The organism is Rhizobium acaciae (genome assembly GCF_025941625.1).
Taxonomy (GTDB): domain Bacteria; phylum Pseudomonadota; class Alphaproteobacteria; order Rhizobiales; family Rhizobiaceae; genus Rhizobium; species Rhizobium acaciae.
In genome coordinates this window covers 1-115,343 of sequence record NZ_JAPCZO010000004.1, presented here as the reverse complement: position 1 = coordinate 115,343, position 115,343 = coordinate 1, and the positions used below count along the sequence as shown (strand labels likewise).

Below are 115,343 nucleotides of genomic sequence, written 5' to 3'. Positions count from 1 at the left end.
CGCCGTCGTCCACGATCGGCTGCCAGTCTCTTCCTTCTTCCGCTCGCTGCATCAGGAAGGCGCGTTCGAGACGGTACTGCTGATAGATCGAAACGGATATGAGGAAGATGACATTCGTGTTGGCGGCATATTGAGCATTGCGCGACACGGGGTCTGCGACTACCGCCTTGCCGGCGAAGGCAGGATCGAGAGCGCCGTCTTCGAGCGGATTGTGTGCGAAGCAAACGGAGCTGTCGGCATGCCGACGGCGGCTGATGTTGTTTTGGCAGTGGGATGCCACCGCGGAATCGGAGCCGAATGCGCTTTCGCGCTAGCCTCCAACCGCGCCAGGTTAGTCTTCGTTGGGCGCAGCGATCCGGCGCAGCCTGCCGTGGTCGAGACATTGAAGCTTGCCCGCTCAAGGGGAATCGAGTCGCGTTACGAGCCATGCGACGTTACCGATCCATCGTCCGTCGCGATGCTTGCGCGGAAACTCCGTGATGCCGGTCTTTCACCGACCGTCTTGCTGTTCGCGCCAGGGGTAAACCAGCCGATGCGCCTCGGCTCACTGACTCCGAAGATCATGAAGGAGACGCTTGCGCCGAAGACAGAGGGCCTTGCAGCCGTTCTCGATCGTTTCGGCATGGGCCTACGCCAACTCATCGCCTTCGGTTCGATTATCGGTCGCATTGGTCTTGAAGGCGAATGCCATTATGCACTCGCGAATGCCCTACAAAGTAGAATAGTGGAAGACTTTGCCTGCCAGCGTCCATCTTGCCGTTGCCTTTCGCTAGAGTGGACCGTCTGGAGCGGTGCCGGGATGGGCGAGCGACTGGGGACGATCGAGAGGTTGGCGTCAAAGGGCGTCGATGCATTGCCATTCGATGAGGCTTTGGCTGCCTTCGGAGAGCACTTGTCCGGCGGCTCGTCGGGCACAGTAGCGATAACAGGTCGCTTCGGGCCGCCGACAGGACTCGACATCGGTTCGTCGGAACAACGGCCGCTCCGTTTCATTGATCGCATCCTCATCAACTTTCCTGGAACCGAACTGATCGTAGAGACGGAACTTAACTACGGTCGTGACCCATATCTCAGTGATCACCGCCTGGAAGGGCGCGCGTTGCTGCCGGGCGTCCTCGGCATCGAAGCCATGGCGCAGGCGGTCGCCGTGCTCGTAGGCGAGGAATTCTGCCGGCGGGTGAGCGATGTCACCTTTCATCATGCCGCTTTCGTCGAGCGCTGCGGATTGCGGATTCGCGTCGCTGCCCTTCGCGTCGACGAGACGAAAGTTGATGCCGCCGTCTTCACAGAGGCTGACGACTTTCGGTCGCCTTGTTTCAGCGCTCGCTTCCAGTCCATGACTCCTTCCATCGGATATGCCGAACTGGCGGCTTCCAGAGGTCCAGGTTCCGAAGTGGGAACCGCGAATTCGCTGTATGGCCCGCTATTCTTCCATGGGCGGCGTTTCCGCAAATTGGACAGCATTCATTGTCTGACATCCTGCAGAGTCGAGGCGACGCTTGGCAACCGCTCTGCTCCAGACTGGTTCGGCGCCTTCGAGCCGCCCGACCTTGTTTTTACCGACCCAGGTATTGCCGACGCCGCACTCCATGTTTTGCAGGCCGCAATTCCCCATCGGCGCGTGCTGCCCGTTTCCATCGATGAGTTGGCCTTAATAGGACAGACTGCGGATGCAACGCGTATCGTCGGCGTTGAAAATTGGACCCGAGGCTTCGTCTACAGCTTTGATATAGTGGCCTACGATGGGAACGATGACCTGGTTGCATTCTGGAAGGGCGTGCAGTTTAAGGCGATTGGCGAAATCGCCATCGAACCGTCCCTGAAGGCCTTACCGGCGCTCTGTCAGTCCTATCTCGAAAGGGTGGCGCGCGAGGAACTGGGCGACGAAACACTCCGCCTAAGTCTGGTGCGAAACGCCGCAAAGGGCAAATCGCAGCGCCGAAAGCAGGCGCTTGACGAATTGGGGCTGGGTGGACAAGCCGTCCGGCGCGCCGACGGGCGACCGATGCTTGCACCCGGCAGGGGTTTCCTTGGCTTGAGTCACGCGGCGGCGGCGAGCCTTGCGGTTCACGGCGCATTTCCGGTCGCCTGCGATATCGCCGAACTCGATGCATCCTACCCTAGTCAAGCGGGCCACAGGCTCACGGCGGAGGATTGGGCCGCCGCGGAGGTATTGCGAAAGCTCGGTCAACCGTCGCCGTTCTCCGCAGGATCAGTACTGGGTGCCCTCTCGCCCGGCCCTATTGTCTTTACCCAGACGTTACCGGTACTCGGACTGGCCGTCTCCGTTGGAGCACTTCGCGGGGCTGATACAATCAGCACCAGCAAGCAATCACTAACGTTTATCGAGGTGGCGAAATGACAGTACTGGAAAGTACGCAGCTTGCTGCTGCGCCGCTCGATGCAGCGGAGAGCCAATCCGGAACCGACAAGCCCGCCTTTCTCTATCGCCACGTCGTTTGCTTTGAGGAAACGAACGTCGTCGGCAATGTCTATTTTGCCCGGCACGTTTCCTGGCAGGGCCGCTGTAGGGAAACGTTCCTGAGGTCCCATGCGCCGAGCATCCTCGATGAGATCATGGAAGATCTGAGGCTCGTGACGCTTAAAGTCTCCTGCGAGTATTTCTCCGAACTGCAGGCCTTCGATGAGATCGAGATACGCATGCGGCTCGCCTTCCTGCGCCAGCATCGCATCGGGCTCGACTTCGATTATTTCGTCCTAAAGGGACCGTCCGAGCGACTTGCCGCGCGCGGCTTCCAAGAGATCGGCTGCATGCGCGCCGCATGTCAGAAGATGATCGCGGTTGCCCCACCTGCCGATCTGCTCGAGGCCCTACGACCATATGGTTGAATGACCATGGTAACCTCTGCTTCCCGTCCGCCGAAATCGTCTGGCAATGATAACGTCGTCCGCGCGCAGGCGGTTGCCAAGGTGGTAGGCGAGATGAAAAAGCTGACAAATAGTTGCGTCTTGTTGGACGAATGGGCGGAGTTCGTGTCGCTCAACAAATACGAACTGATTGCGGCTTTCAAGAGGCTCACCGGCATACCGCCGATCGCGTTCCACAATGCCGAGAAACTGGAGATCGCCAAACGGCTATTAGTATTTGAGCAAATTTCGGTAACTGAAGTTTGCTTCGAGCTCGGATTCCAGAGTGTCGGCTCGTTCGTGAGCAAGTTTACGAACTGTGTTGGCGTTTCTCCCGGCGGGTACGCGCGCGTGATGGGCTCGACGGGGTTCGCGAGCATCCTTGTCGGCGCACTGCAGAAAAGCAATAGAGCTAGGAATTCGGGATCGGGCATCCGGATACGATTCGAGTTACCAGTCAGCCAGCGTGCCTTGAGCCTGATTGCGGCTGTGTTCCCCCGGCCCTTCCCATCGGGATATCCAGCCGAATGGCGCTTCGTTCCGCCTTTCTGCCGTGTCACCACGATCGGCGATGGCCTCACTGGCTATTGCCTGGCGGCTTCTTTTCCCGTCTTGCCGCGGCTTGCAGAACTGGTCAACTTCCGGCCGGCGTTGATCGGCCGACAAGCGCTCGATATAACGGATATCGACATAAGGATCGAACTTCGCACGCCGACGATCTTTGATCCGCCGATTACGCTGGCGGTACCAGCATTGTTCAGCCGCTACGCTAGTCATCAATAAAGCGCTTTGTTGCGTGGAGCGAATGGCCCGGCTCTCGCAATTTTCGAGAAGCGTCCCTTCGAAAATCAAAATACTCTTCTGTGCTTAAAGGGCGTCAGGTTTCCGTTGCGCCAAGCTACTCGCAGGCGCCTGGCAGAGTTAACCTAATGTCCGCCGAGATCAAATAGCCATTAATGTGGAGGCGGAAATGACTAGACCAATAATTCAAGGCCCCTACCGCACTTTCCGTCGTTTAAACGCGGGTGAGAGCTATCTGGAGTTTGAAGGCTCCACAATAACCATCCCTATGAAGGCCCGACAATCTCCTCGCGCGGCGTGGATGGAGGAAGAAATAAAACTGAACGCATTCATGAGACTGGAAGTGTTCCCAACATATTTGAACAACCTTCTGACTCGGGAGTTTCAATTCATTATAAGAGATTGGTATTTATACGGAAAGAGCGTAATGCTGAATCGCCTGTTTTTTAACGACCCCAGGGGGTTTTGGAGCGCAAAATATAATGATTATGTGCCGGCGACTGTAACATTTAGAGTTTCAAATAACTATGATGTATCGATTTTCGGCGATGTAGGATTGACAACGTCGGAGTTGTTTGCATCGCCTAGAGAGATTGAGCTTCGTAACCTCACAAGTCATCACCTTCGCACTTGGGTCGAGTTTCCTGAGTTGGATGAGGATCGAACGTATACATTCCCGCGAAGCAGTATCAATTGGCAGATATTGTTGTCGGACGTCCTGAAAAGCAGCGGCTTGGAAGACTCCGAGGAATTCAAAAACGCTAAAGCGCTGATAGTTTTTCATAAAAAACCAGTCAGCCTAGGCGACGATGGGAGTGCAAGTGACGACTTCGATATTAATGATGCCCGTGCTCGAGCCGACTACCTCTTGGGTGTTGGGGCCATCATCCCGGACCGACGGCGTAGAGGCGGGATAGAAATTCGCGCAGTGCCGCTGACGAGATACGGATTGAATGCGATGCGCGTCCAATTGGGCGGAAATACGGTACTGTCCCCCCTATATCGGCCGCGAGATCCCCTTGATATCCGATGGGGGCTCGCTTCCAGTCTGGACTTTGGGAAGTTGCTAAAGACTGTTGGGGGACAGAAATCCAAAACAATCTCGGGCGTCATCCGGATCGTGAGCCCCTCGAGAAGTCTCGGGACGGCCGACCAAAGGCCGGAACCAGGCGATCCGGCGGACTGTGCCGACTTCCCGGCACGGATAACCTACGCTATCAATTACGATATCACAGTCAACAAGGTGGCCTTCGTGGAAGACCAAGCAGGTATTGCGATTGCAGTCGGCGCGCAAGAAATACCACCAAGGGACGTGACTGTTGCTTTCGATAAGCCGCATCTAGGATATGTTCTGCAGCAATTTCTCGAATTTGGTCCCGGTCATTGCACCGGGATGCACGATATTACGGCTGAACAGTTCAAAGAGGGCGCAAATTTCTCAAGATATTGGAGTACGGTTCCACTTGATCCCACAGATCCGGACTGGGCCGGCTTCGAGGATTACGATCCGAGTAAGGAGTATTGAGGAGCCGAGATCGTGATCGCGAGGTGGGTACGCTTCGGCACAATATGTATGCTTTTCGGGTGTAAGAGCCTCCTCAAGTTGGGACTGATCGGCTTGATCGCCAAACGAGAGCGACTGCAATTTCATGCCGGTGCCGAAATGGCGCGCCTTGCGGAGAGATTGGGGCCCGCAGCAATCAAGTTGGCGCAGGCCGTTAGCGCCCGCCGTGACCTCCTGCCGGCAACTTTTTTGGAACCTCTGGGCAGGTTGCAGGACAACGTTCGTCCAATCACACGCAAGCAGGCTCGGTGTATTCTGGAGGCTGCTTATGGTCAGTCGATTTCCCGCATTTTTCGGAATCTCGGGGACTCTCCTATTGCGTCGGGGAGTGTCGCAGTTGTATTTCGAGGCACAACGGCAGAAGGTGATGACGTCGCGATCAAGGTGGTGAGGCCGGGCGTCGAAGCATCACTCCGCGCAGATTTGAGATGTGTACGGCTTGTAGCCAATGTTCTTGCGCGCCGGCGAAGCTTCTCAAGTATTCCGATCGTCGCTATTGTTGACGAATTGGCAGAATGCGTTCTGCGGCAATGCAATATGGAACTTGAGGCCAGTGCAGCAATCGAAATCGGGCAAGGATCGGCCGCGGGTGTAATAATACCCAAGCCGAGGAGAGAGCTGTCGAGTCGGCACGTGTTGGTGATGGATTTTGTTGAATCGGAAGCAAAATTCTCCGATAGAAGCGTCGAAATTCGTACCTTCGAGACGTGCTGCATCGAGCTTCTTCGCGCCGTATACAGGATGATATTTGTATTAGGGGTTGTGCATTGTGATCTTCATCCTGGAAACGTCGGCATAAGAAGTAATGGTGATATAGTACTATATGATTTCGGACTTGTTGCTATAGTCTCTGAGGGCGAAAGAAGACTATTTCGTGAGCTTTTCATTGCAGTCGCGCGTCGTGATGTGGCGGGGGTGGCGAAATGCATTATCGTTAGTTCAGTGGGTCGCCCGCCGCTTTTCGATGAGGCAGGCTTCAACCAGGAAATAGGGGCGATCGTCCAACAACGCGGTGGGCAACGTGCGGGCGAATTCTCGGTTGTTAACTTTGTCCGCGAGCTTTTTGAGATCCAGCGCCGCTATAAACTTGTAGGTACGCCCGGATTCGCCGGCGCGATTTGGGCTCTCTTGATGTTTGAGGGGTTGGTCAGAGAGCGCTTTCCCACCCTAGACTTTCAGGCAGAGGCCCTACCATTTGCCATTAGCGGGTTTCTTCAAGACCACCGCCGGCTCATATAGCCTGTTCCGATCGAGTCGTTTCTGACGGTCGAACGCGCGCGGCCGGCGGCCACCTGTCTTTTGCGCATCGGACGATTGACCCTCTTTCCTCTATGGACTGAAGACATCTGACTATCGGGGAACTGGGCATGTCTCCGTGAGTGTATCGTGATCCGCGAAAGACCAGCCATATTTATTCTCTTTGTGCTTTCGATACCGGGCGCCGGCGTGAGCGATGGATCTGTCGTTGGGAGATGATTACTATGCCGCTGACTCGGAAGACGATTTTTCTTGCGGGCTACCTCTACTTAGTTTTTGGGGCGGTTTGCTATTCTCAGGATTTGTTTGCGCCATTTTCTTCGCCGTTAGCTAAAGATGGCGGACAGATATTCGGACAAGCAGTCGGTGTGACGTCTATAGTGTTTGGTCCCGAGCCAAAGGGGCAGCCTGAGGTCATCCTATTCTCCGGACTTTTGGAGATACGGAAATCTCCTGTCTTGAGCTTGAATTCGAGTCAAAGGCAGATTGCAATTCAGTTCGATTCCCGCTCGCCGTCAGGTGTGGTGCTCGCACGTAGCGCCGCTACTACGTTGGGTTTTGTAAAAGTCGCTGTCGATCCGACGAAAGAATTCAGATCGGTCGGAATCCTAACTGAAGTTCCATCATCTGCTCATCATGGTCACGAGGCCGCTAATGGGACTGCAAAGCTATACTTAGTGTTTGAGCCAGGATTGGACTTTCATGGTCCGGCGTTCGGCCAGCTCCGAAATGCTGAAGCTGTAGAACTAAGCGGGCACATTCATCAGATTCCACCCATTACGAAGCCCCTAAAGCTTTCAAGGAATATGACACCCGATGAACTTATCAAAATGATGGACGACCTCGGAGACGCCGACAAGTGGACAGGTGCAAATGATCATCCGATTGCCCTGATAGATGAGAAGGGTCAAACTCAAGCTTGGTTTACACCTTATGTCCACGTCACCACCTTAACGGGTTTCTGCGGCGATGGCGTGGATAATGACGTAGATCAAAAGATTGACGAAGAGAACGGCGACAATGGCGATGACGATCACGATGGGTTCGTGGACGAAGATTCAACGTGTCCCAAGTGATTTGTCTCCCGCAATATTGCCCTGGCTCCAAGTATTATCAGTTTCAAAAGTTTGAGTTCTATGTCAGCCAACCGAGTGCTGTAAGTGATAGTTGTAATCGCTGCGCCAACCAGATGGCGCATAGCTGCATTCTCTGGTCAATGGGCAAGAGCTATCGATAATCCTATAACGCGTCGCCACAGGATGTGTCGACGCGGTGCCTGAGCTTACGCGCTCCCAGAGACAATCTGTCGCCGAACCTTGTGCCACATCGGTTGCCACCTGGCCCGGTGGTGGCCTAAAGCGAGAACCGCAACTGCGGCGTCACTTCAGACCTTCGCCGGTCCAGTGAAGACAGCGAGACGCCAAGCAGGCGTATGCCTTTGCGTGGCGGGAAGATAGGCGCGAGAAGCAGAGCGACTATCTCCTCGAGATCGCCGACACCTTGCAGAGGTGTCAGCACCGTCTTGCTGCGGGTGATCTGGCTGAAGTCGGCATACTTCACTTTGAGCGTCACTGTCTTCGCGCCGATTTCATTGGCCTCGCAGTAGCCCCAGACCTTCTCAATCAGCGGCTGAAGCCCTTCGCGCGCGGGCTCAAAGGAATGGATGTCCTGCGAAAAGGTGTCTTCCGCACCGACTGATTTCCGCACGCGGTCCGGTTTGACCAGACGATTGTCGATCCCGCGGGCGATCCCATAAAAATACGGTCCTGACTTCCCGAAATGTTCGACGAGAAAGTCTAGCGTTCTCTCCTTCAGGTCAGCTCCCGTCTCGATCCCGAGCCGATGCATCTTCTCGGCAGTCGCCGGCCCGACGCCGTGAAACTTCTTGACGGGCAGGCGCTCGACGAAGGCCGGACCGTTCTTCGGCGTAATGACAAACTGGCCGTCCGGCTTGTTCTGGTCGGATGCCATCTTTGCCAGGAACTTGTTGTAGGAAATGCCGGCGGATGCCGTGAGCCCGGTGGTCGTCTTGATCCGGGCGCGAATCTCCTCGGCGATCTCGGTGGCGATCTCCATGCCTTTGAGATTTTCGGTGACGTCGAGATAGGCTTCGTCGAGCGACAATGGCTCGATCATCGGCGTGTACTCGGCAAAGATCGTCCTTATCTGCAGCGAGACGGCCTTGTAGACATCGAAGCGCGGCCTGACGAAGACAAGCTCCGGGCATTTCCGCTGTGCAGTCACCGACGGCATGGCGGAATGAACGCCGAATTTTCGTGCCTCGTAGCTGGCGGCCGCCACGACACCGCGGGCAGCAGGACTGCCGACGGCAACCGGTACGCCTCGCAGCTCCGGATTGTCGCGCTGCTCGACCGATGCGTAGAAGGCGTCCATGTCGACATGCACGATCTTGCGCGGCCGCCCGTGGCTTTCTTCGCCTGTCATTATCTAGCTTCCATCAGCGAGACCATTACTCAAACATGGGAAGTGTGCCCCACACTTGTCACCCTTGGGCGTCTGCATCCGCTCGCAGCCCATGGCCATGCGTCGGCGGATCTCCGCGAAGCTGACACTTGCGCCAAACGCTTTCACCAAAAGTTTGCGCTCATGCGCGCAATGGCGGTCGCAGATACGGCAGATGAGTTCGACCACCGGCACCTTGTGATCTTTCAGTGTAGGGATCGCATCGTCCACAGGCCGCGTTCGGCGCATCCGAAAATATTCCTTCCTCGCCATCCGATTGAATCCGCTGGCGATTTTTCTGCTTTGCACTCGTGCTCAACTTCAGCGGGTTACATGCGCATTGAATCATTTATTCTATAAGAACAAATACAGAACATATTGCTGTTTCTCAAGCTGAAAACGGGTTGCCGTTGAAGGAGATCATGAAACCAGCCATCGCCCCAAACGCCGTCCTCGACGGCCTGCGAGAGCAGATCGCGCACCTGGAAAGCGCCAGTCGGCGCAACCGAGGCGTTTTGCCTTTCGGCGTGGCGCAGATCGACGAGCGGCTTCCGGGCGGTGGATTGGCCTATGGGGCGCTGCACGAGTGCGCCGGCGGCGGGGCGGGCACCGTCGATGGGGCCGCCGCCGCCCTGTTCGTGGCCGGGATAGCCGCTCGCACTCGTGGCAAGGTCGTCTGGTGCCTGACACGTCCCGACCTGTTCTTCCCGGCCCTGGCGCAGGCGGGTCTGCATCCGAACCGGGTCGTCTTCGTCGAGTCGGACAAGGAGGAGGACGTCCTTGCGAACATGGAGGAGGGCCTTTCATACGGCGGCCTCGGGGCGGTGATCGGCGAGATCGTCCGCCTGCCGATGGCCGCGTCCCGGCGGCTGCAACTCGCAGCCGAGAAGACCGGCACGATGGCGCTCGCAGTGCGGCGGTGGCGACGGCAGACCGAGGCCAGCGACTTCGGCCAGCCGACGGCGTCGACCACGCGCTGGAGGGTGAGCGTCATCCCGAGCGTGGAACTGCCGGTTCCGGCGTCGGGCGGGCGAGATGGCTTCTGGAACTGATGAGGGTGAAAGCGGGTGAGTGCGCCGAGTTCGAAGTAGGAGCCTGCGATGCCGAGGGTCGTATCGATATTTTTTCCCGATCTGCCGACGGACAGGATCAGGCGGGCCGATCCCGCCATTCCCGTTGAGGAGGCGATCGCCGTCATTTCGAAGAGCGGCTCCAAGCCCTGGGTGTCGGCCGCCGATCCCGCGGCCAGAAAGGCTGGCGTTCATGTGGGCATGCCGGCCGCCAGGGCGCAGGCGCTCTCCCAGGGTCTCCGGATGATCGACGCCGATGCCGCCGCCGATGCAGCGGCGCTCGACCGCATCACCATGTGGGCGCTCAGCCAGTATTCGCCGATCGTCGCCATCGACCCGCCGGACGGCATCGTCATGGATACGGAGGGCGCTGACCACCTGCAGGGCGGCGAGGAGCGTATGTTGACGAGCATCGCCAACCGCTTCCGTGCCAAGGGCCTGGCAGCACGGGTCGCCATAGCGGACACGTGGGGTGCCGCCCACGCATGCGCCCGTGCCATCAACCGGGAAACCGTCGTCGTCCCGAGTGGGGAGGCTATCCGGGCTGTCGAGCGTCTTCCGATCTCGCTGCTGCGGCTGCCCGAGAAGATCGTCAGCGATTTGCGCACGCTAGGCTTTCGCACGATTGGGGAGCTTTCGGCAACGCCGCGCGCTCCCTTGACGCTTCGCTTCGGACCGGAAGTGGTTCGCCGTCTCGAGCCCGGCTCTTCGCCTCCTTCGGGACTGACGAACAGTCGAGCCGAGTATCATAGAGGCTGCTCGCCTTATCTGAAATCGGCAGCCTCATCGGAACTGTCCGAGGCCTTTAGGGATTACCTCGTCCGTTGCCTGCCAGCACAGGAGGCACCGGCGCGAGCTATGAGGATGACATGACAGGAAGCGACGCACTCCGCGAGGAGATTTATCGGCTTGCCGCGGCGGCCGAGGCCGATCCGGAAACAACGTCGAATTTGAAGTCGCTGGCTGTCCAGCTCTGGGCAAACTTCGACGAGTTCACGGTCGAGGACTTGGAGGACATCTTGCGGGACGAATGGAGGACTCGCGGTCTGCCGTTCAACGATAACGTGGAAATATAGTGATTGCGTGAGATCGTCTTTCGCAAGCGGGCGAGGTGAATGGGCCTGAGCCTCGCCGTCTTCGAGAATCGGCGAGTTCCTTGGTCCCGATACCGCTTTGGAAGTGGATGACCTCGTGGAGTCAGATCGAGATCTCCCGGTCGGGACGTCCCTCATTGTGCACGCTCGAAACCACCGATGAACTGCTCCGCAACCCGAAAAGCGGCTCCAGTATAGCCGCCGGTTTGGAATTTCCATGATTGCAGAAGGGAGTTCTTGGTCGACCGGCCGCCCGCGAACCATCGGTACCAAGGTTTAATGCGGGACTGCCTAAAGCGGGTTTGAAAAGGGTGCTCCGGATCAGGGGCAGACACCCTTTTCGTGCTGAGTTTTAAGGCTCCAGCGGAATGGAAATTAGCAGAGAGAGTGCTGTCTACCATCGGACCGAAGTCCGAGCCACTCGCAATAATTCGTCGAATTCAGTGCGCTAGCGGGTGAGATCAAGCCGGGTACCAATTCGACTCCCTGGATCCGCAGTGATGTCGTCGGTCGACGGCGCCAACGGAGGCGGGTCGATCTCCCGGCGATGACGCAGATTTAGTATCGCGTCCCAGTCGAACTCCATCCCCTGCAAGGCCGAGTACATCGCCAATCCGACCGCTTGCGCCACGACCGGTGCGACTGCGTTCCCGATCTGATCGGCTACGCTCGGAATGCCACCGACGAATTGCCAGTCGTCCGGGAAGCCCTGCAGACGGGCGCGCATCCGGTTGGTAAGGCGGGGGACAAATCCTTCCGTCCGGGCGTCCTCGTCGGTGGGGGCGGTCTTCGCGATCGGGGCATAGGCGACTCCATTGCGGAGCCACCGAGCCTTCTCGCCTTTATGGCCGCTGCCCTTGTAGCCGCGGATCGTATCCGCAAGAATTCCAGTTCGGATCAGATTTCCGGCATTGTCGATGACGGCCATCTCGCGCATACGACTGACCCAGTCGCCGGCGCCACTCCAGCCGTTTGCACCCATTAGATCGGCGACGGCGTCGCCCATGTTATTTGCCATCTTCGGAAACTTCGGAGGCATCCGGAAGGAGCCTGACAAGTCCTTGCGAAGCCCCACGAGAAGGACGCGCGACCGATTCTGCGCGACGCCGTAGTCACGTGTGTTAATGCGCTCAATGACGGTCTCGTAGCCGGCCTTCGAAAACTGTCGGAGCGCCGCTGCTACATGGTCCGCATGGTTGGCATGAAGGAGCCCGTCGACATTTTCGAGGATGAACGCCTTCGGGCGTACTTCCCTGACTGCTCGGACCGCCTCCGGAAGGAGATCGTTTTCGTCCGACTTTCCCTTGCGTTCACCGATCGTTGAGTAGGGCGTGCACGGAACGCCGCCCGCCAGCAGGTCGACCTTGCCCTTATACGGGGTGAAATCCACCTTCCGAACGTCGGCCTCGACCACGGGCCAATTCGGCCGGTTCCTCCGGAGCGTCGCCGCGGCTTGCCTATCGATTTCGATCAGAGCCACCGGCTGGAACCCCGCTCGCTCGAGACCGAGGGCCATGCCGCCGCCTCCGGCACACAATTCCAGAACTCTCAGGTGATATCTCTTCGGCGGCAACTCGGTCAGACCCTTGGGGAGGTGGGCGAGTGCGAAAACCTTCCTGGGTCGGCCGGTCATGACCTGCAGGGCGTCGACTGCCGTTGGGCCTATGTCGGATGCCTTCAGGCCGAATCCGAATTTGTTGTCGAAGCTATCGTCTCGGAAGCGCTTCAGCGCGTGATGCGCGCGGCCCACCCGATATGCCGGAGTGTTTTCCTTCAAATCAGGAAGGGGAGGGTGCCCGGCGCCGAACAAGGTTTCGAACTCGCCCAGCAGGACTCCCGCGCGTTCACGAATGTCGGGGGGAACCGAGTTGTTCTCCGTCCGCCGCTTCCGGACATCGTCGACGAACGCAGACATCTTCGCTTCGAAGGCGGCGACGGTCGTCTTCGTCTGCTTTCGGGCAGCCGCCGCCACGAGCTTGCGGTTCCTCGCGGCCAAGGACTCGGCGACCGTCAGCTTCGCTTCCGAGAGCCTTCGCCGAATGACGGCGACGTCCTTCGAGTCGATCTGGGCGCCGATCTGCATCCGCTCGAGGACCTCCTGCCGGGCTTCGACATCGGCCGCGACGAGTGCCTTGATGACAGGAAAGGAAGCGCGTGCCTTTCGAAGGATGTCCTGAGAACCCTTCAGCGCCCTCGCAAATCCCACGTATGTCGACAGCTCGACGGCCGGAAGATTGCATCTTGCCTTCAGGAAGGCCTTCGCCTCCGCGGAGGGGACGATCTCCGTCAGCTTTTCGACCTCGGCTGCCATCTGCAGGACGCGGTCGGTCATCTGCTCCTGAAGTTTCAGGATGCGTGCTCGAGCGTCGGAAAGCGCCTGCGCCTTTGGGTCGATGTCGGGCATGAAGAAAGTGTCCCCTTTCGGGACGTCCATACGACATCGGATCTTTCAGGGCCGGTAAGCTGATCGGTAAAATGCAAGCAATCTCAATGATTCGGGTCGTCCGCCGACACTAACTTAATCGATACCGGAACCGCGGGATCTGACTCGCACAATAGGAGCGATGCCAGATGAAGCAGTCGTGGCCTAGCCTCAATAGAGCTGGGGCTCTCTACATGTTCGACTCCTGACTAAAGGCGGTTTCCGTCAGCGGAGGATAGCGAAGCGTTTGTCGATTGGGCCGCGCGTTCGCCAGCCAGAACTTGAGCATCCGGTCCAGAAAATGGTTCGATCGGTCCAGAAAATGGATCCCCCTGATTAACCCCCGGCGCCGGCCTTCGACCGACCGGAACCTGCCAGCAGGCCCTGCGTTTTTCAGGCGGCGAGGAGTAATGTCAATGTCAGTTCCATTCGAACCAATCGTCCCGCCGCCAGAGCCCCCCGCTCGATAAACCGCCACCTGAGCCCGAGCCCATACTACCCGGCGTCCGGACTGACTCCGTTTTCCCAGAGACGAGGACGGGCGGCTTGTTAGCTTGCATGGCATGGCCATACTCCTCGGCCTCTGGATATGGTCATCGACGTCCAATCACTCCGGTAATCCCGTTCCCAACAGGCCCTGTCTGAACTTCTCAGTCTGTTCGGCAGTTTCGACCACGATCCCTCGCGCCAAAAACTCCCCGATCGTCAGATCTGGATGATTTCCGCGAACGCTTTTGGCAAGTGCAGCAGCTTCCTGGGAGCGGCCCGCCATCGACAAGCAGGCGATCATTCGGGTGCTGGTATATTTTCCGGGGTTTGGTAGCTGCTTTAGCGCCGCTAGGGCCTGCTCGTAGTCGCCCTTAAAATAGAGAAGATTACCCAAAACTGCGTGATACCAATGAGGCGGGTAGGGGTTGAGCCGCATCCCTTCTTCGACCAAGGGAAGCGCTTCGTCTATACGGTTTCGCCTTGCCAGAAGTCCGCCGAGCTGGACCAATGCATGGGCGTCACTGGAATTGAGCTTATATGCCAGGCGGAATTCTCTTTCGGAGTTGTCAAAATCCTTCAAGTAAAGGTGAGCGAGCCCGAGTACACGATGGGCGCCAGCCTCTCCCTCGTCTAACTTTACGGCATGACGAGCAAGGGCGATCCCGTCGCGAAGTACAGCCTCCGGCGCGTTGGCATAGCCGGCGACCGCTATCCTCGCCAACGCAAGATGAGCGTGTGCCAGTGCAAAGCCTCCGTCGCCGGCAACCGCTGCTTCGAACATCTCCACTGCCTTGACGTTGTCATCCGGCTCGTAGCCTCTGAGATGCACGAGCCCTCGCAGATAATACTCGTAAGCAGCGAGGCTGGCCGGCCGCCGCCGGAGGGACTCTCGATAATCACAGCTTTCGATTTGGCCCACGAGATTTGCGACAATCATTTTCACGATCTCGTCCTGGATGCCGAAAATATCTGCCGCTTGCCGCTGATATTTCTCAGACCAGACCAACCGCTCCGTGTCGGCTTGGATCATCCGCACAGTGATCCGAACCTCGTCTCCCGACCGACGCATGTTGCCTGTCACGAGATAGTTGGCAGCGAGCTTGCGCCCAACTTCCTTTAAACCCTCCGAGCGATCCCGGAACGCAAACGCTGAGGACACCGCAATCACCGACAGGCTCCTGAATCTTGCAAGACCGGATATGATGTCCTCAGTAAAGCCGTCGACGAGGAACTCGTTCGCTGCTTCATCTGCGCTTTGAAAGGGAAGGACGGCGACGACAGTTCGAATTGACTGCTCTATTGTGGGAGTGCGAGGCCAATGCCATGCACGCACCGGCCTGGAAATATTCTTCAGATGTAGCAGTCCTCCATCTACAAACAGCCGCTGCAATTCCTCTGGGAGGATGTCGTGCGTTGCCTCTGAGATGCAGATGCCATCCGGTAATGCATGTTGTTCGAGGCGCGCCGCAACATTCACGCCGTCGCCGAATACATCGTCCTCGGTGATCATGACTTCGGCGTAGTTTATGCCAACCCGAATTCGAAGGGTGTCGGTGCCGCTGGCAGCTACAGCCTCGCTTGCCAACAGATGCTGTACCTGTAACGCCGTCGAGATGGCTACGGCCGGACTTTCGAATATCGAAAGTAGGCCGTCACCCATAACTTTGATTGTCCGACCGCCACCCTTGAGGATTCGAGGCTTGAGGATCTGTTCTTGCAAACGACTAACGCTTGCCAGTGTTCCTTCTTCGTCGGCTTCCATCATGCGCGAATAACCGACAACGTCCGTCGTCAGGATGGCCATCAGTCGTCGGGTGGTGGGCGAAGAGGACATCTGTGACAAATCCCGACTAAACGGCAAGTGCTTCGAATGGAATGTACAGTCTTACGGCACTGATGTCATTCACACGGAGAGATAACGCTCCGCAACCCTCCGTTGACAGAGCGCCGAGACCCGTGCCTGGATCCACCTCCGGGCTGCCTTGCAACGACATGATTCAGAGGCGCCTGCGTGAAAACCCATATGGGAGAGAGCATGCGGAAGTGTTTAGGCCTGCTAACGGCAGGAGTCTTTCTTAGCGCATGTGTTGCACTAACTACACAACTATCCGAAAACGAGCAGGAATCGAGCCGAAGCGAAAACTACCTGTCGATGTATCGCGCCAAGATCTGCTATGAAGCCAGCGAGCCTATGATTGGGCTCGCTCTCCGAGCCTTTTTCATGACATCGATAATTTGCCGGTGCGCGACAAGCACAGGCCAAATCAATTGAAGCGACATGGCTTTCCACCTAATTGAAACCTTTCCATTTTCCATGAGACGTTTTTTGAAAAGCGGCACGAAACGGGGCGGTCGAACTGCCGCCGCCGTTCTGATGATTGTTGCTTGTGCCAATCCGTCTTTTTCGCAATCTCCTGTCCCGGCCGATAAAGCGCCGGAACAGGCGCAGGCGTCAGCTCAACCGGCGCCGGCCATAACATCTCAAAAGTTCGACGACTGGTATTATCGCTGCACCGGCGCTGCGGCATGCGAAGTCGCGCAGGTTGCACAAGTCGCCAAGGACGGCAAGAACGTCAATGTGCTTACGCTGGCGATATCAACTGCGCCAGCCGCTTCCCAGGGCAAGGGTGAGAAGGGCAAGCTGCGGCTGATGCTGACGGCCCTTCTGCCGCTCAACGTCTTCCTGCCTTCGGGCCTGGCGATCAAGGCCGACGGCAAACCAGTCGTCAAGCTCGACTACCGCAATTGCAACGAGGCTGGATGCTGGGCGCAACTGGCGCTGGATACGAAGACGACGACGGCCTTGAAGAAGGGCGCGACCGCCGAAGGGCTGGTGCGGCTGATGAACGGCCAAGACGTCAATATTCGCTTTTCGCTGAAAGGGCTGAAGCCGGCCCTTGACGAGCTCCAGTCCATTTCAGTGAAGTAGCCGAATTTCAAAATGACCGCAGAAATTCGATCCGTCCTGGTCGCCGGCATCATCTTCGGCATGAGCATCGCGCCCGCCTTCGCGCAGTCGCCGGCCGATGACTTCAACCGCCGCCAGGAAGAACAGGCGCAAAAGCAGCGGCTGGATGCGCTTCGCCAGACAACGCCGGGCGGCGGCGCGGAGACGGAAAGCAGGCCTTTGCCCGCCGGCCAGGGCAAAGGCGCCTGCTTCGATATCACCCGTATCGAGATCGAAGGGGCGAACCTGCTGTCGCCGAGCGAACTCGGCAAAGTGACGGCGCCTTACCGCAACGCGCGCGTCCAACGGATGCGACTGGGTAGAGGTGCCGAATGACAACATCCCGAGGACGAAACCGAAGTGACTTGACGGCCGCTTATCCGGTGCATCCATGGCGATTGTCCCAACTGCCCGTCGGTGCGATTTGTTCCTAGGGGTCAAACTCGTTTGGTGCGCTCCGAACGCAGTCCACCGGCGGAAACGCAGCAGCACAGGCGCAGTCAACCTGGTGTTGGCCCTCGAGTCTGATTGACCGACACCCTTAGTGGTGCGGATTCCATCTAGTTCCGGAAGCTGATATCGGCAACAAAAGACGTCCCAATTTGGAGACGGGCGCCAGTCTTGTCGCCTGCTAGCGTCGTCCGTTTTTGCAGTTCGTCGAGTGCCGTTATTCGCTCCTGGATCGGATCGTCGGTGAGCGGAAATTCTCTCAACTGGTCGAGGAACGAGGTCCCCACGCCGTAGCGAACGATGAGGCTGCTCACCGTTCGATGTCCCACGTTCAATGGCGTAGGAAGGGAGATTTCGACCTTTCGTCCCCGGTAGTATTCGCCTTCAGCGATGAAACGGTCTCGGTCGCCGCGATGTTTAAGCTCATATTCTGCCCGGTCGCGTTTTTCTTCGACGGTCGCGAGCCGGTCGGTCTCATGTCGCCCGACCGTCGGCCTCGAGGCAGGTGACACGCCTGTGGGGGCAGAGACCGCTGAAGAGGCCTGCGGAAAGCCCGCTAGGCGAAGAGCGCGCGCTGTCGCCGCACGTGCGATGGCGTCGTCCGCAAAAACCATGTCATCTGCCCTGACTTCAAATGGCTCTTCCGGTTCTGGATCGATCAGGTGCAGGCTGCTCTGTACTCCACCATTCTCGACGCCGATGAACAGGCCGCTTGCGAGGCGTTGTCCGGTATAACCATGAGGAAAGACTATCGTGCGCTTTTGCGCCACTGCGCCCGTCGGCGTCCGGCCACCGCTCCCGAGCTGATGCGCTCGGTATGCACCGGAGGTCTGTGTGCCTTTGCATTCCAGCACGTGCCATACGCCGCTTGCGTCGCGCGCGACGAAATCCGGGGACTTTCCTGGCCCGCGCTTTTTGGGGGTCGTCGGCTGGACGCCTACTTGGGTCGCCATTCGTTGGATAAAATACCGCCCGTCTGCGACATGCGTCAGGTTCAGCTTTTCAATCAGCCATGCGATCGGCGCTCCCATTCCGAAATCATCGCTGAGAATTGTCTTTTGATGCGCGTCGAGTTCATGGAACGCGCGGGTAAGCAGAAGTTCTGGGCTCCCGGAAACCGCATGCAAGTATCGCACCCACGCCCAGAATTCGCTGAGAGAGACGCCGGACGCGTGCGACGGTGTGGTGAGATATCCGATCGTGAGCAGGAGGGCAGGGACACTAACATCCCAGTTGTCCATCGTCGGATTGAACGCAGCAGGAAACGCGGGAAGGGCTGGAGGCTTTGGCCAAGTATTCCGATCGATAGTGACGCGAAGTGTACGTTCCATTGGTTCCCAAAGTGCAACGAGAGAACGAGTCAGATCCGCTTGTTATCGCATGCAAGTTTTAAAATGTACTTATCTTGTGAAGCCTAATGAACGGTGCGATCGGCAAGGCCACGACGCCGTGTCCCTGCAATAGGTCGTGCTTCTCAAGCTACGAGAATTCCGGCAAGATGCCTCCGCCGGCGGGTCTGGCATCGGGGGATTGCATGGCATTCTTTCTCGACGAGCCCTTGCAGGATTGCTGCCGTGAGGCGCGACACGACCGACTGCACTCGGCTCTCCCGAATGCGAGGGCGAGCATTTTAGCGCCAATGCTTTTCGAGCTCGTCGCCACGAACGCGCCGGACCGCCTATCGGAGATCACTCAGACGCTGTTCGGCGTGTTTTTTCGACGCGGCTCCGTTCTGGGGACTCTATAATCATTCCGAATGGGGGACCTGCGGTTGGCGGCGCCAAGTGCTCGCCTTCAATGGTGAGCGCGACACGACGCCGTTAGAAATGCCTTACGCACTACTCACGGAGACGTGAGGCAGACTATGGCGTTCGTGGTGGTGCATGAGACTTCCATCAGGGGGCCCGAGAGGTCAGGAGCTTACCAGTGGCTGCGTATCACCACGCGGAGGAGGGCATCAAGCTTAAGCCAGAAGAAGCGCTCGCGTGGGCGAAGGAACTTTCCGTGGATCATAGCCTGCCATATCATGCACATTGGGCAGGATCGAAACCCCGGCCTTGACGAACCGGTCGCTCGCAAGCGTCATAGCAATGGGGCCAGTTCTTGCATTTAAGGCCTGGAGCTGGGTTGACACGGTTCGTGCGGGACGATCCCGTGATCCCGCACCGCCTCTTTGGTATCCATCCCCCGGCGAATTGACGGAGCCATTCTCCTCCGGTTCCGCTATGGAGTGTGCGCACAAAATTCGGATAATACAGGTCACTACTCATCTAGGTTTTAGGACTAAGCCGAAGTGACTAAGATTGTTTTAGTCCATATTCTTTGTTTTTCTTTTTGGGTAGTGTAAATACATTGATGCACGACTTGGGGTAGCAGCGACTATAGTGGGGGGCTGCCATGGCATCGCAGTGCTGGATCAATCTCGGGGCCGATGGAACCTTCGCTTCGAGCGGTCAGCTCAGGAGCACGCCCGATGATGTCGTGTATCTGCTCCGGGATGCCCTGGAAGGCGCGACGCGGCTAGTCCTATTTTTCCACGGCGGTCTCGTCAACGAAGCCTCGGGTCTCGCAAGCGCTGAGCGGATGGCAGACAATTATGGAGCGACCGCCGCATCGCTCGGCGTCGTCTGGGAAACCGGCCTCGGCGAGACCGTCCGCGACAATCTGCGCGGGCTTACCGAATCCGAGGTGTTCAAAAAGGCCCTGTCGTGGGTTTTGGCAAAGGCCGCAGCCGGCGACAACGAAGGCGCCAAAGGTGCAGCGGGCGGCGAGCTTACTGCGGTCGAAATCGAAGCGATGCTCAACACGCCCGAAGGCGCGGCAGCGCTCGATGCGGCGTTTTCTATCCAAGCGGACGTGGCCCAGCGGGTCGTAACTGCCAAGGGCGGCGGCCTCGACGATCTCGACGCCGAGGCGATCGCTCGCGACCTCGAATATGACTTTGCGAGCGACCGGTCGCTGCCCGACCTGATCGATCAAGCGGGCCCTACCGATCCGCTTCGTCGTAAACTCGATCTCGAGGACGGCGCCAGAGGCGTGACCGTCACCGGGCTCGCCCTGTTCATCGCGAAGGTGATCGTCGCTGTCGTCCGCCGCTACCGCGCCAAAACCGCGCATGACGCGCTGCCGACGGCTGTCGAGGAGCTGCTGCGCGCCGCCTATCTCGCCGATGTCGGAAAGTTCGCCTGGGACGCGATGAAGACCAAGGCGCAGCGTATGTGGATCGATGATGGCGAGAGTCCTGACATCGACGCTCACGGCGGCGGCTATATTCTGCGGCGGCTCGAAGTGCTGCAAAAGGCCCGTCCCGACATGATCATCGACGTGGTCGGTCACAGTGCTGGCTCTATCGCTATCTGCGAAATGCTGGCTGCGATCGAGGCCAGCAAACGCCGCATCCGCTTGCGTAACATTCTATTCCTTGCGCCCGCCGTCCGGTTCGACCTCTTTGCTCGCTGGATCCCGCGCGGGCCGCAAATCTTCAAGCAGTTCCGCATGTTCACGATGACCGACGCGGCCGAAAAGGCCGATCGGATCGGAGGTGCCCTCTACCCGAGATCGCTGCTCTACATTGTCTCTGGTTGCTTCGAGGATAGACCCGACGCCGCCATTCTCGGCATGGATCGCTTCCTGCGACAGGCGGGAACCTCGGCCGGGCAAGACTACGATGATGTGCGCCGCTGGCTGCTCGAGGACAACCGCTTGGTTTATTCGCCGAGCGCCGCCGGTGTCGGTGATGGGCTTCAGACAAGCGCGCATAAGCATGGGGCGTTCGACGACGATGCAGCGACTTTAGCCAGTCTCCTTTTTCTGGCGGGAGCAATATCATGACGCACGCGCCGGACGACTATGCACTTGTCATCGGCATCAACGACTACCCGCGATGGAACAATGGCGCTAAGTCCCTCAAGGGTTCGGTCAAAGACGCCCAGGATTTCCACGAGTGGCTGGTCGCGGACGCGGGCGGCGGTCTCTCCAGGAACAATGTCAAGCTGATCTTGTCTTCGGGTGCGCCCCTAGCCCCCCGCCAGTTTGCCATTGACGACGCATTCCGTGAAATCCGGGAGCAATCGGAAGGCAAGACCCGCCGACGCTTCTATTTTTACTTCTCTGGGCACGGCCATAGTCGCGCAGGCTCGTGGCAGCAGCAATCGCTGTGTCTGGCCAACTGGTCGCCGGTCGACGCTGGTGCGGCGCTCCATCTCGAAAGCTACATCAAGGCCTCGATTGGCTGCCTCAAATTTGCTGAAGCGGTTTTCTTTCTCGACTGCTGCCGCGTCCGAGCCATCGTGCCGCTGGGCCAGCAAAGCGAATTGGAATGTGGAGATCCCGATGCAAAGAACCGCTATTCGGCTGTCCTCTTCGGCAGTGACCAATATGAACCCACTTACGAAGGCGAGGTCGAAGAGGAAATCCGTGGTTATTTCACCTCCGGTTTGCTAAAGGTCCTCAAAGAAGGGACAATCGAACTTGGCGATCTCCTCAAGCGGCTAAAAGTCATCGTCCCAGAGCTGGCGAAACCAAAGGACCAGACGGTTCGCGCGATTCCCGCCGACACTGAGATTTATCTCGGCCCACCGGGATCCAGGCCGCCGGCGCCGAATTATGCGACCGACGACGGCACGCATGTCAAAATCTCGGTCATTTCCAATCTCATCGGCAGAAACTCCAAAGAGGACGATTCGCCGCCGCCGCTCGTCGGCGATATCTCGGTTCTACGCGACGATCTGCTCATCCGCCGCGGCCTGGGCTCTCTGACGACAAAGTTGCCTCCTGGCCGCTATCAGGTCCGGATAGATCACGCGGAAGCCTCGGTGACCCACGATCTCGATGTTGCGGGCAGGCGTGTGAATCGCGACTTCGTTCTTCCGCGCCGTGCCTCGGCGACACTACTGTCGAGCACAGTCGACAAGCATGAATGGCTGACTGATCCAGTAGTCAAGGCCAGCAAATGGGATGCGTCGAAGGGTGGTCAGGCGATTTTCGTTTCACTGCGTTCACGGCAACCAGCCGGGTCTCCGGAAATCCTCGGGTCCTTGGATCTCGAAGACCCCTTCAATCGTCGTCGTAAGCTGTATGACGCGCACTCATTGCACCATGTTCCCCTAGGCATGGCGCGACTGGTCTATCACGATCGCCGGGGCACGGCATCGTTCCTGCCAATTCCGATCGCCAAAGATTGGGATACCCATGTCTTTGTCCTAGTCAGCGAAGGCAAGCCGAGCCTAGAAACGGCTTCGGTCTCGATGCGACCGGCTGGCGCAGGCTTCGATCCGTCCGATGCCCTGATCGACGCATACGAGCGCGCTATCGGCGATCTCGTTACCGGCGGACCGGGCCCCGATCCCGCTACACTGGACGCGCTACTGTGGGGCAAGTATCGCAACCCGCTATTTGGATTGCTCGGCGCGCACTTCTTGATTCGGGACTTAAGGCGTCACGCAGTCCCGGATCCCTATTTGCTTGAGCGCTTATCGATCGTTGCGGACAACCTTGGAAATCTTCTCGGCGTCACCGCGCCCGATGTCGTAGCTCTGCGCCTTTGGAAACAACTCATCCTGAACCAGCAGCCGAGCGAACGGCCGACGCATGATTTGCCGCTCTTCAATGTCGGCTTTCAGGCGTTCATCGAGGCTACCGCGCAATCCGATAGTGCTCCGCTGCATTGGTTCGACGACGTCGCACTTGGCCTGGATGCGAATTCGCCCTGGACGCATTGGAGTCAGGACTACATGATCGAGAGCCCCAGTGGTTCCCATAGCTATCCAACGGCAACGTCTGTATTTCAGGTCAGGAGCACCGCTCTTACAAGGATCAGGGCGATCGAGAAGCTTTGGCGCGATGAAGGCTTTGTCGTAGAAGCCACGCAGGTTGATGAGCGCCGGTCTCTGCGCGCAACCCGAACTGGCGGCGACGATAGTTTCGGCTTGATGCATCAAGCAAATACGATCCTTCGCGTGCCTGAATGGTTAGTTAGCTATATGCGCGATGCGATTGATCGGAGCGAGCGCAGGAAAGAAAGTATCAATTTTGCTCGGCTTGTCCGACGCACCATGTTGCCCTTGAACGTCCTCATGACGGCAAAGTTTCTCGCCGAGCAGGATGACGGGGACCAAGCGATCGAGCGATCCACCGAAGCAGCTCCCGCGCTAACCAGAATTCCCACAGATGAGCAGGGCAAGGCCGAGGACGACGGTGAAATGGCGGCCGAGGCCGAATAAGCGATGCGGGCTCGTGACCAGTGCCGGTGACCAGTTTGCTGCCGGCAGCTCGCGAGAGGGTAGCGAGCTCTACCGTGTTTCCCCAGCGGAATGTGTGAGCCTGGGAACTGGCGACAGGGATGCTCCTGAGCGAAGATGGCTTATTGCAACTGACGATTAAAATTCGGGAGATCATCCGGCGATGGGGGATTTCCGAAAACTCTACGTCGTATGATCGAGGGCATCCAGCGTTCTCGCGGTAGCTGTTCGATCACCGAGCCAGGTATTGGGTCTAGCCGTTGTATCGGGTTGGTGGAAAGCGATCGCGCCGACAGATGTAACGATGTCACAGGGCAGTCTACGAGGAGCCTACCCAGGTGCTCGAAAACCGCTGGGTCTGCAATGTCCGTCGCAAGGGCGACATGTTGGACTCGGGTGACGGCAACGGCCCTCGATATCATTGCTGCGAGCGGCTCGGCTCGAGTGACGTCTTTTCTGATGACCACGAGGTCTTCGATCCTGTCCCCAGGCTCGTCTTCATATTCCTGATAGATTTGAGCAATTCGAACGGGATCGGGCGCCCAGATGATCTTCTCGTCTAACCAGTAGCACATGAGCGCGATGTCATCGTAGTCGTCCCGCTCGTCTCCGTCCATCCAATCATCGATCATGTCGCCATCTCGGTTCTCAAAGACCAGAGCGGTCGCAGGACCGAGATGCAGGCTCGAGAATATCAAGGATTCGCCCTGCTGGATTGCGAGCTTTGGCATCCGTCCCTCAGCCATGATTGAACCTTTCAATGATATTGTGCACGACCATGGGATCCGTTGGCCACGCATCGAGCAAATAGTTTTCAAATTCGCTCCACGTTGCCGAGCCAACCTGGAAGAAAAATAGTCCGCTGAGTTTGTTGATCTTAAAGCGCAAGACGTCGCGCTCGTCTTTGAGTATCAACCCGATGGACTCGAAGAACGTTGCCAACGCATGGCTGACACCGATCGGAGTTGTAGAATGCACTCGGTTCACCGCCATATACCGCCACTGCGTGTTAATGCTTTTCACGGTCGCGTCGCGGTGAAGGTGGTACCAGGCCCCATATAGAAGGGCGCGCAGGGTGATCAGAAGGTACGAGTCCGAGAGATCGGGCAGTGCTGCAATGATGAGCTCGTAGTCTTCAAATCGGCTCTCCTCGAATCCCATGATGCAGACCGGAATGCCATGTGCGCGTTGTTGCACGTTCCTGTCGTCCGCGAGCTCGTTGTGAAGAACGAGATTGATCGTGCCCTGAAGGTGGTTTCGGAGGATCACTTGCTGCTGGCGTACTATGTTGTACTTGAGCGCCGTCGTACAGCGTTGCGTGCTCCCGCTCTTCAATTCGAAATAGTCGGCCCCCTGAGATTTTCGAAGAATGACCAAGTCATCGATAAAACCCAACGGCTGGGACTTGAATCGGACATCGCGACCGGATTTTCTAGCTCTCAGGCTCCTGCGAATCTCGCGGAGGATCGCGTTCATCGTGAAAGCCTTCTCGAACGCGTGGCCGTTGTCGTTCGCATCTCCACCAGTTCTACGCTTCCGTGCCTTCTTCGCGCCTTTAGCGCCTAGAGCCTTTATTATGTGGTGGTTCGTGATGTCGGTCATAAGTAGGTCCGTTTTTTGTACACCTTCATGACGCAATTTTGCGAAAGAGCGGTTACCAGCAACGCGAAAAAATGAGTCACCAGGATTTTCTTCTCGACCTGACGTCAAAGTTGCCCCGGTCGTACATCGGCCGGGAAGGGCGTTGCCACAAGATCGGCAGACCGGCAGGACATCGTTGCAAATGCTGGACATGCTCGCACCGACCACACCTGATCATCTCGGCCACGTATGCCCAGCAAACTGCCGCTGCAATCCCTACACTCGCGAGTATCTTTGCGTCGAGTTCTCACACTACTTGGAAGAGTGGGGGCGACACGGACAACCTGTCGTCCAAACGGTGATCTTCCAGCACTGCCCTAGAGGCGCTGGCGTCCAACACGATCTGGTGTGAAATCCGGAATGTGGATTTGGTGCGGTTCATCAATCCCACGACGAGTGAGTGGCCATTGCGTGCTGCCACCACCGGATGCATAGTCTTGGCTTTGCGCTGGGGGTGCTCAAGATGATCTTGCGATCTAAATCACTTGCATTGTTTGCCGTGTTCAGTTTTGCGACTGCCGTTGTTGCCCAAGAAGACGGCGCACCGCGGTATCAGGACGTCGAAGGAGAGGAAATCTTCGGTCCTGACTATCAGCCGCAGGCGGCGCCGGAGAAGGGCTTGCCGCTGTACATCGGTCGCCCGAATGCCGGCATCTCGGCTCCTGATAGCCTTCTCTTGCTGCCGCAGGATTCGTTTCGGCCGATGAGTGGGACTTGGTCGCTGCCTAACGAAGATCTGCAACGTCAGCTTCCGAGCGAGGTACCGTTGCTGCGAGACGTCCGAAGAGGCTTTCAGACTTGGCAGGTGCCGAGATTGAATCCCAACCGTGGGCTTCCGGCGCCGCCGGCGGACCTAGGTGCGGAGATGAAGGTGCATTATGTTTATGTGGGCCAAGGTGCGGGCGCTATCATAGAGCTGCCATGCGGCGTCGCCGCAGTGGACCTCGGTGGAGAGTTCGGCGGTGGTTCGGGATCCGTCGACGGAGGATCGCTGTTTGTAGCCTACCTCAAGGCATTCATGGAGCAGCATCCATCGTACAGCAATACGATCGACGTGGTCTATCTCAGCCATGCTCATGCCGATCATATCAATGGCGCCAAGCAGCTCGCTACAAGCGGAATTGCGATCGACAAGGTCGTCGACAACGGACAGACTTCGACTGAAGGATCGGTCGGAAAGCAGACTGATTTCAGAAACTGGGCGACGGAGGGTGATCTCAAGCACCGGTATAGTGCAGTGGAACTTGCTCGGCAGGTAACCGCAACCGGCGCGACCAATGCAGCTATCGATCCCTTTTCGTGCGCCACGGTTACCGCGTTTTGGGGCGGAGCGAACGAGAAACTCGCTAGCCCTGGCTATTCAAACCCGAACAATCACAGTGTCGTTCTACGATTTGATTTTGGGCAGGCATCATTTCTCTTCATGGGTGATCTCGAAACGAATGCCGCAAAAGACATGCTTGATCAGTTCGACGAGAATACGGAGGTTTTCGATGCCGACGTCCTGCAGCTTGCTCATCATGGTGCGGAGGATGGCATCAACGACAGTCTTCTGAAAATGGTCTCGCCTAGGATTGCGATTCTGTCGATGGGCGACCGGACGTCGAAGGGGCCACAGTCTGGCTGGGGACACGGGCACCCGAGACTAGATAGCCTCTCGATCCTACAGGACGATCCTGTCACGGTCGGTGAAATGAGGTCCTCACCACAGACCTTCTGGGGGTATCCGAAAGAGGAAGTGCCGACGAAGGAGGTCATTATCAATCGGGCGATCTATGGTACCGGATGGGAAGGAACAATCGTCGTTACGGCCACCCAATCTGGGCAATATACCGTGGCGACCGGTCAGGGGCACTGAGCACTCCGCCGAGCCAAGACGCAGGAACTTCGCCGCGCTGTAACCAAACTGCTAAAACGTTACAACGGGAGGCCGTCATCGCACCTTTAAGCTTCGATCCCGAGGTCTATCTCCGCGGCGTTTTTGTTCGCATCGCCGATCAACTGTCCTTTTCCAGAACCGCCTTCTCGCGGCCGATGCCCACCCGGTTGCCGATCAGACCAGAAACGAGGCTGACAAGAAAAACTGCTGCCCACCAGCCGGCGAAGGCCGTGCCGAACACAGCTATCCCGAACGACGGCATGGCGACCGAGGCCAGCAGCAGTCCGCCAAGAGCAAATGACGTAGTCCACTTCTGCTGTGTGGTTCGCCAGGCATGGCGCATGAACAGACGGCGGAGTAGGCGGGCGGCGGCAGCATAGTTTAGCTTCATACTCAGTTGTCGTCTTTCCGGTGTTTGGCAGTGCGGTTGTGCAGCAAGGGGAAACTTTCTCACTTTATAGCGCGCCACTTCCATCTCGCGAATATGGATAGACGAATTGGTTCCAGTGGTATGGATGGCATCGATCGTCAACTCAATCCGGCCGGCGCTAGATCGGCCACCGCGGAAGCCACGAGGACCTATGATCGAATCCGGCTTGAGAGACAGATATGGACATTAGCTGGAATTGCGAGACGAATTTGGACATTCCGGAGCAGGAAGTCGGCAAATGCGAGACGAAGACGCACGTCTGTACAAAGGCGCAACTAAACGCCTGCGCTGACATCTGACTTTTTTATGAGAGCAGGTTGCACGGAATTGTGGGCGCCGCGCTATTTCTAAGGAGCCCACGCACAAGAAGGCCATGCGATCTTCGAAAATGCAGGAACGGAGGGGCGACGATGCAGCAGCTTCGGGAGTTTCTATCGTAGCCGGTTGTCGATTGACGAACTGGCTGCTCGCGCGTCGGAAATCTTCATAGGTGTCTTCTGACATGTTCCAGCGGAAATCTTGTCGGAGCCACATCCCTCAGCTCAAAAGCGCGTCATTCCGAAGGCAAAGGCATATTTCAGAACGGTGCCGCAGGCCCGTGACGTTAGGCGCAAAGCTATCGCGGAGAATCTATCAAACCAAGGGCTCCAGGCGCAAACCTAGGCGGGCTTACCAACCGTAACCCATGTGTCCAGAACGGACCTGGATGGGATGGCGCACCCGACAGGATTCGAACCTGTGACCTTTGGAATCGGAATCCAACACTCTATCCAGCTGAGCTACGGGTGCATGCCTAAGGCGGTTTGAATCGCCTGTCCGATGGGTGGTTCTTAGCCTAGCTTGCGGCCGGCTTCAATCGTGAAATTCTCAGAATCACCGATGCTTGCGGTTTGGCTGGTGTTTTTATCCATCAGCCCCAGGGACCGTTGCATAAAAACTCCGCCGGCCTTGCGGGCGGCGGAGCGTTGTTGTCGAGGGCTGCCGCCTGGCGGCGGTCAGATCTGCATGGCGCCGGGGCCGGGGATGGCCTTTGGCGGCACCTTGCCGAGAATGATCATGCCGAGAACTTCGTCCTTGGTCACGTCCTCGGTGCGGGCATGGCCGACGACCTGGCCGTTCTTCATCACCGAGACGCGGTCGGCAAGGTCGAAGACGTCGTGGATGTCGTGGCTGATGAGGAAGATGCCGATGCCTTCTTTCTTCAGCTGCTTGATCAGCTCGCCGACCTGAGCCGTCTCCTGCGGGCCGAGCGCTGCCGTCGGCTCGTCCATAATCAGGATGCGGGCGTTGAAGAGGATCGCACGGGCGATCGCCACCGATTGCCGCTGGCCGCCCGAAAGCGCCTTCACCGGCTCCTTGAAGCGCTTGAAGTTGGGGTTGAGCCGCCCCATCACCTCGCGGGCCGAGGCTTCCATCGCGACGTCGTCGAGCGTGCCCCAGCGGGTCTTCAGTTCGCGGCCGAGATAGAGGTTGGCGGCGGCGTCGACGTTGTCGGCGACAGCGAGCGTCTGGTAGATCGTCTCGATGCCGTATTTCTTGGCATCGCGCGGATTGCGGATGTCGGCAGGCTCGCCGTTGATCAGGATCTCGCCGCCATCGCGCTTGTAGGCGCCGGAGAGGATCTTGATGAGCGTCGACTTGCCGGCGCCGTTATGGCCGAGCAATGCCACGACTTCGCCGGGGTAGAGATCGACCGAGGCATTGTCCACGGCGTGAATGCCGCCGAAGGAGATCGAGATGTTTTTCAGTTCCACGAGGGGAGTGCGTTGATCAGCCATGTCTAGGGCTCCTCTCACTTGGCACGGGCGCGGTAGACGGTGTCGAGCCAGACCGCCACGACAAGGACGGTGCCGACGACGACGCTCTGCAGCGGCGTATCGACATGCGCCAGCACCATGCCTGACTGCAGCGACTGCATGACGAGCGCGCCGAGCATGGCGCCGGCGATGGTGCCGGTGCCGCCTGCCAGCGACGTTCCGCCGATGACGGCGGCGGCGATGGTGTAGAGCTCGTCGAGCGTACCCTGCGAGTTGGTTGCGGCGTTGAGGCGCGCGGTGGAGATCGCCGCAGCAATGGCCGCGAGAATGCCCATCAGCGCGAAAATGCGCACGGTGACCCAGCGGGTCTTGATGCCGGCGAGCTCTGCCGCTTCCGGGTTGCCGCCGATCGCGAAGACGTAGCGGCCGAAGCGCAGGCGTGTGGCGATGAAGGTCATGATGATGCCGACGACGATAGCGATCAACACCGGCACGGCGATGCCGTAGGGGATATCCAGGCCGGTCTCGGGCCAGGGAATATTGTTGGTCTCGGCATATTTCTTGGCGATGTTGATCGGCCAGTAATAGCTGTTGGCGATCCAGACCGCGCCGAGGATGAGCACGCAGCTCAGGACGGCGAGGAAATATTCAGCCCACATCGGCCGGCGCGGGAAACCGAAGCGGCGGCGCTGCCGGCGTGAGCCGACGATGCTTGCGATCACGAAGAGGCAGGCGCAGATGCCGACGATCCAGCTCCAGGTGGCGCCGATCGAGCCCTCCGCGCCTCCGCCCATGATGCGGAAGGTCTGGTCCATCGGGGCAACCGTCTGGCCGCTGGTGACGAGCCAGGTGGCGCCGCGCCAGACGAGCAGGCCGCCGAGCGTGACGATGAACGAGGGGACGTTGAGGAAGGCGATGATGATGCCTTGGAAGGCGCCGATCAGGCAGCCTGCCGCTAATCCGACCAGCAGCGTGATCGCCCAGGTGAAGGGGCTGTCGAAGCCGATATATTCCGGCAGGATCTTGGCCTGCGTCACGCCCATGATCATGCCGCAGAGGCCGAGCACAGAACCGACCGACAGGTCGATGTTGCGGGTGACGATGATCAGCACCATGCCCGTCGTCATGACGGCGATGTCGGTCGTCTGGACCGAGAGATTCCAGAGATTGCGCGGGGTCAGGAAGAGGCCGCCGGTGATGATGTGGAAACCGATCCAGATGATGATCAGCGCGCCAATCATGCCGAGCAGACGTGTGTCGATCTCGGTGGCGCGGAAGAAGCGGGTCACCGGACTGGCTTCCGCCGCTCGCGGTCCGCTTGATGTTGTGGATTTTACCATTTCGGCCATGGGTTTGCCGTTCCCCCACTTTGTTTGGACGGATGCGCCGGCGTGCTAGAGGCTGCCATCGGCGTCATGCGTCTATTCTTCAACTCACCATCGCGATGCTTCCGGAAGCCGGTCGCGTGGCGTCGCGACACCCTTCCGGCAGGGAATGAAAACCCGCGATGGTGCGGCGAGGCGGAGAAAACTTCGTCGTTGTAATTCTCATCCGCATCCGGCGCCGCAACGGTGTTTCGCTGCGGCGCCGGCAATTCTAGTTTACAAGCCGTGGCTTACTTGCAGGCAGCGACGCTGTCGGCCTTGACGCCCTGGCACGCTTCCGCCTTGGAGATCCAGCCGGCGTCGATGACGACGTTCAGATTGTCCTTGGTGATCGCAAGCGGCTTCAGGAAGACCGACTGCATTTCGACGCCCTTCGGGCCGCCCTTGAAAGCCTGGGCGCCGTCGATCTTGCTCATGTCCTTGCCGCCGGCGAGGTCGAGAGCGATTTCAGCGGCGCGCTGGCCGAGTTCGCGGCTGTCCTTCCAGACGGAAACCGTCTGCGTGCCGAGAGCGATGCGGTTGAGCGCTGCCTTGTCACCGTCCTGGCCGGAAACCGGAACGGAGCCGGCGAGACCCTGTGCGTCGAGAGCGGCGATCGCGCCACCGGCGGTGCCGTCATTCGAGGCGACGACGGCGTCGACCTTGTTGTTGTTGGCGGTCAGGAACTGCTCCATGTTGCGCTGAGCGTTCTCCGGCAGCCAGCCGTCGGTATAGGCCTCGCCGACATTCTTGATCTTGCCGGCGTCGATGGCGGCCTTCAGGACTTCCTGCTGGCCCGAGAACAGGAAGTCGGCATTCGGATCGGAAGACGAGCCCTTGATGAAGACGTAGTTGCCTTCCGGCTTGGCCTTGAAAACGCCTTCAGCCTGCAGGCGGCCGACTTCCTTATTGTCGAAGGTGATGTAGAAAGCAGCCGGGTTTTCGATCAGGCGGTCATAGCCGACGACGGGGATGCCTTCAGCGGCGGCCTTCTCGATGGCCGGGCCGATCGCATCGGAGTCCTGGGCGAGAATGATCAGCGCGTTGGCGCCCTGCGAGATCAGCGATTCGACGTCGGTAAGCTGCTTTGCAGCAGAAGACTGCGCGTCAGCGGAAATATACTTGGCGCCCTTGGCTTCGAGAGCCTTCTTGATGGCGGCTTCGTCCGTCTTCCAGCGTTCTTCCTGGAAATTCGACCAGGAAACACCGACGACGAGATCGGCAGCCATGGCAGCGGTATGCACGGAAACGAGGATGGCCGCGCCGGCCATCAATTTCAAAATAGACTTCATAATGTCCTCCCGAGTGGATTGCGACCGGCCCAGCCCATGCTTCCTCCGGCCACCGCGAATAGCTGTCGAGAAAGGTTCGGATTTTTTTCTCGACAGTCGAGAAATTTAGTGTCAGAGATTTTTTCAACTGTCAACACTGCACTGCCAGCTTAATTTCCTTGCGAAACACCGGCTGGAGATGCAGTGGAAACCACGGGAAGAGCAAGCAGGAGGAGAGGGCGGCATTCATGCTGACCAAGTCGAGCACGGAGCTGGTCCGGCAGAGAAACAGCGTGCTCGTGCTGTCCGTGCTGCGTCGCCACGGTGCGCTCGCGCATACCGAAATATCAGATTTCACCAGGCTGTCATCGGCCACCATTTCGGCGATCACCACTGAGCTGGAAAAAGCCCAGATCATCGAAAAATCGGAACAGCAGCCGGCAAGCGGCCGCGGCCGGCCGCGCGTGCTGCTGCGTCAGCGGCGCGATTGCGGCTATCTCATCGTCGTCATCATCTCCTCGGATGCAGTGCAATATTCGCTGGTCGATTATGCCGGCAAGCTGATCGACCGCTTCAGTGAGGAGCGTTCGCATGATCCGGCAGGGGCCGTGCGTTTCGTCGCGGCGGTGCGGGCCGGGCTTTTGCGCATTCTCGATCGTTCGAAGATCAGCCAAGAAAAGGTGCTGCTGATCTCGATCAGCAGCAAGGGGCTGGTCAATTCCACCGAACCGGTTCTCGTCTGGTCGCCGATCTTCGGCAGCGATCAGATCGATTTCGAATCAGCACTCCGGCCGGAATGGCAGGCCAAGGTGATCCTCGACAACGAGACGCTGCTGGTCGCGGCGGCACTCGGCGCGCGCGAGGAGATGGTGAAGGGCGCCGATTTCCGCTCGCTCGCCGCCCTTTCGCTCGGCCATAGCGTCGGGCTCGGCATCGTCAGGCGCGGGAACCAGACGGGCCAGGAGATATCGGCACCCAATTTCGGGCACATGCTGCACATGGCCAATGGCGGGCTCTGCCGCTGTGGCACGCGTGGCTGCATCGAGGCCTATGCCGGTTTCTACGCGATCCTGCGCAGCGCCTTCGAGGTGCCGCTCGATACGATCCCGGCAAAGTTCGTGCCGGTGGCGGAACTGGACAAGATCGCCGCAAAGGCGCGCCAGGGCCACCGCGTCCCCGCCTTCGCCTTCCGCCAGGCGGGGCTGGCGCTCGGCAACGGGCTGTCGCGCATGCTGAGCCTGACGGAGCGCATGCCGATCGCCATCACCGGGCCGGGCACGCGTTATTACGACCTTCTTCGGCAAGGGATCGAAGAAGGTCTGGGGCAATCGCATATCGTGCGCATGGAAGGCATGCCCGAGATCAGGGTAGTGGCCGACGAGCAGATCCTCGTTTTCGAAGGGCATCTGAACCGGGCGCTGTCTGTCATCGACGAGGATATCGTTCTCTCGGGCGTTCAGGGAATCCAGGCATCGGCGACTGTTCAGGAATCGGGTTGAGGGTTTCTTTCAATCGACGTCTGGTGATTGCAGCAGCAAGGGGCCAGCCGGTATGCGACTTTGAGGGGCGTCGCGGCACCAAAGATCTCTGAAACGCGAAATGGCCGGGCGGGCGCCCGGCCATCTCATGCGTGGCTTCCGGTCGGGAGAGGGCCGTCAGCCGATCTTGATGAGCTTGCCTTCCTTGACGGACTGGACCGCGGCATCGGCGAGCGCCAGCGCTGCGAGACCATCAGCGCCTGATGGAGAGATCTTGGAGCCCTTCTCGATCGCGGCGATGAAGCTGGCGATCTCGTTGGCATAGGCTTCCGTATAACGGGTCATGAAGAAGTCATGCAGCGGCGGGCGGGTGTAGCCTTCGCCGTTTGCGACTTCGATGGAGACCGGGCGCTGGTTTTCGGCCGAGACGAGGCCCTTGGAGCCATGCGCCTCGATGCGCTGGTCGTAGCCGTAGGTGGCGCGGCGGGAGTTGGAGATGATGGCCTGCTTGCCGGATTTCGTCTGCAGGATCACCGAGACGCTGTCATAGTCGCCGGCTTCGCCGATCGCCTTGTCGACGAGGACGGCGGCGGTCGCCAGCACCGAGACCGGCTCCTCGCCGAGCAGGAAGCGGGCCATGTCGAAATCGTGGATCGTCATGTCGCGGAAGATACCGCCCGAGCGCTTGATGTAATCGACCGGCGGGGCGCCGGGATCGCGCGAGGTGATCGTCACCATCTCGACATCGCCGATCTTGCCTTCGTCGATGACCTTGCGGACAGCCATGAAATGCGGGTCGAAGCGGCGGTTGAAGCCGACCATCAACTTGGCGCCGGTCTCTTCCACCACCTTGATGCAGGCCTTGACGCGGGCGACGTCGAGATCGATCGGCTTCTCGCAGAAGATCGCCTTGCCGGCGCGGGCGAAGCGTTCGATCAGATCGGCATGGGTATCCGTCGGCGTGCAGATGACGACGGCGTCGATATCCTTGGCTGCCTCGATCGCCTCGATGGTGCGGACCTCGCAGCCATAGGCCGAGGCGATGGCTTCGGCTGCCTGCGGAAAGGCGTCGGCGACCGCGACGAGCTTTGCATTGGCGTCGCCGCTGACAGCCTTCGCATGAACCTTGCCGATGCGGCCGGCGCCAAGAAGACCAAATCTCACTGTCATTCCAACCTCCCTTGAATTCGGAACAAATAAACCGAATTGTCAAATTTCTGGAATTTTCATTCCACCTTCTCTGCGTCGCGTCAAGGCCTCGGATCTTTCACATTTGCAAGATTCGAACCAGAGCATTTCCTGCTCGGATTGAAGCGTTCTGCCGGAGCCGGCTTCTCGAACATTCGATACCGTTCGAGCCAACAGAATACTTTAATCTGCCCAGGAAAGGCTTTAGAGACAAGCGCGGCACAGGCCGAGGGCAGTGCGACATATCCGAGCGCGGGGCAAAGATGCAGCTGATCGATCCGAACCATCCGGCATACCGGCGCCTCTGGGTGCGAGTTGCCATCGTTGCCGTCTGCTTCGGCTGGGCCGTGGTCGAGTTCGTCACCGGCGACCCGTTCTGGGGCGTGCTCGCGGGCGGGGCGGGCGCCTATTCCTTCTATATATTGTTCTGGACCTTCAAGCCGCAGCCGCCGGCCACCGAGCCGGCCGCGCAGCCTGACGCCGAGGAAGAAGAAGGGCCCGCGGCGACCGCTGAAAAACCTTCCAAGGACGGGCAGGCGGAATAATCAGCGGGCGATTCGCCGCAGCGCTTCGTCGCATTGTCGCGAAGGGCAGGGCAACACCGTCGGGGGTGATTGGCGGCATGCTGGCCGGCGGTGCGGGGATCTGGGCCTTCGATCCGAAGCCACCGGAGATGGCGGCAGTCGTCACACCCGATGACCCGGACGGGGACGAGCGACAGTAGACGAAGAGAAGAGGGCCGAATAATCAAAGCCTGGCGCGATCTTTCCGATGCGCGCCAGGCTCGAGGTCTTTGTTTGATACGATCGCAAAACCGACGCACGGCTTCGCGTGTAGCCAGCACGATCTCCGGCGCATTCCCGTCCTGTCAGAGTGACAGTTCCTTGGCTTTCGCGTCGATCTTTTCGCAGGCATCCCCGAATGGATCGTGCGTCGGTACCAGCGGCGAAATGCCGAGCAGGAGAAGCGCTTTCAAATGTGACCAGCCACCTCCCAGCAACGGCGCAAAGGGTGTCATCACGATGCGTTCCTTGCCATAGAGACGCTCGTACTCTGGAAAATTGCGGAAGTTCTCGTGATTGCTGTTCTTCAGATGGAAGGACTCAGTCTCAGCACCTTCGGCAAGGATAACTTCGTGCGTATCGAGCATGACGGCATAGTACTCGATCGATCCGTCGGCGGCGGGAGTGACCGATGCAATCGTCTTGCCGTTTATGAGGTCCTTCACCTGGATCAGAACGCCGTTCAGGTACAGCGCATGGCCAGGCGACAGATAAAGATCCGAATGGGGTGTGTGCCCGTCCAGTGCGTGGCGGGAAACCCGGATCGGCACGACGTCCTTCTGCCAGCGCGCGCCGCTCTTCTTGAAGCTTTGGTGGCCGACCCACTTTACCGGACGGGTGCTTCCGTCAGGAAGGGCAACGCGATCGCCGATGCTGAGATCCTCGACAGGCTTCTCACCGCAATCCGTGAGGATCGCCGTTCCCCGCAGGAAACATTGTGGGCCGCTCCCGCTGCCGCCACCGCCACTGGAGCCACCACTTCCGCCTGAGCCACCGCTCCCGCCAGAGCCTCCGTGTCCACCGGAGCCGCCCCGTCCCCAAAGCCGCCCCAGCGCGTTGGCCGGAGAGGTGGAAATTGCTGTGGCCAAAGCTGCCACGCCGGCAAGACGAGCACCGGCGGCGGCGGCTACACCTAGAAAATGTCTGCGCGCGGTGTTGCGGGGCAGTTTCGGATCTTCCGTAGATGACATGTTGGCGCTCTCCTGAAAACATTTACACCGCCCTATGTTACAAGAGGTTGCATCGCATTCAATTTCGCTAAATAGCTACGGCCTACCAAAAAGGGAGTAGGCATGGTCTACTGGGGTCCCGAAATACGCTATTGCCGGTAGCAAAAAGCGGCAGATTTCTCTGCTACCCGAGCGCGAAAGAATCAAACTGGGTGCCATGGGCACCGGTTGAAGCGCAGGAAAAACAGCCCATATAGAACTCGCGAATCGAGCCGGAAACGGCGGTTCTTCCAAAGTCTCGGAACGTTTGCCTGCGTTCGCGAGAAAGCTTCAGCTGTGCGGCCGGCGGCGCATCGCCTCGTCGATCAGCAGATTGGCGATCATCATGCGCCTGTTGGCATTGCCGCGGAAAGGCTCTGCGACCCCATCAGGATGATTGGCCTTGGCAAAGGCGCGCCGTTTCTCGTTCAGCGTCTGTTGGGTATCGGTGGCAGCGATCGCCAGTTCCGCAGCGATCTCTTCCGGAGCGATGCGGGCGAGATGGTTCGGCATGACGGGCTCGGGTCGAGGTGCAGCCGTCGGTTCCAACGCGAGCGCGGCGGCGGCATCGAGATCCAGATTGTCGAAATAGGCCTGGCCGACGCGTTGTGAGGCGGCCGAGACAGCTTCCATGACATCGAAGGCCATGACATCGAAGGCAAGCCCGGTGCCGAGGCCGGAGACGCGATGGACGGCCGGCGCCTCGGCATCTTCGGCCGTCTCGTCCTCCGCCTTCAGCCGCTCGAGGACTGATTGAAATACCGACTGCCCGAACAGCATCCCGTCTTCCTTTCGAAGCGCGCATTAAAAGAGAGCAAGATGGCGCAGGGCTTGCGGCTGTCGTCAACCGGCCTGCTTGCGGCTCTCCTCGAGGATGATGTCGTAGAGCAGCCTTGCGCTCGGCGGCAGCGCCCGTTCCCTCGCCGTGATCATGCTGTAAGGCTTGACGTTGATGTCGAAATCGATCGGCAGCATGCGCACATCAGAGGCATTCGAGCCCTGGCTGGCAAGGAACTGGGCGACGTCGACGGCGACGGGAGCAATCGCATCGGTTTCGCAGATGATGGCGCAGGTCAAAAGCAGCGAGGAGGTGTTGACGATGTTTTCGGGCAGCGCCACGCCACGCGACAGGAAAACGTCCTCGATCGTGCGGCGCAACAGCGTACCCGGCGGCTGGAACACCCAGTCGTAATCCCTGACGTCGGCGAGGCTGCTCGTCTTCTGCTTCATCAGCGGATGGCTGCTGCGCACGATCAGGCAAGCCCGCTCGATGCCGATTTCCGTCACTTCGAACAGGCGCGGATTGAGATCATCGGGAATGCGGCCGATGATGAAGTCATGGCGGGCGGCGAGCAACTCGCGGGCAAGCACGTTGCTCGTCTCCACCTGGATGTTGATCTCGATGCCGGGATAGGCCTTGCGCACCTTGTTGATCGCCGGGACGACGAGGCTCATGGCCGGCGCCGTCACCGCGCCGATGAAGACCGAGCCGCCTTTGCCGCTTTTCAATTCACCGATCTCGCGGCTCGCCTCGCGCAGCTCCAGGAGGATCTTCCGAGCCCTTCGGGCAAGCGCTGCGCCGAAGGTCGTCAGCACCACGCCGCGGGCCACCCGCTCATAGAGCGACGTCTTGGTAATCGATTCCATTTCGGACAACATCCGCGATGCGGCGGGCTGCGAAATGTTCAGAACCTCGGCTGCGGCGGAAATCTGTCCGCTATCTTCGATTGCGACGATCATTCGCAGGTGATTCAGCTTAAGTCCTGCACGTAAAAGGCTGTCATCGCCGAAATTATCGCTGTGGATATCGACATGATCCATCGAAAATGGCTCGGAAACAATCGTCATGGTTGCAGCCTCCTCACTGCGTTCCATCAAAAGTAATACTTTTTAACGATATACCAAAATTGTTATGCATATTACCACTTATTCTATTTGACAGTTATAGGAATCCATACCAGTTTGCCGCCGTGTGCTGGTTGGCACTCAACACGTGTGAGATCGTGGAGGAGACCTACTTCGTTTCTCACCATCTGAAGTAACTATCCAATACGGAACCTGCCACAGTTTCGGGGCGGGCGATTTTTCGTCCGCTGCTCTATTAACAAGGGAGAGAGAAATGAAATCCATTATCTCATTGATGGCCGCGGCTGCCTTCGGCGTCGCTTCGTTCGTTATGCCGGCAATGGCGCAGGACAAGGGGCTTGTCGGTATCGCAATGCCGACGAAATCTTCGGCTCGCTGGATCGACGACGGTAACAACATCGTCAAGCAGCTTGAGGCCGCTGGCTACAAGACCGACCTGCAGTATGCTGACGACGATATTCCGAACCAGCTTTCGCAGATCGAAAACATGGTCACCAAGGGTGCCAAGGTTCTCGTCATCGCTTCGATCGACGGCACGACGCTTTCCGACGTTCTCCAGAAGGCTCATGACGCCAACATCAAGGTCATCGCCTATGACCGTCTGATCCGCGACTCGGCCAACGTCGACTACTACGCCACCTTCGACAACTTCCAGGTCGGCGTTCTGCAGGCTGGCTCCATCGTTGACGCCCTCGGTCTCAAGGATGGCAAGGGCCCGTTCAACATCGAACTGTTCGGCGGCTCGCCGGACGACAACAACGCCTTCTTCTTCTATGATGGCGCAATGTCCGTCCTGCAGCCCTACATCGACAGCGGCAAGCTCGTCGTGAAGTCCGGCCAGACCGGCATGGACAAGGTCGGCACGCTGCGTTGGGACGCGGCAACGGCCCAGGCCCGCATGGATAACCTTCTTTCGGCGAACTACACCGACGCCAAGGTCGATGCCGTCCTGTCTCCCTATGACGGTCTGTCGATCGGTATCATTTCGTCGCTGAAGGGTGTCGGCTACGGCACTCCGGACCAGCCGCTTCCGATTGTTTCCGGTCAGGACGCCGAAGTTCCGTCGGTCAAGTCGATCATCGCAGGCGAACAGTACTCGACGGTCTTCAAGGACACTCGCGAACTCGCCAAGGTCACCGTTGCCATGGTCGATGCCGTCATGTCCGGCAAGGAGCCCGAGGTCAACGATACGAAGACCTACGACAACGGCGTCAAGATCGTTCCGTCCTATCTGCTGAAGCCGGTTGCTGTCGACAAGACCAACTACAAGCAGATCCTCGTCGACGGCGGTTACTACACCGAAGACAAGCTGAAGTAATGAGAGAGACCGGAACCCGCGCTTGCGGGTTCCGGTCTTCGATTTTATGATCGCCCGGCCGCTCGACGGCCGGAGGCGCTGGAACTTTGACTATGGACAATACCATCCTCGAAATGCGGAGCATCACCAAGACGTTCCCGGGCGTCAAGGCGCTGGAGAATGTGAACCTCAAGGTTCGCCAGGGTGAGATCCACGCGTTGGTAGGCGAAAACGGGGCCGGCAAATCGACCCTGATGAAAGTGCTATCGGGCGTCTATCCGACAGGAAGCTATGAAGGCGACATCGTCTATGAAGGCGAGACGCGCAACTTCAAGGTCCTGAAGGACTCTGAAGAAATCGGCATCGTCATCATCCACCAGGAGCTGGCGCTCGTGCCGCTGCTGTCGATTGGCGAAAACATCTTCCTCGGCAACGAGAATGCCAAGAACGGCGTCATCAGCTGGGAAGAGACGTTCAACCGCACGAAGAAGCTGCTCACCAAGGTGGGCCTGCGCGAATCTCCGAACACGCTGGTCACCGACATTGGCGTTGGCAAGCAGCAGCTCGTCGAGATCGCCAAGGCGCTGTCGAAGAGCGTCAAGCTGCTCATCCTCGATGAGCCTACCGCTTCGCTCAATGAAAAGGACTCGGACGCGCTGCTCAATCTGCTGATCGAGTTCCGCAACCAGGGCATCACTTCGATCATCATTTCCCACAAGCTGAACGAGATCCGTAAGGTCGCCGACCAGATCACCGTCCTGCGCGACGGCATGACCGTCAAGACACTCGACTGTCACACGGACGAGATCAGCGAAGACATCATCATCAAGAACATGGTGGGCCGAGATCTGGCCGACCGTTATCCGCCGCGCTCCGTGCCGATCGGCGAGACGATCTTCGAAGTGAAGAACTGGAACGCCTATCACCAGCAGCACCGCGACCGCCAAGTGCTGCACGATATCAACGTCAACGTCCGCAAGGGCGAGGTCGTCGGCATTGCCGGTCTCATGGGTGCTGGTCGCACCGAATTCGCAATGAGCGTTTTCGGCAAATCCTATGGCCACAAAGTCAGCGGCGAGGTCTTCGTCAATGGCAAGGCTGTCGATGTCAGCACTGTACGCAAGGCGATCGACGCCGGTCTTGCCTATGTCACCGAGGACCGCAAGCAACTCGGTCTCGTGCTCAGCGACAGCATCCTGCACAATACGACGCTTGCCAACCTCAATGGGATTTCGAGCAACAGCGTCATCGACGACATCAAGGAGATGAAGGTCGCGACCGACTACCGGTCGAAGCTGCGCATCCGCTCCTCTGGCGTTTTCCAGGAAACGGTCAATCTTTCGGGAGGCAACCAGCAGAAGGTCGTGCTGTCGAAGTGGCTGTTTTCCGATCCCGATATTTTGATCCTCGACGAGCCGACCCGCGGTATCGACGTTGGCGCAAAGTACGAAATCTATACTATCATCAACCAGCTTGCCGCCGATGGAAAGGGCGTTCTGATGATCTCGTCGGAAATGCCCGAACTGCTTGGCACATGTGACCGCATCTACGTGATGAACGAAGGACGCATCGTCGCGGAATTGCCGAAGGGAGAAGCAAGCCAGGAAACTATCATGCGCGCTATCATGCGCTCAGGGGAGAAGAGACAATGACTCCGGTCAACCCGACAACCGAGCATAGCAACGTCGTTTCCGTTGCCGATTATGTCCGCGGCAATATTCGTGAATACGGCATGCTCATCGCACTCGTCGCGATCATGGTGTTCTTCCAGTTGTATACCGGCGGCATTCTCTTCAAGCCGGTCAACCTGACGAACCTTGTTCTGCAGAATTCCTTCATCGTCATCATGGCGCTCGGCATGTTGCTCGTCATCGTCGCCGGCCATATCGACCTGTCGGTGGGCTCGATCGTCGCCTTCGTCGGTGCGCTCGCGGCGATCTTCACCGTGTCATGGGGCATGAACTTCTGGCTTGCCGGCCTGATCTGCCTGATCGTGGGCGGCATCATCGGCGCGGCGCAGGGCTATTTCATCGCCTATCACCGCATCCCGTCGTTCATCGTGACGCTTGCAGGCATGCTTGTTTTCCGCGGCCTGACGCTGACGGTTCTGAACGGCAAGAACATCGGTCCGTTCCCGAAGGAGTTTCAGGTTATCAGCACCGGCTTCCTGCCGGGGGGCATGATCGACATTGCCGGCATACCCGTGCAGTCAACGTCGCTGATCCTGACCGTGATCCTGCCTGTCATCCTCTTCTACCTCGCCTGGCGCCGCCGCAAGGTGAACGAAGACCACGGAATCGATGTCGAGCCGATGGGCTTCTTCATCGTCCAGAACCTGGTCGTTTCGCTCGCCATCCTGTGGATCGGCTATCAGCTCTCCACCTATAAGGGCCTGCCGAACGTTCTCGTCGTCATGCTGGTGCTGATTGCGATCTACGCCTTCATCACCCGCCGGACCACGATCGGCCGTCGCATCTATGCCATGGGCGGCAATTCGAAGGCGACCAAGCTTTCAGGCATCAATACCGAGCGGCTGAGCTTCTACACCTTCGTCAATATGGGCGTGCTTGCAGGCCTTGCAGGCATGATCATCGCGCTTCGCCTGAACTCGGCAACACCGAAGGCCGGCGTCGGTTTCGAACTCGACGTCATTGCGGCCTGCTTCATCGGCGGCGCCTCGGCGTCCGGCGGCGTCGGCAAAATCACCGGTGCGGTCATCGGCGCGTTCATCATGGGCGTCATGAATAACGGTATGTCGATCGTCGGGCTCGGCATCGACTTCCAGCAGATGGTGAAGGGCCTCGTGCTTCTCGCCGCAGTGTTCTTCGACGTTTACAACAAGAACAAGGGCTGAGCGCCTCAAGGCGCCAGCCAGGCATTCGGAGTCCTATGAATGATGGATTCCGGCTCCTGATGGAGCCGGACAGGCGGAGCTTTTTCCTGTCTTCGCCGAAACGAGAAGGATCGAAGACGTGCTTATTTCACAGATCAAGGGTGCAAATGGAGAGATCATCGTCGCCGTGCGGGAGCAGGGCGGCGCTGCAAGGTTGGTCAAGAACGCCGTCAGCGTCTATGCGCTGGCGATGGAAGCCGCAGACGGTGGCAAGTCTCTTGCCTCGGTCATCGAAGCGCATGGCTACGGCGATGCCGTCGATCTTGAAAAGGCCTATGCGGAAGGCCACTTCCTCCCGCCGATCACCCATCCCGATGCCGCGCACCTGCATCTGACCGGCACCGGCCTGACGCATTTGGGCTCGGCGGCAACGCGCGATTCCATGCACAAGAAGACCACCGAGGCCGCCGAGGAAACCCTCACGGACTCGATGAAGATGTTCAAGATGGGTCTCGAGAACGGCAAGCCGAAGGCCGGCGAAAAGGGCGTCCAGCCCGAATGGTTCTACAAGGGCAACGGCCATGGCGCCGCAGCCCCCGGCGCCCCGCTCATCTCGCCCTCCTTCGCGCTCGACGGCGGCGAAGAGCCGGAGATGGCCGGCATCTACGTGATCGCCAAGGACGGCTCGCCCTTCCGTATCGGTTTTGCGCTGTCGAACGAATTTTCCGATCACGTCACCGAGCGGATCAACTATCTCTATCTCGCCCATTCGAAGCTGCGCCCGGCCAGCTTCGGCCCGGAAATCCGTGTCGGCGCGGCCCCTGAGGATATTCGCGGCACCTCGCGCATCAAGCGCGGCGACAAGGTGATCTTCGAAAAGCCGTTCCTATCAGGTGAGGTGAACATGTCGCACACCTTCGCCAATCTGGAATATCACCATTTCAAATACGGCCTCTTCCGTGCTCCAGGCGATGTGCATGTCCATATGTTCGGCACGGCGACCCTCTCCTTTGCGGACGGCGTCAAGACCGAAGAGGGCGATGTCTTCGAGATCGAAGTTGCCGAATTCGGCCTGGCGCTCCGCAACCCGCTGAAGGTGGCCGCCGAGGAAGAGATCGCCGTCAGGCAGCTCTGAATTCAAGACCTGGCCGCATTCGGCGGCCGGCTCTTTGCTCGTAAACGGTAAAGGAGGCTTGTTAAGCCCATGACCATTTATCAAAATCTGATCGCCGGCGAATGGGTCGGCTCGAACGCGACGAAGAACATCAACCCGTCGGATACGAATGAGGTTGTCGGCCTCTATGCCGACGGAAGCGCAGATGACACGAGAAACGCCATTGCCGCCGCCAAGGCCGCCTTCCCAGCCTGGTCGCGCTCGGGCATCTGGGAGCGCCACGTCATCCTGAAGAAGACGGGCGACGAGATCATGGCGCGCAAGGACGAACTGGGCGCGCTGCTTGCCCGCGAAGAGGGCAAGACGCTGCCGGAAGCCACGGGCGAGGTGATCCGCGCGTCGCAGATTTTCGAATTCTTCGCCGGTGAGGCGCTGCGGCTGGCCGGCGAAATCATTCCGTCGGTTCGCCCGAATATCGGCGTCGAGATCACCCGCGAGGCGCTTGGCGTCATCGGCATCATCACGCCGTGGAACTTCCCGATCGCCATTCCCGCCTGGAAGATCGCGCCGGCGCTCTGCTACGGCAACACTATCGTCTTCAAGCCGGCCGAACTGGTGCCCGCCTGTTCCTGGGCGATCGTCGATATTCTCAACCGTGCCGGCCTGCCGAAGGGCGTGCTGAACCTCGTCATGGGCAAGGGCTCGGTCGTCGGCCAGGCCATGCTCGAAAGCCCCGACGTTCACGGCATCACCTTCACCGGTTCCACTGGCACCGGCAGGCGCGTCGCCGCGGCCTCCATCGAGCATAACCGCAAGTTCCAGCTGGAAATGGGCGGCAAGAACCCGATGGTCGTGCTTGACGATGCCGATCTCAACGTCGCCGTCGAGGCCGCCGCCAATTCCGGTTTCTTCTCCACCGGCCAGCGCTGCACCGCCTCCTCGCGCCTGATCGTCACCGAAGGCATTCACGACAAGTTCGTCGCAGCACTCACCGACAAGCTGAAGACGCTGGTCGTCGACAACGCCCTGAAAGCCGGCACCCATATCGGCCCCGTCGTCGATGAGCGGCAGTTGAAGACCGATACCGACTATATCGAGATCGGCAAGTCGGAAGGCGCCAAACTCGCCTTCGGCGGCGAAGTGATCTCGCGCGACACGCCCGGCTTCTACCTGCAGCCGACGCTGTTTACCGAGGCGACCAACCAGATGCGGATTTCGCGCGAGGAGATCTTCGGGCCTGTGGTCTCGGTGATCCGGGCGAAGGATTACGACGAGGCGCTTGCCATCGCCAACGACACGCCGCTCGGGCTCTCCGCCGGCATCGCCACGACCAGCCTGAAGCATGCCACGCACTTCAAGCGCAATTCCGAGGCCGGCATGGTGATGGTCAACCTGCCGACGGCAGGCGTCGATTTCCACGTGCCGTTCGGCGGCCGCAAGGGCTCGTCCTACGGCCCGCGCGAGCAGGGCAAGTACGCCGCCGAATTCTACACAACCGTCAAGACCGCCTACACCCTGGCTTGAGACAAGTGCGATAACCCGGGCCGTACGAGGCGGTCCGGCGATATCCTGAAGGATAGAGACGATGAAAAAGAAAGCGGAATGGCCGCGCAGGCTGAGGTCGCAGGAATGGTACGGCGGTACGAGCCGCGACGTGATTTATCACCGCGGCTGGCTTAAGAACCAGGGTTATCCGCACGACCTGTTCGACGGCCGGCCGGTGATCGGCATCCTCAACACCTGGTCGGATATGACCCCGTGCAACGGTCATCTCAGAGAGCTCGCCGAGAAGGTGAAGGCGGGCGTATGGGAGGCCGGCGGCTTCCCGCTTGAGGTGCCGGTGTTCTCGGCATCCGAAAACACCTTCCGCCCGACCGCGATGATGTACCGCAATCTTGCCGCGCTCGCGGTAGAGGAGGCGATCCGCGGCCAGCCGATGGATGGCTGCGTACTGCTGGTGGGCTGCGACAAGACCACGCCGTCGCTTATCATGGGGGCCGCTTCCTGCGACTTGCCTTCGATCGTCGTCACAGGCGGGCCGATGCTGAACGGTTATTTCCGTGGCGAACGAGTCGGCTCGGGCACGCATCTGTGGAAGTTTTCCGAAATGGTGAAGGCCGGCGAGATGACGCAGGCCGAATTCCTCGAGGCTGAGGCCTCGATGAGCCGTTCGTCGGGCACCTGCAACACCATGGGCACCGCCTCCACCATGGCTTCCATGGCCGAGGCGCTCGGCATGGCGCTCTCCGGCAATGCTGCGATCCCAGGCGTCGATTCCCGCCGCAAGGTCATGGCGCAGCTGACCGGCCGGCGTATCGTGCAGATGGTCAAGGACGACCTGAAGCCCTCCGAGATCATGACGAAGCAAGCCTTCGAGAATGCCATCCGCACCAACGCGGCCATCGGCGGATCGACCAACGCCGTTATCCACCTGCTCGCCATCGCCGGACGTGTCGGCATCGATCTTTCGCTTGACGACTGGGATCGCTGCGGTCGTGACGTCCCGACCATCGTCAACCTGATGCCGTCGGGCAAGTACCTGATGGAGGAGTTCTTCTATGCCGGCGGCCTGCCTGTCGTGCTGAAGCGCCTCGGCGAGGCGGGCCTCCTGCACAAGGATGCGCTCACGGTATCCGGCGAAACCGTCTGGGACGAGGTCAAGGACGTCGTCAACTGGAACGAAGACGTTATCCTGCCGGCCGAAAAGGCGCTGACAGCTTCGGGCGGCATCGTCGTGCTGCGCGGCAATCTCGCGCCGAAGGGCGCGGTGTTGAAGCCTTCGGCGGCTTCGCCGCATCTGCTGGTGCACAAGGGCAGGGCTGTTGTCTTCGAGGACATCGACGACTACAAGGCCAAGATCAACGACGACAGCCTCGACATCGACGAAACCTGCATCATGGTCATGAAGAACTGTGGGCCGAAGGGCTATCCCGGGATGGCCGAGGTCGGCAATATGGGGCTGCCGCCGAAGGTGCTGAAGAAGGGCATCCTCGATATGGTGCGCATTTCCGACGCCCGCATGTCCGGAACGGCCTACGGCACCGTCGTCCTGCACACCTCGCCGGAAGCGGCGGTCGGCGGGCCACTCGCTGTCGTGAAAAACGGCGACATGATCGAGCTTGATGTGCCGAACCGTCGTCTGCATCTCGACATTTCCGATGAGGAACTGGCGCGGCGGCTTGCCGAATGGCAGCCGAACCATGATCTGCCCACATCCGGCTATGCCTTCCTGCATCAGCAGCATGTCGAAGGGGCAGATACCGGCGCCGACCTTGATTTCCTCAAGGGATGTCGCGGAAACGCGGTCGGCAAGGACAGCCACTAAAGCGCGTCGCGATCTTTCAGATTCGCTCCTGGCGCTTTAGGTCTTTGTTTTACGCATGTCGTTGTCGCAAAACCGCTGCATACTTTTGCGCGACATGCTTTAGTGGGGTCATCCAAGATTGGAAAAAGCGGGGCATCACCCCGCTTTTTTCTTGTCCGCGGGTATTTCTAAAGCGCGTCGCAATCTTTCAGATTCGCTCCTGGCGCTTTAGGTCTTTGTTTTTACGCATGTCGTTATCGCAAAACCGCCGCACATTTTGCGCGACATGCGTTAGGCAAACGGCAATCAGCCGTTTGAGATCGCCATGCTGTGATCCTCGTCGGCGCCATGTTCGAAGAGCGCACGGATCGCCGGCCATTTGCGACGGAATGCGGCAACGCAGGCCGGGTCGAAATGCGATCCGCTGCAGGCGATGATTTCCTCGTAAGCCCGTTCGATCGGCCAGGCTTGTTTGTAAGGCCGATCGGAACAGAGCGCTTCGAAGACGTCGGCGACGGCGACGATGCGGGCTTCGATCGGGATCGTGTCGCCGGACAGGCCCTTGGGATAGCCGCTTCCGTCCCATTTCTCATGATGGCCAGCGATGATGGCGGTTGCGACGCGCGAAAGCTCGGCGGAGCTGTTGGCAAGAATGGCGACACCGATCGGGACATGCTCGCGCATGCGTTCGATCTCGTGCCGCTCGAGCTTGCCCGGCTTCTGCAGGATGGCGTCGGGAATGGCGATCTTGCCGATATCGTGCAGGGGAGCGGCGAGATAGATATTGCGCCGCTGGATGCGGTCGAGGCCGAGGCCTTCGGCGATCAGCTCGGCGATATTGGCGACGCGCTCGATATGGTCGCCGGTATTGCCATCACGTGAGGCCATCGCCTGGGCAAGGCACCAGATGATCTCCTGTTCGCGCATGTCGGCCTGTTCTGTGGCATGGCGGAAGGCCATGTCGAGTGATTTTGCCCGGTCGGCAAGCGCCAGCTGGGCCTTATGCAGGGCCATCAGGTTGAGGACGCGCGCCTGCAGTTCCAACGGGTCGAAGGGTTTGGCGAGAAAATCCGTGGCGCCGGCCTCCAGCGCTTCCAGCCGAACCGCCCGCTTCGCCTGCGAGGTGATCATCACGATGGGCACATCCTGATAGCCCGGCTAACAGCGCAGCCTGCGGATCATCTCGATACCGTTCATCTCAGGCATCATATAATCGACCAGGACGACGTCGAAATCGACGGCCTGGCAGCGAGCAAGGGCTTCGAGCGGATTGGTGAAGCTTTCGACCGCACAGCCGGCGAAACCACGGACGGCGGTCTCAAGGGCGAGAAGGCTGGACTCGCTGTCGTCGACGATAAGAAGAGGCATGGACGATCCCGTTAAATCCCAGAAACAAACAGGCTGCCCCTCATCGGAGGGCACGTTCGTCGCCTCATCCGTGCCGGCAGCTGAACATCATTATGAAAGCCTGCATCATGCCGCTTCTTAAACGGCGCCTGCCGAAATACACCAGGCGTCGCCGCAGACAAGCTTGTGCCTGCGGCCTTAAAATAGAGTTTAGGCTGCAATGAAAAATTGACGAACGGCAATTATAACGTGCGCTGCGTACCGGAAGCAGGCGGAATTTCGGGACCGCCCGGCTCTATATTCAAGTCCAACATGTTTGTTTCGCGGCGAGCTCGGCCAGCTATTTCATCGGTTTCATCGCAGGGCGCGGTAAAGCTGTCTGTATGCTCCGCTCAGCTCTGGCTCTGGCTTTGCATCTGTCCGCCATCCTCGACCTTCACGGTGACCGATAGCGTTTCGCCCGGCGTGCCGATGCGCATGCCTGAAATCGGCGCGGCGTCACGATAGCAGAGGCCGGAGGCGACGCGGACGTAACGGGCATCCGGGCAGATCTCGTTGGCGGGATCGAACCCGACCCAGCCGAGGCCGGGAATATGGGCCTCGGCCCAGGCATGGGTCGCGGCCTGTTCGATCTTTTCCTCCATCATAAGATAACCGGAGATGTAACGCGCCGGCACCTGCAGCGCGCGGGCGGCGGCAATGAAGATGTGCGCGTGGTCCTGGCAGACGCCGCTCTTCCTCTCTAGCGCCTGTTCGGCTGTCGTCTCGGTGTTGCTGGTGCCGGGCTTATAATCGACCGTCTCGTGGATCGCGGCCATCAGCGCATGCATGCGGGCAAGCTCGTTATCGCCACCAACGCCCTTGATCAGATCCTTCACCAGCTTGCCACCCTTGGTTAGCGGCGTGTCGCGCAGGAAGAGCCAAAGCGGGCAGAAGCCGGTATGCGGGCCGGTGACGCCGTTGTTGTCCCCCGTCTCGACCTCGCCTTCGGCGAGGATACGTGTCACCTCCTGTTCGCCTTCCAGCGAGACCAGGTTGACGTGATTGCCGTACTGGTCGTCATATTCGACCTCCGGCGTCGCGCCCTCGACCTTCAGGGCCCAGCCGAGTACTTTTTGACTGGAGTTCGTTGGCGGCGTCAGCCGCAGCCGTTGCAGCGAGAACTGCGCCGGTTCGTCGTAGCGGTATTCGGTGAGGTGGCTGATCTTCAGTCTCATGTTGTTATCCGCTTATACATAGAACCGGTAGCCATCGGAAATTTCCGCGCCGAGCTTGTTGTTGCGCGAGACGAAATCCTCCAGGAACTCGTGCAGGCCCTGATCCATGATATCCCGGATCGCCCTCGTCTGCAGGGTGGTGCGGATTGAATCCGCGGTGTCGTGGGCAGGAAGCCGCTCCTCGTAATCCTGGGCGAGATAGCCGAGATTGCTGACGATTTTCTCGTAGCAATAGGCAAGCGAGCGCGGCATCTGGACATTGAGGGTCAGGAAGTCGGCGATGTTCATCGCCCGGTATTCGCCGTCATAGGCCCAGCTATAGGCGCGGTGCGCGGAGACCGAACGCAGGATCGATTCCCATTGCACATTGTCGAGGGAGGAGCCGACTGATAAAACCGAGGGCAGCAGCACGTAATATTTCACGTCGAGGATGCGGCTGGTATTGTCGGCCCGCTCGATGAAGGTGCCGATGCGGGCAAAATTATAGAGCTCGTTGCGCAGTGTCGAGCCATGGAAGGCGCCGCGGATGAGTCCGGCGCGGCGCTTGATGACATCGATCACCTCTGGCATTTCGGCCGCCTTGACGCGTTTTTCGAGCAGCGACTTCAAGTCGATCCAGCATTCGTTGGTGGCTTCCCAGGTCTCACGCGTCAGCGCCGTGCGCACCATGCGGGCATTGTTGCGGCCCGAATCGATGCATGACATGACGCTCGACGGATTGGTGCGATCGCGCAGGAGATAGTCGATCGCGTCGGCGTTGGTCAGCTTGTTGTGGCCTTCGTCATAAGCCTCGCGCACGCCCGCGCTTTGCAGCACGCCATCCCAATTGTCATCGCCAGTGCTGCTGCGGGTCAGCGACATGCGCAACCCCGCATCGATCAGGCGGGCTATATTTTCGGCGCGCTCGATGTAACGAAACATCCAGTAGAGGCCGTTTGCTGTTCTTCCGAGCATCAGTCCTCCAATACCCAAGTGTCTTTGGTGCCGCCGCCCTGGCTGGAATTGACCACCAGCGAGCCCTGCTTCAGCGCCACGCGGGTGAGCCCGCCCGGAATGATCTGTACCTTGTCGGATACAAGCACATAGGGGCGAAGGTCGACATGGCGCGGCGCTATGCCCTTGTTGACGAGGATCGGCACGGTGGAGAGCGACAGCGTCGGCTGGGCGATGTAATTGTTCGGCTTAGCCCTCAGCTTCTCGGCGAAATCGGCGCGCTCCTTCTTCGACGCCGTCGGGCCGACCAGCATGCCGTAGCCGCCTGAGCCGTGCACCTCCTTGACGACGAGCTCTTCCAGGTGTTCCAGCACATATTTCAGGCTGTCGGCTTCCGAACAGCGCCAGGTCGGCACGTTTTCGAGCAGCGCCTTGCGGCCGGTATAGAATTCGACGATCTCGGGCATATAGGAGTAGATCGCCTTGTCGTCGCAAATGCCGGTGCCCGGCGCATTGGCGATGGTGATGTTGCCGGAGCGGTAGACATCCATGATGCCGGGAATGCCGAGCGCGGAATCGGACCGGAAGGTCAGGGGATCGAGGAAATCGTCGTCGACGCGGCGGTAGAGCACGTCGATCGCCTCGTAACCGCGTGTCGTCCTCATCTTCACCTTGCCGTCGATGACGCGCAGATCCGCGCCCTCGACCAGTTCGACGCCCATCATATCGGCGAGGAAGGAATGCTCGTAATAGGCGGAATTGTAAATGCCCGGCGTCAGCACGGCGACCCGCGGTTTGCCCTTGCAGCCGGGAGGGGCAAGCGAGGCGAGGCTTTGACGCAGCAGATAGGGATAATCCTCGACGCGCTGCACCTTGTTCTCGTGAAAGAGCTCAGGGAACATCTGCATCATGGTTTCCCGGTTTTCCAGCATGTAGCTGACACCGGAGGGTGTGCGGGCATTATCCTCCAGCACGTAAAACTGGTCCTCTCCGGTGCGCACGATGTCGGTGCCGACGATGTGGGTATAGACGCCGCCGGGCGGCCGGAAACCGATCATTTCGGGGATGAAGGTGACATTGTTCTCGATCAGCTCGCGCGGAACGCGGCCGGCGCGGATGATCTCCTGCTTATGGTAGATATCGTCGAGAAAGGCGTTAAGCGCGATCACCCGCTGCTCGATGCCTTGGGCGAGCTTGCGCCATTCGCGGGCGGAGATGATGCGGGGAATGATGTCGAAGGGGATGAGTTTTTCGGAACTGTCGGCATGGCCGTAGACCGCGAAGGTGATGCCGGTCTTCCGGAAGATGTTTTCCGCGTCGCGGGATTTGGCAATCAGATGCGCCCGGTCTTGGCTGTTGTACCACTCGAAGTATTTTTCATAAGGCGGGCGAGGACTTTCGTCCCCGGTAATCATTTCATCAAATGCCAAAGGCTCGGCTCCCCTTTTTTGTTCATTTGAATACAACGCAAATGGCAATGCAAGAACCATGCGCATTTCGAGGAAAAGATTTTGCGCTGCGGGAAACGGGTGAAAATCTGGGCATTTAAAGTGATGCGGTGCGGCATGGCGGATAGCGGATCTCGAGGCTTGCGCAAAATCTGAGCATGTGATTGTTTTTCGTTCGGCTACTGCATAATTTCACCCTTAAATCGACTCCGCTTTGAGGGTGAAATTATGCAGCAATCAAAGTGCTACAACGTCCTTTGCGCCTCTCGAAAAGACGCGCGGCGCTGTAGGTGGTCGAATATGGTCATGCGCGGGCAACCGCCGGCTGGCGCGACCGCCACTGGATCGCTGCCATCAGCGAAATTTCAGATAAGCATCAACGCTTCGCCTTTGACGGCGGCGGCCGGGTAGGGCTATCAGCACGGCACCTCTTCTCTCCCGAGCCGCTCCATGTCCCTCGATCGCCTTGCCCCCGCCGTCTTCGTCCTGCTCTGGTCCACGGGCTGGGTGGTGGCGAAATACGCCTCGCTGCATTCCGAGCCCTTCACCTTTCTTTCGATACGCTATGCGCTGTCGGCGGCGGCATTTCTGGCGCTCTGCCTGGTGGTGCGGGCGCAATGGCCGAGCCGAGCGACGGCGCTGCGCGCCGTCTATTCCGGCTTCTTCCTGCATGGCTTCTATCTCGCCGGTCTCTGGTGGGCGATCGCCAATGGCGTGCCGGCCGGCATATCGGGCATCATCGCGGCGCTGCAGCCGCTGTTGACGGCGATGGCAGCTCCCTTCCTCATCGGCGAGCGGCTGCAGCAGGCTCAGAAACTCGGCCTTGCCCTCGGCTTCATCGGCATTGCCATCGCCATTTCGCCGAAGCTGCTCGATCCGGCGACTGCCGATCTCACGCATGCCGCCCTGCCGCTGGCGATCAACCTCGTCGCCATGGCGTCCGTCACCTACGGCACGCTCTATCAGAAGAAACACCTGCAATCCGGCGACCTCAGAACCATCGCGACCCTGCAATATATCGGCGCGCTGATCCTCACCCTGCCGCTTTCGCTGATCTTCGAGCATCAGCACTTCGACGGCGCCGCGCAGGCCTATGGCGCGCTCGCCTGGTCGGTCTTCGGTCTGTCAATGGGAGGCGTCGGGCTGCTGCTTCATCTGATCCGCCGCGGCCAGGTCTCACGCGCCGCTTCGTTGATTTACCTGATGCCGCCAGCTGTTGCTCTCGAAGCCTTCATCGCCTTCGGGGAACCGTTGACCCTGCCGTTGATCGTCGGCACGGTCGTCGTCGTGGCCGGTGTCTATCTGACGAACCGCAGGGTCATGCAGCGGGTGGAAGCCAGGGGATAGCTAAGCGAAATACGACATGCTTCAATGAAAAGAGGCCGGCTAACCGGAATGTGGGATGTCGCCTGTTTGTCCGAGAGCCGCGAGGCTTGATGCAGGCAGACTAAATCAGCCCCGTCACTTGAATTGAAGCTTTTTGGACAAAGCTAACAATTGATCAGATGAACTGCTGAGGACCTTCTGGAGCATCGTATCCCTTGCCGCGATTGTCGGGTTGACTATGGCTGCTCATGCAGTTCTCGGTTTTTGCGGTCTTGTCGAAAAGGCATATCTCAAATCCATCCTCGTCAACATAGAGGCTCACACAGGCCTCTCCCGAACTGTCGCCCGGCGTGCAAAAAAACTCCAGCTCTTCGTCGAATTCGCCATCTGGCATACCGGCAGATGCCAGCCCAAACGGACCGGCACCAGCAAGAATTGAAGTCAACACGAACAGCTTCCATAGTAAGGGAGGGGGCGACATGTGTGGCGCCTTTACTGGCGGAAGAATCGGGTTCCGCTCACAGTACCACCGCGAGGACCAGTACGGGTGACCGAGCACGAGGCGTCGGCGCGGCTACATGTCCGCGTGCGGCTGGCAGTTCCGCCATAGGGTCCGACGGTATTGCGGGTTGCCGTGCATGCCCCGTCGGCGCAGGTCCTGGTCTGCTGGCTCGATCCGCCATAGATCCCGGTTACCCCGCGCGTCGCGGTGCAGCTTCCATCCGCGCATTCGACCGATCGGCCATACGCGTCCACACGCGCCCGAGGATGGGCGCCATAGACAGCCCGCGGAGGTACGGCGTAAACGGACCAGCTCCGATACCAGGGATAGCGGACATAATAGTTGTCCCAATAGGCCTTGTTAAAGGTGACGACCGCAACCCCGACAGTGGCCGCAACGGCTGGCGAAAGCACGACGGGAGCACCATTGTAGACCACTTGGACATAGCGCGCGGACACCCAGCCCCGATAGCTGGCGAAACCGATATCGCACCAGGTATAGCCCGGCAGGCAGCCATGGGTGACGATACGTGCGCCGACCGGAACGACAACGACAACGGGGTATCCGGTTGAGGGCCTAGCCCTTAGATTGACGTTGCCCGTGGCCACCGCGACGGTGGCTGCTGCTGCCATCGACGCCATGGAAATCACCAGGGCAATCGCGACGCATAATCTCTTGATCATATCCCTATCCTTTACGATGGACCCGCGCCTGCGGAGCCTTCCGAGCATGACGTTAGGCTGCGGATATCGCTCACCCATCTCGCGGGCGTAGAAATTTGTAGCTTTTTGTTGCATTGGCCGGGGTCAGTGGGCCTGAATGCGGTCCGTCCCCGATCGTTCGCCGATGATGCGGCCATCGGTCAGCTCGATCGTCCGGTCAAAAAGATCCAGCGAACGGGGATCATGGGTGACAACCACGATCCCGGCGCCCCTCGTGTCGGCAATTTGCCGAAAGAGCTCGATGACCTGACGCCCGCGAACGCCGTCGAGCGCTGCCGTCGGCTCGTCGGCAAGGATGAGGGTCGGATCGTTGGCCAGGGCACGGGCAATCGCCACGCGTTGCTGCTCGCCGCCGGATAGCCGTGATGGACGGTTGCCGACACGATGTGCGAGACCGAGCCCCGTCAACAGGAGTTCAGCATGACGACGGGCGTCACGGGCGGGCACATCATCGATCTCCATTGCCAGCGCAACATTTTCCGATGCCGTCAGGAAGGGAATGAGATTGGCCTTTTGAAACACGAACCCGATGTTCCGCCGCCGGAAGTCGCGCAACCGGTCGAGTTCCTCTCCGGCCCTCGAGACAAGAGTGCCGCGAATTCTCACCTCGCCGTCGCTTGGCGGCTCCAGCAGCCCGGCGATCAGAAGCAGCGTGCTTTTTCCCGATCCGCTCGGTCCGAGGATCGCAACCAGTTCGTTGGCACGGATATCCAGCGAGACCCCGTCAAGCGCCTTAACGATGCTGTCGCCGCTGCGGTAATGCCGGGCCGCATCGCGCACCGACAGGATTGGCTCCGCCGTCACGACAGCACCTCCTGGGCCCTGACCTTCAACGCCCGCCAGATCCCGAGCAGGCTTGCAAACGCGCAAACGGCCCCCACCGCAAGCGAAAGCCCGGCAAAATCCCATGGATCGATGACCACCCTTCGCGGGAAAAACGGGAAGACGAGCTTCGACATCGCCAATCCGAGTGCAAGCGCGCCCGCGCCGATCAGGAAGGATTGCTGGGCGATCATGGCGACAATCACGCTGTTTCGCGCACCGATGAGCTTCAGCATGGCGATCTCATGAAGTTTTTCCATCGTGAGCATATAGATGATGAGCGAGATGACGATCGCCATCACCACCAGAAGGACGCTCGTGAATGCCAGGATCTGCAATCTGAGGCGCCAGAGACGTTGATTGAGCAAAAGGTCGCGCTGATCGGCGCGGGAGAGAATATTGGCATCTCCCCAGGACAGGACGTTGGTTCGCACTCGATTCTCGTCCGCGCCATTGTCGAGAGTGACAAGCACGGCGGCGATCTTGCTGTCCTGCTGAACGGAGCTTTTGGAGGCCGCCGCGGCGCCTGTTTTGCCCGCAGCGGCGCGCGCAAGCAGGATTTCTTCACTTGTACGGCGCTGGGCGATCGCCATCGCGTCGTTGACGGTAACGAACATCAGTCCATCGCCGCTGGCGTCCACCATGCCGCGCGTCAGGCCGACGATCAGATAGTCGTCCTGAGCGAGTCGCACCCGATCTCCAAGCGCAAGCCCGATGCTTTCGTCCGCGATTGCTTCGAAATGACCGGCGGCAAGGTAGCGCCCCCGCTGCAGTTGAACCCACTCGCCTCGATCTTTTGGAAAATCGAGACCGGTGATGGAGGCGCGCAGATCGCGCCCTTCAAAGCCGAACTGCTGGTTTATCTGGACAAAGCGCCGGACCGAAGATACGCCGGTCAATCCTTCAACGCGGTGGTCCATGTCTGACGAAACGGCGGAACTTTCGGAAAATGGGCCGGCTCTGCCCCCTTGTACCACCCAGAGATCCGCACCGATCTTCTCCACGACGAGAAGCGCGTCTTCCACAATGCCGCGGTAAAGACCAACCATTCCGGTCGATGCCGTGATGAGGAACCCGACGCCGGCCATGGTCAGCAGAAAACGCAGGAAATTGTATTTGACGTCCTTGAAGGCGAGATTCATCGTCTGGCCCCACCCTCTGCAATCTTCATGCCGAAATAGACATCGTGCGGCTCGCTCAGGATGACATCGCCCGGTTGCAGCCCCTTTACTACTTCCACGAACGGTCCACCGGCGTCTCCGAGCGTTACCGCGATCCAGTAAGCCCGACCGCTGTCAACGATCCAGACGCCCGGTTTCCCCTGTCGCCGTTCAATCGCGGCGGCCGGCACGGCAAGCACACCTTTCCTGGTGTCGATTTCGATCGTCGTCATCCCGCGCTGACCAAGAGCCCAGTTCGGCGGCAGTGTGTCTGGGCGCAGATCGACGGAAAATTCACGCGTTTCCGTGTCGACTTGCCTGCCAATGCGAAGAACCGTCGCCATTATAGATGCTCCCCTGCCGCCGCCATTGAACCGAATGACGGCCTTCTGGCCTGGCGAAAGGCGAGAGATCGAACTCTCGTCGAAACGTGCCGACAGGATGATCGAAGCCGTATCAACGAGCTGGACGATCTCCGAGCCCGGGGTGATCGTGTCGCCGACGTAGTGATCGCGCGAGATAACGACGCCGTCAAAGGGCGCGTGAATGGTTCCTTCTTCGAGTTTAACCCGCTGAACCTCGGCGGTCGCAGCGGCTGAGGCCTCCAGAGCCCTGGCCTGCTCGATCGCCGCCTTTGATCGATCGAAGTCGGCTTCAGCCTGCCGGAGCGTCGCCACCGCCGCATCGTAGGATTCCTGACTTGCGATGGTTTTTTCGAGCAGCATCTTTTTGCGATCGAAATTCTGCCGGGCATTTGCGAGTGCCGCTTCGGCGTGCTTACGGTCGGCGATCGCCAGATCGACTGCCTTGCGGGCGGCTTCGAGCGAGGCCTGCGATGCGCCAAGCTCACTCTTCAGATCATCGGTGATGATCTCGGCAATGATCTCGCCCTGCTCGACCCGGTCGTTGCGATCGACGCGCATCTTCGCAATTACCCCCTGCAGCCTCGAGCTGACCAGGCTTATGCGCGTTGCGTCCAGCGTGGCGGGGCCGGTCAATACAATGGTCAAGTCGACAGGCTCTGCGGTAAATTGCTCTACGGCATGCGACATGAGATAGCGGTTGCCCAACCAGACGGCGCAAATGGCGGCTAGCGCAATTGCGGCGCCGCCGGCACGTCTGAACCGCCCGCCGGGGCGCGAAGGCGGCCGGGAGCCGATAGCTTTGGCATCGATGAAAGCGCCGCCGTCCGCCGGGACACCGGCATGTCTGCCGGTGTCCTTGCTCTTGGCGGTTCGCCTCGGCCGAGCGCGCGCATCTGTTATTTTCTGATCCATGCCATCACTTCGGAAGAACTTCGGCGAGCGTGGCCTGGCACGTCGGCGTCAGGTTCGCCCTATTTGCCTGGAGGCAGGCGGCAATCCGTCCGCCGCCGGGCTGAACGCCCTGGCAATATTGCTTTAGATCAGCCTTGCAAGCTTGGACGACTTTCATTGCTTGGGCCCGCATTTCCGGCGTCATCTGGCTTTGAGCCATGGCGGCGGCAGGTGCTGCGCAGGCGGCGGCGACAATAGCGATGCTCAGCCAAGGGGTCGGAATCAGGCGATTGATAACGTTCATATCGTTTCCTTTCATTCACGTTGCCTTTTCTTCGTCTATCTGATGGGAAGCATCAGCCTTCGCTGGGAGCTTCGATGGTTCGCCCGTTCTCGGGCGAGCGAGGTCGGGTCGTCGCCGCCTTTCGGCGTGTGACTGGGCCGAAGAGAATGGTGAATTTCTGCCCGAATTTAGAGGCCCCGCGCACCTCTCGAATCATTGCGCTCCATTCGGAAAACACGATGCGCAGCGGATGGTGCGACTGCGAGCCGCCGCGAAGACCGTAGGTCAGCGGCTTGCCCTCCGGCGCTTCCGCAAAGGTGCCGAACAACCGGTCGAACAGGATCAGCGTGCCGCCGAAGTTCTTGTCGAGGCACTCGGCATCCGAGGCATGGTGAACCCGATGATGCGTCGGCGTGTTGAGTATCCATTCGAGCGGCCCGAAACGGGGTGAGAGTTCGGTATGAAGGAAAAACTGATAGGTGAGGTTTGCCGCGAGCGCCGCGACGATGGCGAACGGGTGAAAGCCCAGAAAGGCTAGCGGCAGGTAGAACAGGAAATGTCCCGAGATATTGGCGGTCCAGCCGAGGCGCAGTGCCGCGGTCAAGTTCATGCGTCTCGGTGAATGGTGAACCGAATGGGTGGCCCAAAGCCAGCGGATATGATGGGAGGCGCGATGATGCCAATAGTAGATGAAATCGATCGCCAGGAAGAGAAGGACCGCTCCGTCTACCGTTGCTGCGTCGATATTAAAGACGCGGTGCTCGTAAGCCAACATGAAGGGAAGAGCGATGATCGCCGCTTCCAATCCGCGGATGAGGGAATGACCAGCAGCAACGCCGAATGTCGCGGCCGTTTCCCGCATGTCGTGGAGGTCGTGATGCGCGAGCCTGCCGATCAGATATTCGAGCAGCATGAAAGACGCCGCAACAGTGAGAACGCCGAGCCGTATCGAAACTACGGAATCCAAAGGCGACATGGCCGTTCCTCATCAGCATGCGAGATGGATTGAAAATGCAAGCCGGCGGCTTCCTGGGGTTTTGGCGCCGCCGGCTCATCAAGGTGCGGACTGGCTATGGTCGACTACCAGTTGACGCTCCCCTGACGGGTGACGGTGCTGCCGTTTGGGCCTGTCGTTGTCGCCGAACCGCTGCAGGAGCCAGATGCCTGATCGCAGGTTGCCGTTCTCGATCGGGAATAGGTCTTGCCATAGGGACCGGTGCGGGTCACATTGCGCGAGCAGGAGCCGCCCGAACAGCCGCCACTTGCGTGCATCGAGGCTGTTCCATTCGTGCCACTCACGGAACGGTCGCGGCTCCGTGCGTTGGCGTCTGCAGCGACAGTCAGTGTAAATGTGCCGGCCAGAACAGCGGCCGTGATGTACTTCATCAAGATCTTATCCTCTCTGTCATAAGACTTTGCAGGAGTGCCGAAAGCTGGGCGCTTTCGACATACAGACAAGATTCGATGCCTTCGGTATCATGCCAATAAACAGCCTGTGTCGAGATGTTCGGTTTTGTTGCCTGCATGTAGAGAATTGTAGCAATGGCTTCGGCATTCTTGATCGCACTCGGTTTTCGGTCCAATTTCCGGCCATGGAAGAAATGGCACGTACTATCCTCGTCGTGGATGATGACCCCGAGATCGGAAGACTCGTTGCAGCCCTGCTGTCGCGCGAAGGCTTCGACGTCCGGACGGCCGAAAATGGGATGGAGTTGGACGACGTCCTGCGCAAGGTCCGACCGGATCTGATCATTCTCGATCTGATGCTGCCAGGAGAGGACGGGCTTTCGATTTGCCGACGCATGCGGTCGGAAGGCGCTTTCCCCATTCTGATGTTGACGGCCAAGAACGACGAGATGGATAGGGTTGTGGGGCTGGAGGTCGGCGCCGACGACTATGTTTCAAAACCTTTCGGACCCCGCGAACTCCTTGCGCGTGTGCGCGCCCTTCTTCGCCGTACGCAGTCGCAGCCGTTCCAGGCCGCGAGCCGACGATACAGCTTCGATCGCTTCGTCATCGATCTCGATGCCCGTCAGCTGACAGATGAGGATGGCGCGCCGGCGACGCTGACCAGTGCCGAGTTCGACCTTCTGACCTGTTTTGTGCTGCGCCCACGCCGCGTCCTATCTCGCGATCAGATTCTCGACTGGACACATGGCCGCACCGCCGATCCACTCGACAGGACAGTCGATATTCTGGTGTCGCGGTTACGCAAGAAGCTAGAGAGCCTGAGCCCCGGCAACACGCTTATCAGCACAGTGCGCAACGGCGGCTACCTGCTGACGGTGCCCGTGCGTCAGGTATCGTGATGTTTCGGCTCGGGCTATCCGCGCGGATTCTCGGCATCGGCGTGACATTCCTTTTGAGCGCCTGGATTGCGCTCGTCGCCCTTTACTATTGGTCGAACGGTCTCAGCCGCATTTCCACCTATCCGTCCGCTACCCAGATACTTATGATAGCGGATGTCTTGTCGGACGCTGAACCGCAAGAGCGCGAAAAACTCGTGATGGCTGTCAGTTCATCGGTTCTGACCGTAGAGATGGAGCCAAACCGCGATGTGTCGGTAGAACCGAACACGCGTGAGCACCTGGAGCATCTGCCGGAATTTTCGCACTATCGCAACGCCCTGGGAGGCAGGCTGATCTCGATCCGCAGGCTTGACGCCGCCGATTCCGGGGCCAGACGGCCACGTCTGTTTGGAGGGGCGATAAACCCGACCGAGTTTCGCGTGCGGCTGAATGATGGCGTCATCGCGCGTCTGCAAACAAAGACGCCATTCATCGTGACACTGTTCGGTCTCCCGGCCGGCTTGGGCGCCGGTCTGGTGGGGACGCTTTTTGCGCTGGTTGCCTTTATACTCCTCCACCGCGAGATACGGCCGCTGACCAAGCTTGCAGCCGCGGTTGACAGGATGGATCCCTCCGGGGAGCCAGTACAACTGACCAACATCTCTTCCCGGACACCGGAGACTGTCGCGCTCGTGAAGGCATTCGAGCGGTTGCAGAACCGCCTTCAATCTATGATTGGCAGCCGATTTGCGCTCATCAGTGGCGTCCAGCATGACGTCCGCTCCTTTGCAACGCGCCTACGCTTGCGGATCGATTACATATCCGACCCGACCGAGCGGGAGAAGGCGATCCACGATATCGCCGATATGATCGACCTTCTGGACACTGCTTTGCTGACGGCCCGGGCAGGCGTTGGCGCACTCGATGAAGAGCTTTTGGATCTCGTAGCTTTAGTCGAGCAGGAGACCGTCGATCTGGATGCGTCGGGCTGGAATGTAATTCTGAAATCCCCGCCGCATGATCGAGAGATACTCGTTATAGCCGATCGACTCGCAGTCAGACGAATCCTTGCGAACCTCGTCGATAACGCCGTGAAGTACGGTCAGATCGCAAATGTCACTCTGAAGAAGCGCGACAGTATGGCGATCATCTTGGTCGAAGATATGGGTCCCGGTATTGTCGAGGGCGAAATCGATCTTCTTATGGAACCGTTTGTCCGCTCAGAACCGTCACGCGCCCGCAAAACTGGTGGGGCCGGGCTCGGCCTTGCCGTAGTGAGAACCCTTGTAGAAGCCCAGGGCGGAACGGTAGCTATCAGCAACCGTTGCGAAGGCGGAGCTCGCGTGGAACTGCGCTTCCCGCTTTTCGGCCTTCCCACATGATAGTTGTCGTTCGAACTGTCTGCATCGCGCTCGATCAGCTCGAAATTCGTTGAAATACGACAGTTTACATTCAGGTCTGCATGGACGCGTGGATGTGGAACTGAGGCGAGCAAACGGCTTGCACCAACAGGGGGCTTAACCCTTCCGAGCTTATTCCGTGTCCGGGTCTGATCGCAGACCGGGTTTGCATATCTGCAACTGGAACAGCCTTTTTAGTCCCTTCCTAGACAGCACCGGCAAGATAACTGGCGCTGAAAGCAAAAATTGCCGCAAAGCCGGAATTCTGCGGCCGACCTTTGCGACAGCAAGTATTCCAGAGTCAGATTAGGTGCCGGGAGGTAGCTCCCGGCCGTTTTGCTTTTCAATTGTTCGACGATCAGGCGCGTTCGCGCCGCTGGCCGCCGCCGTTGCGGGAGCCGGAGCCACCGCGGCGGTTGCCGCCGTTGCCGTCGCGGCGCGGTTCGCCGGCCTGGGCCTGCTGCGGGCCGCGGTCCTCGCCATGCTTGCGGGCCGGGCGGCCATGGGCATGGCGGCTGTTGCCGCGGTGATGACCGCTCGGCTCACCATTGGCATGGGCGCCGTGATGGGCCGGACGCTGTGGCTTTGCAGAGGCGCGGAAATCGGAGGTCGAGGCCAGATCGTTGTCGGGGCCGAGATCCGGGGTCGCTTCACCGCGGCGCTGACCGCGGAAGTCCTCGTTGCGGCTGGTCGAGCGCTCCGGACGCGGACGACGTTCTTCGCCGCCGGCGCGGACTTCGCTGCCTTCACCTTCGCGGCGTGGGCGGCGTTCCTGACGGCTGCCGCGATGCTCCGAACGGTTCTGGTCGCCACGGCCTTCGCCACGACCCTGGCCGTCGCGACCCTGGCCGCCATTACGATTGCGGTTGTTGCCATTGCCGTTGGCACGACGGGGTCCGCCGCCGATGTTTGCCGGCGCTTCGCCGCTTGCGACAGTGATGTCGATGCCCATCAGGCGCTCGATATCACGCAGCAGCTTGGCTTCGTCGGGAGCGCAGAAAGCGATGGCAATACCGTCGCGGCCGGCACGCGCCGTGCGGCCGATGCGATGGACATAGGCGTCAGGCACTTCAGGCAGGTCGTAGTTGTAGACGTGGCTGACAGCAGGAATGTCGATGCCGCGGGCGGCGACGTCGGTGGCAATCAGCGTCTTGATGCTGCCGTCGCGGAAGGCCTTCAGTGCCCGCTCGCGCTGACCCTGGCTCTTGTTGCCGTGGATCGAGGCGACGGAATAGCCGATGTTTTCGAGATGCTTCATCAGCTTCTCGGCACCGTGCTTGGTGCGCAGGAAGACCATGGCGCGGCCATCGGGGTTTTCGGTCAGCGACTTGCGGAGCAGCTCCGTCTTGTCGTTCTTGCCGGCGACGAAATGGACGTACTGCTCGACCTTGTCGGCAGCCTTACCTGGAGGCGTGACTTCGACCTTGACGGGATCGACGAGATATTCGCCGGCGAGATCGGCGATCGCCTTCGGCATGGTGGCCGAGAAGAGCATGGTCTGGCGCTTTTTCGGCACCATCTTGGCGATCTTGCGCAGATCATGCACGAAACCGAGGTCGAGCATCTGGTCGGCTTCATCGAGCACGAGATAGCGAACCGCAGTCAGCGTGATCGCGCGGCGATTGATGAGGTCGAGCAAGCGGCCGGGCGTGGCAACGAGAATGTCGGTGCCCTTTTCGAGCTGAAGCTGCTGCTTGTTGATCGAGACGCCGCCGACGACGACATTGATGCGCAGCGACGACTTGCGGATGAACTTCTTCAGGCTCTCGGCGATCTGGTTCACCAGTTCGCGGGTCGGCGCAAGGATCAGCGTCCGCGTCGTGCGGTTGTCGGGACGCCGTTCATCGGCGAGCAGCTTTTCGATCAGCGGCAGGCCGAAAGCGGCGGTCTTGCCGGTGCCTGTCTGGGCAAGGCCGATCAGGTCGCGGCCTTCGAGGAGGAGGGGAATGGCATGTTCCTGGATCGGCGTCGGCGTTTCGATGCCGAGCTGGAACAAAGTAGCGACGATCGGCTTGGAGACACCAAGCGATTCAAAATTAGTCAAGGTATAACCTTTCGGGGCGCCACAATGACTATCGCCGGAACGCACCATGCGATCCGGTTTCATTCTGGCGTCAAGAACCCCGCGTGAAGTGGGAACTTGTGAGTTGGAAAAAGCTTTCCAGCGCTTCTGGCCGCTCATGGGAGTGCGGCGCTCTATCGAAATGCGCTTTTGTCCCTTCTTCCTGCGTCTGTATTTTTCAGCAGGGGCACGCTCACGCGGCGGCCGGAAGGGTGAAAGCTGACCCGCATTTGGGCTAGTTCGCGTGGAAAGTCAAGTGCAGTGCACAAGAAAGCCTCAAGCTGGGTCAGGTGAGGGCATGACGAGGACGAAGCTTTGCGATGCGGTCTCCGCGCCATTGACGAGGATGGCGATGCGATGTTCGCCTGGATAATAGCGTCGCGTGGTGATCGGCCGCATGGCGTGGCGGCGCCCAATTGTATGGCTTTGCCCCGGAGCGAGCATTATCGCCTTGCATTTGAAGACCTTGGGTGAGAGCGAACCGTCGCTCTTCACATGGTGAATGGCGTAGTCGATCATCAGTGACTGCGCTCGCTCGCCGGCGTTTGTCACCCGGATTTCGAAATCCAGCCCTTCGCCGAACATCACCTCTGCATTCTGGAGCCGCAGTTCGCATTCGAGCGAAGCGGTGGCGGCGAAGCCGAAATTGGCGAGCGCCTGCGCGTGGCCTTTCTTCAGAAGTGTACGCGAGGCATGTTTCAGCAGCCAGCGGCGTTCGGATGAAGCGCCGTCGATATGACTGGCGATGAAGGCGGCGACCAGATCCGGGTGGTCCTTGGCGACGTCGTTCAGGCTGTTGGCCACGGAGCGGCGGACATAATCCTCCGGATCATCCATCAGCGCGGTTAGGATGGGCAGGATCGGCGCCGGATCCTTGACGAGCTGCGGTAGACGCATCGCCCAGGGCAGGCGCGGCCGCGTTCCCTCGCTCGCCAGCCGTCGCACATGCTGATCGGGATCGTCGACCCAGCCGGAAATGATCGCCAGCGCGCGCTGCTGGTCGCGGTGGATAAAGGGGCGGATGCCGAATTCGGCAGTGAAATGCGGCGTCAGCGCCTTCAGGAGATCGAGGCCGAGATCGAAATGATCAAGGCCGCGTGCGGCGATGAACTGATTGACCGGCAGCAGCATCCAGCCGGAGAGTCCCGGCCTGCCGGCAGCGGGCAGGCTTGCTGTCAGAATGGCTGCGGCCTCCCGGAAATCACCGGGAAGCGTGGCAAACAGCGCGTCGCGGATCAGGGCCGAGCGCTCCATCAACTCCAGCGCTCCGAGGCCGTCGGTTGCCAGCATCACGAAGCGGTTTCTGTCGAAGATCTGCGCGTTGCCGGCAATGCGATCGGCCATATCGCCAACCAATGCCTCATGCAGCAAGTGCTTGAGCGGTTCCGGCATGCTGGTCCTTCCTCTTTATGCGACCACCGCATGCCGGCCGCATGAGGGCAGCATGGTCTGCGAAACATCTGGCGATTTGCTATCGGAGAATAGAGCGATCGCACCCACTCGAGCAATCGCGTGCAGATAGTGAGGTGAGTGTGGCGCGAGCTTTAGCGTATCGGTGCCGTCGATTTCCTTGGAATGAGGGTTGGGGCCGAGATCCGAATACGCTCGTCGGCAGGACTGTTGTCACCGGCAAGAAGATCAAGGGCGTTTGATGCAATTTGCTCGAACGGCACCCGCAACGTCGTCAGCGGCGTGGGGAGGTGGCTGACAATCGGAATGTCGTTATAGCCTACGATCGAGATGTCCTGCGGCACGGAAAGGCCAAGTTTCGTCAGTCCCGACAAGGCGCCGATGGCGGTATTGTCGTTCACCGCGAAAATAGCGGTTGGGCGCGGATTAAGGTGCATCAGTGTCTCGACGGCTACCGCACCGGACTCGATGCCGAATGTCGAGGGAATGATGTATGAGGGATCTGCATTCAATCCAGCCTCTTCCAGGGCGTGGCGGAAACCCTCCACGCGGCCCCGCGAACTGGAGGCATAGGATGGACCGGCAATGACGCCAATTCTGCGATGGCCGAGATCGAGGAGGTGGCGGGCGGCGAGGTACCCACCGAGCCTGTCATCGCCGACCGACGAGAGGCTGTGGCCATCCGTCCGGAGTGCCAGGACATAAGGAATACCGCGTTTTGCCAGCTCGTCCGGAAAGTCATCGTCTTCCCGCGCTGTCGAAAGAATCAGTCCATCGACACCGCGCTTCAGCAGAGACTCGGCCGCAAGCCGGTCTGCCTTTGGCTTGTCGTCGGTGGTTGCGACAATCGCGAAGCGGCCACTACGGCTGCAGGCCTTGGCCAGTGCTTCGTAAAGCATGGCCATGACCGTATCCGTCAGCCTGGGCACGATCACCCCGATTGTCATTGTGTTGCCGCGCCTAAGGCTCGCTGCGGAAACGTCCCGAACGTATCCCAGCTCTTCGGCAACCTTGCGTACGCGACGCGCGGTCTCGCTGTCGGAGCGCGGAAGCCTTTCGTCGAGAATGCGGGACACGGTAGACTTGGAGACACCGGCTGCGGCAGCGACGCCGTGAATAGTGACGCGGGTCTGCCCCGGAACTTCATCCGTCTTTGAATTCATTGAGCCTTTTCCATTCGAGTCGGCATTGAGCCGCCGCTCTCCAGCATGCCTCAAAAAAGATATTGACTCCAGAGAATTCGAGAACGATAGTGGGAACGTTCCCGTAAACGATCCTATATCGATCGCGAGCCAATCGCGATCGCACGAAGGAGGAGACCAATATGCAACCGATGGATATGCGCGGGCTGAGCCCGGCCCCCGTTACCGCCTTCACCCGCGACGGTGAAGTTGATCACAAAGCCAACGCCAAACTCGCCAAATGGCTGGTTTCGATGGAAGGCGTCAAAAGCCTCGTCATCCTCGGCCATGCCGGCGAAGGCACCTTCCTCACGGAAGATGAGCGTCTTGCTCTCATCCGCACTTATGTCGAAGCGGTCGACGGTGCCGTTCCGATCATTGCCGGGATTACCGGTGAAGGCACGAGGGTCGCCGCTGAAGAGGCCAAGAAATGCAAGGCTGCTGGGGCCACCGGCGCGCTCGTCTATCCGAACCACGGCTGGCTGCGTTTCGGCTTTCAGAAGGGAGCGCCTCAGGATCGCTACAAGGCAATCTGGCAGGAGTCTGGCCTCCAGTGCATCCTGTTCCAGTATCCCGACGCCACCAAGGCATCATACGATCTGGATACACAGCTTGCGATTGCTACCCAGGAAGGCGTCGTCGCTACCAAGAACGGCGTGCGCAATATGAAGCGCTGGTATGTCGAAATTCCGGAGCTGAAGAAAGCCAATCCAAAGCTGCAGGTTCTGAGCTGCCATGACGAATGGCTGCTGCCAACCATGTTCGATGTCGACGGTCTGCTCGTCGGTTATGGCAATATCGCGCCGGAACTGCTGATCGACCTGATCAAAGCCGGCAAGGCGCAGGACTATCCGGAAGCGCGCAAGATCTTCGAACGTCTTCTTCCGGTGACGCGTGCCGTCTATCACCGCGGCTCTCACATGGAAGGCACCGTGGCCCTGAAACTCGGCCTCGTCCACCGCGGTATCCTTGATCACGCCACGATCCGCGAGCCGCTGAAGAGCCTTGGCGAAAAGGCCGAAGCGGAGATCTTTGCTGCCTTCGACGCCGCCGGTATCGGTCGCGTTGACCAGTTGCTGGCTGCCGAGTGACCTCTTTGACGCCCCTGCGCAGGTCGCAGGGGCGCATTGCGAAGGGAGGAGGAAACCATGGGGCCCGCCAAGGCAGACTTGAACGTCTTTGAAGGCCATTGCCCTGACAGGACGAACTGACGCGCAGTAGCAACCATCAAGCAGGAGCGCCCCTGGCCGGGAGAGTGGTAGGCCACGGGCGAGAAGGAGGAACCAATGAATGTCATGCAGCCTATGCCGGCCGAGACGGCGAATGCCGCTGATCCTCAGGCCGAAATCAGCGCTCGTCTGGAGCGTCTTCCCATCACCCGCGAGGTATTCTGGGCGCGCAATATCGTCGGCGCCGCAACGTTCTTCGACGGCTACACGGTCATCGCCATCGCTTATGCCATGCCCGTCCTCGTACGCGAGTGGGGCCTGACTCCCTCACAGACCGGCATGATCCTGTCGATGGGCTATCTGGGGCAGTTGATCGGTGCGATCCTGTTTGGCTGGCTCGCCGAGAAGGTTGGCCGGCTGAAAGTTCTTCTGTTCACCATCCTGCTGTTCGTCAGCATGGATGTCGCATGCCTGTTTGCTGCCGGGGCCGGCATGATGATGGCCTTCCGTTTCGTCCAGGGGATCGGGACCGGCGGCGAGGTCCCGGTCGCCAGCGCCTACATCAACGAGTTGATCGGATCGAAGGGGCGCGGCAAGTTCTTCCTCCTCTATGAGGTCATGTTCCTGCTGGGCCTCGTCGGCGCCGGGCTGATCGGCTACTTCATGGTACCGGTTTACGGCTGGAAGGCGATGTTCGTCGTCGGTCTCGTTCCCGCAATCATCATGGTTCCTCTGCGCTGGTTCCTGAAGGAATCACCGCGTTGGCTGGCTGCCAACGGCCGCTATGGCGAAGCAAACGCTATCGTCACCCGCATGGAAGAAAGCGCTCGTGCAGCCGGCAAGGAATTGCCAGAACCGAAGCTCATCCAGGCGCCGGTCCACCGCAAGTCGGACTGGCGCGAACTCTTCCAGGGCGTCTACTTGAAGCGGACGCTTTCCATCTGGGCCATGTGGTTCACCGCCTATACGGTTGCCAACGGTACGATCACCTGGCTGCCGACCCTGTATCGACAGGTCTTCAACCTGCCGCTTCAAACCAGCATCTTTTATGGGTTCCTGACGTCGGTCGGAGGCGTGATCGCCGCTGTGATCTGCGCGCTGCTCATCGACAAGGTGGGACGCAAGCGCTGGTACACGGGGGCGCTGCTTCTCGCTCCCGTGCCGTTGCTGGCTCTCGCATGGCTCGGTGCGACCTCTCCCATCCAGGTCTTGGTTCTAGCCGGCCTCGCTTATGCGATCGTCCAGACAGTCACATTCTCCCTTTACCTGTACTCGGCAGAGATCTATCCGACGCGCCTCAGGGCATTGGGAACCGGAACCGGCAGCGCCTGGCTTCGCCTGGGATCATCGGCCGGCCCGATCCTCGTCGGTACGGTGATGTCTTCCATGGGCATCCAGTATGTCTTTGCGAGCTTCGCAGCCATTCTGATCGTTGGTGCAATCATCACGATGTTGTTTGCGATAGAAACCAAGGACCGCGTACTGGAGGAGCTATCTCCGTAACGATTGAAAATGCGATTTGATCGATTTGAGCTGGCGGATGAAAATCCGCCAGTTTCATTTGGTCGTCGTTGAGAGCACTGGGTCAGCGCCGCCGGGAGGTCAAGCGGCGCCGGATGCGGTTTCTGTTATCGCTGGCAGACTTTGACGCGATAGGGATTGCCCTAATCGTCGTGCAGCCATTCGAAGTGGCAATAGTCCGGCCGGTAATAGGTCCGGAAAACGGGGTAGGGACGGTAAGCGGGATAGGCGGGATAGGCCGGGTAGGCGGGACGGGCGGCCTCCGACAGCAGGGCGCCACCGACGACGCCGGCGGCAAGGCCGCCCCAGAGGGCATCGCGTGGACGGGCATCGGCGGTGGTAGCGGTGGCGAACGAGGCGCCGGCAAAGGTCAGCGCGATCAGGCCCGTCGCCATGGTCTTATGAAAAACGGACATGGTATTTTCCTTTCATGGGCATGGCTTCCCTAAAGCCATGCCGCAGACTCGGCCCGGATCGCGGCCGTGCAATGGCCGCGCAAGCGGTTTCGGCATTAAATTTTCGTCATGATTTCAATGGATCCCCGACGTCGAAAGGGTTTATCGCGGGCGACCTTTCAGTCTCGTGCAAGCCGGGGCTGGTAATCCCGAAATGTCTTCAGCTTGGTGAGCCGGCTCGTAAAATTCGGCGGTCGAAATTTATGGTTAAAACCTTGTTAAAAGCCTTGGCGTTATAGTTTTTGTAGTCGATATTTCATTTATTGCGGGAGCGATATTTTTTGAAATCAGCCGGGGAACTTCTGGAGTTGGCTTGCCGCCGGATCGCTGATCTGGATACCCCGGCCTATGTCAAGAACAGCGAGCTGCGTTATATCGCCGTCAACGAGGCCTATGCCCGCTTTCTAGGCCGCGAGATCTCCGATTTCATCGGCAGGCGCAGCCGCGAGCTTCTCGACCGTCCCGAGGAAGAGGAGCGCGAGGACAAGGAACGCCGCGCACTGGTGTTCGGCACCGAGGAAAACGCCATCTGTTTTGACGCGGCGGGTGTCGGCCATGAACGCATCCAGATCGAAAGCTTTTCACCGTCGCCGGACCGGGCTTATGTGCTCGGCATTTTCGAAGTGCGAGCGCCGCCGCGCCGCGCCGCGGACGATAGCGCCGCCGCCGATTTCGCCCGCGTGCGCGAGGCGCTGGAACAGCTCGACCAGCCGATCGGCATCTTTGCCGAAGATGGCCGGCCGCTGGTCGTCAACGCCGCCTATCGCAACGGCGCAAAGCCTGCGGCTGTCAGCGACACGGCTTGGCACGAGAGCGTCAATGAACTTGACCTGCTGCGGACCATCCTGGAGGACCTCCCGGTCGCAGCCTTCGTGCGCGACGACAAGCATCGCCTCGTCTACGCCAATCAATATTACGAGACCTTCAGCGGCCATAGCCGTTCTCGGGTCCTTGGGATGACCGAACACGAAATGTTCGGTCTGGACGGGGGCGAGGCGATCTACCAGGAAAACCTGCTGGCGTTGCAAGGTGGCAAGTCGAAGGAGATCGAAAGCCTGCTGCCGAGCAAGGACGGCCATATCTATTCCGTCCTCTCGCGCGTCAACCGCGTCGTGACAGCGGATGGTCGGCCCTATGTCGTCGGCTCCTTTTCGGACATCTCGCCACTCAAGGAACGAGAGAAGGCACTGATCGAGGCGCAGAAACACAAAGAGGTGCTGCACCGGGATATCGAGAATATCCTACGCTCGTTGCCGGTCGGCGTGCTGATCCTCGATAACGACCACCGGATCCTCTACGTCAACGACGAGTTCTACGGCATCTGGGAGCTGCCACTCGACGATCCCTTCGACGGCCGGCCCTTCATCGACGTCATCCGCCGTAATTATGAGCTCGGTCGCTACGACGGCACGCAGACGCCCGAGGAGATCTACGATTTCCGCAAGCACTTGTTCGAGACCGAGGAGCCCGAGCCGATCGAGCTCGGCTGGGCGGGCGGCAAATCCGTCATCTTCGATAGCCGCCGTATCTCGAACGACCGGATCCTGCTCACCTATGCCGACATTACGGCCGTGCGTGAGCGGGAAAATGAAGTCCACGAGGCCCGTGCCGCGCTGGAACATCTCGGCGAGTTGTTGCGCGACGCGACGCATGCCATGCCGCAGGGCCTGGCCATCGTTCAGGACGGCATTATCAAGATGTCCAATGAGGCGTTGGCTCATATCCTGGAGATTCCCGCCACCTATATCGAGACCGGGCAGGGTTGGCTCGGCATGTTCGAGTTCTGCGCGGCGCGCGGCGACTTCCACGAGGACGCGGCCGAGATTCTGCAAGGTTGGCGCGACAATATCGCGGCCAGGTTGCCGATCTCCACGGCCTTCCATGTCGGCGGCGAGCGCTGGGTGAACATGGATGCGACGGTCAGCAAGGGGCAACACTGGGTGGCGCTCTTCACCGACGTCACCGAGCTCAAGAGCCGCGAGGAGGAGCTACGCCAACTGCTGTCGCGCGCCGAAGCCGCCGATCGCGCCAAATCCGAATTCCTTGCCAATATGAGCCATGAGATCCGCACGCCGATGAACGGCGTGCTTGGGATGGCGGAGCTGCTTGCCAAGACCAATCTCGATACGCGCCAGAAGACCTTCGTCGACATCATCGTCAAGTCGGGCAACGCGCTGCTGACGATCATCAACGACATCCTCGACTTTTCGAAGATCGACGCCGGGCAGATGAAACTGCGCAAAGCTGCCTTCGATATCACCGAAGCGGTAGAGGACGTGGCGACACTCTTGTCCTCGCACGCCGCCGAGAAGAACATCGAGCTCCTGGTGCGAGCCGCGCCCGACCTGCCCGCCGCAGTAATCGGCGACGCCGGGCGTTTCCGCCAGATCGTCACCAATCTTGTCGGCAACGCCGTCAAGTTCACCGAGCGCGGCTATGTCTTCGTCGATGTCGGCTTCCAGCCGGCGGCCGGCGGCGAGATCATGGCGTGCATCCGCATCGAGGATACCGGCATCGGCATCCCGCCGGAGAAGCTCGAATCGGTCTTTGATAAATTCTCGCAGGTGGACGCCTCGTCGACCCGGCGGCATGAAGGAACCGGCCTCGGTCTTGCGATCACCGCCGGGCTCGTCGACCTTTTCGGCGGTTATCTCAACGTCGAAAGCGAATGGGGCAAGGGCTCCGTCTTCACCATCAACCTGCCGTTTGCGGTGGCGGCCGCCCGCCTTGAGCCGAAGCCGTTGCCGATCAATGTGCAGGGGGCGCGTATCCTCGTCGTCGACGACAATGAAGTAAACCGGCGAATCCTCACCGAGCAGCTGTCTCTCTGGGGCTTCGACGGCGTGGCCGCCGAGGGCGGTGGCACCGGGCTTGCTATTCTGGAGGCGGCGGCTGGTCTCGGCGTCACCGTCGATGCTGTCGTGCTCGACTATCACATGCCCGATATGAACGGCGCCGATGTCGCGCGCCGGCTGCGCGCCGATCCGCGCTTCGTCGAACTGCCGATCATCTTCCTGACGTCGATGGATATTTCGGGTACCGAAAAGGAATTCGCGGCGCTGAACGGCCACGCGCATCTGATGAAGCCGGCGCGCGCCAACGTGCTGCGCAACACGGTCGTCGAAGTGGTGCGCGCCAGCCGCGTCAAGCAGGCTTCCGAAGCCGAGATTGCCCGGCTGCAGACGGAAGCGGCCGTGCCGGCGCCGGCGTCTGTGCCGCAGAAACGGGCCGCTGAATTCGTCGACGTGCTCGTTGCCGAGGACAACGAGGTCAACCAGATCGTCTTCACGCAGATCCTGCAAGGCACGGATCTTTCCTTCCTCGTCGTCGACAATGGCGAGGAGGCGGTCGCCGCCTGGGAGCGGCATACGCCGCGCATCATCATGATGGACGTCTCGATGCCCGTCATGAACGGCCATCAGGCGACGCAGATGATCCGCGAACGGGAAAAGGGGCAGGGCCACCGGGTGCCGATCATCGGTGTTACCGCCCATGCGCTCGAAAGCGACCGCGAACTTTGCCTCGATGCCGGCATGGACGACTACATGTCGAAGCCGATCAGCCCCGAACTGCTCGAGGAAAAAATCCGCCAGTGGCTCGGAACGAGCGAGCAGCAGCCGGAGCGCACCAGCTACTGATTTGAACCTTCGGAAAACAGGATGCTCTCGAAATCCTGAGCGCCGTTGAGGATATGCAGGATCTCGATACGATCCTCGCCAGCGCGATAAAAGATCAAATAGTTGCCGTAAGGACGGCGGCGAACGCCGGTGTGTTCGTAACGTGGAACCAATGAAAAACCGTTCGGCGTTTCTGCCAGACGCTCACACCGTTCCAGCAGTTCTTGGATGAAGCTTGCCGCCCGCTGCGGATTGTCCTCAGCGATATAGTCGCCAATACGTTCGAGATCCGCCTCCGCCTGGGCGGTGATGAGGACGATCACGAACGGCCGTTATATTTGGCCGCAAGGCGGGCGGCGACATCGCTGACGGGCTTGAAGCGACCTGCTTCCGCGTCGGCGATCCCCTGGCTGATTGCCAGATCGAGCGCCATCAACCGTTTTTCCCGCTCCTCGACAAGCCGGACACCTTCCCGCAGAACTTCGCTGCGAGAGTTATAACGCCCCGATTTCACGAGTTCGTTCACATAGTTTTCGAGTTGCTGTCCAAGATTCGCGCTGCTGGCCATATTGGTTCCTCTCGGATTACTATCGCACAGAGTGATAACTGTTAGCAACGCAGGCGTTTGAATCGATCGCACTTACCCGAGTTTACTTGATGCCGCAGAGCATTTCGCGCTTGCCGGCAAAGCCCTTGCGGCGCTCGACGGCAAAGCCTGCGGCGATGAGGTTGCGGCGCACGAAGCCGGCCGCCGCATAGGTGGCGAAGGTGCCACCGGCTGCGCTTTTCTCGCAGACGAGCCGCATCAGTTGCTCCGACCACATATCGCTGTTGCGCGACGGGGCGAAGCCGTCGAGATACCAGGCGTCGAAGCCGGGCGTGGCCGCCGCCACGCCCTCCAAGGCATGGCCGCATACGACGCTGAGCGTCGTCTGGGCATCGAGATCGAGCTCAACGATGCCATCAGGCGCTTGCGGCCACGCCGCTGTCAGCGCTTCGCGTTCGGCATCGATCTCCGGCCAGTGCGACAGCGCCCGGCCGATTTCTTCGCCGCGCATCGGGTGGAGTTCGAAGGAGGTGAAATGCAGGTGCTGGCCGTCTGCACGGTGGAGCTTCCATTGCCGCCAGGTCTCGGCGAAGTTCAGGCCGGTGCCGAAGCCGAGCTCACCGATCAGGAATGCCTGCCGCCCGTTCCAGCGCTCCGGCAGGCCGTTGCCGGCGAGAAAAACATGGCCGCATTCCAACCGCCCGTCGGTCTGGCAATAAAAATGATCGCCAAAGGCGGTGGAATAGGGCATATCGCCGTCGCGCCATTCGAGCGGCTGCGGGGCGCCTGCGCCAATCTGATCGGGGTTCACGTCTGTCATGGAAAAAGCCGATAGTCCTGCGCCGGTCTCAGGTCAATCGTCCTCAGAATTGCTGATCGTCGGCGGCGGCATCATGGGTCTCTGGGCGGCCGTCCATGCCGAGCGCCGGGGCATCCGGACTCTTATCAGTGACGCCGGCAGATTGGGCGAAGGTGCAAGTGGCGGCCTGCTCGGCGCGCTGATGCCGCATATGCCGGACCGGTGGTCGGAGAAGAAGCAGTTCCAGTTCGATGCGCTGGTCTCGCTCGAAGCCGAGATCGCCGCGCTCGAAGCCGAGACCGGACTTTCTGCCGGCTATAACAGGTCCGGGCGGCTGATCCCGCTACCGAAGCCGCATCTCAATAAAATAGCGCTCGGTCACTCCAAGGACGCCGAACACCATTGGCAGTCGGGCGACCGCCGTTTCCACTGGCATGTGCTCGACAGGCCGCCAGTCGATGGCTGGATCGAGGCGTCCGCCGGCGAGAGCGGCTTCGTGCACGACACGCTCGCCGCCCGCGTGGCGCCCCGCTTGCTGATCGCGGCGCTTATCGCCTTCCTGTGGCGGGCCAAGCATGTTCGCATCCTGGAGCATGCGATGGTTGCCGGCCTCGATCCCGATCGCGGCACGGCCGAAATCAACGGCGAAACGATCGCTTTCAGTCACTGCATCCTGGCCGCCGGCCATCAGTCCTTTCCGTTGCTGCAGGGCCTGACACCGGGGCTGAAACAACCGCTCGGCCAGCCGGTCAAGGGGCAGGCGGCATTATTGAAAGCCGATATCGACCCGGCGCTGCCGACGATCTTTCTCGACGGGCTCTATGTCGTCGCGCATGAAGGCGGACACGCGGCAATCGGCAGCACCAGCGAGAACCGTTTTAACGATCCTACATCCACCGACGTCCAGCTCGACGTGCTGATCGAGGCGGCGCGCGGCATCGTACCGACGCTTCGCGACGCCCCTATTGTCGAGCGTTGGGCCGGGCTTCGCCCGAAGGCGATCGACCGGGATCCGATGATCGGTCGCCATCCCGACCACCGGCGCCTGATCGCACTCACCGGCGGCTTCAAGGTCAGCTTCGGCCTCGCCCACCGGCTGGCGGAGGCGGCGATATGTATCGCAGGCGATACAGACTGCGGATTTTCGCTGCCGGAAAGCTTCGCAATTTCAAGCCATATCGCGGTGGCTTCACGTTAAACGTGAATTAGCCGCTGCTCTGCTTCGTTATTCTGTCATGCAAATCACCTATCTGCTTGCGCATCGATAGCGTCGGATCTGAACGGCGCTCACTTCCTTGATGGAGGAAATTGCATGCGCTATGCCATTTGCTTCACGCCTCCGGCGAGCGACCCGTTGTCGCTCGTGGCCGCCAATTGGCTTGGCCGAAACGTGTTTTCGGGCGATATGATGGAGCCTCCGGCAGTTCGTGGCCTCGGTATTCACGAGATCGCCTTTCATACCGCCGTTCCGCGGCGCTACGGCTTTCATGGTGTTTTGAAGGCGCCCTTTCATCTGTCCCACGACATGCCGGAATCGCAACTCCTGCGCGATCTGATGCGTTTTTCCGGGACCTTCGTTCCCTTTCAGATTCCGCGTATCGAAGTTGCCCGGCTCGGCAATTTCTACAGCCTGCTGCCGAGTACTCCCTGCGAGCAGATCCAGTATCTCGCCTCGGCGATCGTGCAGGAATTCGATCGTTTTCGCGCACCGCTCAGCGAGGCCGAGATCGAACGCAGCGATCCGGACGGGCTGTCGGCGACGCAATTTTCCAATCTGCATCGCTGGGGCAATCCCTATGTGATGGAGGAGTTCCGCTTCCATATGCCTGTGACGGGCCCCGTCAACGCGATCGACATGCCGCGCATCGAGCCGGTGTTGCGGACGATCTTCGAGCCTGTCCTCTGCGAACCCGTCATGGTTTCCAACGTTGCCCTGATGATCGAAGAGGGCACTGGCGGTCCTTTCCGCGTTCATTCGCTGCATCCGATGGGCAAGGTCAGCGCGCGCAAAATCGCTTGAATCTGCTGATGAGCTAAAGGCTTGTGCCGTAAAGGCAAAATCCGACGGAGCAGTTTCCGTCTCGACATTCCGGCTGCGGATGCTACCGTTCCCCGTCTTTTCAGAAGGTGATTTGATGGTATCCGAGACTTATCCGCGCAATCTCGTCGGTTACGGGCGTCTGACGCCCGATCCGAAATGGCCGGACGAGGCACGCGTCGCCGTGCAGTTCGTCATCAACTACGAGGAGGGCGGCGAAAGCTCGATCCTCGACGGCGATCCGGCTTCGGAAAACCTGCTGTCGGAAATCGTCGGTGCGGCCGCGTGGCCAGGGCAGCGCAACCTCAATATGGAATCGATCTACGAATATGGTTCGCGTGCCGGCTTCTGGCGGCTCTGGCGGATGTTCACCGATCTCAAGGTGCAGGCGACCGTCTACGGCGTGACGCTGGCGATGGCCCGCAACCCCGAGGCCGTCGCTGCGATGAAGGAGGCCGGCTGGGAGATCGCCAGCCACGGCTACCGCTGGCTGGAATATAAGGATTTTCCCGAAGACCTGGAGCGCAAGCATATCCTCGAAGCCGTGCGCCTGCACACCGAGCTTACCGGCGAGCGGCCCTATGGCCTCTATCAGGGCAAGCCTTCCGACAATACGCTTCGGCTGGTGCAGGAGGAGGGCGGTTTCCGCTATTCCTCCGATTCCTACGCCGATGACCTGCCCTATTGGGTGAAGGGCGTCGACGGGAAACCCTTCCTGATCATCCCCTATACGCTCGAAACCAACGACATGCGTTTTGCAACGCCGCAGGGCTTCAATGCCGGCGATCAGTTCTTCACCTATCTGAAGGACGCCTTCGACACGCTTTATGAGGAAGGCAAGGCGGGCAGCCCGAAGATGATGTCGGTCGGCTTGCATTGCCGCCTCGTCGGACGTCCCGGCCGGGCGGCAGCGCTGAAGCGCTTTATCGAATATGTGCTGAAGCACGACAAGGTCTGGATTCCGCGCCGCATCGAGATCGCCGAGCATTGGCACAAGCACCATCAGCCGGAAGCGCTCTGATGATGTCGCGCGAGGATTTCGTCTCCCGCTTCGGCGGCATCTTTGAACATTCGCCTTTTATCGCCGAACGCGCCTATAACGCCGGCCAGGTGCCGGAACCGCTGACGGCGGCCGGCGTGCATGCGTCGCTAACCGCTGTCTTCCGGGCGGCAAGCCCGCAGGAGCGCCTCGGCGTGCTCAGCGCCCATCCCGACCTTGCCGGGCGCCTCGCGATAGCAGGTGAACTCACCGAAGACAGCCGGAAGGAACAGTCCGGCGCCGGTCTCGACCGCCTGAGCCCGGCCGAACATGCCCGCTTCACTAAACTCAATTCGGCCTATGTCGAAAAATTCGGCTTTCCCTTCATCATCGCCGTCAAGGGGCTCGGCAAGGACGATATCCTGTCGGCCTTCGAAACACGGATCGGCAATAGCAGGGACGAAGAATTTGCGACCGCGACGGCGCAAGTCGAGCGGATCGCGCTGCTGCGCCTGACGACGATGCTGCCGGAGGCTGAATGAACGAGCGGCGCGCGATCGACTATCTCAATGAGATGTATGAGGCGGCATCCGAAGCGCTGTCTTTCGTCGGCGGAATGGATGGGGCGGCGTTTGCCGGGGACAAGCTCACTTTCAAGGCGGTCACCTTTTGCCACTTCACCATCGGTGCCGCGGCATCCCGCTTGCTGGTGACTCATCCGGAATTTGCGACCGAACATCCCGATCTGCCGTGGACGAAAATCTGCGGCACGGGCAACCGTATCCTCGACGGCGTCTTCGATCTCGATCCTTCCGACATCTGGGAGGCGACGTATCGCACGCTGCCGGAGCTTCTTTCCGCAATCGATGCCATCCGTCACTGGCATGCCGAAGGTGAGTGAGCGATTGCCCCCACATCTCGACATCCGTCCGCTTACGAGTTCCGCCTTTGCTCCCTTCGGCGAGGTGATCGAAGCCGATCCCGCCTCGATGCGGCTCATCAATGGCGGTACGACGGAGCGTTTCCATGCGCTCGCCGCCACCGAGGCGACGGGCGAGGGTGCGCGCGTCATCATCAACCTCTTTCGCGGCCAGCCGCGCAGCTTCCCCTATGAAGTCACCATGATGGAGCGCCATCCTTTCGGCAGCCAGAGTTTCTCGCCGGTCTCGGGCCGTCCTTTTCTCGTCATCGTCTCCGAGGATGAGAACGGCCGCCCGGGCAGGCCGCAGGTGTTTCTGGCGCGCGGCGACCAGGGCGTGAACTATCGCCGCAACGTCTGGCATCATCCGCTGATGGCGCTCGGCCAAGCCTCAGATTTCCTGGTCGTCGACCGTGACGGGCCGGGCAATAATCTGGAAGAATACTTCTTCGAACCCCCTTATATGATCAAAGAGCCAGCCCCATGACCGGACTGACCACACATGTTCTCGACACCGCTCTCGGCAAGCCGGCCGAAGGCTTGAGGATCGATCTTTTCCAGCTTGACGGCGAGATTCGCAGGCATCTGAAGACGGTGGAGACCAATGCCGACGGCCGGGTTGACGGCGGCCCCATTCTCATTGGCGAAAATTTTCGGGCCGGTACCTATGAACTGGTCTTCCACGCCGGCGATTATCTGAGGGCCAGCGGCACGCCGTTGCCGCATCCCGCCTTCCTCGATCTCGTGCCGATCCGCTTCGGCATTGCCGACGTCACGGCGCACTACCATGTGCCGTTGCTGATATCGCCCTATGGCTATTCTACCTACCGAGGCAGTTAGAGATGCGTTTTGCAGCGATCGCCGACATTCACGGCAACCATCTGGCACTCGAGGCGGTGCTTGCTGATATTCGTGCGCAAGAGGTCAATGAGATCGTCAATCTCGGCGATTTCTTCAGCGGCCCGCTCGAGGCCGGCAAGACGGCAGACTTGCTGATGCCGCTTAGCCTGACGTCGGTCCGTGGCAATCACGACCGCTATCTGATCGAGCAGGATCCGGCGGCAATGCATGCTTCGGATGCGGCCGCCTACGGTCAATTGTCGTCGTCTCATCTTGGTTGGATCCGAAACCTGCCGTTCGATACCATCTATCGCGAAGAGGTCTATCTCTGCCACGCGACGCCGAAGGATGACAATCTCTACTGGCTGGAATCGGTCTCGCCGGAGGGCGTCGTCTTCCTGAACCCGATCGAAGCGATCGAGGCGCTGGCCGAAGGCATCGACCTGCCGCTGATCCTCTGTGGCCACAGCCACATCCCCCGCGCTGTGCGCCTCTCCGACGGTCGCCTGATCGTCAATCCAGGCAGCGTCGGCTGCCCGGCCTATGACGACGAGCTGCCCTGTTACCACAAGGTGGAAGCCGGCCATCCGCTGGCGAGTTATGCCATTCTGGAAAAGGCGGCGGGCGGATGGACATGGCAGTTCCGAACCGTCGCCTATGACCATATGGCGATGTCGGCACTGGCCGCCGAAAGGGGCCGTGCCGACTGGGCAGGCGCGCTGGCAGCGGGTTGGGTGAGATAGAGCATGATGCCGAAAAGTGTCTGAGGTTTCGGGCGGCATCATGCTCTAACTATTTAATTTAGAACAGGATTCAGATTTTAGGCCGAACAGGCCTAAAATCATCCTGTTCTAGTCCAGACCCGCTTGCGCGGCGATCAGTCCTTCTTCGGTGCCGGCTTCGATCCCGGAGGGATGATCGTTTGTGTCGGGGCTACCGTCGGCGTTGCGGGCTTTGCCGGTGCGGCGGCGGGCGTTGCCGGTCTTGCCGGTTTTGCACCATCGAGATTTCCAAGAAGGGATGAGATTGCATCGTCGCCTTCGAAGCCGGCTTCCTTCAGCAATTTGTCGAGGATCGGTTTGTTCGCCTGGTAGGAGAGGAGCTGGCCGGCCAGTCCTTCGCCGAGCCCGATGCCGTTTCCGCCGGCCGCTCCGTTTCCGCGGCCGAGCATGCCGCCGGTGTCGAATATCCTGATATCGGAGATCTTCTCGATCGGCTTGACCGCTTCGGCGAGCGCCTGCGGAATGATGCGAATCCGTTCGCGGGTGATCTCGAACTCGATAATAGCAGAGCTCAACTTGTTGCGAGCGTCGTTGAGCAATGCCTCGCTCTCGGCTGCGGCCTTGCCGGTTTCGAGAATGCCCTTGGCCTTGATGATCGCCGCATCCGCCTCGGCGGTGGCGAGCGTCTTGATGGCCTCGGCCTGGTCGCTTGCTGCCTGCTTTTCGGCTTCGGCGCCGACGGTGACGGCAGTCGCTTCCGTCTCGGCTTTCTTGCGTGCGTCGATGACGGCAATCTGCTTTTCGCGTTCGGCAATCTCGATCGCCTTGGCGGTGCCGACCTTTTCTTCCGCTGCTATCGCCAGTGCGCGGGCCGTTTCCGCAGCCGCCTTCGCCTCGGATTCTTCACGGCTCTTGTTGGCAACGGCGATGGCGCTTTCCTGTGCCACGATCTGGAGGTCACGCTTGGCTTCGGTTTCGCGTTGCTGGACGGCGCGGGCGGCGTCGATGTTGGCGCTTTCGCGGGCCTGTTTGGCAGATGCCTCGCGTTCGGCGATCGCCTGTTCGGAAGCGATGCGGGCTTCCTCCTCGGCGCGTTTTGCGGCCTGCTCCTGCTGCGCGGTTTCGGCGCGTGTCGCCGCGGATTTGTTGGCGATGTCGCGTTCCTGGCTGAGTTCGGCTTCCCGCTTGGTCCGCTCGATGGTCAGCGATTGCTGACGGGCCTCGAGATCCTTCTGGGCGATGGCGACTTCGGTGTCGCGGACGATCTCGTTTCGCTCCTTCTTGCGTCCCTCGGTGATGCGGGTCAATGCCGCGAGGCCTTGCGCGTCGAAGAAGTTGTTGGCGTTGAAATGCTTGATATCGGTTTGGTCGAGGCGTGTCAGCGACACGGATTCGAGTTCGAGGCCGTTCGACTGGAGGTCGGCGCCGACAGCTTCCTGCACGGCCTTGACGAAATCCATGCGCTGTTCCTGCAGCGCGTCGAGATTCATCGTCGCGGCCACCGAGCGAAGGCCGTCGACGAATTTCGCCTCGATCAGGATGCGGAGAGCCTCGGCGTCGTTGGTGCGGTTGCCGAGTGTCTGAGCTGCAAGCGCAATCGAGGAGGCATCGGGTTTCACGCGCACATAGAATTCGGCGCCGATATCGACGCGCATGCGGTCCTTGGTGATCAGTGCATCGCCTTCGCCGCGGCGAACCTCGAGGCGCAGTGTCTTCAGGTTGACCCGGGCGGTCGAATGGAAGATCGGCAGGACGACCGAACCGCCGTCGAGCACGACCTTCTGGCCGCCGAGACCGGTGCGCACATAGGCCTCATCGCGGCTGGAGCGCGTGTAAAGAGAGGCGAGGACAAAACCGATGCCGAAGATCAGAACAATCCCAATGCCGGCTGGTAGAATAACGTCGTACATCATTGCTGCTCCCTCAAAGATTGATTGTCCGCATCGGCGGGGTCGACCGGCGCGGGAATGGCGATAAACACATTTGCCTTGTGATCGACGAGAAGAACCGAAGCGCCTATCGCGAGCGGACCTTCGCCCTTGGCGGCTCGGGCTCGAAGCACATGCCAGTTTCCGTGCTGATCCTTGACGCGGACGCGGCCCGGCAGTCCCTGATCGAGCGGGCCGATCGACACCTCGGCGGTCCGGCCGAGCAAGGCGTCGAGATCGACCGCATAGGTTTCGTCGTGCGGTACGATCCGCGCCACGGTTCTGCTCGAGGCCCTGACCATGGGGATGGTTGCGAGCGCGGCAGGTATGACGGCTATAAAGCTTGGCAGCGGCGCCCAGAAGGCGTTGGCGACGGCCTGCAACGCAAAGCCCGTCATCGCGAAGAAGCCGAGCGTCAGCATCATGAGAATCAGCAGGGGAACACCGCCGAGATTGAGCCAGGACAGGTAAGCCAGGATGCCGTCATGGCCATGAACCTCCGGCTTTCCCAGAAATTCCGTCATCGAAAAACCCATGACCATCGCGAGCATCTCGATCGCGGTCAGGCCGACAAGGATCGCTGCGGCGATGGCAAAGGGCGCACATTCAGGGGAGAAAAGGAGTGCCATCGTGTTATCGGTTATCCGCCTTGAAGCGTGCGAGCCGGGCTTCGATTGCCTGTTCGCGGTGCAGTCGGTCGAGTTCGTCCAATTCGGAACTGTGGCCATGCTCGCCAGCGGGAATTCCGGTCAGCCGCGAGACGGCTGCGGCAGCGCGGGCAGCATCTGCACCCGGTGCGGACTGGCTATGACCGGTTGCGGCCTGTTCGGGATGCCGGGCAATGCTGCGCTTGAAATCGGCAAGGCGAGCGTCCGCCTCGCGGCGCGTGGCGAGCACGGCCTGCAAGGCTTTCTGGCCTTCGTCCAGCTGTTCCCTGGCATCGGCCAGCGCCCTATCGAGCGCTGCGATCTGGGATTCGAGATCGATCTGGCGGGCGACGCCGGCCTTTGCCAGGTCATCCCGCCCGGAGGAGACGGCGAGGCGGATCTTCTGGTCGAGCGCGTTCATGTCTTCGACGATTTCGTCTCTGCGGCTCTGGATGCGGTATTCCTCCGCACGCGCCTTGCCGAGATCGGTGCGGGCCTCATCAGCCGCCGCATCGATCTCGCGGACCGCCTGTTCGATGACGGCGATCTTGTTTACGCCTTCCGCCTTGTCGATCGCCGCATTCGCGATGCCCGCGATCAGACGGCCCATACGTGAGAGAATGCCTTCGTTCGTCATGTTTTCCTCCATCCGAGCGGAATTCGGCGTGACGCCGATGTGAATCTCGTAACGGTCCTGGCCCGCAACGAGGTAGGCCGGAAAAATACTCTCCCATCCCCGTGAATAACCCGCGACATCGAAGGGCACGGCAACACGTCCGTGCACCGTGGCGATCGTCAGGTCCGAGGGGCCTTTGATGGCGAAGAGCTTGTCATCGAGCGGCAGATGCGGCGGATCGGCGGTGACGCCGCGATTGGCGGCGAAATCGCGAAGGCCGAGCGTGACCAGCCTTGCCGGCAGGCCCGTCTGCTCGCGGACTGTTTCATAGGCAAGGTCGTGCAGCACGACCAGATTGGCGCCCGCCTTGTCGGCGACGAGACTGGTCAGGATTTCGACCATCCTGAGATAGGCGGCAATGGTGTCGTCCAGCGCCTGACGAGTACTGTCGTCAGGCGCCAGCGTGTAGCGCAGCAGCGATGGGTGCGGTGTCTTGCCTGTGGTAGCCATAGGTAAAACATAAAGCACCGCTTTTGTGCTTTCAAGATGCCGCGCTAAAAATACAACCTAGGCTTAACGTGCAGTTAGAAAGACCGAGAGCAGCGTCCAGTATCGAGATATTTAGGGAGCCGTTGCTGCTTTCGTCGCTGGCGGCAGGTCATTGCCGTCCGTCGATGATCGACGAATTCACATCGTTGATGTCGCGCTTGCCGCAGAGCGCCATGGTGATGTCCATCTCCTTGCGGATGATGCCGAGCGCCAGCGATACGCCTTCCTTGCCCATGGCGCCGAGGCCGTAGAGGAAGGGGCGGCCGATATAGGTACCCTTGGCGCCGAGCGCCACGGCCTTCAGCACGTCCTGGCCGGAGCGGATGCCACCATCGAGATGGATCTCGATACGGTCGCCGACGGCGTCGACGATCTTCGGCAGCATGCTGATCGAGGAGGGGGCGCCGTCAAGCTGACGCCCGCCATGATTGGAGACGACGATCGCATCGGCGCCGGTGTCGACGGCCGCCTTGGCATCCTCCGGATCGAGAATGCCCTTGATGATCAGCGGGCCGCCCCATTGTTCCTTGATCCAGGCGACATCCGCCCAGGACAGCCGCGGATCGAACTGCTCATGTGTCCACGCAGCCAGCGAGGCGATACTGGTGACATTTTTCGCATGGCCAACGATATTGCCGAAGTTGCGGCGCTTGGTCTGCAGCATGTCCAGGCACCAGAAAGGCCGGGTCGCCATCTGCCAGACATGTTTCGGGGTGAATTTCGGCGGCGCCGACAGGCCGTTGCGCAGGTCCTTATGCCGCTGGCCGAGGATCTGCAGATCGGCGGTCAGCACCAGCGCCGAGCATCCGGCCGCCTTGGCGCGGTTGATGAGGTTGAGGACGAAATCCTTGTCCCTCATCACGTAGAGCTGGAACCAGAAGGGGCGCGTCGTCGCTGACGCCACGTCCTCGATCGAGCAGATGCTCATCGTCGAAAGCGTGAAGGGAACGCCGAACTCCTCGGCAGCGCGTGCCGCCAGCATCTCGCCGTCGGCATGCTGCATGCCGGTCAGGCCGGTTGGCGCCAGCGCCACGGGCATCGACACTTTTTGGCCGATCATCGTCGTTTCCAGCGTGCGGTTGGTCATGTCGACCATCACCCGCTGGCGCAGCTTGATCTGGCTGAAATCGCTCTCGTTCGCCGCATAGGTCGATTCCGTCCAGGCGCCCGAATCCGCATAGTCGAAAAACATCTTCGGCACACGCCGCCGGGCGAGCTTTTTCAGGTCGGCGATGGTGAGCGGAGCGGCCATGAATTGAACCTTCACATCTGAATGCGGCCATCGGCCATAACATGAATTTGGCAGGAGCGTTACGGGAAACTGGCCGTGCCGGGCTGCTTTTCACGGTCCAAATTCGAGAGTAACAGGGCGCGTCATCGAAGCCCCGCCTTCAACGCAACACCGGCCACATAAGTCTCGGCGATCGCCCGGTCGTCACCCATCGTCTGCAGCAGGAAGAGTTCCTCGGGCAGCGTCTTCACCACTTCCATCTTCAGCGCCATAGCGGGTGTCGCCGTCGCATCGAGAACGACGAGATCGGCCTCGGTGCCGGGTTCCAGCGTACCGATCCGATCCGCCAGCGACAGGGCCTCGGCATTGCCACGGGTCATCAGGTAATAGCTTTCCAGCGGGTTCAGCCGTTCGCCGAGCAACTGCTGGATCTTGTAGGCTTCGTCCATCGTCTGCAGCATCGAATAGCTGGAGCCGCCGCCGATATCGGTCGCCACGCCGATACGGACCGGCTTTTCCCGCCGCGTCAGCGCCTTCAGCGGAAACAGGCCGGAGCCGAGGAAGAGGTTCGAGGTCGGGCAGTGGACGGCGACGGCGCCCGCCTCGCTCATCACATCGGCCTCGCGCTCGGACAGGTGGATGGCGTGGCCGAAGAGGCTTTTCGACCCAAGCAGGCCGTAGCGGGCATAGATGTCGGTATAGTCGAGCGCGTCGGGATAGAGTTCGCAGGTGAATTTGATCTCGTCGTGGTTTTCCGAAAGATGCGTCTGGATGTGTAGGTCGGGAAATTCGCGGGCAAGGGCTGATGTCGCTTCCATCTGTGCCGGTGTCGAGGTGATGGCGAAGCGCGGGGTGATGGCGACGTGGTTGCGGCCCTTGCCGTGCCAGTCCGATATCACCTGGCGGGTCTCGTCATAGCCCATCTCGGGCGTGTCGAGCAGGCCCTGCGGGGCATTGCGGTCCATCATCACCTTGCCGCCGACCATGCGCATATTGCGCCTCAGTGCCTCGGCAAAGAAGGCGTCGGCCGAGGTCTTGTGCACGGAGCAATAGGCGACCGCCGTCGTCGTGCCGTGGCGGATCAACTCGTCGTAGAAATGCGTGGCGATCCTTTCAGCATGGGCGCTTTCGACGAAACGGCATTCCTCGGGAAAGGTATAGGTATTCAGCCATTCGAGCAGGTTGGCGGCGTAGGAGGCAATCACCTGCATCTGCGGAAAATGCAGGTGCATGTCGATGAAGCCCGGCATGATCAGATGCGGGCGGTGGTCGATCTCGGCCGTGTCCGCGGCTGCTTGTGCCTTGACGTCGGCATAGGGGCCGATAGCCGTGATCAGCCCATCTTCGACCAGCACACCGCCATCCTCTTCGTAAAGATAGCTTTGGCTGTCGGCGAGGCTTAGCGGCGCGCGATGGAAGGAAAGCAGGCGGCCGCGCAGCAGTGTCGTCGTCATTGTTTCTTGCCTTCGACTGCGCTCTCGAACCAGGCGACCAGCAGCTTGCGTTCGTCCGGCGTGATATCGGTGATGTTGCCGGGCGGCATGGCATGGCTGCGGCCCGCCTGTAGATAGATCTCGCGGGCATGGGCGGCGATTTCCGCGTCGTTTTCGAGCATCACGCCATTGGGTGGCCGCACGATACCCTCATAGACCGGCTCGGCCGCGTGGCACATGGAACAGCGCGTCGAGACCAGTTGCTTGACGGCGGGGAAATGCGGATCGCCGGCGAATTGCTGGAAGGCGGGCGCGACCGCCGCCGCATCGGTTTCGCCGGTCAGCAGCTTCGGCACGGTCGAAAGCCACATGATCAGGATGAAAAGGATGACGGTGACGATCCAGGTCCAGGTTGGCCGGCCCTTCCTGGCATGCGTGGTGTTGAACCAGTGGCGGATGGTGACGCCCATCAGGAAGACCAGAGCCGCGATCACCCAGTTGAACTGCGTACCAAAGGACAGCGGATAATGGTTCGACAGCATGAAGAAGATGACGGGCAGCGTCAGGTAGTTATTGTGTAGCGAGCGCTGCTTGGCGACCTGCCCATATTTAGGATCGGGAACCCGTCCGGCGATGAGGTCGGCGACGACGATCTTCTGGTTCGGAATGATGATCATGAAGACGTTGGCCGACATGATCGTCGCGGTGAAGGCGCCGAGATGCAGGAATGCGGCGCGGCCGGTGAAAAGCTGCGTATAGCCCCAGGCCATGAAGACGAGCACGACATAGAGCACCGCCATCAGTCCCCAGGTGTTCCGCCCGAGCGGCGACTTGCAGAGCAGATCGTAGACGACCCAGCCGAGGGCAAGCGACCCTAGCGAGATCAGGATCGCGACGGGCGGACTGATATCCAGCACATGGCGATCGATCAGGAAGAGATCGGCGCCGCCGTAATAGACGATGCATAGCATCAGGAAGCCGGATATCCAGGTGAAATAGCTCTCATATTTGAACCAGGTCAGGTGCTCCGGCATCTGGGCGGGCGCCACCAGATATTTCTGGATATGATAGAAGCCGCCGCCATGGACCTGCCATTCCTCGCCATAGGCGCCGGGTGGCAGATGTGGGCGTTTCACCAGTCCGAGATCGAGCGCGATGAAATAGAAGGACGATCCGATCCAGGCGATCGCGGTAATGACATGGAACCAACGCGCCGCGAAGGCGAGCCATTCCCATGCTATGGCATATTCATACATCGAGTTCCCCTATCTTCCTCCGACTCGTGACATTGCGGAAATTTTGGCGGGGAGGGAAGAGGAGATTGAACGACCACACGCTCAATCGCTGACGCGGCCAAAGGAGCAATGGAATGATCACCGCACTCTACAGCGATCAGGTTATCGCCGAAAACGCGCCGATGGACCGCCGGCTTGCCGCGCTCGTCCTCGCGCGCGGAAACCGCATCGGCTATACTGCATCCGGTCCGGACCCGCGGCGCGTGTTTTTCGATGAGAAACGGCAATATTACCTCAGCTACGGGCTTTCTCTCGATCCCTTCGTCGATCTCGACGCTCTCTCCGGCGACGAGGAGATCAGCCGGCTGTTTTCCTGCGACGCCATCCATCTTTCCGGTGGGCATACCGGTGATTTTCTGAGACGGCTGCGCCGAAACGGCATGCTGGACAAGCTGCGCTCATGGGCATTGGACGACGGCATTCTCGTCGGAACCAGCGCCGGGGCGATTTTGATGACGCCGACAATCGCCGTCGACGCGCTCTTTTCCGGCGGTTCGCCTGATGCGATGCAGGATGGCGCGGCTCTTGATCTCCTGCCCTTCGAATTCTTCCCGCATCTGAACGACGATCCCGGCTATCTCTCTGTGTTGCTGCGTTACAGCGAGACGACGGCAACCCCCATTCTCGCATGCCGGGACGGCGAAGGTCTCATCCTCGGCAACGGGCTCGTCGAGATCTTCGGCGCTCCGCTGACGATTTCCGACGGTTTTGCCGAAGCTTCCGATGGCGACCGCATCGCCGATCTGCTGTCGCGTGCCTAAAAGCTGCCGAGAAGGCTGTGCATTATCTCCGCCTTATGCTTGATCTGCTCATTCAGCAGACCTTGAACTACGACGACTCGATTACAGTTATTTTGCAGGCCGCCGGAATAAAATAAGAACCATTAGATCATCGGCGGCGCATTCATCGACGGAGAAGATGCCCATGCGCAGCATTCTGACGTGTGTGATGATTGCGTATGCGTCGTTGGCGATGGCTCACGACGCACCCTCGGGGTGGAGTTATGACCCCTATTGTTGCAACGGCAACAGTCATAATGGCGATTGCCAAATGATCCCTTCGAAAAGCGTGGCGGTGACGCCAGGCGGATATCGAGTGACGCTGATGCCGGGCGACCACCGGCTGGTCACGCATGCTCATGTCTTCCTGCTGCCGATGACGAAGGCGATGCAATCCGGCGACAACGACTATCATCTCTGTCTGTTCCCGAACGAGGATACGCCGCGCTGTTTCTATGCGCCGGAAATGGGATTTTAAAGCCGAGCCAGAGGACCGGACCCGGCTCACGAACCGGGTCCGACATGTCGTTGTCCGAAAATGGCTGCACATTTTAGGTGACATGCATCAATTTCCGGCTGCCTTCATCTCTTCGAGGATCCAGTTGCGGAAGGCCTTGATCTTGGGCACGTTGCGACGGTTTTCCGGGTAGACGAGCCAGTAAGCCTTTCCGTCGCTGCGGGTCAGTTCGAAGGGTTGATAGAGCCGGCCGAGCGCTATCTCGGCCGCATAGAAGGCTGGATGAAGGATGGCGACGCCATGGCCGGCGATCGCGGCATCGGCTTCCACTGCCTGAGAGCCAAGCTGGTTGCGCGGGCGCCGATCGAGATCCGTCTCCGTGACGCCGGCAGCCTCGAACCATTGTTTCCACCAGATGTCGCCGGCGTCGAAGAGGTCGAAGTTCAGGAGATCGCGCGGCTCCCTGATGCCGCCTGCCGCCTCCGCCAGCTTCGGGCTCAGCATCGGCGTGAACTCCAAGCCCATCAGCCGGTGCAGCGCCAGCCCCGGCCAGTTGCCGTCGCCCCAGCGGATGCCGACATCGATCTGCTCGCGGGCGAAATCGATGATATCCGAACTCGCCTGAAAGCGCACCGCGATGGCCGGATGTTTCAAATGGAAGGAGCCAAGGCGCGGCGCCAGCCACTTCGAGGCGAAGGTATGGGTCGAACTGATGGCGAGCGTGCCTTCGACGCTGTCGCGCGCCGTCGCCATCGCGTCGTGCAGCATGGCGAAAGCTTCCGTCACCTTCGGCGCCAGCCGCTCGCCGGTGTCTGTCAGTGCGATCTGGCGGGGACGGCGCAGGAAGAGCGGCTCGCCGACATTCTCCTCCAGCAGCTTGATCTGGTAACTGACGGCGGTCTGCGTCATGCCGAGTTCGTCGCCCGCCTTGGTGAAACTTCCGAGCCGGGCAGCGGCCTCGAAGACACGCAACGCATTCAGCGGGAATTGTTTGGAGAGTTTCATGGATAAGTTCTCTTGATGCAGGCAGACGGTCGTTCGATTGGAATTGCAGCACTTTTGGCCGCAAACTGCAACTCATACCATCAAACCATCGAGGTGATGTCATGGATTGCTATGCTATCGAACAGAGCCCGCCGCAGCAGACCATCGGAATTTTTCGGCGCATCGGCGGCCGGCTGGCGCGGATCTGGCGCATGCCAGGCCTCGATCTCGACACGGCGCCCGATCGCGTCAAGCGCGATCTCGGTTTCCTGGACGGACGCGATCCCTATTACGAAGACGAGCGCATGCGGTAGGCGCCAAGCGCCGTCAAGATCTCGGCGGCGGTCATGGCGGCGATCACTTCAGGGCGCTTGTCCCTGACCGCGGCGCCGCCGATCGGCAGCGTCAGCCGCTCCATCCAGCCGCGCTCTCCGCCACCTTCGCGGGACAGCCAACTTACGAAGGTGGCGCGCTTGGTCGCCGAGCCGATCATGCCGATATAAGCGAGGTCGGTCCTTTCCAGCGCCTCGCGGGCAACCAGGAAATCCAGCGCGTGGTCGTGCGTCAGGATGACGACCGCGCCGCCGGCCGGAATATCCTTCACCAGTGCTTCGGGCATCGGCACGAGCCGCACCTTCGTCTCGGGAGGCAGGTTGGCGAGTTCCTCCTGCCGCGTCTCGACGACGGTCACCGACAGCGGCAGCGGCGCAAGGGCCGTTGCCAACGCCCGGCCGACATGGCCGGCGCCGAAGAGATAGACCTCCGGCAGGCGCTCGATCTCACTGGTTAGCCTGGCCTCGATTTCCTCGGCAACCGCCCGCGTCACCCGGCGAAACCGCAATTGCGTGCGCCCACCGCAGCACTGACCGATGTCAGGCCCGAGCGGGATATCCATCTCCGCCATCCCGCCGGTTCCCGCCAACATGTCCCGCGCATTCGCGAGCGCCATGAATTCGAATTGGCCGCCCCCGATCGTGCCCCACATTGCGGTTTGCGATACCAGCATGAAGGTACCGGCCTCACGTGGGGTCGAGCCCTGCGTGCTGGTGATGTCGACGAGGATGCAGTCTGGGTAGGCGGTGAGAAAGGGGTGGATGTCGGTCATGGATGGCTGACCGATGGGTTCGCGGGTGCGTCACCCCCCTCTGTCCTGCCGGACATCTCCCCCACAAGGGGGGAGATCGGTATAAGGCGGCGGCCTCCCGGAACAGAGAAGTCGAAGCGTGGAGTCGGGCTTTGGTGATGTAGCGGCAGGGTAGCGAGGCGCAGAGCATACCGTCTAGCTGATCTCCCCCCTTGTGGGGGAGATGTCCGGCAGGACAGAGGGGGGTATCGCTCACTCCAAGCTCCCTGCCTGCCCCGATCCACCGTCGGGGTCAATAGACCAGCCGGACGCGTTTTCATCTCCTACACCCGCTTCATCCGCTCGACCGCCATCAGCACCCGCTCCGGTGTCGCCGGGGCGTCGAGCCTCGGGCAGACCTTGTAGTTGGCCACACTTGCCACGGCCATCGACAGCGCTTCCAGCACCGAGATCGCCAGCATCAAGGGAGGTTCGCCGACGGCCTTGGAGCGCCCGATGGTGGCCTCAGTGTTCTCCGACCATTCGGCAAGGCGCACGTTGAAGATCTTCGGACGGTCGGAGGCGAGCGGGATCTTGTAGGTCGAGGGAGCATGGGTGCGCAGCCGGCCCTTGTCGTCCCACCAGAGTTCTTCCGTCGTCAGCCAGCCCAGTCCCTGCACGAAGGCGCCTTCGACCTGGCCCAAATCGATCGCCGGGTTCAGCGATCTGCCGACATCGTGGAGGATGTCGGTGCGATCGATCAGATATTCGCCCGTCAGCGTGTCGATCGAAACCTCGGTGCAGGAGGCGCCATAGGCGAAATAATAGAAGGGCGTGCCGCGGCCGGCCTTTCGGTCCCAGTGGATCTTCGGGGTCTTGTAGAAGCCGGCGGCGGAAAGCTGGACGCGGGCGAAATAGGCTTGCTTGATGAAATCGGGGAAGGGGATTTCGATCTCGCCGACGCGCACGTGGTTCGGCAGGAAGACGATGTCGGCCGGCCCAACATCCCATTTCTCGGCTGCGAAGGCCACCAGCCGTTCCTTGATCTGGCGGGCGGCGTCATAGGCGGCCATGCCGTTCAAGTCCGAGCCGGAGGAGGCGGCGGTGGCCGAGGTGTTTGGCACCTTGGCCGTCGTCGTCGCGGTGATCTTGACGCGGTCGATATCGACCTGGAAGCTGTCGGCCAGCACCTGCGCCACCTTGGTATAGAGGCCCTGGCCCATTTCGGTGCCGCCATGGTTCAGATGGATCGAGCCGTCCTGGTAGATGTGGACGAGGGCGCCTGCCTGGTTGAAGGCGGTCATGGTGAAAGAGATGCCGAATTTCACCGGCGTCAGGGCGATGCCCTTTCTTATGTAGCGGCTGTCACGGTTGAAGGCGATGATGGCGTTGCGCCGCGCCCGGTATTCGGCCGTTTCCTCCAGTTCCTCGACGATGCGGGCGATGATGTTGTCCTCGACCTCCTGATGGTAGGGGGTGAGTGTGCGCTCCGAACCCGGCTGGCCGTAGAAATTCAGTTTGCGGACATCGAGCGGGTCCTTGCCGACGGCATAGGCGATCTCCTCGATGAAGCGTTCGGCGCCGAGCATGCCCTGCGGCCCGCCGAAACCGCGGAAGGCGGTGTTGGAGACGGTGTGCGTCTTCAACGGCTTCGAGGTCAGGTGCACATGCGGATAGAAATAGCTGGAATCGGCATGGAAGAGGGCACGGTCGGTCACCGGTCCTGAGAGGTCGGAGGAAAAGCCGCAGCGCGCCGCATAGGTGGCGTCGACCGCATGGATGCGGCCTTCGGCGTCGAAGCCGAGCTCGTAATCGACGAGGAAGTCATGGCGCTTGCCGGTGGCGCTCATATCCTCGTCGCGATCAGGGCGGAATTTGATCGCGCGGCCGAGCTTCTTGGCGGCGATCGCCGCAAGGGCTGCGAACTGATTGCCCTGCGTTTCCTTGCCACCGAAGCCGCCGCCCATACGGCGCACGTTGACGGTCACGGCGTTCGAAGGAATATCGAGCACGTGACCGACGATGTGCTGGATCTCGCTTGGATGCTGCGTCGAGGACCAGACGGTGACCTCGTCGTCCTCGCCGGGGATCGCCACGGCGATATGGCCTTCGAGGTAGAAATGCTCCTGTCCGCCGATGCGCATCTGACCTTTCAGACGCATGGCGGCATTGGTCATTTCCGTTTCCGGCTCGCCGCGGTGCAGCGTCATCGGGGTGATGACGAGCGGGCTGCCATTGGCCAGCGCGCCGTCGATATCGCTCCAGTGCGGCAGGTCACGATAGTCGATCTTCGCCAGCAGCGCGGCGTGGCGGGCGGCATCACGCGTCTCGGCGATGACGGCAAAGATCGGTTGGCCATGAAACTGAACTAAAGTTTCGGCCAGCAGCGGCTCGTCATGGCTGCCATTGGAGCTGACGTCGTTGACGCCGGGCACGTCCTTGCCGGTGAACACCCAGACCACACCGGGGTAGGCGGCGACCGCGGAAAGGTCGATGCTGAGGATTTCGGCATGCGCCCGGTCGGAGGGGCCGAGGGCACCATGCAGCAGACCTGCGGGTTCGGGAATATCGTCGATATAATCGGCAGTTCCGGTGACATGCTTATGCGCTGAATCATGCCGCAGCGAGCCGTGCATCGGGCCTGCGATGATGGCCTTGCGGTCTTCGAAGGTGGATTTGTCCATTAGCGGCGTCCTCTACGGCCGGCACCGTTTTGACGGCGGCCCCTCATCCGGCTGCCGCCACCAACCGGGGTCGAGCCACCGGTCTCGACCCGTCCTTCGGCCCCCCGCTTGCGGGGAGAAGGGATATGCCGCGCCGTCTCCGTTCCTCGCCACCTCTCGCAGGGCACGTCCCCTCTCCCCGCAGGCGGGGAGAGGGTTAGGGTGAGGGGCGATGTGGTGACTTTGGGAGGCCAGTTAGCGAAGCAAACCATCACGCCACCTCCTCGAACCGCTTCAGCTCCGCCGGCGCGCCGACGGTCTCAAGATAGAACCGCGTCAGCAGGTTCTTCGCCGTCAGTTGTCGGTATTCCGCCGAGGCGCGCCAGTCGGTCAGCGGCTGGTAGTCGGCGTCGAAGGCGGGGCGGGCCGCCTCGATCGTCGCTTCCGTCCACGGTTTGCCGATCAGTTCGGCTTCCACCCTTCGGGCGCGTTTCGGCGTTGCCGCCATGCCGCCGAAGGCAATGCGGATGTCGGTGATCATCTCGGCATCGTCGAGCGTCAGCAGGAAGGCGCCGAGCACGGCAGTGATGTCCTCGTCGCGGCGCTTGGTGATCTTGTAGGCGGCAAAGCGGCTGATTGCTGCTGGGTAGGGCACGAAGACGCTCTCGACGAATTCGCCGGGCTTCCGATCCTGCTTGCCATAGGCGATGAAGAAATCCTCGAGCGGCATTCTGCGCTGGCCTTGCAGGGACCGCAGCGTCAGCGTCGCGCCGAGCGCGATCAGCGGCGGCGGGCTGTCGCCGATCGGCGAGCCGTTGGCGATGTTGCCGCCAATCGTGCCCATGTTGCGCACCTGCTCGCCGCCGATGCGTTCAATCAACCGGCCGAGCGCCGGGATTTTCTTGGAGATCGCCTCGAAGGCCTTGGTATAGCTGACGCCTGCGCCGATGGTGACGCCGTCCTCGCCTTCCGTGACCGACTGCAATTCGCTGAGGTGGCTGATGAAGACCACCGGGCTCAGTTTGCGCAGCTGTTTCGTCACCCAGAGGCCGACGTCCGTCGCGCCGGCGACGATAATTGCGTCGGGTTCCTGCGAGAGGACTTCTGCCAGTGCCTGCATCGAAGCCGGCACGATCAGCCGGTCTTCGCCATTCGCGATCCGGATCGTGCCACTCGCCTGCATTGCCCAAAGCCGCGCGACGATTTCAGAGCGCGTCCGTTCCAGCGGATCGAAGAGCGTGCTCGGCCGCATCAGGCTCACCTGCTCGGCGGCCTTGACGATCGGCTCGTAGCCGGTGCAGCGACAGAGATTGCCTTGCAGCGCCTTTTCGATTTCCTGGCGGCTCGGCTTTTCCTTGGCGAGCCAGAGACCATAAAGCGACATGACGAAGCCCGGAGTACAGAAGCCGCACTGCGAGCCGTGGCAATCGACCAGCGCCTGCTGCACTGGATGCAGCGCGCCGTCCCTGCCGGCCAGATGCTCGACCGTTACCACATGGGTGGCGTGTAAAGAGCCGATGAAACGGATACAGGCATTGACGGATTCATAGGCGAGCTTGCCGTCCGCCAACCGGCCGACGAGTACGGTGCAGGCGCCGCAATCGCCCTCCGCGCATCCTTCTTTGGTGCCCGTCAGGCGTCGCTTCAACCGCAGAAAATCGAGAAGCGTCTCGGTTGGCCTGACATCGGTGAGCGCGATGTCCTCGCCATTCAGGATGAAGCGGATGCTGTCGTTCATGATATTCCCGGTTGTTTTTCCAAATGGTTAAGCCGCCGTCCAGCCACCGTCAATCGAGATATGCGTTCCGGTCACTTGCCGGGCCGCATCGCTGGCAAGGTAGAGCGACAGCGCGCCGATTTCCTCGGCCTTGACGAATTCATGCGTCGGCTGCGCCTTGAGGATGACTTCGCTCTTTACCTGTTCCTCGGTCATGCCGCGCGCCTTGGCTGTATCCGGTATCTGCTTCTCGACGAGCGGCGTCAGCACGTAGCCGGGGCAGATGGCGTTCACGGTTACGCCGAATTCGGCAAGCTCCAGCGCCGCCGTCTTGGTTAGGCCCAATATACCATGTTTTGCCGCGACATAGGCGGATTTGAAGGGGGAGGCAACGAGCCCGTGGGCGGAGGCGATGTTGATGATGCGGCCGTGCTTCTTTGCCTTCATCAGCGGGATCGCGGCGCGCATGGTATGAAAGGAACTCGACAGATTGATCGCGATGATCTGGTCCCATTTCTCAATCGGGAAATCTTCGATCTTCTCGACGTGCTGGATGCCGGCATTGTTGACCAGGACATCGACGCCGCCGAAGGTCTTCGCTGCCGTTTCGATCAGGTCGGCGATCTCGGCGGGCTTCGTCATGTCGGCCGGATGATAGAGCGCCCGGCCTCTAGACAATGATTCAAGCCGTTCGACGATCGCCTTGATTTCATCGGCCTTTCCGAAGCCGTTGATGACGATGTTGTCGCCCGTTTCTGCGAAGGCAGTGGCGATCGCAAGGCCGATGCCGCTGGTGGAACCGGTGACGACGACTGTTCTGCTCATGCTGTTCTCCCTGAAATCGCGATGCTGCGTTGCAGCGTTGGCTGCGAAGTTATGCCCAAAGCCGGCGGGCTGGCAATTCCGCTTTATTCGCTTTTCTCGCCCGCATCCGTGTCCTATTGATTTGCTTCGACAATTGACATGCTGAGGGAGGGTTTTCATGAGCGGATATGTTCTGGCAATCGATCAGGGAACGACGTCAACGCGGGCGATCGTCTTCGATGGCGACATGCATGTCGCCGGCAAAGGCCAGAAGGAATTCACCCAGATCTATCCGCGCTCCGGCTGGGTCGAGCATGATCCCGAAGAGATCTGGGATTCGGTCGTCTCCACCGTCCACATGGCGCTGCGCGATGCGAAGATCGAGGCGAAAGATGTAGCAGCGCTTGGCATCACCAACCAGCGCGAGACCGTCGTCGTTTGGGAGCGCGAAACGGGCCGGCCGATTCAGAATGCCATCGTCTGGCAGGACCGGCGTACGGCAAGCTATTGCGACAATTTGAAACGGCAGGATCTCGAGCGGCTGTTCACGAAGAAGACCGGGCTGATCCTCGATCCGTATTTTTCCGGCACCAAGCTCTCCTGGATGCTGGCTAACGTGAAGGGCGCGCGGGCGCGCGCCGCCAGGGGCGATCTCTGCTTCGGCACAATCGACACCTTCCTGATCTGGCGGCTGACGGGTGGCAAGAGCTTCGTCACCGATGCCACCAATGCCTCGCGCACGCTGATGTACAACATTGCCGAAAACGCGTGGGACGAGGATCTGCTCGATATTCTGAGGGTCCCCGCCGCCATGCTGCCGGAGGTCAAGGATTGCGCCGCCGATTTCGGCACGGTCGATCCTGATATTTTCGGTGCTGCTATCCCGATTCTCGGCGTGGCCGGCGACCAGCAGGCGGCGACCATCGGCCAGGCGTGTTTTGCGCCGGGCATGATGAAATCAACCTACGGCACCGGCTGTTTCGCGCTGCTCAATACCGGCGCCGATATGGTGCGGTCCAAAAACCGGCTGCTGACCACCATCGCCTATCGCCTGAACGGCGAGACAACCTATGCGCTGGAGGGTTCGATCTTCATTGCAGGCGCCGCTGTGCAATGGCTGCGGGACGGGCTCGGCATCATCGGCAGCGCGGCGGAGACCAACGCGCTTGCCGAAAGGGCCGATCCGACGCAAGAGGTCTATCTCGTGCCCGCCTTCACCGGCCTCGGCGCACCGCATTGGGATGCCAAGGCGCGCGGCGCGATCTTCGGGCTGACGCGCAACAGCGGGCCGGCGGAACTCTCCCGGGCGGCACTGGAAGCCGTCTGCTACCAGACCCGCGATCTGCTCGACGCCATGCAGAAGGACTGGAAGAACGGCACCGAGGACACGGTGCTGCGCGTCGACGGCGGCATGGTCGCCTCCGACTGGACGATGCAGCGCCTTGCCGACCTGCTCGATGCCCCGGTCGACCGCCCGGTCATTCTCGAGACGACCGCACTGGGAGCCGCCTGGCTCGCCGGCAGCCGGGCAGGGGTGTGGCCGGACCGGGACGGTTTTTCGGCGACGTGGAAACGCGATCGGCGGTTTGAGCCCGAGATGGACGAGAAGGTGCGGGCGGCAAAACTCAAGGGTTGGAAGAATGCGGTCAAGCGGACCTTGAGCGAGGGCTAAGGGGCGATCAGCGCCGTACTATAGCTCCGCTCGTCCCGGGAGACGCCCGGCCATTTTTTCAGCCACGGCGTCGCCGTGTTTGAGAAGATTACGAATTTCCCATCAATAATTTTTTGATGCGGCCTGTCGGCTAAGCGGTTACTCCTTCGTCATTCAAAAAGAGGAGTGAGCGATGCTTTATGCAATCCTTTGTTACGCCCATGAGGAAACCGTCTTCGCCTGGAGCAAGGAGGAAGAAGCTGCCGTCATGGAGAAACTCTATGCCGTGCAGGAGCCGCTTGCCGCATCCGGCAAACTCGGCCCTGTCGGCCGGCTGATGCCGACGACGGCTGCGACCACGGTGCGCAAGGGCAGGGACGAGCCCTTGGTCATCGATGGGCCTTTTGCGGAAACGAAGGAGGCGCTTCTCGGCTTCTATGTGGTCGACTTCGAAACGCTCGACGAGGCGATCGCCTTTTCGAAGCAGCTTTCATCCGTCAATCCAGGTTCCACCTCTTACGAAATTCGGCCTTTCTACGTCTTCAGGCCCGGAGATGCTTCATCATGACAGACATTGCCTGGATCGACCTCGCGCTTGCATCGGCCCGCCCGAAGGCGCTCGGCGCCCTGCTGCGCTATTTCCGCAATCTCGATACAGCGGAAGAGGCGTTTCAGGAGGCGTGTCTGAGGGCGATCCGGACATGGCCGGAGAAGGGGCCGCCGCGTGATCCCACAGCCTGGCTCATCTTCGTCGGACGAAACAGCGGCATCGACGCGGTGCGCAAGCGGGCAAAGATCCAGGCTCTGCCGGATGAGGACGTCATCTCCGATACCGAGGATGCCGAAAGCGACATCGTCGAGCGGCTGGACGATTCCAATTATCGCGACGATATTCTGCGGCTGCTGTTCATCTGCTGCCATCCCGATCTACCCGCGACCCAGCAGATCGCGCTGGCGCTGCGCATCGTTTCCGGCCTTTCGGTGCCGCAGATCGCGCGTGCCTTCCTGGTTTCCGAGAGCGCCATGGAACAGCGCATCACCCGGGCCAAGGCGCGCGTCGCCAAGGCCGGTGTGCCTTTCGAAACACCGAGCCCGCAGGAGAGGGCCGAGCGGCTCTCGATCGTCAGCACGATGATCTACCTGATCTTCAACGAGGGCTACAGCCAGGCCGATCCCAGGCATGAGGCGGCTGCCTTCAGCGACGAAGCGATCCGGCTGGCGCGCTTGATGCTGCATATCTTCCCATCCGAACCGGAGCTGATGGGGTTGCTTGCGCTCATGCTCCTGCAGATCTCGCGCCGGCCGGCGCGCTTCAATGCCGGAGACGAGATCGTGCTGCTCGAAGATCAGGACCGGTCGCTCTGGAACCAACCGTTCATCAACGAGGCTTTAGCGCTGCTCGACAAGGCGCTGCGCCACCGCAAGCCCGCTCCTTATCAGATTCAGGCTGCCATCGCCGCTGTTCATTCCCGCGCAAAACGCGCCGAGGATACAGACTGGGTGGAGATCGATCTGCTCTATCGCGCGCTGGAGCGTATCCAGCCGTCGCCAGTGATAACGCTCAATCGGGCCGTCGTCGTCTCCAAGCTCCAAGGTCCGCAGGATGCTCTCGATCTCATCGATCCACTTGCCGAAAAGCTCTGCGGCTATTTCTATTATCATGGCCTTCGGGGCGGGCTGCTGAAGCAGCTTGGCCTGGCCGACCAGGCACGCGAAGCCTTCGATCGCGCCATTGCAGTGGCCCATTCGGCGGCTGAGGCAGCCCATATCCGCCGGCAGATCGACAAGATGCAGGAAGAGGCGACGCAGCCGATCGCGAAATAAATCAAGAAAAAGCCGGCGCGTTGTCGGAACGGCGAACTCTGACACGTCCTTGTAACGACCTGACAGGAAACAGGTTTCATTCAAATGGAGAGATGTCGAAATGACCGCCAGCACGCAACATGAACTCGTTCTCGTTCGCGAATTCGATGCCCCGCGCGAGAAGATCTACAAGGCATGGACCGATCCCGACCTACTGAAGCAGTGGTTCGTGCCGCGTCCCTGGGGTGTGGCGGAAGCAACGCTCGACGTCCGCCCCGGCGGTTCCAGCGTCGTCGTCATGCAGGATCCCGAGGGCAATCAATACCCGAACCACGGCGTCTATCTCGAGGTCGTCGAGAACGAGAAGATCGTTTTCACCGATGCCTATACCAGCGCCTGGGTGCCGGCCGAGAAACCTTTCTTCACGGGCCTCATCCTGCTCGAAGATCTCGGCAACGGTCGCACGAAATATACGGCCAAGGCGCTCCACTGGCGCGCCGAGGACAAGGAGGCGCACGAGAAGATGGGTTTCCACGAAGGATGGGGCAAGGCTGCGGACCAACTGGCGGAGCTGCTGGCGAAGATGTGAGCGGCGCGGCGAGACCGCGTCGTCCTGACGCTTCAAGTAAGGTTTAAGGCGGTTCGAAAGATGATTCCGCCGGTGCTTCGAAGTCGTTGAATTCAGATTCGAATTGGTCTTCGATCTATCTTCCAGATCGTCAGAGACATCATGCCGCCTATCGAAATTCTCGAACATTCCGTTCCAGAATTTGTATTTGCGCTCCATCCCCGGCATCCTTATCTCAGCCGAGAATTCAACAGGATGCCGATGATGGAACTGGGGCTTTACACATTCGCCGACGTCAATCCCAACCCCTCCCGCAGCAAGGGCGCGGAAGGGGCCGAGCGGCTGAAGCATCTTATCGAGGAAATCGAGCTTGCCGATCAGGTGGGGCTCGACGTCTTCGGCCTCGGCGAGCATCACCGGCCGGACTATGCGGCGTCTGCTCCGGCAGTCGTGCTGGCGGCGGCTGCCGTCAAGACCAGGAATATCCGGCTGACCAGTGCGGTCACCGTGCTCTCCTCCGATGATCCGGTGCGTGTCTTCCAGCAGTTTTCGACGCTCGATCTGATCTCCAACGGCCGCGCCGAAATCATGGCGGGGCGCGGCTCCTTCATCGAGTCCTTCCCGCTGTTCGGCTATAATCTCGAAGATTACGACCAGCTTTTCGAGGAGAAGCTCGATCTGCTGCTGGCGCTGCGCGACAGCGAGGTTGTGGAGTGGAAGGGTGAACTTCGCGCGCCGATCAACTGGCGCGGCGTCTATCCCAGGCCGTTGCAGGATACGTTGCCGCTCTGGGTCGCGGTCGGCGGTACGCCGCAGTCGGTGGCGCGCGCTGGCGCGCTGGGCCTGCCGGTGGCGCTGGCGATCATCGGCGGCGAGCCGCGCCGTTTTGCGCCGCTCTTCGATCTCTACCGCGAGGCCGCGCGCCGGGCAGGGCAGGATCAGTCGAAGCTGAAGACCAGCATCAATGTCCACGGCTTCATCGCCGACACGACTGATGCCGCCGCCGACCAATTCTACGGGCCGCAGGCCGAGGTGATGAACCGCATCGGCCGCGAGCGCGGCTGGGGACCAACGAACCGGGCGCATTTCGACATGTCGCGCGGGCCGAACGGTGCGCTCTTCGTCGGTGATCCCGAGGTGGTTGCCGAAAAGATCATCGCCCATCATGCACTCTTCAAGAACGACCGCTTCCTGCTGCAGATGGCGATCGGCCTGATGCCGCATGCCGAGATCATGCGCGGCATCGAGCTTTACGGCACGAAAGTCGCGCCGATCGTCAGAAAGGCGTTGACTGATAGCAGCGAAGAGGCGAAAGCCACGGCTTGACGAGCGCATAATGCCGAAAATCGGAATCGATTTTCGCAACGGACTATGCGCAGATTCGAAGTGACAGAGCGTCCTTAGGGCTTCCTGTTGGAGGCGCGGCGCTCTAAGGCGGCCGCGGCCGTCCTGCGCAAGGCCGGAACAGACGAATGGTTATCGCAAACGACGACGAACTGGTAAAGCTCAAGGAGATTGGCCGCATCTGCGCCAACGCCATTCAGGTGATGGCGGCGGCGATGGAGCCCGGCATGACGACGCTGGAGCTCGACCTGATCGGCCGCAAGGTGCTGGAGGATTCGGGCGCGCGCTCGGCGCCGGAGTTCTGCTACCAGTTTCCCGGCGCCACCTGCATCAGCATCAATGAGGAAATCGCCCACGGCATTCCCGGCCCGCGCGTCATCCGCGCCGGCGATCTCATCAATATCGACGTCTCGGCGGAAAAGGACGGCTTCTTCGCCGATACCGGCGCCTCCTTCACGATGCCGCCGGTCAAGCCGAAGATCGAGCGGCTCTGCCGCGACGGCAAGCGGGCGCTCTGGGTCGGGCTCAACCAGGTCAAATCGGGCGAGCCGCTGGCGAAGATCGGCACAGCCGTCGGTGCCTTTGCGCAGAAGAACCGCTATACGCTGGTCGCCAATCTCGCGAGCCACGGCGTCGGCCGCTCGCTGCACGAGGAGCCGGCCGAGCTCTCGACCTGGCCGGACCCTTCGGAAAAACGGATGATGACGGAAGGTCTCGTCTTCACCGTCGAGCCGTTTCTCTCACTCGGCGCGACATGGGCCGAAGGCGGCGACGATGCCTGGACGCTCTATGCCGATCCGAAGGCGCCAACCGTGCAATACGAACACACGGTGGTCGCGACGCGCAACGGGCCGGTGATATTGACCTTGCCGGACGAGCGGGCGTAGGGCGTTAGGGCGCGCCTCGCCCTTCGAGGTTGGCATCTCCACGACGCTTTGTGGCGCGCGCCCCACTTCTCCTCCCTCATTCCTGTGCTCGTCACAGGAATCCAGCCAACGCGCGTCTGCGCGGTGAATGACTCCATATCGGAGTTGAAGAGAGTCTCCCGCGCCCAAGGACTTGGGCGCACTGGATTCCTGTGACGAGCACAGGAATGAGGGAGGAGAGGTTAGCGCACTCGTCAACTCACCGAGCTTGCCATACACTCTTCGCCTCAGCCCCGCGTTCCCGGCCTGCCGCCTTGCAGGATTTCGGTGGCGGCGCGTTCGAGGATGCCGGCAATGCGGGCGGCTTCGGGTTTCGACCAGGGATAGCGCATCCGCATGGCCGAGCGCAGCAGCATGCGGGCGGCGCGGATATCACCACCGTCCTGCATGAAATCGCCGTCATCGCCTTCGTCGGCGCCGTGACGGTCGGTTTCGAAGACACGCTTCACATGGGCCATCTTCTCGCCGATACGTTCCAGCTTGGCGAACGTATGCAGGATCATGGCGCGGTTTTCCTCGACGCGACCGCGGCCGGCCTCGGTAATACGGTAGAGCTTCTTGGCGCCCTCCACCTCGACCTCGGCAAGGCCGGTTTCCTCGAGATAGGTGAGGGCGGGATAGATGACGCCGGGGCTCGGCACGTAGAAGCCGCCGGACCGCTCCTCCAGCAACTTTATCAATTCATAGCCGTGGCGCGGCTGCTCAGCGAGCAGGGCCAGGATGACGAGCTGGAGATCGCCAGCCGCAAATTTGCGGCCCATGCGGAAATCTCCGCCGAACATGCCGCCTTTAAAACCTCTCATGGTCCTTCCTTTCATCGTTAGATGTATCGTTGACTATGTCGTAAAACATATATCGTAAGATAATTGTTTTCAAGAGGGAGAGAAATTTTCCGACGTTTCGGGAAATTGATCGATCGATCAGAATTACTTGATTGTGATGCCGGTGCTGCAGCGCGATAAACACGGGCATGCTCGCCCGCACCCGAAACTCCCCACCGAACCTCGTCTCCACCGCCGCTGCCGGCGCCGTTGCCATGGCTGCTGCCATGGGCTTCGGGCGCTTCTCCTACACGCCGATCCTGCCCGGTATGATCAGCGGTGTGCCGCTTTCGGCGGCAGATGCCGGCTTCATCGCATCGGCGAATTTTGTCGGTTATCTCGTCGGTGCCGTGCTTGCCGCCTATGGCTGGGCGGCCGGACGTGAGCGGCTGGTGGCGCTGCTGTCGCTGCTGGCAACCGCGATCCTGCTGGCCGCCATGGCCGCCACCGATTCTGTCGCCGTCTTTGCCATCATTCGCTTCCTGGCGGGCATCGCCAGCGCTCTTGCGATGGTCTTCACCTCGTCGATCGTGCTCAGCCACGGGGCTGCTTCCGGCAACGACCATGTGCAGGCGGCACATTTCGGCGGGCCGGGGGCAGGTATTGCGCTTTCTTCGGTCATGGTGCTGCTGATCGGACTTGGCTTTCACAACGGGCCGGGCGGTTGGCGCGCCGACTGGATTGGCGGGGCGCTCTACTGCGCGGCGAGCCTCGTCGTCGTCTTCCTGCTATTGCCGTCGGCGCCGGCGCAATCGGCGCAGACGGGCAAGGAGCCGGCGCTGGTCTGGAACCGGCCGATGGTGCTGCTGACGCTGTCCTACGGCCTGTTCGGCTTCGGCTACGTCATCACCGCGACCTTCCTCGTCACCATCGCGCGCCTTTCTGCAACGGGACCCTTCGTCGAATTCCTCTGCTGGTTCATCGCCGGGCTGACGTCGGCGGTTGCGCTCTTCGCCTGGAAGCCTCTGGTCAGGCCGCTCGGGCTTGGCGGCGTCTATGTCGCAGCCCTTCTGGTCGAGGCTGCCGGGGTGCTTGCGACGGTGGCGCTGCCGCCTTCTGCCGCACCGCTGATCGGCGGGGCGCTGTTCGGCGCGACGTTCCTGGCGATTACTGCTTTTGGGCTGCAGATCGGCCGCAAGCTTTCGCCTGACAGCCCACGGCGGATCCTGGCGATGATGACGGCTGCCTTCGGTGTCGGCCAGATCGTCGGGCCTGTTGTTGCCGGCTGGATCGCTGAGCGCACGGGCAGCTTCACCGTGCCCACGATGATCGCCGCCGTGGCACTTGTCGCCTGCGCAGCGCTGGTGATGCCGGTGATCAAGAAAATCGCTTAACCGGTTACAACTCCGTAACAATCGGCTGAACCCATTGCTGCGTCCTTCGAACTGCCTTAGTTTCCGGCACAATCAGTGTTCGACGAACTCCCGAGACTCACAGTTCAGGAAAGCAAGCTCCCCGTGTTTCATTCCTTCTTCCCTCAGCCAAAAGCGTTCTTTACTTCGCTCGTAATCTGGACGCTGGCTGCGATTTTTGGCTGGTATTTCTTCGCCGCTGGTCTTGGTGCTTCTCTTGGTTTTGCATCAGTTCCTGAAGAGCAGCAGCCGATCGATCTCTCCTTCTTCCTGCTGCCCGAAAATGTCTGGTTCTACGGCTATTTCCTTCTGTCGGCGGTGATCTTCTGCGGCGCATGGCATCTGAAGGCGCGGAACCACCCCTGGAAGATTTGGTCGATCTGGGGTTCGGCACTGATCATCTTCGTGACCTACTTCGGCGTCCAGATCAGCGTTGTGATCAACAACTGGCGCCGGCCCTTTGGCGACCTCCTGCAGAACGCATTGTCCAAACAGCCAGGCATTTCCGTCGACAATTTTTACAGCCTGATGTGGGTCTTCTGCCAGATCGCATTCCTCAGCATGTTCGTATCGATCATGACTGACTTCTTCACCAGCCATTACATCTTCCGCTGGCGAACGGCGATGAACAATTTCTATATGTCGAAGTGGGAAAAGCTGCGTCACATCGAAGGTGCCTCCCAGCGCGTTCAGGAAGATACGATGCGCTTTTCGAGCACGCTCGAAGGTCTCGGTATCAGCCTCATCAACTCGGTGATGACGCTCGTGGTATTCCTTCCGATCCTTCTGGCGCTGTCGCATTACGTGACCGAACTGCCGTTCATCGGGCCGGTGGCGAATTCGCTCTTCTGGCTGGCTCTGTTCTGGTCGGCGTTCGGCACGCTCCTGCTGGCGGTCGCCGGCGTCAAGCTGCCGGGGCTGAACTTCCGCAACCAGCGCGTCGAAGCGGCGTATCGCAAGGAGCTGGTCTATGGCGAGGACCATGCGGAGCGGGCTGAGCCGCTGACCGTCAGAGAGCTCTTCGGCAACGTTCGCCGGAACTATTACCGCATGTATTTCCACTACATGTATTTCAATGTCGCCCGCTATTTCTATATCCAGGCCGACGCGCTCTTCGTGGTCTTCATGCTGGTGCCGACGATCGTGGCGGGCACGATCACCTATGGTATCTTCCAGCAGATCTCGACCGCCTTCGGACAGGTCAGCAACTCGTTCCAATATCTCGTCAACTCCTGGACGACGATCATTGAACTGCTCTCGATCCACAAACGCCTCAAGGCTTTCGAGGCGGCAATCGACGACGAACCGCTGCCGGAGATTGATCAGCGCTACCTGGAGCGTGATGCGGGCGTCGTGCACGCCGACGGCTGATGGGTAAGTTTGCCCGGATCGGGAAGGGCAGGCGGTGGTCGATAGGGCTGGCGGGTTGTATTGCGGCAGGATGGAAACGTCCTGCGTGCTGCCCCTCAACCGCCTGCCGGCGCCTTCTCCCCGCGGGGAGAAGAGACTTGCCGCAACGTCTCGATTCCCTCTTCTCCCCAGCGGGGAGAAGGTGCCCGATAGGGCGGATGAGGGGGCGACACGGCACGCCGTCTCATCCAATCGGATCTAGAGACACCTTGCAGTCTTGGTAGCAGCCGCCGTCAAAGACCGGACGTCTGCAATTTCCCGCGCGCCTCGATCATCGGGATCGCTTCAGAATAGCTGACGCAGGCCACATCCGTTCGGTGGCAGACGTCGCTGACCAGTCGGTCGAGAGCGCGCCAGTAGGCGCCGCCGTTCATTTCGACGAAATGGAAGCCGAGCTGTAGCGGGATGCGGGCGCCGGCATATTGCTTGTCGAAAGCCTCCTTGAAGGCGGCATAGGCGCGGTCCTCGAATTCTGCGGAATCGGCCGTATCCTCCTCGCCCTTGGAATGACGGACGAAGAGATTGTAGTCCATGCCGATAATCGGCTTGTCGTTCGGGCCTTCGGGGATCAGCGGCAGGCCGAAGCGAATGATGCCGTCTTCCTCGATGGGCATGGCAGGCCCTTTGGTGACGAGGCTCGCATCATAAGTGAAGCCCGCCTTCTTTTCGGCGGCGATCATGTCGGCGCCCGCGGTTGCCGAGAGATAGGGGGCGCGAAAGCCCTTGATGCCGTGATCGACCAGATCCTGCCAGCCGGCCGGCTCCTGGAGATCGACGCTCTTCCAGGCATTCTCAAGCGTCGCGTGGAAGGTGGCGTATTCGGCCGACCAGTCGGCTTCGCTCCAGAGGCGGCCGTCGAAATGGCCACAGGCATGGCTCGATATGTCATGTCCTTCGAGATGGGCGTGCCAGATATTGCCGAGGCGCTCGCGGATCTCGTCGTCGCTCTGGGCAAAACCGACATTGGATTTTCCGCGTTTCTGGTGCGGCGCCTGGTAGGCCTTCTTCGCCGCCTCGTTCATCAGAAAAGTGCAGGAAAGGAAATAGGTGAAATGGGCGCCGTTTTTCGCCGCCATCTCGCGGCTCTTCAGCCAGAGCGCGTTGTCGTGGGCCCCATCGAAGGAAATGATGACGAGCTGTTTCGGCCGGTCGGCCGCCTCTGCAATTGCCGGAACGAGGAGCGAAACAGAAAGGCAGGCGGAGAGGAGGGAACGAGACATGGGCACCGCGACAATTTGTTCGCGGTTTCCCTCCGACAGAATTGCGGCGAAGCTGCGGTCGCGCTGGCATTTTTTCACGCCAGCGGCTAAGCCAACACAAACGGCACGAAAGGGATCCGCAATGACATTGCTTATCGTCGGCATCATACTTTTCCTCGGGGTGCATCTGGTGCGGGTGCTGTTGCCGGACTTTCGCCGCTCGATGATTGCAAGCCTCGGCGAGAAGGGCTGGCGGGCGGCCTATTCGATTGCCAGCATCGCCACACTGATCCTGTTGATCTACGGCTTCGGGCAGGCGCGGCAAGTGACCGGAATGCTCTACAATCCACCAGTCTGGATGGCGCATATATCAATCACGCTGATGCTGATCGCGATGATCTGTCTCGTCGCCTCGCTGCTGCCGGCGGGGCATATCGCGACCAAGACCAAACATCCGATGGTGCTGTCGGTGAAGATCTGGGCGCTGGCGCACCTGCTTGCCAATGGCGAGACGTCGTCGGTCCTGCTGTTTGCCGCCTTTCTCGCCTGGGGCGTCATCCTGCGCATTTCCCTGAAACGGCGGCAGCGGGCGGGCGAGATCACGCTCCGGCCGTTCGTCTCGGCCAAATACGACCTCTATGCCATCATCATCGGCATCGTCGTCTGGGCACTGATCATCTGGAAGCTGCACGAATGGTTGATCGGCGTTTCGCCGCTCGTCATCTGACCTGCGCATAACCCCAAAAATCGATTCCGATTTTTGGAAAGGATTATGCGCGGATTCAAAGTGTTAGAGCGTCCTTAGCGCGTCCTGTTGGACGCGCGGCGCTTTAGAGCGGTTCAGCTTTCATGGAAGCTCAGAACCGCTCTAACTTTTTGTTTCTACGCAATTCCCGGCAAAACCGCTTCGCGCTTTGCCTAGGAAAACCGCTTCGCACTTTTCCTGGAATTGCTCTAATCTTTCACATCCCCCTTACAACGGCAGCAAAATGGAGTAGAAGGCCCGACAATATGCGTTTTGCATGGTGTATGGGTATTTTCGCGGCCGGAGACGAGAATGGCATTCAACGACGACAGCTTCATCCGTGAAGTCAATGAGGAATTGCGGTCTGACCAGATGAAGGGCGTCTGGCGCCGGTTCGGCCGCTATATCGTCGTCGTCGCCATCCTGATCGTCGTCGGCACCGCCGGCAAGGTTCTCTATGACTATTGGGACGACAACCGCTCCTCCGGCACCGGCGACCAGTTCCTGGCGGCGATGAAGCTAGCCGACGAGAACAAGAACGACGAGGCGCTGGCCGCGCTCGACAAGCTTGAGAAGGAAGGCCATGGCGCCTACCCGGTGCTGGCGCGCATGCGGGCCGCGACCGTTCAGGTGCAGAAGGGCGATGCCGCCGCGGCAATCGCCGCCTTCAACGAGATCGGCAAGGACAATGCCGTTCCGGCTGCCGTGCGCGATGCCGCCAAGATGCGCGCCGGCTGGCTGCTCATCGAGAACGGCACTTACGAACAGGTTTCGGCGGCGATCGAGGAAATGGCCGTTCCAGGCAACGCCTTCCGTCATTCGGCGCGCGAGGCACTCGGCCTTGCCGCTTACAAAGCCGGCAACATGGCGCAGGCGCGGCAGTGGTTCCAGTCGATCGTCGACGATACCGACAGCCCGCGCAATGTTGCCAATCGCGCCCATATGATGCTTGATCTGATTACCGCATCCGGCAAGGCGCCCGCCGCTCAGGGCTGATCGCGTTAAGGACAAGATATGAGTTTCACGGTCGCCATCGTCGGTCGTCCGAATGTCGGCAAGTCGACACTTTTCAACCGGCTGGTAGGCAAGAAGCTGGCGCTTGTCGATGACACGCCGGGTGTTACCCGCGACCGCCGGCCGGGCGATGCGCGGCTGATGGGCCTGACCTTCACGATCATCGACACGGCTGGTCTGGAAGAGGCCGACGCGGAAAGCCTGCAGGGCCGGATGCGGGCGCAGACCGAAGCGGCGATCGACGAGGCGGATCTTTCGCTTTTCGTCGTCGACGCCAAGAGCGGATTGACACCCGTCGATACCGACCTTGCCGAAATGCTGCGCCGGCGCGGCAAGCCGGTGGTGCTTGTCGCTAACAAATCGGAAGCACGCGGCTCCGACAGCGGCTTTTATGACGCCTATACGCTTGGCCTCGGCGAACCGACGCCGATTTCGGCAGAACACGGGCAGGGCATGCTCGACCTGCGCGATGCGATCGTCGCGGCGATCGGCGAGGATCGCGCCTATCCTGAGAAAGAGGATGTGGCGGTTACCGACGTCGACATTCCACAGGCTGAAGGCGACGGCAGCGACGAGGACGAAGAGCCTGTTTACGACGACACCAAGCCGTTGCGCGTGGCGATCGTCGGGCGGCCGAATGCCGGCAAGTCGACGCTGATCAACCGTTTCCTCGGCGAGGACCGGCTGCTGACAGGACCGGAGGCGGGCATCACCCGCGATTCCATTTCGGTCGAATGGGACTGGCGCGGCCGCACCATCAAGATGTTCGATACGGCAGGCATGCGCCGCAAGGCGCGGGTGATCGAGAAGCTGGAGAAGCTTTCGGTCGCGGACGCGCTGCGCGCCATCCGCTTTGCCGAAACCGTCGTCATCGTATTCGACGCAACGATCCCCTTCGAGAAGCAGGACCTGCAGATCGTCGACCTCGTGCTGCGCGAGGGGCGCGCCGCCGTTCTCGCCTTCAACAAGTGGGACATGATCGAGGACCGCCAGGCGGTGCTTGCAGATCTTCGCGAAAAGACCGACCGGCTGCTGCCGCAGGCGCGCGGCATCCGCGCCGTGCCGATCTCCGGCCAGACCGGCTGGGGGCTCGACAAGCTGATGCAGGCGATCATCGATACCGACAAGGTCTGGAATAAGCGCATTTCGACGGCGCGGCTGAACCGCTGGCTGGAGACGCAGCAGGTCCAGCATCCGCCACCGGCCGTTTCCGGCCGCCGCATCAAGCTGAAATACATGACGCAGGTAAAGGCCCGCCCGCCGGCCTTCATGATCTCCTGCACTCGCTCCGATGCGCTGCCGGAATCCTATACGCGCTATCTGATCAACGGCTTGCGCGCCGATTTCGACATGCCGAGCGTGCCGATCCGCATCCATTTCCGCTCGCCTGACAATCCGTTCGAAGGCAAGAAGAGGCGGACGTAGGGCTGGGGTTGGCGCTGATTGGTGGCGTTTTGTGGAGTGTGAGCGTGTGCCGTGTGGCACCCCCTCTGCCCTGCCGGGCATCTCCCCCACAGGTGGGGAGATCACAAGTGGATTGGCCTTTCTGCTCAACTACCGTTTCGTCGTGCTGCAACGCTGATTGTTTGGGGAAGCCCGTGCGTCCAGCCAATCTCCCCACCTGTGGGGGAGATGCCCGGCAGGGCAGAGGGGGGTGTCACAAGCACCGCGATAATCATCCCGCCTGTTTACCTGCTAGGCCACGCTTTTGTTTAGCGCCTCACGCAGCGCCACGATCTCGGCCTGGAGACGGGTGAGGTCGACTGCATCGCGACCGCTGGCAGCGGCGATGCAACCTGGGATGCCGATCGCCTTTTCCTTCAGGCGAATGCCTTCTTCGCTCAAGCGGATGACGACGACGCGTTCGTCCTCCCGGCTGCGTTCGCGTCTGACATAACCTGCGGTTTCCAGGCGTTTGAGCAGCGGGGTCAGCGTGCTCGATTCCAGGAAGAGCTTTTCACCGAGGCCACCGACGGTCTGGCCGTCCTGCTCCCAGAGAGAAACCATCGCCAGATATTGCGGATAGGTGAGACCCAACGTATCGAGCAGCGGCTTATAGACGCGGTTCAGTGCGTGGCTTGCCGTATAGACGGCGAAGCAGAGGAAATTGTCGAGCTTTAGCTGATCCTGCATGGGTTTCTCCAGAACTGATGGAAGTTATATCGTGCAATAAATAATCGTAAGCGATTTTTATGCATAGCTGCCATGCGCAAATTTAAATTGTCCAATAAACAATCGTGCGCGATATAAAGTCGGTGTTCAGGACGAACATCGAACCCGAGAGGACAAGACAATGTCGACCATCAAGACCGTAGTTTCCGCAGCAGCGCTCCTGGCAGCTTCCGCTGTCGGCACGTTTGCCGATCCGGTAATCGAACCGACAACGCAGAAATTCATCAATGGGCTTGCTGGCGGCAAGCCGATCTACACGCTGTCGCCGGCCGATGCCCGCAATGTTCTGGCGGGCGCGCAGAAGGGCGACGTGAAGAAGCTTGCCGCCCAGGAAGAGGACAGGGTCATCAAGGCTGGCCCGACAGGCAGCATCAAGCTGCGCATCGTCCGCCCGCAACATGCCAAGGGCACTCTGCCGGTCATTCTCTATTTCCATGGCGGCGGCTGGGTGCTGGGCGATGCCGATACACATGACCGGCTGGTGCGCGAGATCGCCAACGGCGCCGATGCCGCCGTCGTCTTCGTCGATTACGAGCGCTCGCCCGAAGCCCGTTATCCCGTTGCCATCGAGCAGGCCTATGCTGCGACCAAATATGTCGCCGAACATGCCAAGGAGTTCAAGGTCGATACCTCCAGGCTCGCCGTCGCGGGCGATAGCGTCGGCGGCAACATGGCGGCGGTGGTGACGCTGCTTGCCAAGGAGCGTGGCGGTCCTGCCATCGACCAGCAGGTGCTGTTCTACCCCGTCACCGACGCCAATTTCGACAATGGTTCCTACAACGAGTTCGCTGATGGCCCGTGGTTGACGAAGGAAGCGATGAAGTGGTTCTGGAACGCCTATCTGCCCGACGAGGCCAAGCGCAAGGAGCCGACGGCCTCACCGCTGCAGGCGTCGCTGGAGCAGTTGAACGGGCTGCCGCCGGCGCTGGTCATCGTCGACGAGAACGACGTGCTGCGCGACGAAGGCGAGGCCTATGCCCGCAAGCTCAGCCAGGCCGGTGTCCGCGTCACGTCGATGCGCTATAACGGCACGATCCACGACTTCGTGCTGCTGAACGCCATTGCCGAAACGCCTGCCGCACGCAGCGCGATTGCGGTCGCGAACGACACGCTTCGCAGCGCGCTTCACAAGTAAAATCAATCAGTCTGCGGACTGGAGAGGCCCGGCGGTTTCGCCGGGCTTTCTGCTTCTTGGGAGCGACTTGGTGGCATACTGCCAGGCCTTCTTCCATTTCGGCGTGATGACGCCGTTGGCGGCGCGGATATTGTTGATGAACTGCAGCGTCGCCGCTTCCCAGGAATATTGCATGGCGAGTTCACGCGCCTTCTCTCGCGAGGCGGAGAGGGCGGCTAGGCAGGCGGCCTGCAGGTTCTGGTCGAGCGCCCCGACTTCGCTATCCTCGCCGATGATGTCGAGCGGGCCGGTGACCGGATAGGCTGCAACCGGCACGCCCGATGCCAGTGCCTCGAGGATGGTGTTGCCGAAGGTGTCGGTGAGCGAGGGAAAGACGAAGACATCGGCCTGGGCGTAGGTTTTCGCCAGATCCTCGCCGAACTGCACGCCCGCGAAGAAGACGTCGGGATATTGCTTTTCAAGCTCGGCGCGCGCCGGGCCGTCGCCGACGACGACCTTGGAGCCCGGTAGATCGAGATCGAGGAAGGCCGGCAGGTTCTTTTCCAGCGCCACGCGGCCGACGGTCATGAAGATCGGGCGCGCCAAGCCGAACGGGTTTTCCTCGAGCGCCATCGGACGGAACTGTGTGGCGTCAATGCCGCGGCTCCAGGGCATGAGGTTGCGGATGCCCTTTTCCGACAGCTCGCGGGCAAGGCTCGGCGTTGCCACCATGCAGCCGGCGCCGCCATTGTGGAACCAGCGAACGAAGGAGTAGAGCCAGCTCTTCGGTATCGGCAGGCGCGCGGAAACGTATTCCGGGAAGCGGGTGTGGTAGCTCGTCGAAAACGGCATGCGGTTTCTCAGGCACCAGCGGCGGGCGGTCAGCCCCAGCGGACCTTCGGTGGCAATATGCACGTAGGACGGATTGTGCTTTTCGATCTCGCGGGCGATGCGGCGGTAATTGGCGATCGACAGGCGGATCTCAGGATAGGTCGGGCAGGGGATGCTGTTGAAGCGCTCCGGCGTCACCATCGAAACCTCGACGCCCATCTTCGCCAGTTCGCGGTTGGTGTTCTCGATCGAGCGCACGACGCCGTTGACCTGTGGGTGCCAGGCATCGGTGACAATCACCAGCCTCTCGGGCAGGTTCCCGGCGGCTGCGGCATTGGCCCAGCTCTCGCCACTATAAGTGTTTGCCGGACGTTGCAGCATGTCACGATTTCCATCCGCGTCGCAGTGATATGCCAACGCTCAACCCCTAAGCGGGGTTCCGGAACGGCGATTCCCGCTTCTCTATTTTGAGGCATGACCATGATGGAAATATTACAGCCCATATTGCGAGGATTGCAGGGCTTTCGCCGGCCTGATCGCCCCGATTATGTCGGCGGCTGGCGGCGGTTCATTTGAAGGAAGAAAGTCACGGCGCCGGTCGTGGACCGGCGCCGTTTGGGAGGTCAAGCTGCAGCAGAAGCCGAGCTTGCGGTCGGAACTTCCGAGATCGTCTTCAGAACCTGCGAAGCGATCTGGTAGGGGCAGCCCTGCGAGTTCGGGCGGCGATCTTCCAGATAGCCCTTGTAGTCGTTCTTGACGAAGGAGTGCGGCACGCGGATCGAGGCACCACGGTCGGCAACGCCGTAGGAGAACTTGTTCCACGGAGCCGTCTCGTGCTTGCCGGTCAGGCGCTTGTCGTTGTCAGGACCGTAGACGTCGATGTGGTCCATCAGGTTCTTGTCGAACTGCGCCATCAGCGCTTCGAAATAAGCCTTGCCGCCGACTTCGCGCATGTACTTGGTCGAGAAGTTGCAATGCATGCCCGAGCCGTTCCAGTCGGTGTCGCCGAGCGGCTTGCAGTGATACTCGATGTCGATGCCGTACTTTTCGGTCAGGCGCTGCAGGAGGTAGCGTGCCATCCAGATCTGGTCGGCGGCCTTCTTGGAGCCCTTGCCGAAAATCTGGAATTCCCACTGGCCCTTGGCCACTTCGGCATTGATGCCTTCGTGATTGATGCCGGCAGCGAGGCAGAGGTCGAGATGCTCTTCGACGATTTCGCGGGCAACGTCGCCGACGTTCGAATAGCCGACGCCGGTGTAGTACGGGCCCTGCGGAGCGGGGTAGCCCTGCTCAGGGAAGCCGAGCGGACGGCCGTTCTGGTAAAAGAAATATTCCTGCTCGAAGCCGAACCATGCATCTTCGTCGTCGAGGATGGTGGCGCGGGCATTCGATGCGTGCGGCGTGACGCCATCCGGCATCATGACTTCGCACATGACGAGAGCGCCGTTGGTACGGGCCGGGTCGGGATAGATGGCGACCGGCTTCAGCACGCAATCGGAGCTGCGGCCTTCAGCCTGCTGCGTCGAGGATCCGTCAAAGCCCCAGAGCGGAAGCTGTTCCAGCGTCGGGAATACGTCGAATTCCTTGATCTGCGTCTTGCCACGCAGGTTCGGTACCGGAGTGTACCCATCGAGCCAAATATACTCGAGCTTATATTTTGTCATCGTGACTCTCTCAATGCTACGAAGGTGAGCAAATCCGGAGGTGATCTCGGCGCGCAAGCGCATCCGACCGCCAGGGATGACGCTTTAAAAGCACGTAGCGTGCCAGTTTTGGCGCCGTGCGAAAGAAAAATCGCGAATCAGCGTGCCAGCCGATTTATTCCCTTTTGGAAAATCAGGCTGTTTTTAACGTTCATAGACAGTATCGCCCATGAAAACGCACTTTTCCCGTCTGGAACCGGATGAAAATTGTGGCGTTAGGCTGAAATGATGAAGTGTTAAACAAATTATCGGAAGCTTTTGGCCGAGACAGCATACCGACCGATTACAATTGCAACATTGCCCTTATTTTATGCAATTTGCATAAACTATGTGCATTGTGCTATGTAGATGGTCCTGAAATGTTGATGCGCCGAACTGAATGGAGGCGATCTCATGCCCACCGGTTTCCATCGCGAATCCGCAACGATCTACCAGTTTCCCGTTAAGGCGATACGAAACGCCAACCGGTTCGAACGCGCCAGGCTGATGGAGCGCGAGGCCGCAGACGTCTGCGACGCTGCGCTCGACAGCTGCTGGTACCATGATGAGGCGGTTCGCGACGCCGATCGGCCGACGAAGTCCTGATTCCCCTAGATCAGGATGATTTTAAGCCCGATCGACCTGAAATCTGAATCCTGATCTGGATCAAAGAAATAGAGCATGATGTCGTCCGAAAACCGCGCACACTTTTCGGCATCATGCCC

General features: G+C 60.2%; 99 protein-coding genes, 1 tRNA gene and 3 pseudogenes (1 of these 103 running past the window's edge). 52 read left to right on the top strand and 51 right to left on the bottom strand.

Annotated elements, in window-relative coordinates:
• The 6 genes from OLZ32_RS08095 to OLZ32_RS08070 form a co-directional block, all read left to right on the top strand.
• Positions 1–2,362: the 3' portion of a type I polyketide synthase gene (locus OLZ32_RS08095; protein ID WP_264420495.1), read on the top strand. The gene continues 3,308 nt to the left of window position 1, outside the view; the window shows 2,362 of its 5,670 coding nt (coding positions 3,309–5,670); its start codon lies off the left edge, out of view; it ends in the stop codon at positions 2,360–2,362.
• A complete protein-coding gene (locus OLZ32_RS08090) occupies positions 2,359–2,850 on the top strand; it encodes an acyl-CoA thioesterase (RefSeq protein ID WP_264420493.1) in 492 nt (163 codons plus the stop codon). Before OLZ32_RS08095 ends, OLZ32_RS08090 begins: the two co-directional genes overlap by 4 nt.
• Positions 2,851–3,651 (top strand): helix-turn-helix domain-containing protein, encoded by an 801-nt coding sequence (locus OLZ32_RS08085; RefSeq protein ID WP_264420491.1) that lies wholly within the window; start codon positions 2,851–2,853, stop codon positions 3,649–3,651. It abuts the gene before it with no gap.
• 187 nt (positions 3,652–3,838) lie between these two features.
• The gene (locus OLZ32_RS08080; RefSeq protein ID WP_264420489.1) at positions 3,839–5,194 is read left to right on the top strand and encodes a hypothetical protein; all 1,356 of its coding nucleotides are present in this window, start codon (positions 3,839–3,841) and stop codon (positions 5,192–5,194) included.
• Positions 5,195–5,272: 78 nt separating this feature from the next.
• Positions 5,273–6,472, top strand: coding sequence for an ABC1 kinase family protein (locus tag OLZ32_RS08075; RefSeq protein ID WP_264420487.1), 1,200 nt, complete (start codon positions 5,273–5,275; stop codon positions 6,470–6,472).
• 242 nt (positions 6,473–6,714) lie between these two features.
• Positions 6,715–7,566: a hypothetical protein gene (locus tag OLZ32_RS08070; RefSeq protein WP_264420485.1), complete on the top strand. Its 852-nt coding sequence runs from the start codon at positions 6,715–6,717 to the stop codon at positions 7,564–7,566.
• A gap of 277 nt (positions 7,567–7,843) precedes the next feature.
• Here OLZ32_RS08070 and dinB read toward each other — a convergent pair whose 3' ends face one another.
• Together dinB and OLZ32_RS08060 are read right to left on the bottom strand one after the other, a co-directional pair.
• Positions 7,844–8,935: a DNA polymerase IV gene (gene dinB, locus OLZ32_RS08065; RefSeq protein WP_264420482.1), complete on the bottom strand. Its 1,092-nt coding sequence runs from the start codon at positions 8,933–8,935 to the stop codon at positions 7,844–7,846.
• Between the two features lie 3 nt (positions 8,936–8,938).
• Entirely contained in the window at positions 8,939–9,202 is a 264-nt protein-coding gene (locus OLZ32_RS08060) for a hypothetical protein (RefSeq protein WP_264420641.1), read from the bottom strand.
• A 173-nt stretch (positions 9,203–9,375) separates the two neighbouring features.
• Here OLZ32_RS08060 and OLZ32_RS08055 point away from each other — a divergent pair.
• From OLZ32_RS08055 to OLZ32_RS08045, 3 genes and pseudogenes are all read left to right on the top strand, one after another.
• Positions 9,376–10,133, top strand: a pseudogene (locus tag OLZ32_RS08055) (ImuA family protein).
• Positions 10,054–10,722 (top strand): annotated as a pseudogene (locus OLZ32_RS08050) (Y-family DNA polymerase); the annotation flags it as partial. The pseudogenes OLZ32_RS08055 and OLZ32_RS08050, both read left to right, overlap by 80 nt.
• A 170-nt stretch (positions 10,723–10,892) precedes the next feature.
• Entirely contained in the window at positions 10,893–11,099 is a 207-nt protein-coding gene (locus tag OLZ32_RS08045) for a hypothetical protein (RefSeq protein WP_222409545.1), read from the top strand.
• Positions 11,100–11,565: 466 nt separating this feature from the next.
• Here OLZ32_RS08045 and OLZ32_RS08040 read toward each other — a convergent pair whose 3' ends face one another.
• Both OLZ32_RS08040 and OLZ32_RS08035 read right to left on the bottom strand, forming a co-directional pair.
• Positions 11,566–13,521: a DNA cytosine methyltransferase gene (locus tag OLZ32_RS08040; RefSeq protein WP_264420477.1), complete on the bottom strand. Its 1,956-nt coding sequence runs from the start codon at positions 13,519–13,521 to the stop codon at positions 11,566–11,568.
• Positions 13,522–14,146: 625 nt separating this feature from the next.
• Positions 14,147–15,832: an adenylate/guanylate cyclase domain-containing protein gene (locus OLZ32_RS08035; RefSeq protein WP_264420475.1), complete on the bottom strand. Its 1,686-nt coding sequence runs from the start codon at positions 15,830–15,832 to the stop codon at positions 14,147–14,149.
• A 510-nt stretch (positions 15,833–16,342) separates the two neighbouring features.
• Between OLZ32_RS08035 and OLZ32_RS08030 the strand changes: the two genes are divergently transcribed.
• Both OLZ32_RS08030 and OLZ32_RS08025 read left to right on the top strand, forming a co-directional pair.
• Positions 16,343–16,957: an invasion associated locus B family protein gene (locus OLZ32_RS08030; protein WP_264420473.1), complete on the top strand. Its 615-nt coding sequence runs from the start codon at positions 16,343–16,345 to the stop codon at positions 16,955–16,957.
• 12 nt (positions 16,958–16,969) lie between these two features.
• Complete coding sequence (locus OLZ32_RS08025) at positions 16,970–17,311, top strand: hypothetical protein (RefSeq protein WP_264420472.1); 342 nt, start codon at positions 16,970–16,972, stop codon at positions 17,309–17,311.
• A gap of 224 nt (positions 17,312–17,535) precedes the next feature.
• Here the strand turns inward: OLZ32_RS08025 and OLZ32_RS08020 are convergent, their stop codons facing one another.
• On the bottom strand, positions 17,536–18,756 hold the full coding sequence (locus tag OLZ32_RS08020; RefSeq protein ID WP_264420470.1) for a hypothetical protein: 1,221 nt from the start codon (positions 18,754–18,756) through the stop codon (positions 17,536–17,538).
• A 1,066-nt stretch (positions 18,757–19,822) separates the two neighbouring features.
• Here OLZ32_RS08020 and OLZ32_RS08015 point away from each other — a divergent pair.
• Both OLZ32_RS08015 and OLZ32_RS08010 read left to right on the top strand, forming a co-directional pair.
• Entirely contained in the window at positions 19,823–21,256 is a 1,434-nt protein-coding gene (locus OLZ32_RS08015; protein WP_264420468.1) for an alpha/beta hydrolase family protein, read from the top strand.
• Complete coding sequence (locus OLZ32_RS08010; RefSeq protein ID WP_264420466.1) at positions 21,253–23,646, top strand: caspase family protein; 2,394 nt, start codon at positions 21,253–21,255, stop codon at positions 23,644–23,646. The genes OLZ32_RS08015 and OLZ32_RS08010 overlap by 4 nt, the downstream gene beginning before the upstream one ends.
• Positions 23,647–23,786: 140 nt before the next feature.
• On the opposite strand, the gene OLZ32_RS08005 is transcribed toward OLZ32_RS08010, so the two are convergent.
• Positions 23,787–24,395, bottom strand: coding sequence for a hypothetical protein (locus tag OLZ32_RS08005; protein WP_264420463.1), 609 nt, complete (start codon positions 24,393–24,395; stop codon positions 23,787–23,789).
• Between the two features lie 7 nt (positions 24,396–24,402).
• Positions 24,403–25,266: a hypothetical protein gene (locus tag OLZ32_RS08000; RefSeq protein ID WP_264420461.1), complete on the bottom strand. Its 864-nt coding sequence runs from the start codon at positions 25,264–25,266 to the stop codon at positions 24,403–24,405.
• A 439-nt stretch (positions 25,267–25,705) separates the two neighbouring features.
• Between OLZ32_RS08000 and OLZ32_RS07995 the strand changes: the two genes are divergently transcribed.
• Positions 25,706–27,163, top strand: a complete 1,458-nt coding sequence (locus OLZ32_RS07995; RefSeq protein ID WP_264420459.1) for a ComEC/Rec2 family competence protein — start codon at positions 25,706–25,708, stop codon at positions 27,161–27,163.
• 139 nt (positions 27,164–27,302) lie between these two features.
• Here the strand turns inward: OLZ32_RS07995 and OLZ32_RS07990 are convergent, their stop codons facing one another.
• The 5 genes from OLZ32_RS07990 to xylF form a co-directional block, all read right to left on the bottom strand.
• Positions 27,303–27,716, bottom strand: coding sequence for a hypothetical protein (locus OLZ32_RS07990; RefSeq protein WP_264420457.1), 414 nt, complete (start codon positions 27,714–27,716; stop codon positions 27,303–27,305).
• Positions 27,717–28,326: 610 nt separating this feature from the next.
• A tRNA-Arg gene (locus OLZ32_RS07985) sits at positions 28,327–28,403 on the bottom strand.
• A 206-nt stretch (positions 28,404–28,609) separates the two neighbouring features.
• Positions 28,610–29,392, bottom strand: a complete 783-nt coding sequence (locus OLZ32_RS07980; RefSeq protein ID WP_003542059.1) for an ATP-binding cassette domain-containing protein — start codon at positions 29,390–29,392, stop codon at positions 28,610–28,612.
• A gap of 14 nt (positions 29,393–29,406) precedes the next feature.
• Positions 29,407–30,720, bottom strand: a complete 1,314-nt coding sequence (locus OLZ32_RS07975; protein ID WP_017989150.1) for a sugar ABC transporter permease — start codon at positions 30,718–30,720, stop codon at positions 29,407–29,409.
• A gap of 266 nt (positions 30,721–30,986) precedes the next feature.
• Entirely contained in the window at positions 30,987–32,027 is a 1,041-nt protein-coding gene (gene xylF / locus OLZ32_RS07970; protein ID WP_003542055.1) for a D-xylose ABC transporter substrate-binding protein, read from the bottom strand.
• Between the two features lie 227 nt (positions 32,028–32,254).
• Between xylF and OLZ32_RS07965 the strand changes: the two genes are divergently transcribed.
• A complete protein-coding gene (locus tag OLZ32_RS07965) occupies positions 32,255–33,505 on the top strand; it encodes an ROK family transcriptional regulator (RefSeq protein ID WP_017989148.1) in 1,251 nt (416 codons plus the stop codon).
• A gap of 156 nt (positions 33,506–33,661) precedes the next feature.
• Here OLZ32_RS07965 and iolG read toward each other — a convergent pair whose 3' ends face one another.
• The gene (gene iolG, locus OLZ32_RS07960) at positions 33,662–34,654 is read right to left on the bottom strand and encodes an inositol 2-dehydrogenase (RefSeq protein ID WP_017989147.1); all 993 of its coding nucleotides are present in this window, start codon (positions 34,652–34,654) and stop codon (positions 33,662–33,664) included.
• A 281-nt stretch (positions 34,655–34,935) separates the two neighbouring features.
• On the opposite strand from iolG, the gene OLZ32_RS07955 reads away from it, so the two are divergent.
• Positions 34,936–35,217, top strand: coding sequence for a hypothetical protein (locus OLZ32_RS07955; RefSeq protein ID WP_003542043.1), 282 nt, complete (start codon positions 34,936–34,938; stop codon positions 35,215–35,217).
• A gap of 323 nt (positions 35,218–35,540) precedes the next feature.
• On the opposite strand, the gene OLZ32_RS07950 is transcribed toward OLZ32_RS07955, so the two are convergent.
• From OLZ32_RS07950 to OLZ32_RS07940, 3 genes are all read right to left on the bottom strand, one after another.
• Positions 35,541–36,425, bottom strand: a complete 885-nt coding sequence (locus tag OLZ32_RS07950) for a Hint domain-containing protein (protein WP_264397531.1) — start codon at positions 36,423–36,425, stop codon at positions 35,541–35,543.
• A gap of 309 nt (positions 36,426–36,734) precedes the next feature.
• A complete protein-coding gene (locus OLZ32_RS07945) occupies positions 36,735–37,223 on the bottom strand; it encodes a hypothetical protein (protein WP_003542039.1) in 489 nt (162 codons plus the stop codon).
• Positions 37,224–37,286: 63 nt separating this feature from the next.
• The gene (locus tag OLZ32_RS07940) at positions 37,287–38,291 is read right to left on the bottom strand and encodes a LysR family transcriptional regulator (protein WP_003542037.1); all 1,005 of its coding nucleotides are present in this window, start codon (positions 38,289–38,291) and stop codon (positions 37,287–37,289) included.
• Between the two features lie 271 nt (positions 38,292–38,562).
• Between OLZ32_RS07940 and chvE the strand changes: the two genes are divergently transcribed.
• The 6 genes from chvE (at position 38,563) to araD (ending at position 46,878) form a co-directional block, all read left to right on the top strand.
• Entirely contained in the window at positions 38,563–39,627 is a 1,065-nt protein-coding gene (gene chvE / locus OLZ32_RS07935) for a multiple monosaccharide ABC transporter substrate-binding protein (protein ID WP_003542035.1), read from the top strand.
• A 92-nt stretch (positions 39,628–39,719) separates the two neighbouring features.
• Positions 39,720–41,258, top strand: coding sequence for a multiple monosaccharide ABC transporter ATP-binding protein (gene mmsA / locus OLZ32_RS07930; protein ID WP_003542034.1), 1,539 nt, complete (start codon positions 39,720–39,722; stop codon positions 41,256–41,258).
• Positions 41,255–42,460, top strand: coding sequence for a multiple monosaccharide ABC transporter permease (mmsB, locus tag OLZ32_RS07925; RefSeq protein WP_003542033.1), 1,206 nt, complete (start codon positions 41,255–41,257; stop codon positions 42,458–42,460). Before mmsA ends, mmsB begins: the two co-directional genes overlap by 4 nt.
• Positions 42,461–42,578: 118 nt before the next feature.
• The gene (gene araD1 / locus OLZ32_RS07920) at positions 42,579–43,574 is read left to right on the top strand and encodes an AraD1 family protein (RefSeq protein WP_003542032.1); all 996 of its coding nucleotides are present in this window, start codon (positions 42,579–42,581) and stop codon (positions 43,572–43,574) included.
• A 69-nt stretch (positions 43,575–43,643) separates the two neighbouring features.
• Positions 43,644–45,077, top strand: coding sequence for an aldehyde dehydrogenase family protein (locus OLZ32_RS07915; RefSeq protein ID WP_264397532.1), 1,434 nt, complete (start codon positions 43,644–43,646; stop codon positions 45,075–45,077).
• 61 nt (positions 45,078–45,138) lie between these two features.
• Positions 45,139–46,878, top strand: a complete 1,740-nt coding sequence (gene araD, locus OLZ32_RS07910; RefSeq protein WP_017989145.1) for an L-arabinonate dehydratase — start codon at positions 45,139–45,141, stop codon at positions 46,876–46,878.
• A gap of 285 nt (positions 46,879–47,163) precedes the next feature.
• Here araD and OLZ32_RS39210 read toward each other — a convergent pair.
• The 4 genes and pseudogenes from OLZ32_RS39210 to OLZ32_RS07885 form a co-directional block, all read right to left on the bottom strand.
• Positions 47,164–48,225, bottom strand: a pseudogene (locus OLZ32_RS39210) (HD domain-containing phosphohydrolase).
• Between the two features lie 371 nt (positions 48,226–48,596).
• Positions 48,597–49,421 (bottom strand): transglutaminase family protein, encoded by an 825-nt coding sequence (locus OLZ32_RS07895; protein WP_264397533.1) that lies wholly within the window; start codon positions 49,419–49,421, stop codon positions 48,597–48,599.
• 12 nt (positions 49,422–49,433) lie between these two features.
• Entirely contained in the window at positions 49,434–50,375 is a 942-nt protein-coding gene (locus OLZ32_RS07890; protein ID WP_003542019.1) for an alpha-E domain-containing protein, read from the bottom strand.
• Positions 50,375–51,784 (bottom strand): circularly permuted type 2 ATP-grasp protein, encoded by a 1,410-nt coding sequence (locus tag OLZ32_RS07885; RefSeq protein ID WP_003542016.1) that lies wholly within the window; start codon positions 51,782–51,784, stop codon positions 50,375–50,377. The genes OLZ32_RS07890 and OLZ32_RS07885 overlap by 1 nt, the downstream gene beginning before the upstream one ends.
• A gap of 468 nt (positions 51,785–52,252) precedes the next feature.
• Between OLZ32_RS07885 and OLZ32_RS07880 the strand changes: the two genes are divergently transcribed.
• Positions 52,253–53,149 carry a DMT family transporter gene (locus tag OLZ32_RS07880; protein ID WP_264420454.1) on the top strand — a complete coding sequence of 299 codons (897 nt, stop codon included), beginning with the start codon at positions 52,253–52,255 and terminating at the stop codon, positions 53,147–53,149.
• A gap of 154 nt (positions 53,150–53,303) precedes the next feature.
• Here OLZ32_RS07880 and OLZ32_RS07875 read toward each other — a convergent pair whose 3' ends face one another.
• The 8 genes from OLZ32_RS07875 to OLZ32_RS07840 all read right to left on the bottom strand — a co-directional run bounded on the left by OLZ32_RS07875 (position 53,304) and on the right by OLZ32_RS07840 (position 59,259).
• Entirely contained in the window at positions 53,304–53,576 is a 273-nt protein-coding gene (locus tag OLZ32_RS07875; protein WP_264397535.1) for a hypothetical protein, read from the bottom strand.
• 44 nt (positions 53,577–53,620) lie between these two features.
• On the bottom strand, positions 53,621–54,313 hold the full coding sequence (locus tag OLZ32_RS07870; protein ID WP_264397536.1) for an SH3 domain-containing protein: 693 nt from the start codon (positions 54,311–54,313) through the stop codon (positions 53,621–53,623).
• Positions 54,314–54,436: 123 nt separating this feature from the next.
• Positions 54,437–55,156 carry an ABC transporter ATP-binding protein gene (locus OLZ32_RS07865; protein WP_264397537.1) on the bottom strand — a complete coding sequence of 240 codons (720 nt, stop codon included), beginning with the start codon at positions 55,154–55,156 and terminating at the stop codon, positions 54,437–54,439.
• Positions 55,153–56,316 carry an ABC transporter permease gene (locus OLZ32_RS07860; protein ID WP_264397538.1) on the bottom strand — a complete coding sequence of 388 codons (1,164 nt, stop codon included), beginning with the start codon at positions 56,314–56,316 and terminating at the stop codon, positions 55,153–55,155. Before OLZ32_RS07860 ends, OLZ32_RS07865 begins: the two co-directional genes overlap by 4 nt.
• A complete protein-coding gene (locus OLZ32_RS07855) occupies positions 56,313–57,611 on the bottom strand; it encodes an efflux RND transporter periplasmic adaptor subunit (RefSeq protein ID WP_264397539.1) in 1,299 nt (432 codons plus the stop codon). The genes OLZ32_RS07860 and OLZ32_RS07855 overlap by 4 nt, the downstream gene beginning before the upstream one ends.
• A gap of 4 nt (positions 57,612–57,615) precedes the next feature.
• The gene (locus tag OLZ32_RS07850; protein ID WP_130787475.1) at positions 57,616–57,909 is read right to left on the bottom strand and encodes a cysteine rich repeat-containing protein; all 294 of its coding nucleotides are present in this window, start codon (positions 57,907–57,909) and stop codon (positions 57,616–57,618) included.
• A gap of 37 nt (positions 57,910–57,946) precedes the next feature.
• On the bottom strand, positions 57,947–58,849 hold the full coding sequence (locus tag OLZ32_RS07845) for a sterol desaturase family protein (protein ID WP_264397540.1): 903 nt from the start codon (positions 58,847–58,849) through the stop codon (positions 57,947–57,949).
• Between the two features lie 104 nt (positions 58,850–58,953).
• Positions 58,954–59,259 (bottom strand): hypothetical protein, encoded by a 306-nt coding sequence (locus OLZ32_RS07840; RefSeq protein WP_264397541.1) that lies wholly within the window; start codon positions 59,257–59,259, stop codon positions 58,954–58,956.
• 206 nt (positions 59,260–59,465) lie between these two features.
• Here OLZ32_RS07840 and OLZ32_RS07835 point away from each other — a divergent pair, with 206 nt between their 5' ends.
• Together OLZ32_RS07835 and OLZ32_RS07830 are read left to right on the top strand one after the other, a co-directional pair.
• The gene (locus OLZ32_RS07835) at positions 59,466–60,182 is read left to right on the top strand and encodes a response regulator (protein WP_003541989.1); all 717 of its coding nucleotides are present in this window, start codon (positions 59,466–59,468) and stop codon (positions 60,180–60,182) included.
• Positions 60,182–61,543: a sensor histidine kinase gene (locus OLZ32_RS07830; RefSeq protein ID WP_264397542.1), complete on the top strand. Its 1,362-nt coding sequence runs from the start codon at positions 60,182–60,184 to the stop codon at positions 61,541–61,543. The genes OLZ32_RS07835 and OLZ32_RS07830 overlap by 1 nt, the downstream gene beginning before the upstream one ends.
• Before the next feature lie 376 nt (positions 61,544–61,919).
• On the opposite strand, the gene OLZ32_RS07825 is transcribed toward OLZ32_RS07830, so the two are convergent.
• From OLZ32_RS07825 to OLZ32_RS07815, 3 genes are all read right to left on the bottom strand, one after another.
• On the bottom strand, positions 61,920–63,653 hold the full coding sequence (locus tag OLZ32_RS07825; protein WP_264397562.1) for a DEAD/DEAH box helicase: 1,734 nt from the start codon (positions 63,651–63,653) through the stop codon (positions 61,920–61,922).
• Positions 63,654–63,899: 246 nt separating this feature from the next.
• Entirely contained in the window at positions 63,900–65,015 is a 1,116-nt protein-coding gene (locus OLZ32_RS07820) for a DNA alkylation repair protein (protein WP_264397543.1), read from the bottom strand.
• A gap of 152 nt (positions 65,016–65,167) precedes the next feature.
• On the bottom strand, positions 65,168–66,196 hold the full coding sequence (locus OLZ32_RS07815) for a LacI family DNA-binding transcriptional regulator (protein WP_003541983.1): 1,029 nt from the start codon (positions 66,194–66,196) through the stop codon (positions 65,168–65,170).
• Between the two features lie 161 nt (positions 66,197–66,357).
• Here OLZ32_RS07815 and OLZ32_RS07810 point away from each other — a divergent pair, with 161 nt between their 5' ends.
• The gene (locus tag OLZ32_RS07810) at positions 66,358–67,305 is read left to right on the top strand and encodes a dihydrodipicolinate synthase family protein (protein WP_264397544.1); all 948 of its coding nucleotides are present in this window, start codon (positions 66,358–66,360) and stop codon (positions 67,303–67,305) included.
• A gap of 195 nt (positions 67,306–67,500) precedes the next feature.
• On the top strand, positions 67,501–68,886 hold the full coding sequence (locus OLZ32_RS07805) for an MFS transporter (RefSeq protein ID WP_264397545.1): 1,386 nt from the start codon (positions 67,501–67,503) through the stop codon (positions 68,884–68,886).
• Between the two features lie 161 nt (positions 68,887–69,047).
• On the opposite strand, the gene OLZ32_RS07800 is transcribed toward OLZ32_RS07805, so the two are convergent.
• Positions 69,048–69,320 carry a hypothetical protein gene (locus tag OLZ32_RS07800; RefSeq protein ID WP_264420452.1) on the bottom strand — a complete coding sequence of 91 codons (273 nt, stop codon included), beginning with the start codon at positions 69,318–69,320 and terminating at the stop codon, positions 69,048–69,050.
• A gap of 320 nt (positions 69,321–69,640) precedes the next feature.
• Between OLZ32_RS07800 and OLZ32_RS07795 the strand changes: the two genes are divergently transcribed.
• A complete protein-coding gene (locus tag OLZ32_RS07795; RefSeq protein ID WP_264397547.1) occupies positions 69,641–72,997 on the top strand; it encodes a PAS domain-containing hybrid sensor histidine kinase/response regulator in 3,357 nt (1,118 codons plus the stop codon).
• On the opposite strand, the gene OLZ32_RS07790 is transcribed toward OLZ32_RS07795, so the two are convergent.
• From OLZ32_RS07790 to mnmD, 3 genes are all read right to left on the bottom strand, one after another.
• Positions 72,991–73,299: a type II toxin-antitoxin system RelE/ParE family toxin gene (locus OLZ32_RS07790; RefSeq protein ID WP_003541977.1), complete on the bottom strand. Its 309-nt coding sequence runs from the start codon at positions 73,297–73,299 to the stop codon at positions 72,991–72,993. The genes OLZ32_RS07795 and OLZ32_RS07790 overlap by 7 nt on opposite strands.
• Positions 73,296–73,544, bottom strand: coding sequence for a type II toxin-antitoxin system ParD family antitoxin (locus OLZ32_RS07785; RefSeq protein ID WP_264397548.1), 249 nt, complete (start codon positions 73,542–73,544; stop codon positions 73,296–73,298). The genes OLZ32_RS07790 and OLZ32_RS07785 overlap by 4 nt, the downstream gene beginning before the upstream one ends.
• 82 nt (positions 73,545–73,626) lie before the next feature.
• On the bottom strand, positions 73,627–74,343 hold the full coding sequence (gene mnmD / locus OLZ32_RS07780) for a tRNA (5-methylaminomethyl-2-thiouridine)(34)-methyltransferase MnmD (RefSeq protein ID WP_003541972.1): 717 nt from the start codon (positions 74,341–74,343) through the stop codon (positions 73,627–73,629).
• On the opposite strand from mnmD, the gene OLZ32_RS07775 reads away from it, so the two are divergent.
• From OLZ32_RS07775 to OLZ32_RS07740, 8 genes are all read left to right on the top strand, one after another.
• Positions 74,342–75,520, top strand: a complete 1,179-nt coding sequence (locus OLZ32_RS07775; RefSeq protein ID WP_264420451.1) for an NAD(P)/FAD-dependent oxidoreductase — start codon at positions 74,342–74,344, stop codon at positions 75,518–75,520. The genes mnmD and OLZ32_RS07775 overlap by 2 nt on opposite strands.
• Positions 75,521–75,634: 114 nt before the next feature.
• Positions 75,635–76,342, top strand: coding sequence for a DUF1045 domain-containing protein (locus tag OLZ32_RS07770; protein ID WP_011653058.1), 708 nt, complete (start codon positions 75,635–75,637; stop codon positions 76,340–76,342).
• A gap of 115 nt (positions 76,343–76,457) precedes the next feature.
• On the top strand, positions 76,458–77,381 hold the full coding sequence (gene puuE, locus OLZ32_RS07765) for an allantoinase PuuE (RefSeq protein ID WP_264420449.1): 924 nt from the start codon (positions 76,458–76,460) through the stop codon (positions 77,379–77,381).
• Entirely contained in the window at positions 77,381–77,881 is a 501-nt protein-coding gene (uraD, locus tag OLZ32_RS07760; RefSeq protein ID WP_264420447.1) for a 2-oxo-4-hydroxy-4-carboxy-5-ureidoimidazoline decarboxylase, read from the top strand. The genes puuE and uraD overlap by 1 nt, the downstream gene beginning before the upstream one ends.
• On the top strand, positions 77,878–78,240 hold the full coding sequence (locus tag OLZ32_RS07755; protein WP_003541963.1) for a HepT-like ribonuclease domain-containing protein: 363 nt from the start codon (positions 77,878–77,880) through the stop codon (positions 78,238–78,240). The genes uraD and OLZ32_RS07755 overlap by 4 nt, the downstream gene beginning before the upstream one ends.
• On the top strand, positions 78,224–78,745 hold the full coding sequence (locus tag OLZ32_RS07750; protein WP_264420445.1) for an ureidoglycolate lyase: 522 nt from the start codon (positions 78,224–78,226) through the stop codon (positions 78,743–78,745). The genes OLZ32_RS07755 and OLZ32_RS07750 overlap by 17 nt, the downstream gene beginning before the upstream one ends.
• Positions 78,742–79,098 carry a hydroxyisourate hydrolase gene (gene uraH / locus OLZ32_RS07745; RefSeq protein ID WP_003541961.1) on the top strand — a complete coding sequence of 119 codons (357 nt, stop codon included), beginning with the start codon at positions 78,742–78,744 and terminating at the stop codon, positions 79,096–79,098. Before OLZ32_RS07750 ends, uraH begins: the two co-directional genes overlap by 4 nt.
• A 2-nt stretch (positions 79,099–79,100) precedes the next feature.
• A complete protein-coding gene (locus tag OLZ32_RS07740) occupies positions 79,101–79,841 on the top strand; it encodes a metallophosphoesterase family protein (protein WP_264420443.1) in 741 nt (246 codons plus the stop codon).
• Positions 79,842–79,975: 134 nt separating this feature from the next.
• On the opposite strand, the gene OLZ32_RS07735 is transcribed toward OLZ32_RS07740, so the two are convergent.
• From OLZ32_RS07735 to puuD, 6 genes are all read right to left on the bottom strand, one after another.
• The gene (locus tag OLZ32_RS07735; RefSeq protein WP_264420441.1) at positions 79,976–81,733 is read right to left on the bottom strand and encodes a flotillin family protein; all 1,758 of its coding nucleotides are present in this window, start codon (positions 81,731–81,733) and stop codon (positions 79,976–79,978) included.
• A complete protein-coding gene (locus tag OLZ32_RS07730) occupies positions 81,730–82,377 on the bottom strand; it encodes an OB-fold-containig protein (RefSeq protein ID WP_064652027.1) in 648 nt (215 codons plus the stop codon). Before OLZ32_RS07730 ends, OLZ32_RS07735 begins: the two co-directional genes overlap by 4 nt.
• A gap of 4 nt (positions 82,378–82,381) precedes the next feature.
• Positions 82,382–83,539, bottom strand: coding sequence for a PspA/IM30 family protein (locus OLZ32_RS07725; protein ID WP_264420437.1), 1,158 nt, complete (start codon positions 83,537–83,539; stop codon positions 82,382–82,384).
• 130 nt (positions 83,540–83,669) lie between these two features.
• Complete coding sequence (locus tag OLZ32_RS07720) at positions 83,670–84,812, bottom strand: alpha-hydroxy acid oxidase (protein ID WP_003541956.1); 1,143 nt, start codon at positions 84,810–84,812, stop codon at positions 83,670–83,672.
• 122 nt (positions 84,813–84,934) lie between these two features.
• Positions 84,935–86,245 carry a guanine deaminase gene (gene guaD / locus OLZ32_RS07715; protein WP_264420435.1) on the bottom strand — a complete coding sequence of 437 codons (1,311 nt, stop codon included), beginning with the start codon at positions 86,243–86,245 and terminating at the stop codon, positions 84,935–84,937.
• Positions 86,242–87,480 carry a urate hydroxylase PuuD gene (puuD, locus tag OLZ32_RS07710; protein ID WP_264420433.1) on the bottom strand — a complete coding sequence of 413 codons (1,239 nt, stop codon included), beginning with the start codon at positions 87,478–87,480 and terminating at the stop codon, positions 86,242–86,244. Before puuD ends, guaD begins: the two co-directional genes overlap by 4 nt.
• 113 nt (positions 87,481–87,593) lie before the next feature.
• Here puuD and OLZ32_RS07705 point away from each other — a divergent pair, with 113 nt between their 5' ends.
• Both OLZ32_RS07705 and OLZ32_RS07700 read left to right on the top strand, forming a co-directional pair.
• Positions 87,594–88,280 carry a Type 1 glutamine amidotransferase-like domain-containing protein gene (locus OLZ32_RS07705; RefSeq protein WP_264420431.1) on the top strand — a complete coding sequence of 229 codons (687 nt, stop codon included), beginning with the start codon at positions 87,594–87,596 and terminating at the stop codon, positions 88,278–88,280.
• 163 nt (positions 88,281–88,443) lie between these two features.
• Complete coding sequence (locus OLZ32_RS07700) at positions 88,444–88,776, top strand: hypothetical protein (protein WP_003541942.1); 333 nt, start codon at positions 88,444–88,446, stop codon at positions 88,774–88,776.
• 87 nt (positions 88,777–88,863) lie between these two features.
• Here the strand turns inward: OLZ32_RS07700 and gcvA are convergent, their stop codons facing one another.
• Complete coding sequence (gcvA, locus tag OLZ32_RS07695; RefSeq protein WP_011653043.1) at positions 88,864–89,760, bottom strand: transcriptional regulator GcvA; 897 nt, start codon at positions 89,758–89,760, stop codon at positions 88,864–88,866.
• A 101-nt stretch (positions 89,761–89,861) separates the two neighbouring features.
• Between gcvA and OLZ32_RS07690 the strand changes: the two genes are divergently transcribed.
• The gene (locus OLZ32_RS07690; RefSeq protein ID WP_029872310.1) at positions 89,862–90,053 is read left to right on the top strand and encodes a hypothetical protein; all 192 of its coding nucleotides are present in this window, start codon (positions 89,862–89,864) and stop codon (positions 90,051–90,053) included.
• On the opposite strand, the gene xdhC is transcribed toward OLZ32_RS07690, so the two are convergent.
• The 4 genes from xdhC to OLZ32_RS07670 form a co-directional block, all read right to left on the bottom strand.
• On the bottom strand, positions 90,029–90,844 hold the full coding sequence (gene xdhC, locus OLZ32_RS07685) for a xanthine dehydrogenase accessory protein XdhC (RefSeq protein WP_264420427.1): 816 nt from the start codon (positions 90,842–90,844) through the stop codon (positions 90,029–90,031). The two genes, OLZ32_RS07690 and xdhC, sit on opposite strands and share 25 nt — an antisense overlap.
• Positions 90,845–91,146: 302 nt before the next feature.
• Entirely contained in the window at positions 91,147–93,486 is a 2,340-nt protein-coding gene (gene xdhB / locus OLZ32_RS07680) for a xanthine dehydrogenase molybdopterin binding subunit (RefSeq protein ID WP_264420425.1), read from the bottom strand.
• 250 nt (positions 93,487–93,736) lie between these two features.
• A complete protein-coding gene (gene xdhA / locus OLZ32_RS07675) occupies positions 93,737–95,203 on the bottom strand; it encodes a xanthine dehydrogenase small subunit (protein WP_264420423.1) in 1,467 nt (488 codons plus the stop codon).
• 27 nt (positions 95,204–95,230) lie between these two features.
• The gene (locus tag OLZ32_RS07670; RefSeq protein WP_264420421.1) at positions 95,231–96,007 is read right to left on the bottom strand and encodes a 3-hydroxybutyrate dehydrogenase; all 777 of its coding nucleotides are present in this window, start codon (positions 96,005–96,007) and stop codon (positions 95,231–95,233) included.
• A gap of 157 nt (positions 96,008–96,164) precedes the next feature.
• Between OLZ32_RS07670 and glpK the strand changes: the two genes are divergently transcribed.
• From glpK to map, 6 genes are all read left to right on the top strand, one after another.
• A complete protein-coding gene (glpK, locus tag OLZ32_RS07665; protein WP_264420419.1) occupies positions 96,165–97,658 on the top strand; it encodes a glycerol kinase GlpK in 1,494 nt (497 codons plus the stop codon).
• A 172-nt stretch (positions 97,659–97,830) separates the two neighbouring features.
• Positions 97,831–98,205, top strand: coding sequence for a YciI family protein (locus tag OLZ32_RS07660; RefSeq protein WP_003541922.1), 375 nt, complete (start codon positions 97,831–97,833; stop codon positions 98,203–98,205).
• Positions 98,202–99,461: an RNA polymerase sigma factor gene (locus tag OLZ32_RS07655; RefSeq protein ID WP_168344545.1), complete on the top strand. Its 1,260-nt coding sequence runs from the start codon at positions 98,202–98,204 to the stop codon at positions 99,459–99,461. Before OLZ32_RS07660 ends, OLZ32_RS07655 begins: the two co-directional genes overlap by 4 nt.
• 100 nt (positions 99,462–99,561) lie before the next feature.
• Positions 99,562–100,029 carry an SRPBCC family protein gene (locus tag OLZ32_RS07650; RefSeq protein ID WP_264420415.1) on the top strand — a complete coding sequence of 156 codons (468 nt, stop codon included), beginning with the start codon at positions 99,562–99,564 and terminating at the stop codon, positions 100,027–100,029.
• Between the two features lie 243 nt (positions 100,030–100,272).
• On the top strand, positions 100,273–101,334 hold the full coding sequence (locus OLZ32_RS07645; protein WP_264420639.1) for an LLM class flavin-dependent oxidoreductase: 1,062 nt from the start codon (positions 100,273–100,275) through the stop codon (positions 101,332–101,334).
• A gap of 146 nt (positions 101,335–101,480) precedes the next feature.
• Positions 101,481–102,239 (top strand): type I methionyl aminopeptidase, encoded by a 759-nt coding sequence (map, locus tag OLZ32_RS07640; RefSeq protein WP_264400046.1) that lies wholly within the window; start codon positions 101,481–101,483, stop codon positions 102,237–102,239.
• A 266-nt stretch (positions 102,240–102,505) separates the two neighbouring features.
• Here the strand turns inward: map and OLZ32_RS07635 are convergent, their stop codons facing one another.
• Positions 102,506–103,081, bottom strand: a complete 576-nt coding sequence (locus tag OLZ32_RS07635) for a PadR family transcriptional regulator (protein ID WP_003541914.1) — start codon at positions 103,079–103,081, stop codon at positions 102,506–102,508.
• Positions 103,082–103,248: 167 nt separating this feature from the next.
• Here OLZ32_RS07635 and OLZ32_RS07630 point away from each other — a divergent pair, with 167 nt between their 5' ends.
• Together OLZ32_RS07630 and sbmA are read left to right on the top strand one after the other, a co-directional pair.
• Positions 103,249–104,433, top strand: coding sequence for an MFS transporter (locus tag OLZ32_RS07630; RefSeq protein ID WP_264400047.1), 1,185 nt, complete (start codon positions 103,249–103,251; stop codon positions 104,431–104,433).
• Between the two features lie 123 nt (positions 104,434–104,556).
• Positions 104,557–105,822 (top strand): peptide antibiotic transporter SbmA, encoded by a 1,266-nt coding sequence (gene sbmA / locus OLZ32_RS07625; RefSeq protein WP_017989124.1) that lies wholly within the window; start codon positions 104,557–104,559, stop codon positions 105,820–105,822.
• Positions 105,823–106,094: 272 nt separating this feature from the next.
• On the opposite strand, the gene OLZ32_RS07620 is transcribed toward sbmA, so the two are convergent.
• Positions 106,095–107,081 carry a polysaccharide deacetylase family protein gene (locus tag OLZ32_RS07620; protein ID WP_264420413.1) on the bottom strand — a complete coding sequence of 329 codons (987 nt, stop codon included), beginning with the start codon at positions 107,079–107,081 and terminating at the stop codon, positions 106,095–106,097.
• Positions 107,082–107,202: 121 nt separating this feature from the next.
• Here OLZ32_RS07620 and OLZ32_RS07615 point away from each other — a divergent pair, with 121 nt between their 5' ends.
• The 3 genes from OLZ32_RS07615 (at position 107,203) to der (ending at position 110,244) form a co-directional block, all read left to right on the top strand.
• Positions 107,203–107,787: an NnrU family protein gene (locus OLZ32_RS07615; protein WP_003541910.1), complete on the top strand. Its 585-nt coding sequence runs from the start codon at positions 107,203–107,205 to the stop codon at positions 107,785–107,787.
• 330 nt (positions 107,788–108,117) lie between these two features.
• Entirely contained in the window at positions 108,118–108,801 is a 684-nt protein-coding gene (locus tag OLZ32_RS07610) for a tetratricopeptide repeat protein (RefSeq protein ID WP_168314171.1), read from the top strand.
• An 18-nt stretch (positions 108,802–108,819) separates the two neighbouring features.
• Entirely contained in the window at positions 108,820–110,244 is a 1,425-nt protein-coding gene (gene der, locus OLZ32_RS07605; RefSeq protein WP_264400049.1) for a ribosome biogenesis GTPase Der, read from the top strand.
• Between the two features lie 270 nt (positions 110,245–110,514).
• Here the strand turns inward: der and OLZ32_RS07600 are convergent, their stop codons facing one another.
• A complete protein-coding gene (locus tag OLZ32_RS07600; RefSeq protein ID WP_264420411.1) occupies positions 110,515–110,952 on the bottom strand; it encodes a MarR family winged helix-turn-helix transcriptional regulator in 438 nt (145 codons plus the stop codon).
• Positions 110,953–111,112: 160 nt separating this feature from the next.
• Between OLZ32_RS07600 and OLZ32_RS07595 the strand changes: the two genes are divergently transcribed.
• Complete coding sequence (locus OLZ32_RS07595) at positions 111,113–112,126, top strand: alpha/beta hydrolase (protein WP_264400050.1); 1,014 nt, start codon at positions 111,113–111,115, stop codon at positions 112,124–112,126.
• 6 nt (positions 112,127–112,132) lie between these two features.
• Here OLZ32_RS07595 and OLZ32_RS07590 read toward each other — a convergent pair whose 3' ends face one another.
• Complete coding sequence (locus OLZ32_RS07590) at positions 112,133–113,317, bottom strand: glycosyltransferase family 4 protein (RefSeq protein ID WP_264400051.1); 1,185 nt, start codon at positions 113,315–113,317, stop codon at positions 112,133–112,135.
• A 242-nt stretch (positions 113,318–113,559) separates the two neighbouring features.
• Positions 113,560–114,600, bottom strand: a complete 1,041-nt coding sequence (locus OLZ32_RS07585) for a glutamine synthetase beta-grasp domain-containing protein (protein WP_003541898.1) — start codon at positions 114,598–114,600, stop codon at positions 113,560–113,562.
• Between the two features lie 432 nt (positions 114,601–115,032).
• Between OLZ32_RS07585 and gstI the strand changes: the two genes are divergently transcribed.
• Positions 115,033–115,224 carry a glutamine synthetase translation inhibitor GstI gene (gstI, locus tag OLZ32_RS07580; protein WP_027664062.1) on the top strand — a complete coding sequence of 64 codons (192 nt, stop codon included), beginning with the start codon at positions 115,033–115,035 and terminating at the stop codon, positions 115,222–115,224.
• Positions 115,225–115,343 lie beyond the last annotated feature (119 nt).

Coding starts and splice junctions, on each gene's coding strand:
- OLZ32_RS08090 (WP_264420493.1), top strand. CDS start 2,359: ATGACAGTACTGGAAAGTACGCAGCTTGCTGCTGCGCCGCTCGATGCA.
- OLZ32_RS08085 (WP_264420491.1), top strand. CDS start 2,851: ATGACCATGGTAACCTCTGCTTCCCGTCCGCCGAAATCGTCTGGCAAT.
- OLZ32_RS08080 (WP_264420489.1), top strand. CDS start 3,839: ATGACTAGACCAATAATTCAAGGCCCCTACCGCACTTTCCGTCGTTTA.
- OLZ32_RS08070 (WP_264420485.1), top strand. CDS start 6,715: ATGCCGCTGACTCGGAAGACGATTTTTCTTGCGGGCTACCTCTACTTA.
- dinB (WP_264420482.1), bottom strand. CDS start 8,935: ATGACAGGCGAAGAAAGCCACGGGCGGCCGCGCAAGATCGTGCATGTC.
- OLZ32_RS08060 (WP_264420641.1), bottom strand. CDS start 9,202: ATGCGCCGAACGCGGCCTGTGGACGATGCGATCCCTACACTGAAAGAT.
- OLZ32_RS08045 (WP_222409545.1), top strand. CDS start 10,893: ATGACAGGAAGCGACGCACTCCGCGAGGAGATTTATCGGCTTGCCGCG.
- OLZ32_RS08040 (WP_264420477.1), bottom strand. CDS start 13,521: ATGCCCGACATCGACCCAAAGGCGCAGGCGCTTTCCGACGCTCGAGCA.
- OLZ32_RS08035 (WP_264420475.1), bottom strand. CDS start 15,832: ATGGCCATCCTGACGACGGACGTTGTCGGTTATTCGCGCATGATGGAA.
- OLZ32_RS08030 (WP_264420473.1), top strand. CDS start 16,343: ATGAGACGTTTTTTGAAAAGCGGCACGAAACGGGGCGGTCGAACTGCC.
- OLZ32_RS08025 (WP_264420472.1), top strand. CDS start 16,970: ATGACCGCAGAAATTCGATCCGTCCTGGTCGCCGGCATCATCTTCGGC.
- OLZ32_RS08020 (WP_264420470.1), bottom strand. CDS start 18,756: ATGGAACGTACACTTCGCGTCACTATCGATCGGAATACTTGGCCAAAG.
- OLZ32_RS08015 (WP_264420468.1), top strand. CDS start 19,823: ATGGCATCGCAGTGCTGGATCAATCTCGGGGCCGATGGAACCTTCGCT.
- OLZ32_RS08010 (WP_264420466.1), top strand. CDS start 21,253: ATGACGCACGCGCCGGACGACTATGCACTTGTCATCGGCATCAACGAC.
- OLZ32_RS08005 (WP_264420463.1), bottom strand. CDS start 24,395: ATGCCAAAGCTCGCAATCCAGCAGGGCGAATCCTTGATATTCTCGAGC.
- OLZ32_RS08000 (WP_264420461.1), bottom strand. CDS start 25,266: ATGACCGACATCACGAACCACCACATAATAAAGGCTCTAGGCGCTAAA.
- OLZ32_RS07980 (WP_003542059.1), bottom strand. CDS start 29,392: ATGGCTGATCAACGCACTCCCCTCGTGGAACTGAAAAACATCTCGATC.
- OLZ32_RS07975 (WP_017989150.1), bottom strand. CDS start 30,720: ATGGCCGAAATGGTAAAATCCACAACATCAAGCGGACCGCGAGCGGCG.
- xylF (WP_003542055.1), bottom strand. CDS start 32,027: ATGAAGTCTATTTTGAAATTGATGGCCGGCGCGGCCATCCTCGTTTCC.
- OLZ32_RS07965 (WP_017989148.1), top strand. CDS start 32,255: ATGCTGACCAAGTCGAGCACGGAGCTGGTCCGGCAGAGAAACAGCGTG.
- iolG (WP_017989147.1), bottom strand. CDS start 34,654: ATGACAGTGAGATTTGGTCTTCTTGGCGCCGGCCGCATCGGCAAGGTT.
- OLZ32_RS07955 (WP_003542043.1), top strand. CDS start 34,936: ATGCAGCTGATCGATCCGAACCATCCGGCATACCGGCGCCTCTGGGTG.
- OLZ32_RS07950 (WP_264397531.1), bottom strand. CDS start 36,425: ATGTCATCTACGGAAGATCCGAAACTGCCCCGCAACACCGCGCGCAGA.
- OLZ32_RS07945 (WP_003542039.1), bottom strand. CDS start 37,223: ATGCTGTTCGGGCAGTCGGTATTTCAATCAGTCCTCGAGCGGCTGAAG.
- OLZ32_RS07940 (WP_003542037.1), bottom strand. CDS start 38,291: ATGACGATTGTTTCCGAGCCATTTTCGATGGATCATGTCGATATCCAC.
- chvE (WP_003542035.1), top strand. CDS start 38,563: ATGAAATCCATTATCTCATTGATGGCCGCGGCTGCCTTCGGCGTCGCT.
- mmsA (WP_003542034.1), top strand. CDS start 39,720: ATGGACAATACCATCCTCGAAATGCGGAGCATCACCAAGACGTTCCCG.
- mmsB (WP_003542033.1), top strand. CDS start 41,255: ATGACTCCGGTCAACCCGACAACCGAGCATAGCAACGTCGTTTCCGTT.
- OLZ32_RS07915 (WP_264397532.1), top strand. CDS start 43,644: ATGACCATTTATCAAAATCTGATCGCCGGCGAATGGGTCGGCTCGAAC.
- araD (WP_017989145.1), top strand. CDS start 45,139: ATGAAAAAGAAAGCGGAATGGCCGCGCAGGCTGAGGTCGCAGGAATGG.
- OLZ32_RS07895 (WP_264397533.1), bottom strand. CDS start 49,421: ATGAGACTGAAGATCAGCCACCTCACCGAATACCGCTACGACGAACCG.
- OLZ32_RS07890 (WP_003542019.1), bottom strand. CDS start 50,375: ATGCTCGGAAGAACAGCAAACGGCCTCTACTGGATGTTTCGTTACATC.
- OLZ32_RS07880 (WP_264420454.1), top strand. CDS start 52,253: ATGTCCCTCGATCGCCTTGCCCCCGCCGTCTTCGTCCTGCTCTGGTCC.
- OLZ32_RS07870 (WP_264397536.1), bottom strand. CDS start 54,313: ATGATCAAGAGATTATGCGTCGCGATTGCCCTGGTGATTTCCATGGCG.
- OLZ32_RS07860 (WP_264397538.1), bottom strand. CDS start 56,316: ATGAATCTCGCCTTCAAGGACGTCAAATACAATTTCCTGCGTTTTCTG.
- OLZ32_RS07855 (WP_264397539.1), bottom strand. CDS start 57,611: ATGGATCAGAAAATAACAGATGCGCGCGCTCGGCCGAGGCGAACCGCC.
- OLZ32_RS07850 (WP_130787475.1), bottom strand. CDS start 57,909: ATGAAAGGAAACGATATGAACGTTATCAATCGCCTGATTCCGACCCCT.
- OLZ32_RS07845 (WP_264397540.1), bottom strand. CDS start 58,849: ATGTCGCCTTTGGATTCCGTAGTTTCGATACGGCTCGGCGTTCTCACT.
- OLZ32_RS07840 (WP_264397541.1), bottom strand. CDS start 59,259: ATGAAGTACATCACGGCCGCTGTTCTGGCCGGCACATTTACACTGACT.
- OLZ32_RS07835 (WP_003541989.1), top strand. CDS start 59,466: ATGGAAGAAATGGCACGTACTATCCTCGTCGTGGATGATGACCCCGAG.
- OLZ32_RS07830 (WP_264397542.1), top strand. CDS start 60,182: ATGTTTCGGCTCGGGCTATCCGCGCGGATTCTCGGCATCGGCGTGACA.
- OLZ32_RS07825 (WP_264397562.1), bottom strand. CDS start 63,653: ATGGTGCGTTCCGGCGATAGTCATTGTGGCGCCCCGAAAGGTTATACC.
- OLZ32_RS07820 (WP_264397543.1), bottom strand. CDS start 65,015: ATGCCGGAACCGCTCAAGCACTTGCTGCATGAGGCATTGGTTGGCGAT.
- OLZ32_RS07815 (WP_003541983.1), bottom strand. CDS start 66,196: ATGAATTCAAAGACGGATGAAGTTCCGGGGCAGACCCGCGTCACTATT.
- OLZ32_RS07810 (WP_264397544.1), top strand. CDS start 66,358: ATGCAACCGATGGATATGCGCGGGCTGAGCCCGGCCCCCGTTACCGCC.
- OLZ32_RS07805 (WP_264397545.1), top strand. CDS start 67,501: ATGAATGTCATGCAGCCTATGCCGGCCGAGACGGCGAATGCCGCTGAT.
- OLZ32_RS07800 (WP_264420452.1), bottom strand. CDS start 69,320: ATGTCCGTTTTTCATAAGACCATGGCGACGGGCCTGATCGCGCTGACC.
- OLZ32_RS07785 (WP_264397548.1), bottom strand. CDS start 73,544: ATGGCCAGCAGCGCGAATCTTGGACAGCAACTCGAAAACTATGTGAAC.
- OLZ32_RS07775 (WP_264420451.1), top strand. CDS start 74,342: ATGGAAAAAGCCGATAGTCCTGCGCCGGTCTCAGGTCAATCGTCCTCA.
- mnmD (WP_003541972.1), bottom strand. CDS start 74,343: ATGACAGACGTGAACCCCGATCAGATTGGCGCAGGCGCCCCGCAGCCG.
- OLZ32_RS07770 (WP_011653058.1), top strand. CDS start 75,635: ATGCGCTATGCCATTTGCTTCACGCCTCCGGCGAGCGACCCGTTGTCG.
- puuE (WP_264420449.1), top strand. CDS start 76,458: ATGGTATCCGAGACTTATCCGCGCAATCTCGTCGGTTACGGGCGTCTG.
- uraD (WP_264420447.1), top strand. CDS start 77,381: ATGATGTCGCGCGAGGATTTCGTCTCCCGCTTCGGCGGCATCTTTGAA.
- OLZ32_RS07755 (WP_003541963.1), top strand. CDS start 77,878: ATGAACGAGCGGCGCGCGATCGACTATCTCAATGAGATGTATGAGGCG.
- OLZ32_RS07750 (WP_264420445.1), top strand. CDS start 78,224: ATGCCGAAGGTGAGTGAGCGATTGCCCCCACATCTCGACATCCGTCCG.
- uraH (WP_003541961.1), top strand. CDS start 78,742: ATGACCGGACTGACCACACATGTTCTCGACACCGCTCTCGGCAAGCCG.
- OLZ32_RS07740 (WP_264420443.1), top strand. CDS start 79,101: ATGCGTTTTGCAGCGATCGCCGACATTCACGGCAACCATCTGGCACTC.
- OLZ32_RS07735 (WP_264420441.1), bottom strand. CDS start 81,733: ATGATGTACGACGTTATTCTACCAGCCGGCATTGGGATTGTTCTGATC.
- OLZ32_RS07730 (WP_064652027.1), bottom strand. CDS start 82,377: ATGGCACTCCTTTTCTCCCCTGAATGTGCGCCCTTTGCCATCGCCGCA.
- OLZ32_RS07720 (WP_003541956.1), bottom strand. CDS start 84,812: ATGGCCGCTCCGCTCACCATCGCCGACCTGAAAAAGCTCGCCCGGCGG.
- guaD (WP_264420435.1), bottom strand. CDS start 86,245: ATGACGACGACACTGCTGCGCGGCCGCCTGCTTTCCTTCCATCGCGCG.
- puuD (WP_264420433.1), bottom strand. CDS start 87,480: ATGTATGAATATGCCATAGCATGGGAATGGCTCGCCTTCGCGGCGCGT.
- OLZ32_RS07705 (WP_264420431.1), top strand. CDS start 87,594: ATGATCACCGCACTCTACAGCGATCAGGTTATCGCCGAAAACGCGCCG.
- OLZ32_RS07700 (WP_003541942.1), top strand. CDS start 88,444: ATGCGCAGCATTCTGACGTGTGTGATGATTGCGTATGCGTCGTTGGCG.
- gcvA (WP_011653043.1), bottom strand. CDS start 89,760: ATGAAACTCTCCAAACAATTCCCGCTGAATGCGTTGCGTGTCTTCGAG.
- OLZ32_RS07690 (WP_029872310.1), top strand. CDS start 89,862: ATGGATTGCTATGCTATCGAACAGAGCCCGCCGCAGCAGACCATCGGA.
- xdhC (WP_264420427.1), bottom strand. CDS start 90,844: ATGACCGACATCCACCCCTTTCTCACCGCCTACCCAGACTGCATCCTC.
- xdhB (WP_264420425.1), bottom strand. CDS start 93,486: ATGGACAAATCCACCTTCGAAGACCGCAAGGCCATCATCGCAGGCCCG.
- xdhA (WP_264420423.1), bottom strand. CDS start 95,203: ATGAACGACAGCATCCGCTTCATCCTGAATGGCGAGGACATCGCGCTC.
- OLZ32_RS07670 (WP_264420421.1), bottom strand. CDS start 96,007: ATGAGCAGAACAGTCGTCGTCACCGGTTCCACCAGCGGCATCGGCCTT.
- glpK (WP_264420419.1), top strand. CDS start 96,165: ATGAGCGGATATGTTCTGGCAATCGATCAGGGAACGACGTCAACGCGG.
- OLZ32_RS07660 (WP_003541922.1), top strand. CDS start 97,831: ATGCTTTATGCAATCCTTTGTTACGCCCATGAGGAAACCGTCTTCGCC.
- OLZ32_RS07655 (WP_168344545.1), top strand. CDS start 98,202: ATGACAGACATTGCCTGGATCGACCTCGCGCTTGCATCGGCCCGCCCG.
- OLZ32_RS07650 (WP_264420415.1), top strand. CDS start 99,562: ATGACCGCCAGCACGCAACATGAACTCGTTCTCGTTCGCGAATTCGAT.
- OLZ32_RS07645 (WP_264420639.1), top strand. CDS start 100,273: ATGGAACTGGGGCTTTACACATTCGCCGACGTCAATCCCAACCCCTCC.
- map (WP_264400046.1), top strand. CDS start 101,481: ATGGTTATCGCAAACGACGACGAACTGGTAAAGCTCAAGGAGATTGGC.
- OLZ32_RS07635 (WP_003541914.1), bottom strand. CDS start 103,081: ATGAGAGGTTTTAAAGGCGGCATGTTCGGCGGAGATTTCCGCATGGGC.
- OLZ32_RS07630 (WP_264400047.1), top strand. CDS start 103,249: ATGCTCGCCCGCACCCGAAACTCCCCACCGAACCTCGTCTCCACCGCC.
- OLZ32_RS07620 (WP_264420413.1), bottom strand. CDS start 107,081: ATGTCTCGTTCCCTCCTCTCCGCCTGCCTTTCTGTTTCGCTCCTCGTT.
- OLZ32_RS07615 (WP_003541910.1), top strand. CDS start 107,203: ATGACATTGCTTATCGTCGGCATCATACTTTTCCTCGGGGTGCATCTG.
- OLZ32_RS07610 (WP_168314171.1), top strand. CDS start 108,118: ATGGCATTCAACGACGACAGCTTCATCCGTGAAGTCAATGAGGAATTG.
- der (WP_264400049.1), top strand. CDS start 108,820: ATGAGTTTCACGGTCGCCATCGTCGGTCGTCCGAATGTCGGCAAGTCG.
- OLZ32_RS07600 (WP_264420411.1), bottom strand. CDS start 110,952: ATGCAGGATCAGCTAAAGCTCGACAATTTCCTCTGCTTCGCCGTCTAT.
- OLZ32_RS07595 (WP_264400050.1), top strand. CDS start 111,113: ATGTCGACCATCAAGACCGTAGTTTCCGCAGCAGCGCTCCTGGCAGCT.
- OLZ32_RS07590 (WP_264400051.1), bottom strand. CDS start 113,317: ATGCTGCAACGTCCGGCAAACACTTATAGTGGCGAGAGCTGGGCCAAT.
- OLZ32_RS07585 (WP_003541898.1), bottom strand. CDS start 114,600: ATGACAAAATATAAGCTCGAGTATATTTGGCTCGATGGGTACACTCCG.
- gstI (WP_027664062.1), top strand. CDS start 115,033: ATGCCCACCGGTTTCCATCGCGAATCCGCAACGATCTACCAGTTTCCC.